Below are 107,769 nucleotides of genomic sequence, written 5' to 3'. Positions count from 1 at the left end.
TAACTCCCCCTCCTACTCGATTCCTAGTTCTTTCCGCCGGGAAGCCACTCGTCAATCCTTGCCTTCAGGTCCCGCAACTGGTCTTCCCCTGAATCCCGGATCTCCGAAATCTTCTTGCGTGCTTCTTCGACGTGTTCTTCCAGCGCCTGAATGCGCTCGGAGAAATCTTTCTGGATTTCAGCCTCTGCCTGGTCGTCCTGGGCTTTTGCCATCCGTTCTTCAGCATCGGCCTGCAGGCTCTGGATCTGTTTGCTCCAGTACTCGGTCTGGGTTTCCAATTTTTTCTGCAATGACTCCTTCAGTGACATGGAATGCTCCTTGGAGTGAATGTTGGATGCAATGTTAAAGCGTTCACTTCCATCATGGCTGCATCTGATGACATCTCAAGGTCAACTGGCCTAAAAGAGGATTAATAAGAGGTCATGTGCGGGAGTTGGCCTGTTTGGCCATAAAAAAACCGGGACCTGTTGGCCCCGGCTTCTTTGTGGTGCTGAAACACCGTCTGGATCAGAACAGCACGCGGCAGCGGATGGTGCCTTTGACTTTCAGCAGTTTCTCAAGTGCCAACTCGCCGTACTCCTTGTCGACATCGATCACCACGTAACCAATGTCTTCCTTGGTTTGCAGGTACTGGCCACAGATGTTGATGCCGTTTTCCGAGAACACCTGGTTGATTTCCGACATCACGCCCGGCACGTTTTCGTGGATGTGCAGCAGGCGGTGCTGGTTCGGATGTGAGGGCAGGGCCACTTCCGGGAAGTTCACGGAAGAGACAGACGTGCCGTTGTCGCTGTACATCGCCAGCTTTTCTGCCACTTCGCGACCAATGTTTTCCTGTGCCTCAATGGTGGAGCCACCGACGTGCGGAGTCAGGATCACGTTGTCGAACTCGCGCAGTGGAGAGATGAACTCTTCATTGTTGGACTTGGGTTCAACGGGGAAGACATCAATGGCGGCGCCCAGGAGCTTGCCACTGCCCAAGGCATCGGCCAGGGCGTCAATGTCGACCACCGTGCCCCGGGAGGCGTTCATCAGGATGCTGCCCGGCTTCATCTGGGCAAACTGCTCGGCCTTGAACATGTACTTGGTGGACGGCGTTTCGGGAACGTGCAGGCTGATCACATCGCAGGTGTTGAGCAGCTCCTGCAGGGTGCCTACCTGGGTGGCATTGCCGATGGACAGTTTGGACACCACGTCGTAGAAGTACACGTCCATGCCCAGGCCTTCGGCCAGCACGCTGAACTGGGTGCCGATGTTGCCATAACCGATGATGCCGAGCTTCTTGCCACGGATTTCGTAGCTGTCCTTGGCGGACTTCAGCCATTCACCACGGTGGGCCTTGGCGTTTTTCTCAGGTACGCCGCGCAGCAACAGAATCGCCTGGGCCAGAACCAGCTCCGCCACACTGCGGGTGTTGGAGAAAGGTGCGTTGAAAACAGCGATACCGCGACGGGTGGCCGCCTGAAGGTCAACCTGGTTGGTGCCAATGCAGAAACAGCCCACCGCTACCAGCTTCTGGGCAGCGTCGAATACCTTCTCGGTCAGCTGGGTGCGTGAGCGGATACCCACGAAATGAGCGTCGGCGATTTTCTCCACCAGCTCGTCTTCGGCCAGTGAATGAGTCAGGAATTCGATGTTGGTATAGCCTGCGGCGTTCAGGGTATCAATGGCGGACTGGTGCACGCCTTCCAGCAGCAGGATGCGGATTTTGCTCTTTTCAAGAGACGTATTTGACATGGGCTTGCTTCCGAACCTTTCGTCACATGAAATGACCCGTGAGGACCGCTGTTGGCGGGCGGGCTCACAGAACAGGGGCGGTATGATACCATAAACGCAGATTTTCACAGCGCGTCGGACCACCTGAATCAACTCTGCCTACCGGCGCCCTGATTAACCCTTTGCGAGACCGGACTATCCATGAATCCTGAACAGATCGTTGCCTCCCTCAAAGCCCTGATGGAAGCGGGCCAGACCCCCGGAAAAGTGCTGACTGACGCGGCCGACCTGGAAAATTACGGCAAGGACTGGACGAAGATCTATCCACCCAAGCCCGTGGCCATTGTTTTGCCCAAGACGACGGAACAGGTGCAGGCGCTGGTGAGGTTTGCCAACGAGAACCAGGTGGCTCTGGTGCCTTCTGGTGGGCGCACCGGCCTGAGTGCCGGAGCCGTGGCGGCCAATGGTGAGGTTGTGGTGGCGTTTGACAACATGAACCAGATTCTGGACTTCAGCGCCAGCGACCGCACCGTGAAGTGTCAGGCCGGGGTAGTGACGGAACAACTGCAGACCTACGCCGAAGACAACGGCTTGTATTATCCCGTGGATTTCGCCTCGGCCGGTTCCAGCCAGCTTGGCGGCAACCTCTCCACCAACGCCGGTGGTATCAAGGTAATCCGCTACGGCATGAGCCGGGACTGGGTGGCTGGTCTGAAAGTGGTCACCGGCAAGGGGGATATCCTCGATCTGAACAAAGATCTGGCGAAGAACAACACCGGGTACGACCTGCGCCATCTGTTTATCGGCGCGGAAGGCACTCTCGGATTTATTACCGAGGCCACCATGAAGCTCTCTCGCAAGCCGGATAATCTGACCGTGCTGGTGCTGGGCCTGAACGACCTGACCAACACCATGGACGTGCTGCAGGCGTTCCAGAAGCAGATCGATCTGACCGCCTACGAGTTCTTCTCCCATCAGGCCATGGGGCATGTACTGGCCCATGGCCAGGTGCAGGCGCCGTTCGAAACCGAGGCGCCGTACTACGCGCTGCTGGAGTTTGAGGCGGTGTCCGACCAGGTGATGGACGATGCCATGGCGCTGTTCGAGCAGTGCGTGGAAAACGGCTGGGTGCTGGATGGCGTTATCAGCCAGAGTGAAACCCAGGCCCTGAACCTTTGGCAACTGCGGGAGCGCATTTCAGAGTCCATTGCACCGCGTACGCCGTATAAGAACGATATCTCTGTGGTGGTTTCCAAGGTGCCAGGGTTCCTGCAGGAAATCGACGCGGTGGTCACCGAGCACTACCCGGATTTCGAGATTATCTGGTTCGGCCACATCGGCGACGGCAACCTGCACCTGAACATCCTCAAACCGGAAGACATGGCCAAAGAGGATTTCTTTGAGAAGTGCCAGCAGGTGAACAAATGGGTCTTCGAGATTGTCGAACGTTATCAGGGCAGTGTGTCTGCCGAGCATGGTGTCGGCATGACCAAGAAACCCTATCTGGAGTACACGCGCAGCGCCGCTGAAATTGCCTACCTGAGGGGCATCAAGCAGGTGTTCGACCCCAAGGGTGTGATGAACCCCGGCAAGATTTTTGACTGAAGGCGTTCAGGCGATGCGGGTGGTGGCTCCTGGGAGCGACCTGAATGGTAGAGCAGCTTTCCGAGTGTGAAGGCGACTGTTTTCTCCTGACCCCCAACCGGTCCATGAACTGGCGGGGCAATATCCGCATTTGGCTTGCGGCTGTGTTGCTTTCGCTGGTTATTTCCACTGGCATGCTACTGGCCGGAGCATGGCCGGTATTGCCGTTCGCGGGTCTTGAGTTGACCGCATTGGCGGCGGCGTTCTACTACACCTCCCGTCAGTGCCAGAGGCGCGAAGTGCTCACGTTCGCACCGGAGCTGATCCGCCTGGAAAAAGGCCTGACCCAGAAGGAGCGGGAATGGGAGCTGCCCCGGCGCTACACCCGCGTATGGCAGGACATGCCACGCCATCCCTGGACTCCCCCAAAGCTTCACCTGCAGTTCCGGGGCGAGGAAATTTCCCTCGCACCCTTCCTCAATATCGATGACACCGAGGAACTGGTTGCTATCCTGGAGAGGCATGGGCTGAGGGTGGAAAAACGGCGCAGGCCGGAGAAGCTCTGGTTCTGAATACACTCATCTGACAATCAAAGTGTTGCTGTATGAAAGATCACATCGTTGTGCTCAGCGGCGCCGGTATGAGCGCCGAAAGCGGACTCTCCACGTTTCGCGATAATGGCGGCCTGTGGGAACAACACAGTGTCTATGATGTGGCGACGCCAGAAGCCTTTGCCCGAAACCAGGAACTGGTGCTGCGCTTCTACAACGAACGCCGGCGGCAGTTGAAGTCGGCACAACCAAATGACGCCCACCGCTTGCTGGCGGAACTGGAGCAGCATTACCGGGTAACGATCATTACCCAGAACGTGGACAACCTGCATGAGCGGGGCGGCTCCAGCAATGTTATACACCTGCACGGCGAACTCACCAAAGCCCGCAGTTCGACGCATCCGGAACTGATTTACGACATCGGATTCAACGACATACAGCCCGGAGACACCTGTGATCGCGGCTCCCAGCTTCGGCCGCACATCGTATGGTTCGGCGAGGAAGTGCCGATGATCGAGGCCGCAGCGGAGATCGTGCCCACCGCAGATCATCTGCTGATTGTGGGCACGTCCCTGCAAGTCTACCCCGCAGCCGGGCTGGTGGATCTGGTGAATTTCGATGTGCCGGTAACGGTCATCGATCCTGGTGAACCGGCGAGCCTTTCGAGGGCGAAGGTTATTCGCAAGGGCGCCGGTGAGGGCGTTGCGGAGTGGATGAAGGGGCTGGGGTTATAACGCCAGATACTCCTCGAGTTCTTCCCGAAATGCTGCTTGCACCCCCAAACGCTTCATCATCCAGTAATGGCCGGCAATCATTCGGTCAATGAAGATGCTCTCTACCGGCGGCTTGAAGTAGTCCAGGTACTTGAACACGGTGGTGGTTTTTGCAGCGACGTCCTTGTGCAACTCAGACTCGGCAAAGTCGTAGGGGGTGTCACTGTCAAAGGGCTGAATTAGAATGTCCCGCCACATGGCATAGTAGGCTTCGTCCACCGCCGGCTGTGATTCCACGCGAGCACCAAGGGCGATCAGGTGGCGATCCAGGGCGGCGTAATCCTCTTCCAGGGCGGAGACCAGGGCGTTGCGATAGGCCTCGACGATTTCCGGCTTCAGCTTTTTCACGCAACCAAAGTCATAAAGGATGATGGTGCCATCGGGCCGGTAGGCGAAATTGCCGGCGTGGGGGTCGCCATGGATGCACTGGTAGCGGAAAAGCTGGTCCGCCATCATGGTGAAGATGCGGTGCCCGATCAGGTTGATGGTGTTCTGATCGTATCTTGCGGGGGTTACCTCGCTGATATGGTCGCCTTCCACCAGCTCCATGGTCAGTACCCGCCGGGACGAGTGGCTGGCAAAGACGGTCGGGATCTCGATCCAGTCGTCACTGGCATGGAATGCCTGGAATTCCTTCAGGTTGCGGGCCTCGTTCTCGTAATCCAGTTCCTCTTTGAGCCGCACCCGGATTTCGCCGAACAGCTGGTCGACGTGCTCTTTCGGCATTTTCAGCAGGCCGCCCAGTTTCAGGGCCATTCGTAGCTGTTTCAGGTCGCTGTCGCAGGATTCGTCCACGCCGGGGTACTGAACCTTGACGATGACATCGGTGCCGTCGTGCAGGCGGGCCCGGTGAACCTGGCCGATGGACGCCGCCGCGTAGGGTTTTTCCTGCAGGTACTCGAACAGTTCTGACACCGGTTTGCCCAGTTCGCTCTCCACCTGACCGACAATCACCTCGAACGGCATGGGCGGGGCCTCTTTCTGAAGCCGCTCAAGGGCATCCGAGAATTCCCGGGGCAGAAAGTCCTGGGTCTGGGAGGCAATCTGGCCGACTTTCATGACCGCGCCCTTGAGCTCACCCAGGGTATCGACAATCTGGTCCGCCATGCGGGTATAGCTCTCGGAGCGAGCGCCCTCGTTATCTTCCTCACTGCGGAAGATCCGGCGCGCGCGCTGGCCAGCGTACTGTCCGGCCACGGACGCCGTCATGCCTGCCAGTCTGAAGAATCGTCCGCTGCGTGTGGTAACCGGTTTCTTTGCCATGCCTGTTATACGTCCTGAAGAGCCGATGGACCTGAGGAGGATCGCAATGTCCCTTGCCCAGCCTAGAGCACGGTGGTCTCCACAAACAAGGCGTCTTCCAGTTCCAGAGACAATATCTGGCCGGGTTCCAGGGGGCCAACGCCTTTTGGTGTACCGGTAAGAACCACATCGCCGGGCATCAGGGTGAATTGGGTGCTCATGTGGGCGATCAATGGCACGATCGGGTTCAGCATATCCCGGGTATCACCGGTTTGCTGGCGTTCGCGGTTGATGTCGAGGGTAAAGGTGAGATGGTCTCGGCGGAGGCGGTCGATACACACGAAGGGCGACAGGGGGCAGGCACCATCAAAGGCCTTGGCGCGTTCCCAGGGCTGGCCTTTCTCCTTGAGCCGGGATTGCACGTCTCGCAGCGTCAGGTCCAGCGCCAGGCCGTAGCCAAGGATAGCGGCTTCGGCGTCGCTGGCCGACGCATTGGTCAGCGGGCGGCCGATCAGCACGGCCAGCTCGGTTTCAAAATGAACCGCGCCCTGGTTGCGTGGGAAGTCCAGGGGGCGGGTGATGTGCACCGCGGAGGTTGCCGGTTTGATAAACAGCAGGGGCTCATCCGGAACCGGGTTGTTCAGCTCCCGGGCATGTTCCGCATAGTTACGACCGATGCAGACGATTTTGCCCAAGGGCAGGTTAACCGGTGTTCCGTCTTTCCAGTGGTGCTGATAGTCAGGCATGGCGCTTGTCTCCTTAGTACATGGCACGAGTCTAAACCGGAAACACTTTTGCTTGCACTAGCGGTCAAAGTTCTTTACGTTTTTGTTGCGCGGGGAACCAACGGACAGGTCCCCGGTGATACCAAAGCAACAGGGACCGTAATGCAACTCAAATTCCACGGAGACCTTACGGCACAGGACTTGCCGCTGATCGAATCTCCCTTTTTCGCGGCCAATAAGGCCATGTCCATCCTCACCGCTTTCTATTCCCATGAACGGGAAAGGCTCCGGCTTCCTGATAGCCTTTCCTGCCAAAGCCGTTCGCTGGTCAATTGGGCCGATGAAATCTGCTCCCGGATTTCCGCAGGCGAAATTCTTCTGGTCTACAGCCGGATCGAGCGAAATGAACTCTTTTCACCCTTGGTCTCATGGAACCCGGATGAGAATGGTGCCGGGCAAGGGCGCTGGCGCTATCGCAATTGCGGGGCGCACTGCGCCGGGATTGGTAACGCTGTTGCAGCGTTCAACCGATATGAAATTACTCCAGCGGATCTTGATCCAGCCATGGGTGTTGGCTCGCTTCCGGCGACTGGGTTTGAGACGGAGCTTCGCATTCAGCAGGCACAAAATCGCCAGCGTAGTGAACCTGCCGCACAATCATTTTCCGGAACACTGGGGACACAAGCCAATGTTGCATCTTTGTCTCCGGCAGAAAACCCGGCGACGGGCCGTGACAACCACAACGTTGAAGAGCCTCCGCTGGAAATTGTGGCTGGTCTTTTTACCGACGGTACGTTGAATAATGTCGACAATATTCAGGCATTTGAGCGACGTGTGGAGAGCGAGTGCCTTGAGCCTATGCGAAATGACCCAAGTAAGCGGGCCGAGTGCGAGGAGCGGCTTCGGCTGACGATGGGTGAGAGCTATGCTGGGGCGCCTACGAATGTGGCAAAGCTCTGGCGGTTGTACAGAGATTCTAGTCAGGATCGAATAGATGGACGACCGCTCATTCTAAAGGTCTATTCGGCTGGTGCAGGCACGAGGACTGGCGGTGATGATTCGATTATAGGGATGGCTACCGGGTTAGGGGAGACTGGTGTTCTCGATCAGGTGAAACGGCTATTTTCAGATTTAGCAGATCAGATTGCAGTAGTCGCCGGAGGACAGCCTAGATATCGAATTATCTTCGATCTGTTTGGTTTTAGTCGAGGAGCGGCGGCAGCTCGTCACGCTGCAAATCAGATTCTCAAAGGCACAGATGGTGAGCTGTCAAAAGCACTTCAACGCAGTGGGATTGCTTGGCCGGAAAAGGTCACTATTCGATTCGTTGGTCTGTTTGATACGGTCGCCGGAATTGTTAATCTGGCAAGCTTGGATCCTTCTCCTGGAAATGATCGAAGCAACCCCGTAGAACTGTTTCTCGATTCGAAAAAAGTAAATCATGCTCTACATTTGACGGCGATGCATGAGAAGAGGGCCAACTTTTCCCTCAGCAGTCTCCGTAATCCTGATGGGAGTCTACCCCGGAACTTCCGTGAGGTATCTCTGCCCGGCGCACATTCTGATGTTGGGGGAGGTTATGCCGATCGAGAAATCGAAGAAGTCCTTTTGTACCCGACTGTCAGTATTCGTGGTTCGGATACCAAGTGGCCCAGGCAAACTATGGAGTGGGATACTCTGGGCGAAATGCTCGGCCATTATGAAAGCGAAGGATGGATTGGCGAGTTCAGTCTGCCCCTGCCAGATAGCGCTGATCCAGAGTTAGCGATTGAGAGTCAGCGCCTTGATCATCCCGTTCCAGATGGCCAGGTGTTGCTCAGCCTGAAAATGAGGCGTTACCTTCTGGCTGACTATTCCCGCGTTGCATTGAAGATCATGTACGAAGAAGCGATCAAAGCGGGAGTGATGATGTACGAGTTGGATGAAAGCGATGTTGCGCTCAACTTTCCAGATGAGCTCAGGCCGGTATTTGAAAGAGTTCGGGATGCCGTTGCCGCTGGTAACGACTCTGTTGGGTTGGACTCATCACTGAGCAATCTGTTGCTTCAAAAGTACACTCATCATTCTGACCACTATAACCTTATGAGCTCTCTTGTGAGTGGTGAGACGTTTCAGTTTGAGTTTCCAATATCTCGTCTCCATCCGTTTCGCCCAACCTTACATAGGGAGCGAACCATCCACCCCAACCGCGAGCCGGAGACAAAAAATGATTCATAGGCTAACGCTGGTATTGTTTTGTTGCCTGTGGGTGGCCGGTTGTGGCACTGCGGCTATTTCTGAAGAGGGTGTTGCCTCATACTTCTGGGTCGCTGCTCCGATGCACTACGATGTATGGGTTGAGCATCTTGAGCTTGGGCGCTCAGCTAACTATAAATGGAATCAACCTCCGGGAGGTATATCTTGCTGCTGGCGGGGTCCGCAGGGACCAAAGGGTGTTGGTGGAAGGCTCGAACCCTTCCCAGACTATATCCGTATCCGATGGTTCTCATTTGCGGAGCAGAAATTCTATCAGCACTTGATGCATGTACCCCCTGGGTGGGGGGAAAAAATGCAGGAAAGGGCGCCCCACCACACCCATTTAAACGGAGTGGTTGAGAAGCGCAGGAACCGGTTGGTATTAGGCTTGGCGCCGGGTGGTCAGATCGTTGTCTGGCTTATGAGCCAAATAGGAAACGAGATTGAGGTCGAGCGTTTTCAGGCGAATGAGGTTGATGGTGACATCTCTACTTACCAAAAAAGAACAGAAGAGTACCGCGAAAGCAGCGGCACTCACCTGGAAACGCATGGAATTCCACTGGAAGGTTGGTAGCGATGCCCATTGTGCCTGCGCGGTGAATTCCCCGGAAACACGAGCAGGCACTGAGATAGCTATTTGTGGGCCGCCATGGATTCAGTCGCCCTCGAACGAACACACCGTATAAACCTTCAGCCCCTCTTCCTGCAGCTTGCGTGAGCCCCCCAGGTCGGGGAGGTCAATCATGGCAGCCACTTCGACGATGTCGGCGCCAATTCTGCGAATGAGCCGTGAGGCGGCCAGCATGGTGCCGCCGGTGGCGATCAGGTCGTCCACCAGCACCACGTTGTCGCCGGGCTTGAAGGCGTCCTTGTGCAGTTCCACCGAGGCGGTGCCGTACTCCAGTTCGTAGTCTTCCACCAGGGTATCGAACGGCAGCTTGCCTTTCTTGCGGATCAGTACCAGCGAGGCGTTCAGCTCATAGGCCAGGGCGGAGCCGATGATAAAACCACGGGCATCTACGGCGGCAACGGCATCAATATCGTGGCCGTGGTAGCGGTGAACGAAGGCATCAATCAGCTTGCGGAACGCGGTGCGGTCCTGGAGCACGGTGGTGATGTCGCGGAAGGCGACGCCTGGCTTGGGCCAGTCTGGCACGGTGCGAATGGCTTTCTTGATGCTTTCTGAAAAATAGTCCATAGCGTGTCCAAGCGCTGAAAGCGCAGCTTAGGCTGCGTCCAGGAAGATGAATTTCAGGATAAAGACCACGGCGATGATGACCACGCTGGGGTTCAGGTCCGACCAGCGGCCGCTCAAGGCCTTGAGGATGGCATAGGTAACGAAGCCCAGGGCAATGCCGTTGGCGATCGAGAAGGTCAGCGGCATCATCAGGGCGGTTACCACTGCCGGTGCGGCTTCGGTGACGTCGTCCCATTCGATCAGCTTCAGGCCGCTGGCCATCAGCACCGCGACATAAAGAAGCGCCGGAGCGGTGGCGTAAGCCGGAATAATACTGGCAATGGGCGAGAGCAGCAGGCACGCCATGAACAGCGCCGCGACGACCACAGCGGTCAGGCCGGTGCGGCCACCGGCGGAGATACCGGCGGTGGATTCGATGTAGCTGGTGGTGGTGGAGGTGCCGAGGGCAGCGCCGGACATGGTGGCTACGGAATCGGACATCAGCGCACGGCCCAGCCGTGGCAGTTTGCCGTCCTTGTCCAGCAGGCCACCGCGCTGGGCGGCGCCGATGAGGGTGCCGGAGGTGTCAAACAGGTCTACAAACAGAAAGGCGAAAATCACGCTGATCATGCCAATGTTCAGCGCCCCTGCGAGGTCCAGCTGCATGAAGGTCGGCGCCAGACTTGGGGGCGCGGACGCAAAACCATCGTACTCCACCATGCCCAGCCCCATGGCTGCTGCTGTCACGGCAATGATCCCGATCATCACCGCACCGGTGATCTTGCGGAAGGACAAAGCACAGATCAGCACGAAACCGCCGAAGAACAACAGGCTCTCGGCCACTTTTACGTCACCCAGACCAACCAGGGTGGCGGGGTTATCAATCACGATGCCGGCATTTTTCAGCGCGATGAGCGCCAGAAAGAAGCCAATGCCGGCGGAGATGCCGAAACGCAGGGACATGGGAATGCTGTTGATGATCCATTCCCGGACTTTGAAGATACTCAGCAGGAAGAAGATAAAGCCGGAAATGAAGACAGCACCCAAGGCCACCTGCCAGCTATAGCCCATGCCGCCAACAACGGTGAACGAGAAGAACGCGTTCAGGCCCATGCCCGGCGCCAGCGCGATCGGGTAGTTGGCCCAGAGCCCCATGATCAGGGTGCCAATGGTGGCCGCCAGGCAGGTCGCCACGAATACCGCGCCGAAGTCCATGCCGGTAGCGGAGAGAATGCTGGGATTGACCACGATGATGTAAGCCATAGTCAGGAAGGTGGTAAAGCCCGCAAGTACCTCTTTGCGAACTGTGGTGCCATTAGCCTGGAGCTTGAATAGTCGTTCTAGCATGACGTATGCCTGCCTTACAGGGTGCTGAATGGGGGTTGAATGAACCGGTTTCAGGAATTGGGTGAAAAAACGGCAATGTTACCGGCTGGAGGCGAGAACGCCAAGGGACGATTGATCATCGGTAGCCTCATTGCACTGTTCGTCTGTCCCGCTGGAGGCGGATGTCGAAGCGCACAGCCAGCAGTCGGGTGATGAAAATAAACAAGAGGCCAATGGTCATGGCCAGGGATTCGCTCTCCAGCAGCCATTGGCAAACAAAGTATAGCCAACAGCCGGCGAAGGATATGGACGCGTAGATCTGGTCTTTGCGGAAAATCAACGGCACCTCATTGCAAAAGGTGTCGCGCAGGGCACCACCAAAAGTACCGGTCATCACGCCCAGTAGTGACGCCACAAACCAGGAGTGGCCCAGGTCCAGAGCCAACTGCGCGCCGAGGATTGTGAAAACACCCAGGCCGAGGGCATCAGGAAGCAGGATGCGCGATTCGCGGATACGCTCGACACGGTGCCAGTAGCTGAACACAACGGCCATGCAGAGGATCAGGATAGGTTGCTCCTGATGCTTGATCCAGTACAACGGGTGATTATCCATCATCAGGTCACGAAGGGTTCCTCCCCCCAGGGCGGTCACGAAGCCGATGGTGAAAACGCCCACCGGGTCCATGTTCTTGGATCGGGCGATCAACATGCCGGAGATCGCAAAGGCAATCACACCGGTCATTTCCAGCACGTAAATTATGTCAAACATCTCTGGCCCTAAGCCGCGTATTGCGAGCGCTGTGATCCGTTCCCGCTTTTTGAAGCGTGTTTGAGGCATATCTTGAAGCTGTTACGCGTATTGAGCAATGACTATGTCTCTGATTCGTCTGGCCTATGCCAGAGAGTCATTTTTCCGATCAGAATAAGTCCAGCTAATCCGGAGAGATTAGATTTCTTTATTTGCTTCATGATCCGACTCTGTTTAGGTTGATAACCATCCATTGATGTTGTCCTCTATCGACCGTCCAAATATCGACTGTCCTACAACGGAGTCACGAATATGAGAGCGATCCTCTGCAAGGAATACGGCCCGGCGGAGACGCTGGTGATTGAAGACGTCACCAGCCCCGTCGTGAAAGGTCACGGGGTCAAGGTGCGCGTTAAGGCTGCCGGCCTGAACTTCCCGGATACCCTGATCATTGAAGGCAAGTACCAGCTCAAGCCCACCATGCCGTTTTCTCCCGGTGGAGAGATGTCTGGCGAGGTAATTGAAATCGGCGAGAAAGTCACTCGCTTCAAGCCGGGTGACCGGGTTGCCGGCCTCACCGGCTACGGTGCCTTTGCCGAAGAGGTGGTCGTCCCGGAGCAGAACATCCTGCCCATTCCCGAGTCCATGTCCGACGAAAAAGCGGCTGCTTTTTCCATGGTCTATGGCACCTCGTATTACGCTCTCAAGCAACGCGCCAATATCCAGCCGGGGGAAACTCTGTTGGTGTTGGGTGCCAGCGGCGGTGTTGGCCTGGCAACGGTGGAACTGGGTAAAGCCATGGGCGCCCATGTGATTGCGGCAGCCAGTACGGCAGAGAAGCTGGCGGTGGCGAAAGAGGCCGGTGCCGACGAGCTGATCAACTACACCGAAGAGCCGTTGAAAGACGCGGTTAAACGCCTGACCAACAGTAAGGGCGTGGATGTGATCTACGATCCGGTCGGCGGTGATTTTACGGAGCAGGCGTTGCGCGCCATGGCCTGGAACGGCCGTCACCTGATCATCGGCTTCGCGGCTGGAGATATCCCCAAGATTCCGGCGAACCTGACGCTGCTGAAGGGTTGTTCGGTGGTCGGTGTGTTCTGGGGCAGCTTTACCCAGCGTGAGCCGCAGAACAGCGCCCAGAACATGATGGAGCTGCTGAAGCTGTTCTCCGAAGGCAAGATTAATCCGCGAATCAGTGAAGTCTATGACTTCGAGGATTACGAGAAGGCCCTTGGGGCGCTGACCGGTCGGGCTGCTACCGGGAAGGTTGTCCTTAAGGTCGGTTCTTAAGGCCTGGTTTGGTGCTGGCCTCTGAATCTAGCCTGATGGTTCAGGTGATTGGCCATGGCTGACAGGGACTCCCCAAAAACGCTAAGAGCACATCCATGTGCGCTTGACTCCGGCCGTCCCTGGCCGGAGACATTTTGGGGAGCCCCTGTCAGCCAAGGCCTGCGGACCTTGGGAATATATCGGTACATTGTGAAACCGTAGAGCGGTACCTTCCATGATTTGACAGCACCGGTGGGAGCCCCCTCCCAAAAATGTGCGGAGCCATGGATGGCGGAGCCCAAGCGCACATGGATGTGCTCGTAGCGTTTTTTGGGAGGGGGTTCCCACTGGTGCAGCCCCCAAAGCCAAACAGGCTAGGGCCAAGATACACAGGCACCACCATAGGCCCAGGAAAACTCAAAACCGGACAGCACCCGAATCAATCTGGGCAACCAGCTCAGGAGTCAACCGGGTATAACCATCTGTCCCGGGTAACCAGGCGTAAACCTCCTCCCCCGGTTTGTCGATGGAATAACCGGCTTTCTGGATGTCCACCTTGCGGTACTTGAAGGTCCCCGTTTTCTCGATGGCACCGGTTACCCGAACAAACACCGGAATCGCATAGGGCGGCAGGTTGTCGCTCAGGTACCGGAACAGTCGGTTCACATCAAATGCCTGGCCATTGGCGTGGGGAACCAGCGTTACCATGCCGGCCTTGCCGTTGGTGCCCGGAATCTCCACCCCATAGACAATGGCTTCCTCCACCATATTGGAACCGTCGATGATGTTCTCCACCTCAGTGGTGGATACGTTTTCCCCTTTCCAACGAAAAGTGTCGCCCATACGGTCCACGAACTGCAGGTGGCCGCAGCCGATTTCTTTTAGCACGTCACCGGTGTTGAACCACTGGTCGCCTTTCTTGAAGGCGTCCCGCAGGATCGATTTTTCCGTGGCGTCTTTCTGGGTATAGCCCTCGAAGGACCATTTCTTGGTGATCTCACCGATCAACAGCCCCGGTTCGCCCTTTTCGACTTCCTGCATGAATCCGCTGTCGTTCCGAACCGGGTCGCGGGTGCCGTCGTGGAATTTGACCAGTTTGTAGGGGGCGGTGGAAAAGCCAACGGTGTTGTCCAGGTTGAAGAAATTGCTGAAGCCGATGTTGCCCTCGCTGGAGGCATAGAGTTCCGCCACGGTTTCGATGCCAAAGCGTCCCTTGAACTCCTTCCAGATGGACGGGCGCAGGCCGTTGCCGATCATCTTGGTGAGGTTGTGATTGCGGTCCTGTTCGCTGGGGGGCTGATTCAGCAGGTAACGGCAGAGTTCGCCCACGTAGCCGAAGGTGGTTGCCTGGAAATACCGCACGTCGTCCCAGAACGCGCTGGCGGAGAATTTTCGACGCAGGGCAATGGCAGAGCCACCGGCCATCACGGATCCCCAGCACACCAGCAAGGCGGTGCCGTGGTACAGCGGAAGGGTGCAGTAAAGGACATCGTCCGGTTTCATGTCCAGGGACATCATGCCGAACCCGCCGTAGGCTTTCATGAACTTGCGGTGGCTGCCCGGCGCCGCCTTGGGTAAGCCAGTGGTGCCGGAGGTGAACAGGTAGATGGCGGTGTCACCCATAGTGGGCGGATCGGCCGGCTTGGGGGCCGTATTCCGATGGGCGCTGACCGTTGCCGCCATGTTCACATAGCCCTCCGGTGCATCGCCGAAGATGTTCATGGTGTTGGTATCGGCCAGGAACAGGAATGGGTTGGGGTGGCTGGTCCTGATATCGGCTTTCACGCCGTCAAAGGCTTCCACCAGTTCCTCGCCCACAACGACCATTTTAGGACTGACCAGATTGATGCTGTGTTCCAGTACGCGTCCCTTCTGGGAGGTGTTGAGCATGGCACAGGCCACGCCCACCTTGGCGGCACCGGCGACCACGGCGAGCAGCTCCGGGCGGTTTTCCAGGAATACGGCGATGGTATCGCCCCGGATAAGGCCCTCTGTCTTCAGGAAACCGGCAATGCGGTTGGCCCAACCGTTGAATTCCCGCCAGGTAATGCTGCGGTCTTCGAACAGGATGGCCGGGCGGTGTCCGTATTTTTCGGCGTTGCGGTCCACCAGGGTGCCAAGGGTCAGGTCCTTGTTCTCGTTTTTGACCGAGTAGTAGTAATAGCCCTTGGCAATGGCGGGAAATCGCCGGAGTATGCCCGGCAGGCTGCGAGCAATGTCACGTGGGGATACGTTGTCCTGGGTCATAGGGTCATCCGTCAGGGTCAGTGTGAAACGTTGTTGTTTGTTTTGCCCCCGGACAACGAATGGCTCCGGGGTTAATCCAGAAACAGGTCCGGCAGCAGGGGCTTGTCGCCTGGCTGGTACCGGTAGTGTTCGAAATCCGTTACGCCGTCGGCCCTGAGCACGTCCTCATCGATCAGGGACTGACCGGTCATTGCCCCGGCAGGACGGCTGAGGACGCTCAGTGCGGCGTCCGCCATGATGTCTGGCTTGCGGCCCTGGGCCATCATTTGCGGGCCGCCCACTTCAAACTCAATGGCGGCCGTGGCGATTAACGTTTTAGGCCACAGGGTGTTCACTGAAACCCCGTAACGCCGAAACTCCTCGGCCATACCCATGCTCAGCATGGTCATGGCGTACTTGGTGGTGGTGTAGGGCCCATACTGGGCGAACCACCGGGTATCCAAATTCAAAGGCGGCGACAGGCTCAGGATATGGGCCTGGTCGGACTCCTTCAGCCAGGGCAATGCCGCCTGACTGCAGAGGAATACGGCGCGAGCGTTGACCTGATGCATCAGGTCGTACCGGCTGACCTTCAGGTTCTCGACGCCGGTCAGTTTGATGGCGCCCGCGTTGTTTACCAGCGCATCAATGCCGCCAAAATGGTTCGCAGCTTCATCTATCCGCTGGCGCACCAGTTTTTCGTCTCGCACATCCAGCACCAGTGGCAGGGCCTGGCCACCTGCCTGTCGAATTTCCTCCGCCACGCTGTGTATCGTGCCCGGCAGCTTTGGATGCGGTTCGTCGGATTTTGCGCCGATCACCACATTGGCACCTTCTCGGGCACAGGCAAGGGCGATGGCTCGCCCGATGCCCCGGCTGCCTCCGGTTATAAAAACGGTTCTGTTCTTCATTGTGCTCATTGTCCGGCCTCCTCTGAGGTGGCGTCTGTGGCCGTGATCTCTACCAGTAACTGGCTGCGTTTTACCTGGTCGCCTTTGGTGGCCAGTATCTCGCCGACCGTGCCATCGCGGTCGGCTTTTACCGGATGCTCCATCTTCATGGCCTCCAGGATGACCAGGGTGTCGCCCTGTTTCACCGCCTGGCCGGCCTGAACCAGAACATCAATAATGGCGCCGTCCATGGTGGTCTTGATACGGCCACTGCCGCTGGCGGCGGCACCGCTGGCCGGCTGGTGGGTCACGTCACGCACTGCCAGTGCCTGCCCGAACGCCTGCAAATATAGGTGATCGCCCTGGCGGTGATATTGGCATCGCTGACGAACGCCGTTGTCGATAATGCATAACAGGCCATCGCCCATGCTTTCAAGGTCGAGCTCGTATTGCTCTTCGCCCAGGGTCACGGTGACATGATTGCCGGCGCGGCGGACCAGCAGTTCCAGGGTTTTATCGCCGGTATCCAGTTTCATCGGACTGACGGTCGAGGGTGCGTTGCTCCAGGCATTATTGAGGTCGGCCCGAACGTCAAGACGGCCTGAATTGCCATGGCTGAACACGCAGGCCGCCAACGCGAGCTCGCGGATGCTGATGTCTTTTGGTGCCAGGGATGGATCGTCTCTGAACGCCTGTTGCAGGAAGGCGGTGGTGGCCTCGCCTTCGCCGAAGGTGTCGTCCGCGATGATGCGGCTCAGGAAATAACGGTTGGTGGTCACACCGAATACAGTGGTGTCTTCCAGCGCCCTGAGCAGCCGACGACGGGCTTCGTTGCGATTGGCCCCCCAGGCGATCACCTTGGCCAGCATGGGATCATAGTGAGGCGTAATCGAGTCCCCGGAGCGCACGCCGGTATCAAACCGCAAACCTTCTCCTTCCGCAGGCTGGAACTGGTGCAGCGGCCCGGTTTGCGGGGTGAAGCCGTTGGCTGGGTCTTCTGCGTAAAGGCGCACTTCAATGGCATGGCCGTTCAGCTGGATCTGGTCCTGTGTTAGTGGCAGCGCCAGGCCCTCGGCCACGGAAAGCTGCCAGGCCACCAGATCCTGCCCGGTAATGAGTTCGGTCACCGGGTGCTCCACCTGCAGGCGGGTGTTCATTTCCAGGAAGTAGAAATTGCGGTCCTTGTCGACGAGGAACTCGACCGTGCCAGCACCTTCATAGCCACAGGCCAGCGCCGCCTTCACGGCAGCTTCGCCCATGGCCTGGCGCAGTTCGGGTGTTACAAACGGAGAGGGTGCCTCTTCGACGACTTTCTGATGGCGACGCTGAACTGAACAGTCCCGTTCACCGAGATACACCGCGTTACCGTGTTGGTCTGCAAATATCTGGATTTCGATATGGCGGGGTTCAATAACCGCCTTCTCCAGAATCAGCTCACCATCGCCAAAGGCCTGCTTGGCTTCGGAGCGAGCCCGCTGAATGTTATCGGCCAGTTCCGCTGCCTTTTCCACCAGACGCATACCACGGCCACCCCCGCCGGCAGAGGCCTTGATCATCAATGGGTAGCCGATATTTTCGGCGGCGTTGATGAGTTCTTCGTCGCTGGCATTGTCGCCCTCGAACCCCGGCACCACCGGCACACCGGCTTCCTGCATGGCAATCTTCGATCGCCGCTTACTGCCCATCAGCTCAATAGCCGCCTCCGGTGGCCCGACAAACACCAGGCCGGCGTCTTTGCAGGCCCTGGCAAACCCGGAATTCTCCGACAGGAACCCATACCCCGGATGCACACAATCCGCCCCGGTTTTCCGCGCCGCCTCAATAATCGCCTCTGCGTTCAAATACGACGCCGATACCTGAGCCGGTCCGATACACACCGCCTCGTCGGCCAATTCCACGTGCAGGGCCTTGGCGTCTGCCTCGGAATACACTGCCACCGTCCGGTATCCCAGCGACTTCGCGGTTTTGATCACCCGTACGGCGATTTCGCCTCGGTTCGCTATCAGGAGCTTTTTTAGCATTTTTGCTGGTCTCATGGTTGGGTGGTTATCCGCTTTGGTGGGAGGGAGGCCCTGGTTCAGGACACGCCGTGAATACGTCCATGTAGGCTCCTAAAAAACATCCATGTTTTTTAGGGTCCTGAACCAGGGCCTCCCTCCCACCAAAGCTCCTTCCAACTGTTGTAATTGCATGTCTTTTTTTATGAGCGTTTTGCACGGTGTCTGGGGTCGGGGTTGATCCGGCTTTCCGGGACCGTCAAAAACATGGATGTTTTTGTCGAGCGTACAGGGACGTATTCACCGCGTGTCCCGGAAAGCCGGATCAATCCCGACCCTCCACCATCAGTCTGACTTGGCCCAAGAAGCCGGCCGTTTCTGCATAAACGCAAGAGTCCCCTCGGAACCCTCGTCACTGCGAATCGCCTCGGCAAACTTCCCGGCAGCACTGTCCAGAAGCCCACTCATCGATTCGTGACCAACGCGGTGCAACAACGCCTTGGTCTGGGCCGTCGCATTCGGCGCGCACTGCTGTACCCGGTCAACCGCATGGCCGAGCAACTCATCAATCTCAACTTCAGACTCCGCCACCTGATGAACAATCCCCAGCCGGCACGCCTCATTCGCGTCCACTCGCAGCCCCAGCAACGCCAACCGACGCGCTTGCGTCAGCCCGATGCGCTCCACCACAAACGGCGCAATCTGCGCGGGAATCACCCCGAGGGTCGTCTCCGGCATACCAAACCTGGCTGTCGGCCCGGCAATCGCCACATCCGACACACAGGCCAATCCAAAACCGCCGCCCATCACCGCACCCTCGGTGACTGCAATCACCACCTTCGACGACTCGTTCACCTGTTGAATCATCTGACCGAACGCCCGGTTCAACCGGTAGAAAGGATCTTCCTCACCCTCGGCAGGCTTCTGCCCCCGGGCACCGGCCATGTCCTTGATGTCCCCGCCGGCACAAAAGTGGCCACCGGCTCCGCGAATCACCACGGCACGAATGCTGGCGTCGTTCTCAACCTGACTGAATACCGTCGACAGTTCCGCCACCATCTGCAGGCTCATGGCGTTCCGAACGTCTGGCCGGTTGATGGTGACGTGAAGGGCAGGCCCCTGTTTTTCCAAAACTAGCGTTTCGCAGTGAGGTAAATTTTCCATAGACATGACTCCAATACCGTTGTCTGGGGGCTGGTTGGCAGGAAGGTAGGGCCGTTTCGGGACCGTCAAAAACATGGATGTTTTTGTCGAGCGTACATGGACGTATTCACAGCGTGTCTCGAAACGGCCCTACCTTCCTGCCTGCCAGTCCTTCCCCCAATGCCAAAACCTAATAATCAGTCCCGTTGTTTACCAGGCAAAGTCCCCATCATCTTGCAGATAATCCCCAACATGATTTCGTCAGCACCGCCGCCAATCGACACCAGCCGCACATCCCGGAACGCACGGGACAGGGGGTTCTCCCACATGTAACCATTGCCCCCCCAGTACTGCAGGCAACTGTCCGTCACCTCACGCCCAAGCCGGCCAGCCTTCAGCTTGGCCATCGACGCCAGCTTGGTCACATCCTTGCCTTCCACATGCAGCTCACAGGCCTGATAGGTAAGGGCACGCAGGGCTTCCACTTCGGTTTGCAACTCTGCCAGGCGGAAGTGAATCACCTGGTTGTTGATCAACGGCTGCCCGAACGTTTTGCGCTCGCGGCAGTATTCAATGGTCTTGTTGATACAGAGCTCCAGCGCCTTGATCACGTTGGCCGCGCCCCACATCCGTTCCTCCTGGAACTGCAGCATCTGCATCATGAACCCGGTGCCTTCCGCACCGATCCGATAACGCTGCGGTACTCGCACATCGTCAAAGAAAATCTGCGCGGTCTCGGAAGAGCGCATGCCTAGCTTGTTCAGGTGTGGGCTGAAGGAAATGCCCGGCGTGTTCATGGGCACTACGATGAGCGACTTGTTCTTGTGGGGCTTGTCGTCGGAGGTGTTGGCCAGCAGGCATATGAAGTCGGCCTTGGGGCTGTTGGTGATCCACATTTTGGAGCCGTTGATGACGTAGTCATCGCCGTCCTGTTTTGCGGTGGTTTTCATCCCCGCCACATCAGAACCGGCGGCGACTTCGCTGACGCCGATACAGCCCACCATATCGCCGGCAATGGCCGGGGCAAGGAAGGTCCGTTTGAGTTCGTCAGAGCCAAAGCGTGAAATGGCAGGGGTGCACATATCAGTCTGCACACCTATTGCCAGCGGCACACCTCCGCAATGGGCAGTGCCGAGTTCTTCGGCGGCCACCAGGTTGTAGCTGTAATCCAGCCCCATGCCGCCATACTCTTCCGGCTTCTGAATGCCCAACACGCCCAGGTTGCCGAGCTTCTTGAAGATATCGTGAATCGGGAACTCGCCGGCTTCTTCCCATTCGTCGCAGTGGGGATTGATTTCCTTCTCCACGAAATCGCGGACGGTTTTTCTGAGGGCTTCGTGTTCGGCTGTGAATTTCACGTTTTTGTTCTCCTGATTGATTGTTAGCCCGTGCCTATTTGGTGATGGTGCACGTTCTCTAGCTTGGGTGGCGGCTGTGTGGGCGGGCCTTCAGAAACACGCTCCTTCGGCACATCCATGTGACGCTCGGGCTCCGCCATCCATGGCTCCGCACGGTTTCTGAAGGCCCGCCCACACAGCCGCTTTGTCTATAAATTCGTTGCTTCCTGCAGGGCGGTTTTTGGGAGGCCTGCCGCTCCGGGGTCAACCACCATCACTAAGCTCTCCTAGAGGCGGGCAACGCCAAAAGAATTAGGCCGCAACTGCCGAACCTCAGCCTCCCGACAAACCGAAAGCACCAATGCCAGAACCCGCCGGGTATCCCGCGGATCTATGAGCCCGTCGTCCCACAACCGAGCTGTACCGAACAGGGCCGTAGAGCCGTCTTCCAGTTTCTTGGCCGTAGCCTGCTCCAGGAAATCTAGCGTTTTCGGATCCGGCTCCAAACCGCCCCGGCGCTGCTTGTCTTCGGCCACAATGCGCATCACCTTACCCGCCTGCGCAGGGCCCATGACCGCTGTGCGGCTGTTGGGCCAGGCGAAGATGAAGCGTGGGTCCAGGCCGCGGCCACACATCGCGTAGTTACCTGCACCATAGGAACCGCCGATCACAATTGCGACCTTCGGCACCCGGCAATTCGCCACCGCCTGGATCATCTTTGATCCATGTTTGATGATGCCGTTCTGTTCCGAATGAGTGCCCACCATGAAACCCGTGGTGTTATGCAGGAACAGCAGCGGTGTGCCGGCCTGGTCGCAGAGCTGGATAAACTGCGCCGCCTTGGTAGCGCCGGCAGGCGTGATCGGGCCGTTGTTGCCGATAATGCCCACCGAGTGACCTTCAATGCGGATGGTGCCGCACACGGTCTGGTCGTCGTAGCCGTTCTTGAAATCCATGAACTTCGAGCCGTCGGCTATGCGGGCGAGGATTTCACGCACGTCATAGGGCTTCTTGGCGTCACTGGGAATAACGCCCAGCAACTCTTCGGCTGGATAAAGCGGCTCTTCCCATTCCGGCTCCCGTGATGGGGGTAACTGCTCGTTCCAGGGCAGGGCGTCGAGCACATTGCGGGCGTGGCGGATGCCGTCGGCGTCGTCCTCGGCCAGATATTCCGCCGTGCCGGCCACTTCTGCGTGCATCTGTGCGCCGCCGAGCTCTTCATCGGTAGCGACTTCGCCGGTGGCCGCTTTCAGTAGGGGAGGGCCGGCGAGGAACATCTTGGCCTGTTCCCGCACCACAATCACATAGTCCGACAGCCCCGGCTGATAGGCACCGCCGGCGGTCGCATTGCCATGAACCACCGTTACCTGCGGAATGCCAGCGGCGGACATGCGTGCCTGGTTGGCGAAGCCGCGCGCGCCCAGCACGAAGATATCCGTGGCGTAGTTCAGGTTGGCACCGCCGCTTTCAGACAGTGACACCACCGGCAGCTTGTTCTCCATGGCAATTTGTTGCAGCCGCAGGGTCTTGTCCAGCCCCGCCGGCGTGATGGTGCCGCCCTTGATGGCGCTGTTGCTGGCCACCACCAGGCAGCGAACACCGCTAACCGAGCCAATGCCAGCAATAATGCCGCCACCGGACAGGCTGCCGTCCTTGTCGTCATGCATCTTGTAGCCGGCCAGGGAGCACAGCTCCAGGAACGGCGTACCGCGATCCAGCAGGCGATTGATTCGGTCACGGGGTAACAGTTTCCCGCGCTTGGTGAACTTTTCACGCGCCGCTTCCGCCAGATCAAGAACCTTCTGCTCCACATCGCGGAAGGTGCCAATGTGCGCCTCCATCACCTCCGCGTTTGCTCGAAAGTCATCCGACTGGGGATTAACGGTGGACTCCAATACCTGCATCGAATTCTCCTCAGTCGTCACTCAACACTTTTGGCGTGACTGCCCGGTGGAACCCATTAAAGGGCTCATTGTTCTTCGCTTTCGGGAACGGCCAAACCCGGCCCCCCTGGGACGCGGCACCGTCAATTCGCAGGCAATCCCCACTGATAAACGCCGCCGCCGGGCTCAGCAGGAAACAAATCGCTGCACTGACCTCGGACTCCGTCCCCATTCGCTTAAGAGGCACGTTATCCCCGAGGCTACGAATCCACTGCTTCATATGTTCGGGATAGTTATCCATCCCACTGGAGGCAATCCAGCCCGGTGCCACAGCGTTCACCCGAACCCCGGAGCAACCCCACTCAACTGCAGCGGTCTGGGTAAAATTCACCATCCCTGCCCGGGCAGCGCCGGAATGCCCCATGCCAGGCATGCCGCCCCACATGTCCGCCACAATGTTCACGATGGCGCCGCCGGTTTTTGACAACAGCTGATTGTAGGCTTCACGGGCAATGAGAAAGCCCCCAGTAAGATTCGTGCGAACCACCGTCTCCCAACCTTTCTGGTTGATGTTTGCCAGCGGCGACGGAAACTGACCCCCGGCGTTATTCACGACGCCGTTCAGCCCGCCATGTTCCTCAATGATGGCCGTGACGGTCGCCTTTACAGACTCTTCCTCACGGATGTCGCACACGTGAGCGGAAGCAATACCACCGTCATCGGTAATCTCTGCTTTCACCGCCTCAACCTTCTCAGCCTTCCGCCCAACCAGAGCGACCCTCGCCCCAAGCGCAGCAAGTTCATGAGCGGTACAACGCCCAATTCCGGAACCACCCCCGGTAACGATAAAAACCTGATCCCGAAAGAGATTCGGGTGAAAAACAGACTGATAGCTCATAACAAGAGGACCTTTTCAAATGTTCGGGCGCTCTGGTGGGAGGATATGTCCGGGACCGTCAAAAACATGGATGTTTTTGTCGAGCGTACAGGGACGTATTTACCGCGTGTCCCGGACATATCCTTCCACCAGAGTGCATGCACCAATGTAAAATCAATCAAGCAGTTCAGCACGAACCGGAACAGGGAACTCAAGCAACTGCTGGGCAAACGCCTTCCCCTGCGGATCAATCCGCAAGCTGGCAACACCCCCGCCACCGAGACTGTGCTCCAACAGGAAATTAAAGGCCTGAAACCCCGGCAACGCCCAACGGGTCACCCGACCATGCGCAGGGTGTAGCGTATGGGCCATCCATTCCGCCACAGCCAACTCCGTCAACGCCGCCTCAATAAACGGCACAAACTCCGCCTTGCGGGCAATCACCCCGATATTGGTGTGATCCCCCTTGTCACCACTGCGCGCCCAGGCCAGTTGAATCAAAGGCACTGTGGTATCCGTGGCCGGAGCGGCCGCACTGGCAGACTGCTCAATCAGCTGGCTTGGCTCGAACCCGCCGTCAGTAGCCACGTCTACCGTCTGCTTGTCGCCACCAAGATCCACGGCAACGGACACCTCCGTTTTCGAAACCAGGCACGAATACAACCGAATCTTCGGCCACACCGTTGGCCGTCCACCCACAATACCGGTGATCCCCGGCGCCATCCCCGTGGCCGCTTGGGCGATTTCCCGGGAAAACAGCACCAGCGCTTCCTTCTTGAGGTGGGCCGTGCTGATCTTCACCACCACCTCCCGACACTCTCCCATACGTCCCTGAGCGCCGTAGGTGGCCTCGGTGCCTAATAGTTCGATGCTGGTTTCTGTGTAGTCCGGCAAGCCCCGCTCACTGAACATCCGCGAGGTTTTGGCCAGGATCGCCTCGGCGACTGTCCGGGCCTTGGCCTTCGCATCCATGCCTGCCAACAAGAAGGTTACCGTGCACTTGAAACCGTCCGGCCAGGTGCCGGATACCTTATAGCTGTCCGTGGGGGGAAGCCCCTTGGCGCCAGAAACCCGAACCTCGTCCGTTGCCACTTCCTCAAGGGAGACCCCGGTAAAATCACAGGTCACATCCGGTAGCAGGTAAGCTCTCGGGTCGCCGATTTCATAGACCAACTGTTCCGCCACCGTGCCCCGGGACACTTTGCCCCCGGTACCTTGCGGCTTGGTCATGATGAAATCCCCGGTGGCGGAGACTTCTGCAATCGGAAAGCCCATATCGGCATAACCCTCGGCTACATCTTCCCAGTCGGTAAAGTTACCGCCTGTGGATTGCGCGCCGCATTCCAGTAAGTGCCCGGCCAGGCTGCCCTGGGCAAGCTTGTCGTAATCGCTCCAACGCCAGCCAAATTCATGCACCAGAGGCGCCAGCACCAGGGCGCTGTCGGCAACCCGGCCGGTGATAACAATGTCCGCACCCTGTTCCAGTGCTGCGACCAATCCCGGAGCGCCAAGGTAGGCGTTCAGGCTGACCAGCATCGGCGGCATTGGCTGTGCGGTGGTCATCTCGGTGATGCCGGCATCGGCCAGTTGCTTCTTTTTCGGCAGAAGGTCATCACCCAGCACCAGGGCGATCTTCATATCCAACCCCGCTTTTTCGCACAAAGCCTGCAGAGCATCGCGGCAGGCGACGGGATTGACGCCACCGGCGTTCGCCAATACCCGGATGCCTTTCTGTTTGATCTCACCCAGCAAGGGGCCCATCACCGTTTGTACGAAGTCGCGGGCGTAACCCTGGCTTGGGTCCTTCATCTTCTGCCCCGCCATGATGGACATGGTGATTTCCGCCAGGTAGTCCGCCACCAGGTAATCAATATTGCCCTTGTGGACCAGTTGGGCGGCAGCCGTTTCGGTGTCGCCCCAGAAGGCGGCAGAGCAGCCAATACGGACGGTTTGTGGCCTGGGGATGTCGGAATCTGGCATGTCTTCACCTTGTTGACGGAAGCCGCAAAGTGCTTTCAGAGACCCTTACAAGGTCGCTTTTAGCGGAGATTATCTATCATGCGGTTGACGATACCAAGCAAGCGCTTGGTTTGTAAACAGGCAAATTCGGGATAGAATGGGCGTTCTTCTGTTCCCTGGCTGGAAAACACTGTGAATCAAGACTCTATCCTGCGCTCACTGGTTGCCGACAACCTGGTTTCCGATCCCGCCGGAGCCCGTGGCCGGCTTCTCCACGAGGCCGCAAAGCTGTTTCGTGACAAGGGTTATGAGCGGACCACCGTCAGGGATCTGGCCGCCGCCGTTGGCATTCAGTCCGGTAGCCTGTTCCACCACTTCCGCACCAAGGAAGAAATCCTCAAGGCCGTCATGGTGGAGACCATTCGTCTCAACACAGCCCTGATGCAGGCTGCGGTGGATGCGGCCAGTACCCATCGTGACAAGTTGCAGGCGCTGATTCGCGCTGAACTGGAGTCCATCAACGGGCAGACCGGGGAGGCCATGGCAGTGCTGGTGTTCGAGTGGCGTAGCCTGTCCGAGGAATCCCAGGCTTACGTCCTTGAGCTTCGGGATATCTACGAGCAGTTGTGGTTGGATGTGCTGGAGACCTTGCGTCAGGACGGCGTGCTGGCGGCAGATCCCTTTGTGGTGCGCCGTATGCTCACGGGCGCCCTGAGTTGGACAGTGACATGGTATCGGCCTGATGGTGGCCTGACCCTGGATGATTTGACGGCGCAGGTGGTTGCAATGATGGGTTTAACGACGCCCTGAATCGGATAACCCGGCGTTAAATGCCGATGGTGGTACAAATGTCTCAATTGTAATTTTTTACATAACTTATTGTTTTAAAGAGATTAAAAGATAATTTCCTCTCGTCTATGTGGGCCATTGGCCTGATCGGCATAACCAAATCGGCAATCCAGCCATTTTTGTCTGACAAGATTCAACGCATTCTTGCCCTCGTCAAAGATGAACGGGACAGTGATTGCGATCGCCCCCGACCTATAAAAACAATGCAAACAGGACGAACTATGAACTCCTCACTGGTGAATTCCTTTGGGCATGCCCTCAACGTTCGCAGCCGTCACCTGCTTCTTCTTGTGGTGACGTTTCTGGCCGGTTGCTCGGCCAACCCTATCTACACTACAACGGGTGTGGTGCTCTCCAATTACTCCGAGGGGGAAGCAACCCCTTACGTCATGCAGATGTCCGATCCGCAAATGGCCTGTGCGTTGGGTGAGGGCGTTGACCCGCTGTTGTACTCGTTTTCCCGCGTGACCGAGGCGCCTGAGAGCACCGGTTCCCTGTTGATGCTGCTGGCCGCGAACTGCTCTGAATACAAGGCATGGGAAGCGGAACTGGAATACCTGCGCGCTGACTTTGCCGGTGATGTACCTGCCGCAAAAGACGCGCGGGAGAAAGCAAAGCGGCTGAATGCCCGAACCGCCAAGCGTCGCTATGTCGCCTATCAGCGCGCCATGGCGGCCTATGACTTTGACCCGGCCGCAAAGGAATTCGAGTGTCCGTTCCTGTTCGATGACCAGGAGGAGCTGACTTTCCTGCTGGGCCTGCTGACCGGCATGCAGGCCATCGTGAACGACGCCAACTCCGGTGCCATGGCAGGGGTTCCCCGCAATATTGCGCCCCGGGCGGAGCGTGCCGCCGAATGCCTGGATAACGAAAAATGGGGCGGTTTACCGAATGCCATACGCGGCATGGTGTGGTTGCTGTTGCCGGACACCCGCCCCAGCCTGTCTCCGGATCCCTGGGAAGTGCTTGAGGATAGCTCCCGCCTGGGGGTTGAATCGGGTATACGGGCGTCCATGGCTCTTGAGGCCGTGGCTGCAGAGACGTTTGGTCGCCCGGAGGTGCTCAAGGATGTCATCGCGCGGTTCGCCGACGCGGATGGAGAGATCAAAGTATGGGCTGAGTATCGCCTGGTAGACGAGATCGCCCGAGACGTCATTCAGTTCTCGTCCGATAAGCATTGGACAGCGAACTACGGCTACCGCACGCCCCGTACCTATTTCGGAAGACTGAGCCCGGAACGGCTCGAAGAGCCTGAAACCATGGATCTGGACGGCCTGCTCTAAGCAGGCCCTCGACTCACTGTAATTACCTACAAACACAAGAAAGACCCGGAGGTCATTCATGATCCGTAAATCCCTTGCTGCCCTTTCTTTTGCTGCAGTTGCTCCGATGGCCGCCGCACAGTCTGTGACGATGTGCGTTTTCGATGTGATCGGCGCAAACGGTGATATGTACAACATGGTCAAAGACTATGCGCTGGAAATGAAAGCCCATGGGGTTGATTTTGAACTGCGCCCCTACACTGACGAAGGGGTTGCCGTGGGTGATTTCAATTCCGGACAATGCGACGCCGTCGCCGCTACGGATCTTCGGACCCGCCCGTTCAACCGATTTACCGGCAGCATCAGCGCCGTTGGCGCGATCCCGACCTATGACGATCTGAAAACAACCCTCGCCACGCTTGCGCAGGCCAAGGCAGCGCCCTTGATGAAACAAGGCGACTATGAGGTGCTGGGCATTGTTCCGGCGGGTGCAGGCTACCTGTTCGTCAATGACCGTAGCATTGATACCGCTGGTGAACTGGCCGGCAAGCGCATGGCCACACTGGATTACCAGAAGGACGCCATCCACATGGTCAACCATGTGAAAGCGACGGTTGTACCCTCCGACATCACCAACTTTGCCGGCAAGTTCAACAATGGCTCGGTGGATACGGCTTACGCACCGGCGTTTGCCTACGAAGCTCTGGAACTCTACAAGGGCATTGGTGAAGACGGTGGCATCGTTGATTATCCGCTGGCGCAACTGACCATCCAGGTCATTGCCCGAGACGATGTGCTCGACGACGACACGGCTCAGAAGTCCCGTGAAGTTGCCTGGGGGATGTACGGCCAGGCCATGGACCTGATTCAGCGGCAGGAGTCCGCCATTCCGGAGGAAAAGTGGATCCGTATTCCCGATGCTGACATCGAAGGCTATCAGGAGATGTTTCGGGAAAACCGCCTGCAGCTTCGGGATGGAACCGATGGTGCCAATAAGGTCTATCACCCGAAGATGATGAGCCTGCTCAGCAAAATCCGTTGCTCCAGCAATCCCGGTGCCTCCGAGTGCACAGCGCCTGACCGCGAATAATAAAGGCTGACCCTCCATGAACTGGCGAGCATTATCAGCGGCAGGCCCGAAAACGCTGTACCCCGTGCATCGATTGCACGGGGTTATCCTCCTGCTGCTCCTTATCTTTACGCTTCTTCTGGGTATGGGAAACTCACTCCACTCGCGCATGCTGTGGGTGGGGGAGCAGACCTGGCCGAACTACTACCTGCTGGACCCGGACGCCACGGAGCCGACCTGCACGTTGTCCATGGATGTGGATGCAGAGGTCAGGAAACGTGTCGAGGCCTACGAGCCAGATCCGGACGATCTTTTCAGCTCGCCGCCGGACCCGGATGCGATCCGCAAGTCCCTGGAAAAAAACCTGGCACTCTGCCAGCAGAAGCATCGCCTCTATGAAGAAAACCAGGAGCATGCCACCGAGGCGTTGGCAGTTTACAAGGCGGTTGAACAGGGCTTTGCGGATTTCCTGCTGGATAATATCGAGCTCACCAAGTTCCTGTTTATCGCCATGTTTGCCATGGCTGCGGCGATTTCGGCCTTCGATGCCGATCACATAGCCCTGCGATTGCCGCGCAACCGGTCAGAGTGGCGTCTGAGCCAGGGCATGCAGTTTGTGGTCAATGGCCTGATGGTGTACTCCCTGTTCTCTTACGTGGGCAAGTTATCCTCTTCGCCGGGCTCGGAAGGCACCGCTTTGCTGCAATACGCCTGGGCGGCAGTCTTCGGGCTGTTCATGGTGATCAACCTGATGCGGTTTGTGTCGGTGCCGTCTCGAATGAGGCCGGGATCACTGGCGGCGTCCTCCGGCCTGGTACTGCCGCTGTATTGCGCAATGGGCCTGATCGCGATGAGTTATTTCTTCTTCGTGGACGGCTACTCGTCCGGCCTGGCGATCTATTTCGGTATGATGACCAACCTGTCATCGATGTTTATCAACATCGGGCTCTATGTGCTTGTGGGCATGGCGCTGAAGCAGACTCGCATTCCGGACCTGCTGTTGAACGTCATCAAACCTTACCATCTGCCCGCGCCCATGCTGGCCTCGGTGATGATATTCGCGACCGCTTTTCCCACTGCGTTTACTGGCGCCTCGGGGATTTTCATCCTGGCCGTGGGTGGTGTCGTCTACGATGAAATGCGCAAGAGTGGAGCAGGGCGACAGCTATCGCTGGCTACCACGGCCATGTCCGGCAGCTTGGGGGTGGTTCTTAATCCCTGTTTGCTGATCGTGGTTGTGGCGGCGCTGAACAAGGAAGTGACCACCTCCGAAATGTACGGCTGGGGTTTCTGGGTGTTTATTATGTCGGCCACTCTGTTCTCTGTGGTTGTCTGTAAAACCCAGGGCAACTGGAAGCCTCGCCCGGCTCCGGGGGCATTCCGTAAATCGCTGGCGCAGCTTCGCCCCCTGGTGCCTTATGCCATCGTTACCGCGGTGGTTATCCTGGCCATCTGGGTCATTCTCGGTTTGGGATTCAATGAGTACAGCGCGCCGATGATCCTGCCGCTGGTGATGCTGGCGCTGGTCTATCTCGATTCGGGCAAGGATCCCAACGAACAGGGCCAATCCCGGGTGCGTGCTTTTTGTATGCGCACAACGGCGGCCGCCAGTGACTCTGCCGTACACATCGGCGCACTGCTGGCGCTGATTGGTTTCTCTATCTGTCTCGGGGGCATCCTGGAACGTTCCGATGTGGTGCACGCATTGTTCCCGGAAAACCTGACCAGCCCCTGGATCGCCATGTTGGTGATTGTGGTTATGCTCACCATTATCGGCATGGTGATGGACCCGTTCGGCGCGGTCATCCTGGTGTCGGCCACCATCGCGCAGCCCGCCATCCAGTTGGGTATCGACCCGCTGCACTTCTGGATCGTGTGCCTGGTGGCGTTTGAACTGGGCTACCTGAGCCCGCCGGTGGCACTGAACCATCTGCTGACACGGCAGGTGGTAGGTGAAACCGAGGTGTTGGCCGCTGAGCGCACGGGTTCGTTCTGGCATCGCTATGAGAGACTGTTGTTGCCACTGGTGGTGATGGGACCGACATTGCTGACGGCGGCGTTCGTGCCTCTGTTTTTCTACGCACTGTAGATATAGAGCCTCGGAGACACCGACGCGAAACCGCCTGTGGGGTAACCTGCAGGCGGTTTTTTGCATCTGATTATGGGTTTGGAACGTAATCGGTTTCATAGGCGTTTAATGAGTACCATACTGAAAGCATATGGTGTCGTTCTCGCACTTCTAAGTTGTCGTCCTTGTGAGCCCATTATGATTCGGACTGTTCCTGTTACTGCTGGTTTGATCTCGTTTACATTGCTGTTCGCAGGCTGCGGCGGTGGTGGATCCGGTGGTAGCAGTGAGGCGCAACCCGATCTGAGTGGGGTGATTGACATCGAGAGCGGTACACGGGTGGACTCCGATACCGCAGATGATCGTCGTGTTGACCTTGCCACCGCCAATAACACGGCCGTGTCTGCCCAGACTCTGCCGCCGGGCGCAACGGTGGGTGGCTATCTGAGTTCTGGCTCCGATACCTACGCAAATTTTTTCCAGTACTTTGAAGATGCCGTTGATGTCTACGCCGTAGACCTGTCACCCGGAGACCGCGTCTCTTTTCAGGTGTTCAGTTCTCCGGAGGATCTCCTGCCCGCTGGCGCAGCGGCGCCGGAGCGTTCTCTTCGGATACTGAAACAGCAGGCGGGAACCGTTGTGGAAGTGGCGTCTCAGTCTGCTTCGGGTGATCTGCGACCGCTGGTCGAGGTGCTCGACGACACTTTCGAGCCCGGCTCTTACCTGGTGGAAGTCAGTACCACCAGCGGTATTCCATTTCGGTACGTGCTGTCGCTGGCAGGTGAAGGAACAGCCAGCGTGATGAACACCAGCTACTCGACGCCGCCATTCATGATTGATGAAGCCGTAGTCACCCTCGCGCCAGCCTCGGGGAACCTGCCAGTGATCGCAGCGATGGCGACGTCACAGCGCAGGGAACTGGGTCGAGGTGCCTGGCTGGTGCGCCGTGACCGGCCACGAAACCTGGCAACCATGTCGTCCGGGCAGCGAGAAAGTGCGCGTCAGGAAACCCTGGAATGGGTCAGGGAGTTGCAGCAACAGCCCGGTGTGACATCGGCGGAGCCGAACTACCTCTATTCCTCCCAACAAGTGTCCCCGGACAATGATCCACTCTACAGTCGCCAATGGAGTCTGCCACTGATTCAAACGCCGTTGGCCTGGCAGGCCGCACCGAGTGCGGGTGCAGATATTGGTATCGCGGTCATGGATACCGGCGTATTCCGCTCGCCACCGACGGCGACGGGCGACTGGCATCCGGACTTGAGCGCCAATGTGCAACTGATCCCAGGGCAGATCATGGATTACGTATCGGGTGATCTGGATATTGATCGGGAGGACAGTGGCCAACGTGACACAAACCCCGCCGACCCGGGTGACGGCAAGGCCCGGAGCAGTAATTTCCACGGAACCCATGTGGCAGGTATTGCCGCTGCCGTTGATAACACCCAGGGTGTCGTCGGGGTTTCGCCGGGGGCCACTATCTATCCGGTACGGGTGCTCGGGCGTGACGGTGTAGGGTCGTCCGCTGACCTGATTGACGCCCTGAACTGGGCAGCCGGCCGGAATGAAATAGATGTGATTAATCTCAGTCTCGGTGGGCTTGGCCCAAGCAACGCGCTCAAGCAGGCGATCGACGCCGCCTGGAATGGTGGCAACGGCAAACTGATTGTTGCCGCTGCTGGCAACCAGGGCACGGACGAGCCTACCTACCCCGCTGCCTATCCCAACGTTGTCGGAGTGGGGGCTGTAGACGGCGGAAGTGTGCGTGCCTCGTATTCCAACGTTGGCCAGTCCGTCGACGTGGTTGCTCCGGGTGGTGATGCAAGCAGGGATGCCAATCAGGACGGTACGGCCGATGTCATTGTCAGCGCCTGGGGGCGCGACGATACGGGCTCATTCGAGCCGGGATACGCTGGCCTGCAGGGCACCTCATGTGGCGGGCGTTTACGCCCTGATGAAGGCGGAAGTGCCGACCATTACCCCTGCCGGATTTCAGAGTTTCCTGGTAAATGGTGACCTTACGGACGATGTGGGGCCCGCGTTTGAATACGGAGCGGGGCAGATCAACGCACTGGCAGCGATGGATGCGGCGCTGGACGGCAATTTCCCAATCACTCTTGGTTCCTCGCCCACCGCTATACAGTTCAATGCTGCGGTGCTTAGTGAACAGCTGGTATTTTCGACCTACCCCGAAGGGGAGAGCGTCACCATCACAGACGTGGACCCTGGTGCGCCATGGCTTGATGTGAGTGAACCCAGCGATGCGCGACCGTTGTCACTGACAGTGACCGCAGACCCTACGCAACTGGGGGGTGACGGGCGCTACATGGCAACGCTGGTGATTACTTATCAAGCAGACGGCGCACCTGCTGCAACGCTTATGATTCCGGTATCTCTCAGCCTGGGTAGTTCATCGGATGAACGGAACGCAGGCCGACACTATGTATTGCTGGTCAGTGCGGACGACGAGCGCGATACTCTTGAGCAGGCCGTTGTCTCCGCCTCCCGGGGGCGGTACGAATTTGCGTTTGACGAGGTTGAGGCCGGTGAGTATTTCCTGGTTGCCGGCAGCGACATGGACAACAACGGGCTGATTTGTGAAAACGGCGAGGCCTGTGCCGAATATCCGGTCAATGGGTTACCTGAAAAAATCGTTATTGGCGAAGAACCGGTAGGCGGGGTAAGGTTGAGTACCAGTTTTCGTCGGCCCACCATTACCTCCCTGGGTCTGCCCAGAGTGGGCTTTGAGGGGTATCGCCTGAGATCAGGCCCGAAGTCAAAAACTGGCGGTGAGCCGATCCGCAACGTGGAGAGTACCCGTTGACCTACCGTTTTACGCTGCTACCACTCTGTGTACTCGTGCTCAGTCTGATCACAGGCTGTGCGATCAATCGCTCGGCGACCGCTGATGGTGCGCCTCTGGCGAGACAGGTCACTGAGTCCGATCACTGTGGGCTCACGGCGCCGGGACTGGTCTATGTGTCCAGTGCCGGAGATCTGGACAAGCTTGCCCAACTGCCCTCCGGAAACCTGGCGCTGAGCATGCTTCGCGCCATTGATTTCAATGAGGAACATCTGGTGTTGGTGGGGCTGGGGCAGAAAACCACTGGCGGCTACGGCCTGACACTGACGTCGTCCGAGATCGTAGACGATGTTCTGGAGTTGGCGGTCAAGGTCAGGCGGCCGGCGGCAGACGCCATGGTAACCCAGGCGTTGACCACACCCTGTGCAGTGATCGCCATCAGCCCCGAAGAGTGGGAGCAGTTGCGGGTGTCCGGGGAAGGCCTCGGGCGTTTCTCGCGACAGCGTTAACGGCGCCGGGGCCGTGCTGGTCCACACCAGCACAAAACAACCGTTGATCTTTCCCTGCGAATCCCTAAGCTATGGGCCAGTTTTATAACAAACCCGTGGAGTCGCTTCCTTCCCATGAGCCAGAAACAGTACAACGCCGATGCCATTGAAGTTCTGAGTGGTCTGGACCCTGTCCGCAAACGCCCAGGCATGTACACCGATACCAGTCGGCCCAACCATCTGGCCCAGGAAGTCATTGATAACAGTGTCGACGAAGCGCTGGCGGGGCACGCCCGCAGGATCGATGTCGTCCTGCACAGCGATGGTTCCCTGAGCGTGGAAGACGACGGCCGCGGGATGCCGGTCGACATGCACAAGGAACATGGGGTTCCGGGTGTGGAGCTGATTCTGACTCGCCTCCACGCCGGCGGTAAATTCTCCCAGGGTAACTACAACTTTTCCGGTGGCCTGCATGGGGTAGGTGTCTCGGTGGTCAACGCCCTGTCGACGCTCCTTGAGGTTTCCATCAAGCGTGATGGGCAACTGCACCGGATGACCTTCGCCAACGGCCACAAGAAGACGGAACTAACAGTTGTCGACTCTGTGGGCAAGCGGAACACCGGTACCCGATTGAAGTTCACCCCGGACCCAAGCTACTTCGACAGCCCGAAATTTTCCGTCAGCCGTTTGCGCCACAACCTGCGCGCCAAGGCCGTTCTCTGTCCCGGCCTGAACGTCACTTTCCTGCAGGAACACACCGGTGATAAAGATGAATGGTGCTACGAGGGCGGTTTGCGGGACTACCTGCGCACCGAGCTTGCCGACATCGAAGCCGTACCGCTGGAGCCGTTCACGGGCAGCTTTTCCGGCAACAAGGAAGCGGTGGACTGGGCGTTCCAGTGGTTGCCGGAAGGTGGCGAAGCGGTTATGGAGAGTTACGTTAACCTGATTCCGACCGCCCAGGGCGGCACCCACGTGAACGGCCTGCGTACCGGCCTGCTGGAGGCCATGAGGGAGTTCTGTGAGTTCCGTAACCTGTTGCCCCGGGGCGTCAAGTTGTCTCCTGAAGACATCTGGGAACGCTGCGCCTATGTGTTGTCGTTCAAGATGCAGGAACCCCAGTTTTCCGGCCAGACAAAGGAACGGTTGTCCTCCCGGGAAGCTGCCGCGTTTATTTCCGGTGTGGTGAAGGACGCGTTCAGCTTGTGGCTGAATCAGCATACGGACATTGCCGAAGCGCTTGCTGAGTTGTTCATCAGCAATGCACAGCGCCGTTTGAGGGCCAGCAAGAAAGTGGCCCGCAAGAAGGTCACATCCGGTCCGGCGTTGCCCGGGAAACTGGCGGATTGTTCTGGCAGCGACACCAATCGCTCGGAACTTTTTCTGGTTGAGGGTGACTCCGCCGGCGGCTCCGCGAAACAGGCCCGTGACCGTGAATTTCAGGCGGTCATGCCCCTGCGAGGCAAGATTCTCAATACCTGGGAAGTGGACTCCAGCGAAATTCTTGCTTCCCAGGAAGTCCATGACATTGCCGTTGCCATTGGGGTAGATCCCGGCTCCGACAAACTGGAAGGCCTGCGTTACAACAAGATCTGCATCCTGGCGGACGCCGACTCCGATGGCCTACACATCGCCACCCTGTTGTGCGCGTTGTTCGTCAAGCATTTCCGACCGGTGGTTGCTGCCGGCCACGTATTTGTTGCCATGCCTCCGCTGTATCGTGTTGATTTGGGAAAGGAAACCTTTTACGCCCTTGATGAGCACGAAAAGCAGGGCATTATCGACCGGCTGGCGGCCGAAAACCGTCGCGGCAAGATTTCCGTTACCCGTTTCAAGGGCCTGGGCGAGATGAATCCGCTCCAGCTGCGCGAGACGACAATGGCGCCGGATACCCGCCGGCTGGTGATGCTGACCATTGAGGACGGCGACGATACCGACAGCCGCATGGACATGCTGCTGGGTAAAAAGCGGGCGTCTGACCGCCGCACTTGGCTGGAGACTTACGGAAATATGGCGGATATCGAGGTCTGAACAGCTCCATATTTCTTCTGGTGCTTTAAACAGCATCCTTTATTCTTTCTAAGTATTCGGCAAACTCGTTATCCTGCCCCTTTTATCCAAAGGACCACCAGATGGATTGGCAGGGCTGGTTTGCATTAAGCCTTACGGGTGTGGCGTTGTTATTGATGAGTGTCGGGCGGTTCGGCCCGCATCTCGTCATGCTGGGTGTACTCATCGTTCTCAGTGCCAGCGGCATTATCAGCGCCGATCAGGCTCTTGCCGGATTCAGTAACAGTGGATTGATCACGGTGGTTGCCATGTTCGTGGTGGCGGCGGGCATTCACCATTCCGGTGGAGTGGACCTGGTTGTCCATCACCTGCTCAGGTCGCCTCGTACGGTGCGCTCGGCCCAGGCCCGCATCGCATTCCCTGTCGCGTTGCTGAGCGGCTTCCTCAACAACACCCCGGTAGTGGCCACCATGATTCCCGCGGTCCATGCCTGGTCCCGCAAGATTGGCATATCACCCTCGAAACTGATGATCCCCCTGAGTTACTCCGCCATTCTGGGTGGTACCCTCACCCTGATTGGCACCAGCACCAACCTGGTGGTCAATGGCCAGTACCAGCAATTGACCGGGGAGGGCGGTTTCTCGATCTTTTCCATCACCGCCGTTGGGTTGCCGGTTGCTGTGATCGGCTTGGCTGTCATGCTTCTGGTGTTACCGAGGGCGCTTCCGGATCGTAAGGACCAGCAGAAGTTCGGTTCCATGCGGGAGTTCACCCTGGAGGTGGCAGTTGCCTTTGATGGGCCGTTGGTGGGCAAGAGTGTCGGAGAGGCCGGGCTGCGTGAGTTGGAGAGGCTGTATCTCGTCGAGATCGAGCGGGATGGCAGCGTTGTTACGGCGGTACCTTCGGAAGAACGCCTTCGAGGCGGTGACCGGTTGGTCTTTGCTGGCGATACCCAGGCTATTTCCGATCTGCTGCGAATCAACGGTATTGTCCCTTCGGTACACGATGATGAGCCAAGCCTGAGTAAAGACCGGGCAGAGCGCCGGCTGGTTGAAGCCGCGCTGTCCCCGCAGTCGGAAGTGCTGGGTCTGACCATCCGGGATGCCCGTTTTCGGGATCGCTATGGCGCGGTGGTATTGGCAGTCGCCCGGGGTGGTGAGCGGGTGTCGGGCAATCTCGGCAATATTCGTCTGAAAACCGGCGACGTTCTGTTGCTGGAGGCACGTCCCGCTTTTGTCAGTCGTCAGCGATACGCCAAGGACTTCCTGCTGATCAACGACCTGGAAACCGAAACACCCCGCCATGACCGTGCCTATCTGTCTTGGGGCATCCTGCTGGTGCTCGTGGGCGCTGCCGCTTTTGGGGCATTGAGCATGCTGAACGCCGCGCTGATGGGGGCGGCCCTGATGGTTCTTAGCGGTTGCTGTTCCGTCGGTCAGGCGCAGAAAGCGGTGGATGTACCAGTGATGCTTACAATTGCTGCGTCATTTGCCTTAGGGGCTGCGCTTCAGGAAACCGGGGCTGCAGGTTATGTTGCGACGGGCATTCTGGAGGTGAGCAGTGGTCACCCGCTGCTGACCATCCTGCTGGTGTACTTCGCGGTATCGGTGCTGACCGAGGTCATTACTAACAACGCAGCCGCAGTGTTGGTACTTCCCATTGTACTGTCAATGACAACGGCCCTGGGGATCGCGTCAGAGCCCTATGTTATCGCCGTGATGATGGCGGCATCCGCCAGTTTTGCCACACCACTGGGCTACCAGACCAATATGATGGTGTTTGGGCCAGGGGGATACCGGTTTATGGACTTCGTAAAGGTAGGCCTGCCGATGAACCTGTTTATCGGGCTGGTGACCGTCGGCGTGATCTCGGTGGTCTACGGGATCAGCCTTTCCTGAGGGCGGTTTCGGTAGGGTTGGCGAGAATGTCGCAGCAAAGAACCCTCAGCTCGCCCTTGTGGTAGTAACCGAGGGACAGGGTAACGCACATGTATGCGCCGGTAATACAGAGGTAGGGCGCGGTTATATGAACATGGCCTGGCTGGGCAATGGCCTGGCGTAGATACTGTTGGCGATACCAGTCGGCACTGGTGGTGCTTTCCAGCGGCCGGAATCGAGGGTCCAGGCCCCGGGCTGTGGCGTCCGATACCATGGTGTCATCAATTTGTACGCCGTTGGCATCGACCAGGTAACACCGCGACACCGCAGGATGATTCAGCAGGCTACTGCATGCCTCGTTCATCGGCATGCCCTGCGAGAGTGTGTCTACGGCACTACGAAAGAAATCCTCGAAGTAGGAAATCAGTTGCTGTGTTGGGTCTCTCGTTATCCGGTTTTTGCTCTTATAGTCTCTCAGTAACCCGTCCAGGTCCGTCACTTTGTGGGGAATGTCCGCCAGGGCAGTACTTGGCCTGCTGAAATAGAATCCCTGGACAAAATCAACGCCCGCGTCGATAGCAATCATTGCCTGGTCGTGAGTTTCCACGCCTTCAAGGAGTACTAGGCACCCAGACTGATGCAGCAAAGAGACGATGCCGTTGAGTATCTGTCTGGCCTTGTGGTCGTCTGTGGCCCGAGTCAGAAGCTTACGGTCCAGCTTCACGATATCCGGTGACAGGTTCCAGATGCGCTCAAAGTTGGAATGCCCAGCACCAAAGTCATCGATAGCGGTCAGGCAGCCCAGCTGTTGGTAGTAGGCAACGGTTTCTCGCAGTCGTTCTGCGTCGTCCGTTGGCTGCTCCACAATCTCCATCACGATGCGATGGGGGGGCAGGCCCGTTTTCTTCAACAGTTCGCCGAAAAAGCTGTCGGCACGGTTGCCAGCTGAAACCACACGGGGAGATACGTTAAGGAACAGCCAGTTCAGCTGGTCCTGGAATCCGGAATAGTTGCTGATGTGCAGGTATCGGCACAGGCGATCAAGCAGCAGGTTTTCGGCGTCAGAGCTCGGTAGCTCGAACAAATGAAGGGGTAATACCGCAGCATTATCGGTATCAAAGGCGCGAATCAGCGCTTCGTAGCCGACAACCCGTTTGTGGGAAATACTGAATATTGGCTGCAGCGCCGTTCGTAAAGTCAGGCCCTGGTAGTCGGCCGTCCATGATTCCCCCTCCCTGGTTAACATAGGCGACAGCACATCAACTTCCGGTGCGGTCATCTGCTCTGGGAGGGTTCGCGACATAGGCCTTTTCTGGTCCGGATAAACGAAAACATCGGGAAAGCCTGTGGCAGCCCGATCTGTTGATCCTGGTCGCATTTCGTTGACTTATAGGAAAGTAAATCAGTCAGCACGAACAGGATGGTCTAGATAGACAGAAGAGTGCCAAAAACAGCGGGTTATTACCACTATTTCATGTAAAAACAGGCAACGTCAGGCGGCAATGCGCAGGTGGGTGAGCAGGACCGGTGTCCGGCAGCTCCGGTGGGAGCTGCAGGGAATCAGTTGTTGCTGGGTACTGCGACGGATTCGTCGAATTCAAGTTCCATGTTTATTCCTCTCGTTCACTGAGTGACCCGAACCGGGTAAATAAAGTATGTAGAAAGTTTATCGTACCCATTGTTTTCCACAATCCGTAAAACCCGTATCAGACCAAAGGTATAAGGGATCGTACGTATGGGGTTGTTCATCAGAAAATCTGATCCTCGTCTCCAAAACATTTTGATTGGTTTTGTGCGGGGCTCTTCCTAAACTGTTGGGATCTTGTCTGGTATCAGGGAGTGGGACGTTAAGCGTCATGCAGGTACGCAATTCGAGCAGTAATTTTGGTGTGGTATCCGTAGCCATTCATTGGCTGGTGGCTGTAGCGGTGTTTGGCCTATTCGGGCTGGGTTACTGGATGGTGGATCTATCCTATTACGACGACTGGTATCGCACCGGCCCGAATATCCATAGAAGTATCGGTATATTGCTGCTGTTGGTCATGCTGTTTCGCCTGGTGTGGCGACTGTTCAATCCGCTGCCGCGTGCACTCCCGAGCCATAGCCGACTGGAAGTGTTGGCCGCTCATGGCGCACACTCTCTGCTCTATGTGCTGATTTTTGTTGCTATGGCCAGTGGGTATCTCATTTCGACGGCGGATGGGTCCTCAATAAGTGTGTTCAACTGGTTTGATGTGCCTTCGGTGACCGGCCAGATTAAGGGGATGGAGGACACCGCCGGGCTTGTCCATTACTGGTCTACCTGGGCACTTGTCGTGCTTGCCGGGGTACACGGTCTGGCTGCGGTTAAGCATCATCTGATTGACCGGGACGACACCCTTCGACGCATGTTGGGTTCAGGTCGCCGCCAATCGTAATTCAGACTATCGATTCAATCGTGCCTACGGGCTGTTTCAACAAGGAGATGAACATGAAAAAATTGCTGCTTGCATCTGCGGTTGCACTTGCGGTGTCTGGCGGAGCCCAGGCATCCGAGCACAGTGGAACCTATGCTTTTGATACCAAGGGTTCCCACCAGTTTATTACGTTCAAGATTTCCCATCTGGGCTATAGCTGGTTGTATGGCCGGTTCAACGATTTCGATGGTGAATTTGTCTACGATGCACAGAATCCGGCGAACAGTTCCGTTGAAGTTGCCGTGGACACATCCAGCGTTGATTCCAACCACGCCGAGCGTGACAAGCACCTGCGCTCGGAAGACTTCCTGTACGTTGACGAATTCCCAGAGGCCACGTTCAAGAGTAAAAGAGTGGTTGTGGACGATGAGGGCGAGGCCGATATCGTCGGTGACCTGACCCTGCGTGGTGTGACGAAAGAGGTCACCCTGGACGTGGAAATGCTCGGGCATGGCGACGATCCATGGGGTGGTTACCGCATGGGGTTTGAAGCTGAAACCGAATTCAAGTTGACGGACTTCGGTATCCCCATGGATCTGGGCAAGGCGTCTGAAACGGTTGAGATGATCATTTCTGTGGAAGGCATTCGCCAGTAAAGGTTATTTAGCGGCCTCACCTCTGGCGTTGATTGGGGGTGGGGATCGTTTCCCTATCTGAAGTTTCCGAAACTCTGGTGCCTCACAGGCTTCCAATCTCCGTACTCATCTCCCCAGAGCACCAACGGCGCTACCCTTGGGGTCTTCACAGGTCTCGGGATTCATTGTCAGGATTACTGTGGACAGTGATTGGCAGGAATGCCTGCTAAAGCGTATCCGGGGACTCCTGGGCCGATTGTCCGTTCCGGCAGAGATGGCGCTGGCGCCAGAACTGGGCGAAGAAAATAACCAGTCCGATGAGCAACCCCGCCCACAGGTAAGGGCCCGCCAGTTGGAAAGTGCCGGTTATGGCAAACTCCACCAAGAGCATCAGGGTAAGAGCAAGAACAGCGTTCACCATGGCCGTAATCAGCGCCTGCCCACAGGCTTTCAGGTTGGGTCTCATAGTTCTCCACTCGTGGATGTCGTGAAACGGATCATCGTTTACTGATGGCGAGCATACGGTGAGGGTTACACTCTCTCCATGCGGGAATTCCGCTATTGGAAAATCCACGGGGTGTTGGTGTATCCGTCCCCGCCTCCATATAATGTGCAGTCCCGGCTTAGGCCGGGATAACCAGCGGAATTCATATCAGGCAATAACAAAGGGGCATCCATGCCAGAGTTTCAGACCACGGATGAAGGCTTTGAGCGGGTTTCATTGCGGGACTACACCGAAAAGGCCTACCTCGACTACTCCATGTACGTCATTCTGGACAGGGCGTTGCCCAACGTCGGAGACGGACTGAAGCCGGTGCAGCGGCGTATTATCTACGCCATGTCCGAGCTTGGTTTGAAATCCACCTCAAAGTATAAGAAGTCTGCCCGTACGGTGGGCGATGTCCTGGGTAAATTTCACCCCCATGGCGACAGTGCCTGCTACGAAGCCATGGTGTTGATGGCTCAGCCGTTTTCCTATCGCTACCCACTGGTGGATGGCCAGGGCAACTGGGGCGCGCCTGACGACCCCAAATCTTTCGCGGCCATGCGTTATACAGAATCCCGTCTCGCGAAATTCGCGGATGTCCTTCTCAGCGAGCTGGGGCAGGGCACAGTGGACTGGGTGCCAAACTTTGATGGCACCATGGACGAGCCTTCAGTATTGCCCGCGAGGCTGCCTCACGTACTTTTGAACGGCACCACCGGTATTGCCGTGGGTATGGCAACGGACATCCCGCCGCACAATGTCCGGGAGGTGGCAGCGGCCTGTGTAAGGCTGCTTGACCAGCCGGAGGCCACCACCGATGACCTGTGTGAGCATGTCCAGGGGCCAGACTTTCCCACCTACGCGGAGATCATTACGCCTCGCAAGGATATCCGCCAGATGTACGAGACCGGCCGGGGCTCGCTAAGAATGCGGGCGCGCTGGATCAACGAGAGCGGGGAAATCGTGGTGACCGACCTGCCTCATCAGGTCTCCGGGAACCGGGTGCTGGAGCAGATCGCCCAGCAGATGCAGACCAAAAAGCTGCCCATGGTCGCGGACCTGCGCGACGAATCCGACCATGAGAACCCGACCCGGCTGGTGATCGTTCCACGCTCCAATCGTGTGGATCAGGAAGGGCTGATGGCCCACCTGTTTGCCAGCACGGATCTGGAGAAAACCTATCGGGTGAATATCAACGTCATCGGCAATGACGGCCGCCCGGGCGTGAAGGGCCTGCGCGAAATGCTGACGGAGTGGCTCAGCTTCCGTCGCACCACCGTCACCCGGCGCCTGCAGCACAGGCTGGATAAGGTCCTGGCGCGTCTGCATATTCTTGAAGGCCTGTTGGTGGCCTATCTGAACATCGATGAAGTTATCGCGATTATCCGCTACGAAGATAAACCCAAAGCAGAGTTGATGTCCCGCTTCGGGCTGTCCGGAGAGCAGGCTGAAGCCATTCTTGAGTTGAAGTTGCGTCACCTGGCCAAGCTTGAGGAAATGAAAATCCGTGGCGAGCAGGACGAGCTGTCGGCTGAGCGGGATGAGCTGCAGGCGATTCTTGGCTCCGAGGACCGCCTGCGGGAGCTGATCAAGGACGAATTGCTGGCGGATGCGGAAACCTATGGGGATGATCGTCGTTCACCCATTGTCGAGCGCCGGGAAGCCAGGGCCTTCAGCGAAACCGAATTGGTTTCCAACGATCCGGTCACGGTTGTGCTGTCGGAGAAGGGCTGGGTCAGGGCGGCCAAAGGGCATGATATTGAGCCTGAGGGGCTTAGCTATAAGGCGGGTGACAGTTTTGCCATGGCTGCCAAGGGGCGTAATAACCAGCAGGCGGTATTCCTGGACTCCACGGGGCGGGCTTACTCCCTGGTCGCCCATACGTTTCCATCTGCGCGGGGGCAGGGCGAGCCTCTGAGTGGCCGTATCAATCCGCCGTCGGGGGCAACGTTCTCTGGGTTGCTGATGGGCGATCCAGCGCGGAAGGTGTTGTTGGTCACCGATGGCGGCTACGGATTCGTGACCTCCCTCAATGACATGATCAGCAAAAACCGCAACGGCAAGGCCGTGGTGTCGGTACCGAAAGGGGCGAAGATCATGTCGCCGGTGGTGGTGCCCGGCTCGGACAAGCCGCTTTATCTGGGCGCCATTTCCAATGAAGGACGGATGCTGGTGTTCCCGCTGAGCGAGCTGCCGGAGCTGGCCAAAGGCAAGGGCAACAAGATCATCAGCATTCCCTCGGCGCGGGTTCAGAACCGGGAAGAATATGTGGTGGCTGTTGCCGTTTTCGCTGAGGACGACCAATTGGAGATTCGTGCCGGCAAGCGCAAGATGGGGCTTCAGTTCAGCGATCTGGAGCACTACCTGGGCGAGCGTGGCCGCCGTGGCCATAAACTGCCTCGCGGGCTTCAGAGAGTGGATGCGATAGATGTGATTCAGTCAGCCAGCAATGCGGCAGGCGTTTCCGATGCAGACAGCGTTGCCAATGCAGAGGAGCAGCCTGACAGTGAGTGAACTGGTTCTGATTAACGTTTCGGGGCGCGACAAGCCGGGCCTGACGTCGGAGATAACCGGCATCATGGGACAGTACGATGTGCGTATTCTGGATATCGGCCAGGCGGTGATCCATGACCACCTGACCTGGGGTATCCTGATCGAGATCCCCGATGAGTCCAAATCCTCACCGGTGATTCGCGACCTTCTGTTCCGACTGCATGCGCTGGATCTGCAGGTGCGTTTTGCGCCGATTACGATCGAGGAGTATCAGCAGTGGGCGGAGGGGCGTAACCGCGCCTGTTACATCGTCACGCTGCTGTCGCGGGATATCAAGGCCGAGCAAATTGCGCGGGTGTCTGCGATTACCGCTCGCCATGGCCTGAACATCGATAACATCAGCCGGCTTTCTGCCCGCCCGTCGCTGAATTCCTCCGAGAACCGCATTGCCTGCGTGGAATTTTCTGTCCGTGGCACACCATCTGATCTCGAACAGCTGCGCTCCGACTTCCTGCATATCGCCGGAGAGATGAACGTGGATATTGCCTTCCAGGAGGACTCCATCTTCCGCCGTAATCGACGGCTTGTCGTGTTCGATATGGATTCCACCCTGATCGACGCCGAAGTGATCGACGAACTGGCTTTGGAAGCCGGCGTTGGGGCGCAGGTGGCGGAGATCACCGAGCGAGCTATGCAGGGTGAGCTGGATTTCGGGCAGAGCTTTGCAGAGCGTCTGGCGCTTCTCCAGGGGTTGGATGAATCCGTGCTTGAGGGCATCGCCGCCCGCCTGAATCTAACCGAAGGTGCGGAACACCTGATACTGAGCCTGAAATCCCTGGGCTACCGAACGGCGATACTGTCTGGTGGCTTCACCTACTTTGCTCGCCATCTGCAGAAAAAACTCGGGATTGACTATGTGTACGCCAACGAGCTGGAAATTGAAAACGGCAAGGTGACGGGCAGGGTGTCGGGCCAGATTGTTGATGGCAAGCGCAAGGCGGAACTGCTTCAGGAAATTGCGGAACGCGAGCATATTTCACGGGAACAGGTCATTGCGGTGGGTGATGGTGCCAATGATCTGCCCATGCTAAGCCAGGCGGGGCTCGGGGTGGCTTTTCGGGCCAAACCCCTGGTCAAGGAATCCGCACGGCATTCGATTTCGACGCTGGGGCTGGATGCGATCCTCTACCTGATCGGGTTCAGGGAAAGCGACAGTCTGCAGGCCCGGGAAAGGTAGCAGAACGCGCGGCATGGGAGGGCTATGCCGCGCGATTCTTCAGTGGTCACCGAAGTCGTAGTTCATCTCCGGAACCGGGGCCTGCAGATAATAGCCCTGGATGTAGTTCACTCCAGCCTGCCACAGGGTTGCAAGCACGCTGGCGTTCTCGACCAGAGGCACGATGGTCAGCTTGCCTGCACTCTGCAGGCTCTTGACCATTTCCTTGACCTCTTCCTTGGCGTCGTCCTTCTTCTGAAGTTCTTCAGTAAAGGAACCGTCGATCTTCACGTAATCCACGTCGATATGCTTCAGGGTATTGAACGGATTCAGAGCGCACCCGAACTGGCAGATCGAGACCTTGCAGTGCAGCTCGTGAACCGCCTTGGCGAACTCTTTGGCCTGTTTCATGTAGTTGTTGGCATCACCTTCGCGTATCTGGAAGATCAGTGAGTCGCCCGGCAGGCGAGCTGCCTTCAGGGCCACGCTCAGCCAGGGGGTAAAGGTTTTGTCTTCCAGGGTCTCTGCCGTCACGTTCAGGAACAGGCGGGTATCGTGCCCGCGCGATCGATGGCTGGAAAGCTGCTTGATGGTCTGCAGAATCACCCAGCGGTCAATCTTGATAGCCATCTCCGAGGGGCCAACGGGCGGCAGGAAGTCGTACGGTGAGACTTCCTCGTTGTCCTTGTTCAACATCCTGACGAAGGCCTCGTAGTGTTCTTCACCCTCGCCGCGTAGATTGATAATGGGTTGGAAAAGCAGCTTGAAGCGATTGTCATCCAGGGCTTTCTGGATGGCATCGACCGAGTTGCTTTCATCCATGGCCTCGTAATCTGCCGGGTTGTACACCAGAACGCCGTTGCCCTGCTCATGGCCCGGCTTTTTCTTCAGCTCCGATGAGGCGGTGTGGGCCCGGCCCATCAGGTCCGGTGCCTTGGGTGCATTCTCGGTAATCGCGGCAACGCCGATGCTGAGAGTCAGTTGTACCGTGCGGCCGTTGATGTCGAACAGATGGTCTTCGACCTTCTTGCGAATGGCTTCACATTGCTCCGCCATGACTTTCTCTTCGCACGGCTGGCACAGCAGGCAGAAGGCGTCGTCGCTGAGGCGGGCGAGGACCATATTCTCCGGCGCCTGCTCCTTCAGCAGAGTAGCCAGGTCGCCAAGCATCAGGTCGGCGCCGGCAATGCCCACCTGACCTTTCAGGCTCATGAAGTTGTCCAGGGCGATATAGGCCAGTGCACCAGTCTTGTTGTCCTTGCCAGCCGTCGCAATCGTTTGGCCCAAGGCATCCATCAGGTATTGACGGTTGAACAGGCCGGTTAGCAGGTCCTGGCTGCTGATCTGACGAATCTTCTCTTCCAGCTCCGCGTCGCTGTGCTCTGGCTGGATCACGATCTGGGTGCAGGTCTCACCATCATACGTCGCTGCGGATACCGACATGGTGACGCTGAGTTCCTGGTCGTCACTGCGGCGGGCGACGCAGTTCATGGTCATGCCATCCTCACCACTATCGGCGAAGGATTTCATGAACTCCTTGTATTTTTCCTGGCTTTCCGGTGTCAGGGTGTCGAGCACAGGGATGCAGATCAGGTCGTCGATGTCGTCGTAGCCCAGGAACTCCATGTACGATTGGTTGGCGTAGATGTGCATGCCATCGTTAATGTAGGCGATGGCGTCCTTGGAACTTTCCAGCAGAAGCTGGCAGCGTTGTTCAGATTCCCGTAGGTGGGATTCGAGAGTCCTGCGACGCCGCCGATCCTCCAGGGCGCTCAGCTCCCGGTTAACCACCAGCACCAACTGATCCGTGTTCTCGAACGGAACCGTGTCCTGTCCACCGGCTTTCATAATGGAGACTGTGCGCTCGCGATTGAATTCGCCGGTCAGGAGAACGAACGGAATGTCCTTGTCCAAGCGCCGAATCATCGCCAGGGCGCCATCTGCGCCGAACTCCTGTTCAACATCGTCGCGCGCTAAAAGCAGGTCCCAGTTACCCGTTTTCAGGGTTTCTTCAAGGTCTTCCTCGGACGTGATGCGATGGGCTCGCGTGGCTTTGCCCGAGTTTCGGAGCAGGCTGACCAGGGTCTCGGCGTCGTTCTGGGACGGATCAAGGATGAGCAGGTGTACGGTTGCGTTCTTTTTCTGCATTTCGTCAGATGTCTCGTGATACACGTTGGCTGTGCCGACACCTGTCGTAGAACTCAGAGCACGGGGCCGGCTTTCACTAACGCTGAATGATGCAGGGGTTACCGGTTAATAACAACCCTTCGGGCGGGTTCATAAGCGCCCGTTCACAGTAACGGTGCGCTATAGCGAGGGCCATAGTGAGTCGAACTCGTCTTCACTGGTGCCTGCCTCCGGCGGATTGCCGCCGGCTGGCGTTACACTGGCGCTCTGAAGCTTGAGTTCAAACTGACTGACACTGCCGGTCGCTGAAATCTTGCGGGACAGTGTGCCCTGATCTTCCCGACCGTCATGAAGCAATGAAATCCGGCTGCCGGACTGGAACGGAAGTCGCGGTGTGATTAGGGTTGCTGCCTGGTTAACGACGCTGATTTCCGGTAGCAAGAGGCCGCGCAGGTACTCGCTGCTGTTGCCAACTTTCTGAATCAGTCTTACGCCGCATGGCGCCGCACTGGGGGCCAAAAGCTCAATGCCAACCTGTGTGCCCTGGTTGCGAACCTGTCTTATCCAGCGCACAACCGCTACGCTCCAAGGGTGGTTTGACTGCTCGCGGACGCCGAGAACCTCGCCCGCCTGAAGGGAGGAGGGGACGTTGGTCTCCCACGCGGCGCAGTATCCGCCGGGACTAGTATTCACCAGCAGTGCATGGTGGCGCTTGGGTTTTCTTCGATCACTTTCACTGTCTGGTGTGGCGCCAATACTGTTACGGAAGTTGATTGGCGTATCTGCCGATTGCAATGGCTCGTCGTTGGGCCCGGCGTCATGGGCGCCGGCCCAGGCATCCTGTTTCTGCCGGGACGAGCGCAGGAACATGTTGTCGTCGCCGTTCTGGTTGTCGTTGCCGCTGACAAACTCGTTGAACGTTTTTTCGCCGGCCACGTAATAATGGGTTGCGGTCAGGCCTACGCATATCTCGAGCGTGCCCTGACTGGCAATGCGATTGAAGTTGCGCTTGGCAAGGATGCCGAGCGCCTGGCTCAGGTGAGTCAGAAGTGTGTCGCCAATGCGGGAGGGCAGCTCAAGTTCGCTGGACCCACCATCCCGTTTGTTGCGGGCGTGCAAGGCGTCCGTGATCTGTTCTGATAATTCCCGAGTGTCGAAGTTGTAGCAGTCGTTACCCGGCTTTTGTTCCAGCAGGCTGCGGTAGACCGGCGAGGTGTCCCGCTCCATGTTTACCACGAACAGGCTGTCGTTATCGGTTTCGGGCCCGCAGGAAACCAGGTGGGTCCAGTTCTCGAACAGCTCGTAAACCTGCGCCAACTCGCCTTGCCGGAGTTGATTGGGGCGGGCGCAGCCTAGCAGCAGGATGCGCTTGTAGCAGTCTTCCACGGAGCTTCCACGGCGATGGGTCAGAGTATCGTCGTCGACGGACAGCCCCTGAATCTTGTTGCGATGGGCGAATCGGAAAAGTCGATGACATTCCAGCCAACTTTGCGCAGGGCTTGGGCAATACAGTTGATGGGCCCTTACGATCGTAGCCGCCAACTCTGAGATGGCGCGGTGAATCGCTGTCGAGACCGCCTTGCGATTTTTGTCCAGGCCGCCGTTGTCCATGAACTCAAGCACACACAGTTTGTAGCCGCTGGCGGCATGGAGCTGCAGGGCTTGGGACAGATTGGCAACCTTGCGCTGTTTTTCCGGTAGGGCAACGGCCAAGCCAAGGTAGTGGCGAGACAGTTCGGAGCAGACGAAGTGAATCTTCGGGCGAATCAGTTCCAGCAGTTGCAGCCGCTGCTGAGGCGCGATAAACAGATGATTGAGTTCAATGATGGCGTGATAGAGCTGCCGGGAAGCTTCCCCAATATTCGCCATTGGTAACTGGTTTACCCAGTCCCTGAAGGCTTTGGGGGAAGTCTGGCAAAAAGAGAGACTTGCCGTCTTCTGTTCAGGAACGCGGAGATCGGGCTTCAGAATCATGCCTTCCATGCTATCACGCCAATTGTCTGGACCACGGTAGGTACTCCGGGTTGCACCACGAACTACAGGCGTATCTTGGTAACGCCTGCGTGTTTTAATCGGAAAACGCCGCGAATATCGGTTTTTATTGTTATCGCTTTCTGCACTGTAAAATAGCAAACGCACAACAAAAAGCGAGAAAAGCACGAGTTGACAATGTTTAACAAGTAAAATTGGGCCAACATTGCCAAATGGGTCACGCAAACAGGTCCAATGGTGTTTTTCCAGGCTGGCCCGGAATCTCCCTGACAAGCCTGGGTACCAGGAAACCTGGCAGCACTGTGATCAGTTGCCGTACCAGGTCCCGAGCCTTGTCGTCACTAACTTCGAAGTGGTGGGCGCCGGCCACTGGGTCGAAGGCATGGAGGTAATAGGGCAGTACACCGCACTCGAACAATCGCTCGCTGAGTTCCGCCAGCACTCTGGCGTTGTCGTTCACGCCTTTCAATATCACGCTCTGGTTCAGCAATGTGACGCCCGCGGCTTTCAGTCGCCCGAGGGCCTGTTGCGTGTCGGCATCCAGTTCGGCGGGATGATTGACATGGATGACGACGACAGACTGCAGGCGTGAGCCCGAGAGCCACGCGATCAGCGAATCAGACACCCTCTGGGGGATGACGACGGGCAGTCGGGTATGGACTCTCAGCCTGCGGATGTGTGGGATGGCTGCCAGTGCCTCCGCCCAGGCCGACAGCAGCCGGTCATTCGCCACCAGCGGGTCGCCCCCGCTGAAAATCACTTCGTTTATGCGAGTATCGTCGGAGAGGGCCTTGAGGGCCTGCGACCGGTCCTCCGGCGACAGTCGGTGGTCCTCGTAGGGGAAGTGGCGGCGGAAGCAGTAGCGACAGTTGATGGCGCATTGCCCGGTCACCATTAACAGGGCGCGGCTATCGTACTTGCGAATCAGCCCGGTCGCTGGCATCGAGCCACTTTCCTGAAGTGGGTCGGAGACAAACCCGGGATAGGTGTCTGCTTCGGACGATAAAGGCAGCACCTGACGTAGCAGGGGGTCGTCGGGATCGCCCCTCGTGATTCGATTCAGATAGGGTTCGGGTACCCGTATGGGGAACAATCGGTGGCCTTCGTTCGCACCATGGAGCCAAGCTGCCGGGTCAAGGTCAAGCCGGCGCAGGAGGGCATCCGGCGTAGTGACGGACTCCGAGAGCAGTCGCTGCCAGCTGTGATCAGCGTGATCGACGGGGCGGGCTTCTATACGGGTGGCGGTTCGCTGTATCATAGCCAGCTTCGAATTTCCAAAAGCATCGTTTCAGGTGATAATTTCATGGCTTCATATTCTACCAACGAATTCCGTGGCGGTCTTAAGGTTTTGCTGGACGGCGACCCCTGCATTATTCTCGAGAACGAATTCGTAAAGCCCGGCAAAGGGCAGGCATTCAACCGGGTAAAACTGCGTAACCTGATGACCAACCGGCAGTGGGAACGCACTTTCAAATCCGGCGAGAGCCTGGAAGCTGCTGACGTGATCGATCTGGAAATGGAGTACCTGTATACCGATGGCGAATTCTGGCACTTCATGAAAACCGACGGGTCTTTCGAGCAGTTTCCGGCGGATGCCAAGGCGGTTGGTGACTCGCTTAAATGGCTGAAAGAGCAGGATGTTTATACCGTAACACTCTATAACGGCGCGCCTCTGACAGTCTCCCCGCCCAACTTTGTCGAGTTGGAAGTGGTGGACACGGATCCGGGTATGAAAGGCGATACCGCCCAGGGTGGCTCCAAGCCGGCGACGCTTTCCACGGGTGCCGTTGTCAACGTGCCACTATTTATCACCATTGGTGAAGTGCTCAAGGTGGACACTCGCTCCGGTGAATACGTCAACCGGGTCAAAAACAGCTGATTGGAGCCCTGGTGACTGACTCCCTTCAGTGGCGGCCCTCGGCTTCACAGGTGGCTCTTAAAAGCCGCGCACAACAGCTTGCCTGGGTGCGTGGCTTTTTTGCGCAACGTGATGTGATGGAAGTCGAGACGCCCGTACTTGGCCGGCACGGTGTTACTGATATCAATATTGACAGTATCTCCGCGAATCCCGCCTCGATCGGAGTTCGCCCAGCGGGCGGGTGGCTGCAGACATCCCCGGAATATCACATGAAACGGATGCTGGCGGCTGGATCCGGCCCTATTTATCAGATCGCCCGGGTGTTTCGCGACGGTGAGTTCGGGCGGCGACACAACCCTGAGTTTTCCCTGCTTGAATGGTACCGGCCCGGTTTTACGGATGTCGATCTGATGGAAGAGGTCTCCGAGTTGGTTTGTGGCTGGCTGGGTTGTGAGCCGCCACGCACCATGGATTATCGCGATGCGTTTGTCCGGTTCGCGGGTGTTGATCCGTTTTTGGCCGGTAATGACGAGTTGTCAGAGCGTTGCGAACAATGGATGGAGCCATCCCAGCTGGATGGCCTCTCTCGTGACGATTATCTGGATCTGCTGATGAGCTCTCAGGTGGAGCCGGCACTGGCGGGCGTTGGGCCGGTATTCGTGACCGGTTATCCGGAGTCCCAGGCTGCACTGGCCCGTGTGTCTGAACGGTCCGGGGTGCGGCAGGCTCATCGTTTCGAGCTCTACGTGGGCGGTGTGGAGCTGTGCAATGGCTACTGGGAACTGACCGATCCCGACGAGCAGAGGCGTCGGTTTGAGGCGGACAACCAGGCTCGCCGCAGAGTGGGAAAGCCCGAGATGCCCATCGACCAGTCGTTCATGGCGGCCCTGGAGTCGGGGGTGCCCGATTGTTCCGGAGTGGCCTTGGGCCTGGACCGCCTGTTGATGCTGAAGTTGGGGCTTGATGAGTTGCCCGGCGTTATTGCGTTCCCGGCTGACCGGTGTTGATGTCGCCGAAAGCTTCACCCATACGCACCGTACCGCCTGCTACCTGATTGGCGTTCCATTTCACAGCGCCCTTGGGCATAACCATGATCACCGTTGAGCCCAGGCGGAACCGTCCCATTTCCTCGCCTTTTTCAAACTGGATGGGTGTTTTGAGGCTGTCATAGCGACTCTCGGAAACCTCACCCCCGCCGGGTGCCACGACGTCAGCCCAGGTCGTCTCGACACTGCCCACGATCATTGCGCCGACCAGCACGAGGGCCATTGGGCCTGCCGGGGTGTCGAATAGACAGGCAACCCGCTCATTCCGGGCGAACAGGTTGGGCACGTTCTCCGCGGTGGTTGGGTTGACGGAAAACAGCTTGCCGGGAACGTACACCATTTCCCGGAGCGTGCCGGCCAGCGGCATATGAATGCGGTGATAGTCCTTAGGGGAGAGGTAGATGGTAGCGAATTCGCCATCGGTAAAGCTTGCCGCCCGATCCTCATCGCCACCGAGCAGTTCGTTGAGGCTGAAGGACTGGCCCTTGGCCTGGAATACCCGATCATTGCTGACTTGACCCAGTTGGCTGATGGCGCCGTCAACGGGACTGACCAGAGTGCTTTCTCGCTCGTCCACGGGCCTCAGGCCGGGTTTCAGGGCGCGGGTAAAAAAGGCGTTGAAGCTTGCATAGGCCGCCGGGTCCGGTTCCAGCGCTTCGCTCATATTGACGCCATAGCGGCCGATGAACCACTTCACCACACGATCCTTTAGCCCGGGCATGCTTTCATTGTCCGCAAGTCGGCCCGCAAGGCGTGAAACCGCGAGTTGCGGCGTTATGTACTGGCTCATTACAAACAGCTTGTCGAACATTGGAAAGTGATCCTTGGCGCTCAAAGGCGCGAAGTTTAACAAATCGCGGGGTGTGTATAGAAATTGTTTCATATCTTCGCGGTTCGGTCCGCTGCTTGCTATTATCTGTGCAGGCCGGCCAGGCGGCTCCGCTTCAGGCGCCTAGCCTGACAGAAATCATAGAAGGTGTGTTCTCAATCCATGCTACTCATAATCGGTGCAGTCATTGTCATTGCCAGCGTCCTCGGCGGCTATGTCCTCCATGGTGGTAATCTTCTGGTGTTGTGGCAGCCCACGGAAATACTCATTATCGGCGGCGCTGCAGTGGGGTCGTTCATCATTGCCAACCCCCTGCACACCATCAAGGAAGTGGCGAAAGGTGTCCTCAGCCAACTGACGGGTTCTCCCTACAACAAGTCCTTTTACATGGATTTGCTCAGCCTGATGTACGAGATTTTCGACAAATCCAGGAAACAGGGTGTGATGGCCATCGAGGAAGACATCGACAATCCGGAGTCAAGCCAGATCTTCAGCCGTTACCCCGCCATTATTAAGTCGAAGTACCTGCTGGCCTTTATCACCGACTACCTGAGAATTATCAGTTCCGGGAACATGGCAACCCATGAGCTCGAAGGCATGATGGAAAATGAGATCGAGAGTCGTCAGCACGAACTTGAAGAGCCAGCCCACGCTGTCAACAAGATAGCCGATGCTCTGCCAGGCCTCGGGATTGTCGCAGCCGTGCTCGGTATTGTTATCACCATGAACTTCCTGAGTGAGGGCCCTGAAAGAATTGGCCTCAGCGTGGCGGCGGCGCTGGTGGGAACGTTCCTCGGAATCTGGATGGGGTATGGCTTCGTTGGCCCCACCTCCATTGCCATGGAGCACACCGCCAAATACGAGATCAAGGCCTACGAATGCGCCAAATCCGCAATCGTTGCCACCGTGTCGGGCCAGGCGCCGCAGATGGCCATCGAGTTCGGCCGCAAGGCCCTGCCGTCGGATAAGCGGCCCGGGTTTCAGGAACTCAACGACCACGTGCGTTCAAAATAGTCTGAGCAAGAGCCGTCAGGAGCAGTTTCTTGGAAGAACAGCCAATCATCGTAAAGAGAAAAAAGAAAGTTGCGGCTGGGCACCACGGCGGGTCATGGAAAGTGGCTTTCGCCGATTTCGCTACCGCCATGATGGCGTTTTTTCTCGTGCTCTGGCTGACCGCAACGGCGTCTCCTGAACAGATTCGTGCTGTGGAAGGTTACTTCAAGGACCCGGTCGGGTTTACTGAGGGTGGGTCTCCCAATCCGGTGGATCTTGAGGGCAGTGCCTCGGTGATCAACGAAAGCAGCGAGGACATCGAGCGTAGCGATATCCAGATCGAAGACCAGGTTGTGGAGGAGCTGGCGCAGACTCTGGAGCAGCGGCAGATGGAGGAGCTCTTTCAGGACCTTCAGGACCGTATAGAGCAGAGCGAAACCCTTCAGGAGTTCAAAGATCAGTTGCTGATCGATATCACCAGCGAGGGTCTGCGTATTCAGATCGTCGACCGCTCACAGCGCCCCATGTTTGACAGTGGTCGGGCCGAGCTCAAGTATTATTCTCAAGATATCCTGTTTGAGCTTGCCAAGACACTCGGCACCGTCAACAACAAACTGAGCATTACCGGCCATACCGACTCCACGCCCTTCAGCGGTCGCCCGGGTTACACCAACTGGGAATTGTCGGCGGACCGGGCCAACACGGCTCGCAGAGCGCTCGTTGCAGGCGGTGTCAGGCAGGAGCAAATTGGCCGGGTTGTGGGGCTGAGCGATTCGGTGCTGTTTGATCAGGACGATCCTCAGGCGCCGGTTAATCGTCGTATTTCCATTATCGTGATGAACAAAAAGACAGCGGCTGGCATCCAGAGCAATGCCAGTCGATCGGGTGAGCCCTTGATTGACCTGACTGCCCCCTCTGAAGAGGAGCAGCAGGAGGCAATGAAACGGCTGGAAGAAGGCAGCTGGGCGGAAGAGAAGGAAGAACCCAAGCCCGGAGAGCTGAACTGGTAAGCCGGTTCAGTCGGCTTTCAGTCCCCGTGACTGCTGTTCCGCCATATCCTGAAGAATCCGGTTGAAGCTTTTCAGTCGCTCCGTGCTGATGCGACCATCCTCGGCAGCCTGCACAATGGCACAGCCGGGGTCACCCATATGGCTGCAATTGCGGAACTTGCAGTGACCGATCAGGTCACGTATCTCCCGGAAGCCGTACTCGATCTCTTGTGGTGTCATGTGCCACAGCCCGAACTCCCGGATACCCGGCGAATCGATGAGGTCGCCTCCGTAGTTGAGGTGAAAAAGTTTGGCGGTTGTGGTGGTGTGAACCCCTTTTCCGGTGCTCTCCGAGACCGCGCCTACCCGGATCGATGCTTCCGGCAATAACGTCTGGATAATGGACGATTTGCCAACTCCCGATTGACCCACGAATACGCTGGTCTGACCTTTTACCAGGTCTTCAACCCTAACCGCCTGCTCACCCTCCAGGGTTTTTGCGGAGGTGCGTTCTATTCGATATCCGAGCTTTTCGTAGCGAGCCAGAAGTTGGTCGATTGCTTCCCGATTCTGGTCAGTCACCAGGTCGGTCTTGTTGAGCAGGATGATGACCGGAATGTCTGTGCTCTCGGCCGCCACCAGATAACGATCAATCAGGTTGTCGTGGGGTTCCGGTTCGGGGGCGATCACAAGGATGATGTAGTCAATATTGGCAGCGACGGGCTTGAGTGCGCCGAAGTTGTCGGGCCGTTGCAGTAGGGTGTGACGGTCGCAACGCGCCACAATGACGCCGGTATTGTCGCTGCCTGGGCGCCAGATCACCTTGTCGCCAGTTACCAGGCTGTCGATGTTCGCTCTCACAAAGCAGCGCAGCACCGTGCCGGTGTCTTCCCCCTCCAGGGCTTCCACGTCGAGTTGCTGGCCGTAGTGAGCGATAACAAGGCCTTGTTGCTCCGGGCCGAGATCACCAGCGTCCAGCTTTTCGCTGATGGATTCTTCTTTCTTCGCCGCCCGTGCAGCCCGCTCCTGCTGAATTTTCTTGATGCGCCACTGCTGCTGCTTGTTGAGTCGACGTTTAGCCATATCGTGGGTCGGTTAATTCCTGCTGGGAAATGGTGATTGCTGTAACATCATACGTGAATGATTTCGTCAGAGCCTGTTTGTTCTGTCGGGATTGGCCGATATATTACCAATATTACGAGGGTGGCCGGTCACTGCTTCCCGGGAGCGTCTGAAACCAGGGATGGTTTCAGTCGAGCGCACATGGATGTGCTTGTAGCGTATCCCGGGAAGCAGTGACCGGCCACCCATGCACGCATTGGAAGGCTGGGAGTCACCGAATGCCAGAAGCCAACTACCTTGTCTGGATTGACCTGGAAATGACGGGGTTAGACCCGGAAAAAGAGCGCATCATCGAGATAGCAACCATCGTTACGGATTCTGAATTGAACACGATTGAAGAAGGGCCGGTGATTGCCGTTCACCAATCAGACAAACTGCTCAGTGAAATGGACGAGTGGTGCACGCGGACCCATGGCGAAAGCGGACTGACCCAGCGGGTAAAGGACAGTAAGTACGGCGAGATCGATGCCGAACAGAAAACCCTGGAATTCCTGCAGCGGTATCTCGAGCCGGGGCAGTCCCCATTATGTGGCAATAGCATCGGCCAGGATCGTCGCTTCCTGGTGAAGTACATGCCGGAACTGGAAGCCTTCTTTCACTACCGCAATCTGGATGTGAGTACCATCAAGGAGCTGGCGAGGCGCTGGCGCCCGGATGTGCTGGACGGGGTTAAGAAGAAAGGCAGTCACCTGGCGTTGGACGACATTCGCGACTCCATAGAGGAGCTGCGGCATTATCGGGAACACTTCTTCCAACTGTAGGCTGCGGCGCTTTCAAGCTATAAGCCGTGCCTGCGAAGGGCCCAGTGCACATGCTCCCGAACCATCTCTGACGGAAAGTCAGCCCGCTGTTTTAGGGCCTCGATCACTGGGATGGTTGAAGGCGCATTGCCAAGGCCCACCGCCAGGTTCCTCAGCCATCCCTCGTAACCGGTGCGGCGGATGGCGGAGCCTTCAGTGCGTTTGAGGAATTGTTCTTCCGTCCAGAGGAACAGCGTAGCCAATTCGCTGTTGTCCAGGCCATGGCGGGGCTGGAAGTCTTTTTCCGCCGTTGGCTTGCTGAACTTGTTCCAGGGGCAGACCAGTTGGCAGTCGTCACAACCGAACACGCGGTTACCCATTTTGGGGCGCAGTTCTTCCGGAATGCTGCCCTTGAGTTCAATGGTGAGGTAGCTGATGCATTTGCGGGCATCGAGTTTGTGGGGGCCTTCAAAGGCATCTGTGGGGCAGATGTCCAGGCACGCGGCGCAACTGCCGCAATGTTCCTTTTCAAACGGTTCGTCCAGCGGTAATGGCGCGCTGGTAAAGATTTCTCCGAGGAAGAAAAACGACCCCGCTTTTGGATGAATCAGCATGTTGTTCTTGCCAATCCAGCCCAGGCCCGCGCGCTGGGCAAGGGCCCTTTCGAGCACAGGAGCGCTGTCTACGAAAGCTCTGTAATCGTATCCCGATACTGCCTCGTCAATGCGTTTTGCCAGGGTCGCCAGTCGTTTGCGCATCAGCTTGTGATAGTCACGCCCAGTGGCATAGCGGGTAATGTAGGCCTTCTCGGGGTTAGTGAGTATTCGCCCCGGGTTATCGGGCGCAGGCAGGTAGTCCAGCCGCACGGAAATGACTCTTTGCGTTCCTTCCACCAGTGAGGTGGGGGTATAGCGTTTGTCGCCATGATCTTCCATATACGACATTTCGCCGTGAAAACCCTTGCGGAGCCAGTCCTTCAGGCGAGCTCCGTGAGCACCGGTGTCCGGGAGGGTAATGCCGACATCACTAAAGCCGAGTTCCCGGGCCCAGGATTGGATGTGTTCCGGCAGATGTTCGAGGTTTTGATCGATCGATTCGGTCATGGAGTGCCAGTCGAGTGGCAACCGGTTTTCCCGGCGGCCCGAAGGGTAATGAAGTTTAATTTGATTAAGTTATGACCTTTTCCGCTGTTTTGCTATTCTTTACAGGTATCTGGCCGATTTTCTTAATCCGAATTCTTTAGCGGGAGCCGATTTTCATGCCCCTGTCTGGTGGTCATAGTTTACCAGAAGACCTCTACTCCGCCGATGCGGTGAGGGAGATTGATCGCTATGTAATTGATCAACAAGGGGTTGACGGATTTGACCTGATGCAGGCCGCAGCCGCCGGTGCGTTTCGCAGGCTGGTACGCAACTGGCCTGAGCCGGGCCGGGTTCTGGTGCTGTGTGGCGCCGGCAACAATGGCGGTGACGGCTATTTGGTGGCGGCCAATGCCGTACGCCATGGTTTGGATGTGGACTGTATTGCCGTTGCGCCGACGGGAAAATTATCTGGTGATGCCCGCAAGGCCTGGCAAAAATCCGTGGCCGATGGGGTAAAAGTGCGGGAACTTGCGGATCTTGGTAGCGGCGATGCGCAGCGATCAATTGCCAGCGTCGGTTTAATCGTGGACGCCATGTTGGGAACCGGCGTAACAGGCGCTCCCAGGGAGCCCTTTGCGGCGATGATCGACGCGTGCAATGAGGCGCCTGCGCCCGTAATGGCGATTGATTTGCCGTCCGGCCTGAACGCAACCACTGGAGCGGTGGTCGGACAGGCGATACGGGCTAATGCAACAGTGACCTTTATTGGGCTCAAGGCCGGACTGTTTACGGGGCAGGGGGCTGAGTGTGGGGGTGACATCCTGTTCGAGTCCCTGGATACCGATGACTGGGCCTCCGAGAGCGGTCAGCAGCCTTTTGCTCGCCGGGTTGACTGGCGGTCGATTCGTTCGGTCATCCCCAGGCGATCAAGAACCGCGCATAAGGGTCGTTTCGGGCACGTGCTCGTGGTGGCCGGGGACCGGGGTTTTGGCGGTGCCGGCCTGTTGGCAGCCGAAGCAGCGGCAAGAGCCGGTGCCGGACTGGTTACGCTGGCCACGCGCCCGGAATACGTCTCACCGGCCCTCGCGCGCTGTCCATCGGTCATGGTGCAGGGGCTGATTCATGGTTCTGAACTGCCGCCGTTGATTGAAGCGGCGGATGTCATAGTCTGTGGTCCGGGCATCGGCCAGGGTGCCTGGGGGCAGCAGATGCTCCAGCAGGTGGTTGCGAGCGGTAAGCCGAGGGTGCTCGATGCAGATGCCCTCAACCTGATGGCCTCAAGGGTGGCGCAGCCGGCACACAATCATATCCTTACCCCGCATCCTGGAGAGGCGGCGCGGCTTCTGGCGTGTGATGTGGCGGAAATTGAAGAGGATCGTGTAGGCGCTGCCGGGCGAATCTCTCAGATGTTTGGCGGAGTTGTGCTACTTAAGGGGGCCGGAACGGTGGTGGCAGGCGGAGGTGCAGTGCCGGACGTTGTCAGCGGCAGTAACCCTGGCATGGCGACTGGTGGCATGGGGGATGTTCTTTCGGGCGTGCTGGGTAGTTTGTACGCTCAACTGAAGGATGCCCGTGTTGCAACCTCGGCAGGCGCTGCATTGCATCTGGCGGCTGCGGACCTGGCGTCGGAAACCCGCGGTTATATGGGGCTGTTGCCGATGGACGTTATTGAGGCCCTGTCACAGGTATTGGTGGATTCTGAGCGCTGGCCGGATCGTCGTTCGGTTGGCGGTGGTGGAGACGAATGATGGACGTTGCAGCGCAGGAGCTCTCGCTGTTCCTGAAGGATGAGGTGGCAACAGAAAACCTTGGAAGGGGGCTCGCTACCGTTGTGGTTCAGGTCGGACAGGGAGCCACTGTATTTCTCGAGGGCAACCTGGGTACGGGAAAGACGACCCTGAGCCGTGGAGTCATGCGTGGCCTTGGTCATGACGGGGCTGTTAAAAGTCCGACCTACACCATTGTGGAGCCGTATGAGCACCTGAGCCCTCCCGCTTACCACTTCGACCTATACAGATTGGGTGATCCGGAGGAGCTGGAGTACATGGGTATACGTGATTACTTTCAGGGCCAGAGCCTTTGTTTGATTGAGTGGCCCGAGCGGGGTCAGGGAATCCTTCCGGATCCCGACCTTTGGATACGCTTGAGTGTCAGTGGAGATGGGCGTAAAGCGCTTGTCTCGGCGGCAACGGCTGTGGGTGTGGGGCTGCAGGCCAGGCTTGCGGCAATACCGTTGTCGAGTGTTCGAGGTTAATTATGTGTGATCAGTGCAGGTGGGCAGGAAAATGATGGCAAGAATGTTCTCCAGATGGTGCCTGGCCGGTAGTGTAATGCTGACTCTGTTGTTTCCTATGGCAGCAATGGCGGGCGTTAACGTGGAAGGCGTGAGGATCTGGCCCGCGCCGGACCATACCCGGCTGGTGCTGGATGTTGCCGACAAGATTGATCACAAGGTGTTTGCCCTTTCCGGGCCTTCGCGCCTGGTGATTGACCTTGAGAACACGACGCTCAAGGCCGATTTTGACAAGCTCGATCTCTCGGGCAGTCCCGTAAAGCGTATCCGCAGCGCCCCGCGCAACGGTAATGATCTTCGGGTAGTGCTCGATCTGAAGAGTGACATCAAGCCGCGCAGCTTTCAGCTCGAACCCAATCAGCAGTACGGTCACCGGTTGGTCGTTGACCTGATCGACGAAGGTGGTCTGAAGGCTCGAAAGCCTTCGGAGCCAACCGTCACCGAAAACGCCAACGGCAAGCGGGATATTATCGTGGTGGTTGATGCCGGCCACGGCGGCGAAGACCCGGGAGCAATCGGCCCCCGGGGCACCCGAGAAAAGGACGTGGTGTTGAGAATGTCGAAAACCCTGGCGGAACTGATCGACGCCAAGCCGGGTTATACCGCCAAGCTAACCCGTACCGGCGACTACTACATCGATTTGCGTAGCCGCACACTGCTGGCCCGGAAGCACAACGCCGACCTGTTTGTGTCGGTCCACGCCGATGCCTTTCGCACGCCTCAGCCCCGTGGTGCTTCGGTGTTTGCGTTGTCACAGCGGGGTGCCACCAGTGAAACCGCCCGCTGGCTGGCCAAGACCGAGAACCGCTCTGACCTGATCGGGGGTGCCGGTGGGGTGTCCCTTGATGGTCGAGATGACATGCTGGCGGGTGTGCTGCTGGACCTCTCCATGACCGCCAGCATCAATTCCAGCCTCGGTGTCGGGGACTCTATCCTCGGCAGGCTTGGCAGTGTCGCCAAGCTTCACAAGAAAGGCGTTGAGCAGGCTGCGTTTGCGGTGCTGAAATCACCGGATATTCCATCGGTTCTCGTTGAGGCGGGATTCATCTCGAACCCGAAGGAAGAGCAGAACCTTTCCAGTGCCTGGTATCGTGAAAAACTGTCCCAGGCGGTGTTTCGGGGTATCGATGACTACTTCCAGAAAACGCCCCCGCCAGGCACGTTGCTGGCGTGGCAGAAGCAGAACGGCCGTGGCGATGGCAGTGTCAGTCAGTACCGGATTCGCCGGGGGGATACGCTCTCAGGTGTCGCTCGGGAGAACCAGACAACCGTCAGCGAACTGATGCAGTATAACGGCCTCAATGATGACCGTGTTATGGTAGGGCAAACCATTCGTATTCCTGCATCCTGACACGAGGTCCCCTGGTAACATGCCCTCCATTCGATTACTGACGCCCCGCCTGGCCAACCAGATTGCTGCCGGTGAGGTGGTTGAGCGCCCGGCTTCGGTCGTGAAAGAACTGGTAGAAAATGCGCTCGATGCCGGTGCCCGCCGGGTCGATATCGAGGTGGAGCAGGGGGGTGTCAAGCTGATCCGGGTACGTGACGACGGCATGGGCATAGACGAGACGGACCTTCCCCTTGCGCTCAGCCGTCATGCCACCAGCAAGATTGAAAATCTCGAAGACCTCGAAGCAGTGGCGTCCCTTGGTTTCCGGGGGGAGGCCCTGGCCAGTATCAGTTCCGTTTCCAGGCTGGCACTGACATCACGCACAGAGCGCCAGGAGGCGGCCTCAAAGGTAGAAGTGGAAGGGCGCGACATGGACGCCAGTATTTCCCCGGCGGCCCATCCGGTGGGCACGACGGTGGAAGTCCGGGACCTGTTCTTTAACACGCCCGCCCGACGCAAGTTTCTCCGTACGGAGAAGACCGAGTTCAACCATGTTGAAGAATGCATTCGCCGCCAGGCCCTGAGCCGTTTCGACACCGGTTTTACGCTTCGACATAACCAGCGTGTGGTCCAGAGCCTCAGGCCGGCTGAGAATCCGCTGGACCGGGAGCGGCGGATTGGCTCTCTATGCGGTCAGCAGTTTATCGACAACGCCGTGGTGATTGATGCTGAGGCTACGGGATTGAAACTTTGGGGTTGGGTTGCCCTGCCGACCTTTTCCCGCAGTCAGGCGGATTTGCAGTACTTTTTTGTCAACGGGCGGGTGATACGGGACCGGCTGGTAGCGCATGCCGTGCGCCAGGCTTATCGGGATGTGCTTTACAACAACCGTCACCCGGCGTTCGTGTTGTATCTGGAGGTTGATCCCGCGAACGTGGACGTGAATGTTCACCCCACCAAGCACGAAGTGCGTTTCCGCGATGGGCGCCTGGTTCACGATTTTATTTTCCGGACGCTTCACAAGGCGCTGGCAGATGTGCGCCCGGATGATCATCTCAAGGGAGCGGTAGCCCAGTCCCACGGTCGGGAGGCCGGTACGGCAACCGGTGGTTTTGGCGTTCAGGCTGCCATGCCGGGTGTCAATCACCAGCCCGCCTCCGATCCGTTTGCAGGTTCCGGCGGCAGCCCGCAGCATGCCGGGTTCTCAGGGAGCCCGAGGCCCCCGCAGCCTGAATGGCAGGCCCGCGATCAAATGGCGTTCTACCAGTCCCTGAACGAGGGCGGTGGAACCGGGGCGCAGCCCGCGATGGCCGACTCCGGTGATCTGGCCGTTGCGGCGCCTACGCCACCGCAGGACAGCGGTGATGAGCCGCCGCTTGGCTACGCCATTGCCCAACTGCACGGAATTTATATCCTGGCCCAGAGCCGTCAGGGCATGATCGTGGTGGATATGCACGCGGCCCATGAACGTATTACCTATGAGCGTATGAAGCGTGCGCTGGAGGCGCAGGACCTCAAGAGTCAGCCGCTGCTGGTGCCGGTTTCCCTGGCTGTCAGCCAGAAAGAGGCGGCATTGGCGGAGACTCATGGTGAAGAGCTTTTGCAGTTGGGATTGAGGGTGGAGCGCATTGGCCCCGAAACTCTCGCTGTGCGGCAGGTGCCTGCGCTGTTGCGGGGGGCGGATACCGAGCAATTGGTTCGGGATGTGCTGTCTGACCTGATTGAGAACGGCGAAAGCGACCGTGTGGAGGCGGTGATACATGAGTTGCTTGGTACCATGGCATGCCATGGTTCCGTGCGTGCCAATCGGCAACTGACCATTCCGGAAATGAATACCCTGTTGCGGGACATGGAGGCCACCGAGCGCAGTGGTCAGTGCAACCATGGTCGGCCCACCTGGACTGTGGTCACCCTCTCGGAGCTGGACAAATTATTCCTGCGCGGGCGTTAACACCGGTATGACGGCATCAACCGCTAAAGGCACCAAGCCCCTGGCCATATGCCTGATGGGCCCGACTGCCTCGGGCAAGACCGACCTGGCCATCGAGCTCTGTCGCCACCTGCCCTGCGATATCATCAGTGTTGATTCGGCGATGATCTACCGGGGTATGGATATTGGAACCGCCAAGCCCTCGCCCGAGGAGCTCTCCCAGGCGCCACACCGGTTAATTGATATCTGCGATCCGGCGGAAACATACTCGGCAGCGGACTTCCGTCGCGATGCCCTGCGTGAAATGAACGACATTGTGTCAGCGGGGCGGATTCCGTTGTTGGTGGGTGGCACCATGATGTACTTCAAGGCATTGCTGCATGGCATGTCCAACCTGCCGTCTGCTAATCCAGTCGTCCGGGAGGCCCTTGAGCAGGAGGCGAAGGAGCGAGGCTGGGGTGCCCTTCACCAGGAGCTGGAGCGACAGGACCCTGTGGCGGCGGGTCTCATTCATCAGAATAACCGGCAGCGACTTATTCGGGCACTTGAGGTGATTCGTCTGACGGGACGGCCGATTTCCTCAATATGGCAGGACAAGGCGAGCAGAGGCCAGGCAGAGAACCGTCAGAACAGCGATGGCATTGAGGATTACACCTATTTCACCCAATGGCAGGCAGACGAATCGCCGTCTCTTCCGTATACTGTAGTGCAGCTTGCGATGGCTCCCGCCGAGAGGCGGGTGCTCCATGAAAGAATAGCCCTGCGTTTCAACGCCATGCTGAATGCGGGTTTTCTTGATGAGGTCAGGGTGCTGAAGGCCAGGGGTGATCTGAATGCTGGCCTGCCCTCCATGCGTTGTGTCGGATATCGTCAGGGCTGGGCACATCTGGCCGGTGATTATGATTACGACACCATGGTGGACAAGGGCGTTGCTGCTACCCGGCAGCTTGCCAAGCGACAGCTGACCTGGTTGCGAAAGTGGTCCGATGTGGACTGGTTGGATAGTGGCGACAAACTTATGTCCGACACTGCCTTGAAAATTATTGAGTTTCGCACCACATTTAACAATTGAAGTTGACGATCTGCCTTTACTTATAAACAGGAGAAAACACATGTCAAAAGGGCACTCTCTACAAGACCCTTACCTTAATGCATTACGCAAGGAACGCATTCCGGTTTCTATCTTTCTGGTCAATGGTATCAAGCTTCAGGGCCAGATCGAGTCTTTTGACCAGTTCGTGATTTTGCTGAAAAACACTGTCAGCCAGATGGTCTATAAGCATGCCATTTCCACTGTGGTGCCCGCGCGGAACGTTCGTATTCCGCCACAGGCTCCGGGCGGAGAAGAATCTGAAGACTGATTTATCCGGGCACACCGGTGTTGTCACCCGCGCTCCCGAAGGGCCCGAAAAGGCTCCCAGGGCCGCGGGTGTTTGTTTTGGTGACAGGTGCAGCCTGACTGATTTGGAGTTGTTACTACTTGTTTGAGCGTCCCGACGTTGGTGAACGGGCGATTCTCGTTCATATCGAGTTTTCCTCACACGAAGAAGCTGAGGATCTGGGCGAGTTCCGTGAACTGGTCTGGTCTGCCGGTGTCGAACCCGTAGGTGTTGTCACCGGCTCGCGCAAGCAGCCCAGCCCGAGACTGTTTGTCGGCGAGGGGAAGCTGGAAGAGATTCGTGATGCCGTGACCGCCAACGAAGCGGATGTGGTGCTTTTCAATCACGCACTCAGCCCCAGCCAGGAACGAAACATTGAGCGTGAGCTGAGCTGTCGTGTGCTCGATCGCACGGGCGTCATCCTGGATATTTTCGCTCAGCGTGCTCGCACCCATGAAGGTAAGCTTCAGGTGGAACTGGCTCAACTTGAGCATATGTCGACCCGCCTTATTCGGGGTTGGACGCACCTTGAGCGCCAGAAGGGTGGTATCGGGTTGCGTGGCCCGGGTGAAACCCAGTTGGAGACGGACCGGCGGTTGCTGCGGGAGCGTATCAAGTCCATTCATCGCCGCCTTGAAAAGGTCCGTAAACAGCGTAACCAGGGTCGCCGGGCCCGGATGCGTGCGGATATTCCAACCGTCTCACTGGTGGGCTACACCAACGCGGGCAAGTCCACGCTGTTTAACCGCATAACAACGTCAACCGTTTACGCGGCGGATCAGCTGTTTGCGACCCTGGACCCGACGCTGAGGCGCCTGGAACTTCCTGACATTGGCCCGGTCGTAATGGCCGACACTGTCGGCTTTATCCGTCATCTTCCCCACAAGCTGGTTGAAGCCTTCCGTGCCACCCTGGAAGAAACCACCGAAGCCTCAATTCTGCTCCACATAATCGACTGCCACGATCACCGGCGTGACGAGAACATGGAGCAGGTGGAAGAAGTGCTGGCAGAAATAGGTGCTGACGAGATTCCGGTGCTGCAGGTTTTCAACAAGATTGACCTGCTGGACAACTTCCAGCCGCGGGTTGAGCGCAACGAAGATGGCGTTCCCGTGCGTGTCTGGGTTTCTGCGGTCACCGGGGAAGGTCTTGAAGGCCTGTTTGATACCATCGTCGAACGATTGGCGGAGGACGTGATCCATCAATTCGTACTGCTGGGCCCGACGGACGGCAAGTTGCGGGCGCTTTTGCATGAAGCGGGCTCTGTCGTGACGGAAAGTCACCGCGATAGCGGGGATTCGGTACTGGAAGTACGCCTTCAGCATCGTGACTGGTTACAGCTTTTGAGCCGCGCTGGCGTGCGCGAAAATGATGTAAGGCTTGAAGAACAACGTACATAGGCCGGCTGTGCTATTGCCGGGGCGCTTATAAATCCCTAGTATTTGCAGCCATTCGATTAGTTTGGAACGGAGAACACTATGGCCTGGAATGAACCGGGTGGAAACCGCAACGACAATGACCCCTGGGGTACTGGTGGTGGTCGTGGCGGAAATGACCAGGGCCCACCGGACCTGGACGAGGCGCTGAAAAAGGGTCTCGACAAGCTCAATCGCTTGCTGGGTGGCAAGGGCAACAAGTCCGGAGGCAGTGGCGGCAGTTCGTCCTCGGGTGGCGCCGGCGGTTTTGGTGCCATCCTGGCGTTGGCGGCCATCATTTTTGCCGGATACGTGGTCTTTCAATCGTTCTACACCGTGAACGAGCAGGAGCGTGCGGTTGTGCTTCGCTTTGGCGAGTTCAGTCGTACTGAAACGCCGGGTCTGCGCTTCAAGGTTCCGTTGATCGATAGCGTTTATCTGGTCCGGGTGACGAACGTCCGGAATGCGGAATCTACAGGCCAGATGCTGACACAGGACGAGAACCTCGTCTCTGTCGACCTTCAGGTCCAGTATCGTGTTGGTGATGCTCAGGCTTATGTGCTGAACGTCCGTGATTCCAACCAGGCATTGGCGTTTGCTACTGACAGCGCCTTGCGCCATGAAGTTGGTAGCTCAACACTTGATGACGTGTTGACGGAAGGTCGTGCCGAGTTGGCCGTTCGCGTGGAGCAGCGCCTGCAGAGCTTCCTGGAAGAATACGGCACTGGCTTGACCATTGTCCGTGTAAACGTCGAGAGCACTCAGCCACCCGATGCGGTGCAGGATGCCTTCCGTGAAGTGCAGCGCGCCCGTGAGGACGAGCAGCAGGTCAAGGAAGAAGCTGAAACCTACCGCAATAAAGTGGTCCCCGAGGCTCGTGGCCGGGCACAGCGCTTGACCGAGGAAGCGGCGGCCTACAAGGAAGAAGTGATTGAGCGTGCCCGTGGTGAAACCTCACGTTTCCTGGCGGTTCTTGGTGTGTATCAGACTGCGCCGGAAGTCACTCGCGAGCGTATGTACATCCAGGCGCTTGAAGGGGTTCTGTCGAATACCAGCAAAGTGCTGGTGGACACCCAGAGCAGCGACAATATGATGTACCTGCCTCTGGATAGGCTGACTAACCGTTCCGGTGCCAGCACCGGCAGCCAGAGCGGTTCCGGAAGCTCCGGCAGTGACATCGACATCAAGACCCTGTCAGATCAGGTGATTCAGGAGCTGCGTGGCAGGCAGGATAGTGGCGTTCGGAGGAGCAGATAATGATGGGACCCAAAAGTATTGTGGGCCTTGCAGGCGCCCTGATTGTCGTACTGGTTACGCTCTCCAGTGTTTACATTATCCCGGAAACCCATCGTGGCGTGCTGCTGCGGTTCGGTGAGTTGATCGAAACGGATATTTCAGCCGGGCTTCACTTCAAGGTGCCGGTCATTGATCAGGTCCGGGAATTCGACATCCGATTGCTGACAACGGATCTTCCATCGCGTCAGTATTTGACCATCGAGAAGAAGCCGCTGGACGTCGATTCCTACATCGCCTGGAAAATCCGCAACGTGGATCAGTTCTACCGGGCCACTGGTGGTGACGAATACCGCGCCTCCGAGCTGCTGTTGTCTCGCGTGGATAACGGCCTTCGGGATGAGTTCGGTGTTCGGACCATGGTCGAGGTCGTTTCCGGCCAGCGTGACGAGCTGATGCACACCCTGCGTGACCGGGTGAACGAAACGTCGCTCAAGGAATTTGGCATTGAAGTGGTGGATATCCGCGTCAAAGCCATTGAATTCCCGGGGCAGGTGAGCCAGAACGTCTATCGTCGAATGGCGACCGAGCGCGAGAAACTGGCGCAGGAATTCCGCTCCCGCGGTCGCGAGTTGGCGGAGGGTATTCGCGCGGATGCTGATCGCCAGCGCACCGTTATCCTGGCGGAAGCCTTTGCCAAGGCTGAGGAAATGCGTGGTGAAGGTGATGCTCAGGCCGCCCAGATCTATGCCGATGCCTATGGGTCTAACAGCGAGTTCTATAGCTTCTACCGCAGTCTGGAAGCCTATCAGAACACCTTTGCCAATGAAGACGACATCATGGTCATCGACACTGATAGCGACTTCCTGAAGTTCCTGAAGGACCCTCAGGGAAACCGCTAACCACGACGATGGTAGTGACAAAACCGGAATACCTCGGTATTCCGGTTTTTTTGTGTCTGCCAACAGTGTAAAATTCTGCCGGTTTTGGTTCGGGTTTTTATCTTTCCCCGAGCATCGCCCTAAATCCTGTGCACTCTCGCGGCAAGAAGCTTCCGCCCCGGGACAGAACGGACAACCGAATCTCATGACAGTATCTGATCGCTGGCTACTGCCTGATGGCGTGGAAGACATCCTTCCGCCATTGGCTGGACAGATTGAATCCCTGCGCCGGGATGTAATGGATACCTGCCAGCGTTGGGGTTACCAGCTGGTTATCCCGCCGTTGATCGAATACCTCGAATCACTTTTTACGGGCACCGGGCACGACCTGGAGCTTCAGACCTTCAAGCTGACTGATCAGCTGACCGGCCGGATGATGGGGCTGCGTGCGGACATGACGCCGCAGGCAGCACGCATTGATGCCCATACCCTCGGCCAGGAAGGTATTACGCGGCTGTGTTATGCCGGCCATGTGCTCCAAACCCGACCGCGCCATATGCTGACAGGGCGCACGCCCATCCAGGCGGGTTGCGAGCTGTTTGGTAGCGCCTCCGAATCGGCGGATCTGGAAGTGATCAGCCTGATGCTTGAAACCCTGCGTGTATCGGGTTTGCCCAGAATCCATCTGGATCTTGCCCATGTCGCGATCTACGAGACATTGGTTGGAGAGGCCGGGTTTGATCGCGATACCGGCGCGGCCATCTTTGATGCCATGGCCCGTAAGTCTGTGCCGGAACTGGATGAATTGCTGGGCGGGTGCCCACCGGGTTCTGCTGGCGGCATGCTCAGAGAGCTGGCCAGAGTCAGCGGTGGGAAGGATGCCCTGCGTGAGGCAAAGCGCATTCTTCTTGAAGGGGCGCCGGAACCGCTTCGTCAGGCGCTGGATCAACTGGATCGAGTGGCGGATATGCTGTCCGCGAGCTATCCAGAGGTAAGCTTCGGGTTCGATTTTTGTGAGCTTCGAGGATACAACTACCATACCGGGCTGGTGTTTGCGGCCTATGTGCCGGGGCATGGTGACGCGGTTGCCAAGGGCGGTCGCTACGATGCCATTGGCAGTGATTTCGGCCGTGCACGTCCGGCGACGGGCTTTAGTCTTGATATCCGTGCGCTGGTCTCACTTGGTCAGCGAACCGGCCGCGCTGGCAAGGCCATATGGGCGCCAGCCACCGAAGATCCTGCGCTGGATGGCGTGATTTCCGGCCTGCGGATGACGGAGACGGTTATCCGCGCCCTGCCGGAAGACGAGGGCGTTGATCCTGGCACGCGCAATTGCGATCGTGCCCTGGTGAAGCGAGACGGCCAGTGGGTCGTGGAGCAGTTGGACTGATGACCTTCGGGGTCGGGCCACTCATTTACAGGTAAACCTGCGGGCACCCCATCAATTGGCGGGGCCGCACTGAGAGAGAGTCATGGGTAAAAACGTTGTAGTGCTGGGCACCCAGTGGGGTGATGAAGGAAAAGGCAAGATTGTTGACCTGCTGACCGATAAGGTTGCGGCGGTGGTGCGCTTTCAGGGCGGCCACAATGCCGGCCATACCCTGGTTATTGAAGGTAAGAAAACCGCCCTTCATCTGATTCCGTCTGGCATTCTTCGCCAGAATGTCCAGTGCCTGATTGGCAACGGCGTCGTGCTCTCTCCGGAAGCGTTGCTGAAGGAAGTCCGCGAACTCGAAGGCAATGGGGTTGCTGTGCGGGAGCGTTTGAAGATCAGTCTGGCGTGCCCGGTCATCCTCAAGACCCACGTTCGTATCGATCAGGCGCGCGAGCGAGCGCGAGGTGTCGACAAGATTGGCACCACCGGTCGCGGTATCGGGCCGGCCTACGAAGACAAGGTTTCCCGCCGTGGGATTCGCGTTGGAGATCTGTGTGACCCGAAGAGCTTTGAAGAGAAGCTCCGGGAAATCATGTCGTACCATAACTTCGTGTTGACCGAGTACTTCAAGGAAGAGCCCGAAGACATTGATCAGGCGTTTTCCGAACTGATGACCATGGGCGAGGAAATTCTACCCATGTCTGCCGACGTCACGGATATCCTCCATGACCTTCGCAAGCGCGGCGAACACATCCTCTTTGAAGGTGCGCAGGGCTCGCTGCTGGACATTGATCTGGGTACCTACCCGTACGTCACCTCCTCAAATACCACGGCTGGCGGCACGGCTACCGGGTCTGGTTTTGGGCCGTTGTTCCTGGATTACGTGCTGGGGATCACCAAGGCCTACACCACTCGTGTCGGTTCCGGTCCGTTCCCGACCGAGCTGTTTGACGATATGGGCCATCACCTGGCGGTCAAGGGCAACGAGATTGGCACCACCACCGGGCGTTCACGCCGTTGTGGCTGGTTTGATGCGGTTGCACTGCGCCACGCCATCCAGATCAACAGCGTATCGGGCATCTGCCTGACCAAGCTGGACGTGCTCGATGGCATGGATACGGTGAAGGTGTGCATTGGCTACAAAACGCCTAACGGGGAGATTACCCGCCCGCCGATCGGTTGCGATACCTACAAGGACATTGAGCCGGTGTATGCGGATCTTCCGGGTTGGCAGGAGAGCACGGTCGGGCTGACAGGCCTGGACCAGTTACCGGAGAACGCCAGGGCCTATATCCGTTTCCTGGAAGAGCAGATCGAAGCACCGATCGATATCATTTCCACCGGTCCTGACCGGGTAGAGACGGTCATTCTGCGCCACCCCTTCGGCGAGTAACCTTCCTGGGTTGTCGCGGACACCTTCAGGGCTTGTCCGCGATAACCGTCGCCCTTTTCGGACCCGGATAACCTTCCACGGTCTTCGTTGGGTCGTCCGGGTCGAGAAAGTCCTGCAGCGACTGGAACTGCATCCAGTCAGTGCTGCGTTGCTCCTCGATCGTGGTTTCTGTCACATCCACCACGCGGGCGTTGCGAAAACCGGTTCGGTCCAGCCAGCGCAACAGAGTGTCGCAGCTGGGCAGGAACCAGACGTTGCGCATCCGGCCGTAGCGGTCCTCCGGCATCAGGCTGTAACCTTCCGGCCCATCCGCTATCAGCGTTTCCAGCACCAGTTCGCCACCCGGGCGGAGTGTGTCTTTCAGTTCCAGCAAGTGATCAAGTGGTGAGCGACGGTGGTAGAGCACACCCATTGAGAAAGTGGTGTCGAATGCTTCCAGCTTTGGCGGCAGATCCTCTACGCGCACTGGGAGCAGATCAATGCGCTGCTCCTGGCCTGCATACTGTTTGACGCTGAGAAACTGGAACAGGAATAACAGTCCCGGGTCGATGCCAATCACCCGGCCGGCTCCTTCGCCCAGCATGCGCCAACAGTGATAGCCAGAGCCGCAACCGACATCCAGTATCTGCCGACCACTCAGGTCTGACAGGTAGGGAGCGACGCGGTCCCATTTCCAGTCAGAACGCCACTCGGTATCGATATAGGTGCCAAAGAATTCGAACGGGCCCTTACGCCAGGGCATCAGTCCTCTCAGCCCTTCTTCGAGCTTTGCACGTTCTTCTGTGCTGAGGGGCTGGTCGGAGTTCAGGGTAATGGCCGACTGGTTCAGGTTCGCCGTGGCATCACCAATGTGGGGCAGGGTGTCCAGAGCCCGGTTCCATCGGGCAATATCCCCATGAGGGTTGTCGTCAAAGCGCTTTTGTAGCTGTTGCTGCAGTTGCTTTCGCCAGCGCTCAAGGCCACGGCTATCAAGATCGTCAAGCAGCGGGGCAAAGCACCCCTGCCAGTTGAAGGTCGTCATGGCGGCTCCGTTCAGTGCGATTTAATGGCGAGCATGGAGACAAAGTTGAAACACTGGTACCACACCATAACCTGACTAAATCCTGCGTTTATCAGTCTCTCACGGTGTTCGGCCAGGGTTTCCGGTATCAGTACCTGTTCCAGGGCGGAACGCTTCTGACTGATCTCCAGGTCGGAATAGCCGTTGGCCCGTTTGAACTCGTGATGGAGTTGGGTCTGTGTCGATTGCTCGTAATCGGATTCAAAGCGAATTTTCTCGGAGAGGATCAGTACTCCGCCGGGCAGTGTGGCGTCGGCGATGCGAGCCATCAGTTCTGCGCGTCTGTCTGGCGCCACGAACTGCAGTGTGAAGTTCAGGGTGGTCACCGACGCGTTCTCAATCGGGGTGTCGAGGATGTCCTCGCACCGCAGTGAAACCGGCAATGGGTGGTCGTCCAGAGCAATATAATGCTCGCAACGCTCAATCATGGCAGCCGAGTTGTCCACGCCTGTAAGGGTGCAGTCGCGGTCCCCAATGCCATGGCGCATGGCCAGAGTGGAGGCGCCGAGAGAGCAGCCGAGATCGTAGCAGTGACTGCCCGGGCGGGCATACTGTTCGGTGATCACTTCAATCATCGGAATAATCGTGGTGTAACCCGGTACTGAGCGCCGGATCATGTCCGGAAATACCCGAGCCACCGATGTGTCAAACCGGAATTCTCCGGTTTCCCGTTCAGTGGCGAACAGACGGTCCAGCGCCTGGCCCGGTTTTTTGTTCCTGTCAGCCATTGTCTGCTGGCTCCTGGCCCTCATGGACAGGCCTGTCGTGTGCGGGTGTCGGGCCTCGGCTGCAGCGTACGCCCCGGTTCTTGTAATCAACGAGGATGCCCCGGAACTCCGGGTCCACATCGGCGGCGATGGCCAGATACCCCTGTTCGCAGGCAGCGTGGAGTTCCGATGACTTGGGCGACATGCGGAACTCTTCGCCAGGTTTGATGTGAACGGCCTCAAATTCCCCCACCGGCACATGATCCTTATTCTCGGCGTGATCAATCCGCCCGCTGGCCTCCAAAACCACGATGGTAACGATGATGGTGGCAATGGCAGTGACAATCAGGCTGCGGACGGTAAATCGGGCCTCACTTTGGCTCATCGGTTGGTCTCCGGTCTGTCGGTAATAGTGGCCTCAATATTGGCCGGGTACATGAATGGAAGGGGCCTGTAGCGCCGCCAGTTGTTCCCGAAGTGACAGGATCTGGTCGGACCAGAAACGCGGCTGGGCAAACCAGGGGAAGAAACGCGGGAAGGCCGGGTCGTCCCAGCGCTTGGCCAGCCAGGTGCAGTGGGAAATCTGCCGGAAGCAGCGCATGGGTTCAATCAGATGACGCTCACGACGATTGAAATCGCGGAACATCTCGTAGCCTTCCAGTAGTTCACCAAATTGCTGGCCACGTTCAACGTCATCACCGTTCAGTAACAGCCACAAATCCTGAATCGCAGGCCCGGTACGGCAATCGTCCAGGTCGACAAACAGCATCTGTTCCTCGCGGCAGAGGATGTTGCCGGCGTGGCAGTCACCATGAATTCTCAGGGAGTGCACCTCGCCAGCGTCATCGATCCGACGGGCGCAGTGGTCGACAAGATCGGGAATCAGCGAGTCCCACGCTGGCCGAAGGTCATCTGGAATCCAGCGGTTTTCCGTAAGGAACCGATTGTTATCCTCAATGCCCGAAAGAATCGACATAACCGGGCGATGGTTGAAGGGCTCAGTGTCACCGATATTGTGGAGCTGGCCCAGCCACTGGCCGAGGCGGTACAGGGTATCTGTCACGCTGGTGTCGGGCGCCTGCCCGCCCCGCTGCTGAAATACGGCAAACAGAAAGTCCCCGCAACGGCCCAGTGTATCGCCGGAGGGCATAGCCATGGGCGCCACGACCGGAATATCGGCGTTGAGCAACTGGACGGTAAACTGATGTTCTTCCCGGATCTGGGCTTCGCTCCAGCGCCCCGGACGGTAAAACTTGGCGATTACCGGTGGCTGGTCTTCAATACCAATCTGGTAAACACGGTTCTCGTAGCTGTTGAGGGCAAACAGGCGTCCACTGACCACAAATCCGGCGTCTTCCAGGGCATCAAGAATGGTATCGGGGGTAAGGGCGTCGTAAGGATGGCTGGAGGTTTCGGTCATAAATAAGGTTTAGTATCTCGAATTCTGTTGGGACTTCATGCTGGCGAGGTGATACCAGTTTTCGTCCAGTTCCCATCGCACCCGATCAATGCCAGACGCGCTGAGGACGATGTTGCCTGCCTGGGCCTGGACCTGGGCCAGTTCACGCTCGGCCCGTTGCCAGTCACGATCATTGTCTCCCAGGTTACGCATGCTCGGAAAAATGGTGGTGAGTGCTTCGTGCGTCGAGGTTTCATGGGAGCGCAGTGAGCTCATGATGGCGGTCCCTCCTTCAACCCGGAGAACGCGATGCTGATAAGGATAGTTGGCCACCATTTCATCGGCCTTCAGTGCCTGGTTCAGGCTGATGACTTCAAAGCCTCGCCAGCCAAGCCAGCCAACAAATATGGCCGCCACCAGCATTACAATAATAAACTGCTTCCTGTCAGACATCGGTTCCCTGCTCCGTGCACTCAATTCACGGCCAAGTATAACGTTTCGGGGGCGACACCGTAATGCGATTCGGGCTTTTTAGCCAACGAGCGTGTTGGTGATGCTGACAAACGATCGAAACACAACGCGGGTGACGTTAAAGCAGATGACAGGGCGAGACATAGTACAGGCAGATACCGTGGTCGTCGGTGCCGGCATTGTCGGCCTCGCAGTGGCCAGGACGCTGGCCAAGCAGGGCAGGGAGGTGCTGGTGCTGGAATCCGGCGCTCACTTTGGCGAAGGGGTGTCGTCCCGCAATAGTGAGGTTATCCATGCTGGGATCTACTATCCCGAGGACTCCCTCAAGGCCCGGTTGTGTGTTCGTGGTCGTCGGATGTTGTATGAGTACTGTCAGACCCGTGGCATCGACCACCGCAAAACCGGCAAGTGGATTGTGGCCAATGGCGCGTCGCAGGTGGAGAGGCTCGACACTATCGCCAGTCAGGCCCTTCGCAACGGTGTTCCGCTCCAGCGGGTAACCCGCAGGGCCCTGCGGGTGTCTCTGCCGGACGTGACCGCCCAGGAGGCGTTGTACTCACCGGAAACGGGCATTGTAGACAGTCATGGTGTGATGCTGTCGTTGCTGGGAGAGCTGGAGGACTACGGTGGCCATTTGGTCCGCCAGGCGCCTGTAGAACATGCGGCGACCTGTGACGGAGAGCATCGGTTGCAGGTTGGAGGGCCGGCGCCCTGTGAGCTCAGGGCGCAACGGGTGGTGAACGCAGCCGGCCTCGGAGCAGTACCATTGGCCACGAGCTGGCAGGGAGTGCCAGCGGATATCGCGCCCCGCCAGTGGCTGGCCCGAGGTGTCTACTTCAGCTATTCCGGTCGCCACCCCTTCCGTTCATTGGTATACCCGATCCCTGAACCAGGCGGCCTCGGCGTTCACCTGACGCTTGATCTAGCGGGCCAGGCTCGATTCGGGCCCGATGTTGAATGGATAGAGCGAGTGGACCTCTCGGTTGACCCCGGTCGGGCAAGGTCGTTTGCTGAAAGTATTCGCCGTTGGTGGCCAGCATTGGACGAGTCCCGCCTGCAGCCCGCCTATGCCGGCATTCGTCCCAAGCTTGCTGGCCCGGATGGTGGGTTTGCGGATTTCCGGATCGCCGGAGAACGTCGGCACGGTGTTGCCGGACTGGTGCACCTGTTCGGCATTGAGTCGCCGGGATTAACGGCTGCTTTGGCCATTGCGGATGAAGTGGCAGGGCAGCTTGCCGACTAATGCGTTTGCATACCTTTATCCGGGGGTTCTTGCCAGCGCCCAGATCTGAACCTCCCTGGCGCCGGCCTCAAGCAGCACTTCAGTCAGGCTTCGTGCAGTGGCGCCGGTGGTGACCACGTCATCAACGATGGCAATACTGGCCGGTGGTATACGGGTAACCTGGTAGATTCCCCGCAGGTTGGCCAGGCGCTCTTCGCGGTTCAGTCCTCGTTGTGGCCGGGTGCGCCGGTTCCTGACGACAAGGTCAGCGCTCCAGGGAATGCCCGATTGACGGCTGATGTGCTCTGCAATATCCGCCGCTTGATTGAATCCTCGTTTTCGTCGACGGGCCGGATGCATCGGGCTGGCCAGAAGCAGGTCCGGCGTGCGTTCAGGATGGGTCTCCAGCATCAATGTCAGATGAGTGCTCAGATCCTGGATCAGGGGGCGGGCATAGGCGCGTTGGCCATTGTATTTGTAGCGCTGGACCATACCGTCAACCGGGAATCGATAGCGCCAGGGCGCGACGATTCGGCTGAAGGGCGGTGGGTCTTTCAGGCACTGACCGCAGATGAGTTCATCGCCAGCGTAGGCGATAGGCAGTGCGCAGCAGCGGCAGTGCGAGTGGTTGGCGGGCAAGTCCTGCCGGCAGGGAGTGCAGAGCCCGAAATGGGCATGCGGTTCCAGGCAGGCCACGCATTGCCCGCCGCGCAGCTGAAATAAGCCCTTGATGCTGATTTGAGCGCGCGGAATCCGTTTCGCGCTGTTAACCTTTGGTGTGATCAAGGTTGACAGCGATTTCAGTCCCTTTATCATCTGTTCAATCCGTAAACCAGAATCCCGGTAAAGTTAACAGGACTGAATCATGACTGCCACCGCACACGCCGATGCACCCTCTATAGCGCCTTCTACCGCGCCTTCTACCTCACCGCGCCACGATTGGACCATGCAGGAAGCCCGTGCGTTGTTCGAACTGCCATTCAATGACCTGGTGTTCCGGGCTCAGAGCGTCCATCGTGAGCATTTCGACCCGAATGAAGTGCAGATCAGCACGCTCCTGTCCATCAAGACCGGTGCCTGCCCGGAGGACTGTAAATACTGTCCCCAGAGCGGTCATTACAACACCGGCCTGGAAAAGGAAAAACTGCTGGAAATTGAAAAAGTGGTTGCTGAGGCCAAGGCCGCCAAGGCAAAGGGCGCGTCCCGTTTCTGTATGGGGGCGGCCTGGCGTAGCCCGTCGAAGAAAAACATGGAATATGTCGTGGATATGGTGCGCCAGGTGAAATCCCTGGGCCTGGAAACCTGCATGACTCTCGGCATGCTGAAGCAGGAACAGGCCGACGAGCTGGCCGAAGCCGGGCTGGATTACTACAACCACAATCTGGATACGTCCGAAAAGTACTACAGCCATATCATTACCACCCGCACCTATCAGGACCGGCTGGACACCCTCGAGAATGTCCGTAATGCAGGCATGAAAGTATGCTGCGGCGGCATCGTGGGCATGGGAGAAGACCCTGACGATCGTGCTGGCCTTCTGGTTCAGTTGGCGAATCTGCCCCACCATCCGGAGAGCGTGCCGGTGAACATGCTGGTGAAGGTGGCAGGAACGCCGATGGAAAATGTGGAAGATCTGGACCCGTTCGACTTTATCCGCACCATCGCTGTTGCTCGGATCATGATGCCTGCCTCGCACGTGCGATTGTCTGCGGGCCGTGAAAATATGAATGAGCAGATGCAGTCCCTGTGCTTCCTGGCTGGTGCGAACTCGATTTTCTATGGCGAGAAGCTGCTGACGACCGCCAACCCCGAGGCGGATGCGGACCGCGAGTTGTTCAAGCGTCTGGGCATTCGGCCTGAAGAGCGCGAGCAGTCCTGCACCGAACAGGAAGCGGAAGAAGCTATCGTTGAAGCGGTCGAATACGAACAGACCCGTCACATGTTCTACGATGCCACCCGTGAGTCTGCATAGGCAGGCAGCATGTCTGTGAGGGCTGGCCATGCGTGACTTTGCAGCAGAGCTGGAAGAGCGAAAACAGGCGGGGCTTTACCGCACCCGCCGCCAGATCAGCGGCCCCCAGCAGCCCGCGTTGGTTTCCGATGGCGTGCCGCTACTGTCGTTCTGCAGCAACGATTACCTGGGGCTGGCGAATCACCCCGGGATTATCAAGGCTGCCACTGAGGCCATGCCAAACACCGGTTTTGGCGGCGCCGCTTCGCATCTGATTTGCGGTCACCACGATGCCCACCACCAACTGGAACTGCGGCTAGCGGAATTTACCCGCCGCAGTGCTGCGCTGTTTTTTTCGACCGGCTACATGGCCAATATGGGCGTTATCTCTGCGCTGGCTGGCCGTGGCGATACCATCTTCTCTGATCGCCTGAACCATGCCTCCATCATCGATGGTTGTGTTCTCAGCCGCGCCAGGGTGCGTCGTTATCGCCACGGTGATATGAGTGCCCTTGCTGACATGCTTGCCGCTACCGGTGGCCACAAGTTGGTGGTGACAGACGGCGTATTCAGCATGGATGGGGATATCGCGCCATTGAGGGAGTTGGCGGCACTGTGCCGGGCGCACGAGGCCCTTCTGGTGGTGGATGACGCCCATGGTTTGGGCGTCCTGGGGCCTCAGGGGCGGGGCAGCCTGATGGAGCAGGGATTGTCCGAGGAGGACGTGCCCATATTGATCGGCACCCTGGGCAAGGCTGTGGGCACCAGTGGCGCCTTTGTGGCTGGCCCCCAGCTGCTGATGGATTATCTGGTACAGAAGGCCCGCACCTACATCTACACCACCGCCATGCCTCCGGTCATCGCTCTGGCCACCTGTGCCAGCCTTGACCTGATCGAACGGGAAGATGGCCGTCGCAGTCACCTGCAGATGCTGATATCAGAGTTTCGCCAGGAGGCATCGGCACTGGGTTATGAGTTGATGCCATCGCGCACACCAATTCAGCCAATCATGGTGGGCGACAACTGGGCAGCCCTGGCATTGAGTCAGGCCCTGGAGGAGAGGGGGCTAATGGTTACGGCGATCAGGCCGCCGACTGTGCCGGAAGGTCAGGCTCGTTTGCGGGTCACCTTCAGCGCTGCGCACTCTTCGGAAGACCTGGCAACGTTGCTGTCCGCATTGGCGGACTGCCGTTCACTACTGAACAGGCCCTCTGCAGAGGTGGTATGAACGCTGTGGAATCACGAATCCCGCTGGTGGTTGTGGGTGGTTGGGGTGTCGATGCCGCCATGTTGCTTCCGTTGTTTGATCGTTGGCCAGGGGAGATTCATCTGATATCGCTGAACGACGCCTTGATGTCCCGATGCGACTCGATCACGGGGGTGGCGGATTATCTGCTGGAGCGTTATCCGTGCCCGTCAGTTTGGGCGGGTTGGTCCCAGGGGGCGCAGGTGGTAATGGCGGCTGCCTCACGCAGTTGTCCCCAGGTCCGCAAGGCAATCACTCTGGCGGGGTTTCCCCGCTTTGTGGCTGGGGAGCAGTGGTCCACAGGGATGGAAGTGGATACTTTTGAGACATTCCGGGAACAGGTGTCGCAAAACGCCGGCCTTGCCTGGCGGCGCTTTCAGCGACTTTTGATTCACGGCAGCCATGATGAGTCGCAAGCCCGGCAGGAACTGCGCCCCTGGCTTGCGCGAGGGCCTTCTGTCAGCGACGTGAACCTGGTTCGGGGCCTGGACTGGTTGGGCAGCGAAGATCAGCGGTCTCTGTGGGGTGCTTTACCAGTGCCGACGCTGCATCTTCAGGCGAGCAACGATGTGGTCGTTGAATGTTGGGAGCACTCGTTTCATCCGTCTCCAGCCGCCAAGGTCGTTAGGGTAACCGGTATGACCCATTGGCCTCGAGGGCAGGCGCTTTCGCGTTGCCATGACGAAATCCTTCAGTTTGTTTTCGGCAAGGAGGTTGAATGGACCCTGTAACAACCAATATCCACGACTGGGTGCCTCCGAAATCCACAATTGCCCGCGATTTCGGCTCAGCTTCCCATACCTACAATCCCGCTGCCCGGCTGCAGCGCTATATGGGCCAGGTCTTGCTGGACCAGTTGAAGGAAGGGCTGCATCAGGCCCAAAGCGCAGATGGACTCCAGATACTCGATCTGGGTAGCGGCACTGGGTGGTTTACAGGGCAGTTGGCGTCGATTCCGGGGAGCCAGGTGACCGGCGTTGATATTGCTGCGGGAATGCTTCGTTACGCCCGATCTGCCAACCCGAGCGGCATTCGGTGGATCGAGGCGGATGCCGAGGCGTTGCCGTTGCCGGATAACAGTGTGGACGTGGTCTTCAGCAATTTGATGATTCAGTGGTGCCGTGACCCGGCCGGTGTGCTTGCTGAATGCCGCCGGGTTCTGCGCCCAGGCGGTCGGCTACTGGTGTCGACATTGCTGGAGGGTACCCTCGACGAACTTCGGGAAGCATGGCACCGGGCAGACCCCGGGCACCAGCATGTGAATGGTTTTGAATCGGAAGCGCGTTTTCGGGAGCAGGCATTTGAAACGCTCCCGGATCCGCAACTTGCGATCGAGACCATTTCACTGGATTATCCCTCGCCGCTGGCTCTGCTGGCGGAGCTCAAGGCTATCGGCGCCGGGTACAAAGGCGCCTCGCGGCGGCAAAGCGCGACCGCGCCTGGCCGTTTGCGGGCCATGTGCCGTTATTATCCGCGAGACGGGGAAGGCCGGATACAGGCCACTTACACATCGGCATGGCTGGGTTGCCGTCTGCCGGACTGACATGGGGATTCATTGATCTATGGCCAGAAAGAGTTACTTTGTGACGGGTACCGACACCGGCGTGGGGAAAACGCTGGTGTCTGCTGCGATTCTTGAGGCGGCCGCTACCCTGGGGAAGAACACGCTTGCGATGAAACCGGTGGCGTCTGGTTGCGACGAAACACCGGAGGGGCTGCGCAATGAAGATGCGCTGATACTGATGGAGTCCATGTCGGAACCGTTGCCTTACGATCAGGTGAACCCGGTAGCCTTACAGCCCGCCATCGCGCCCCATGTGGCAGCTGCCCAGGCGGGTCGGCACCTCACGGCGGAACGGCTGGTCGGATTTTGCCGCGGGTTGCAGATGCGTCCCGCGGATTTACTGTTGGTGGAGGGTGCCGGCGGCTGGCGGGTACCACTCAATGATCGTGAAACATACGCCGCCATGCCTGTCGCTCTGGGTATGCCTGTCATTATGGTGGTACCCCTGAAACTGGGCTGTATCAACCATGCACTGTTAACCGCTGAAGCTATCCGCCGTGATGGCTTGCCTGTCGCAGGTTGGGTGGCCAATCGGCCGGACCCCGCGGCCATGAACTGTGAGCAGGAAACCCTCGATTATCTGATTCAGAACCTGCCCGCGCCATGCCTGGGGGTGTTGCCATGGCAGAAGCGTGCCGACCCGAAGGAGCTGGCCGAAGCCCTGGATGTTGCCGTTTTGTTTGAAAATTGACCAAATTTGTGGCTTACTGGTGTCAATATATGGTCATTGGGCTGCGCGGTTATGATCAGCAATACATTAGGCATTGGTATTCAGGGTATCCAGGACGGCATGCAAGGCATGGAAAATGCCGCCCGCAGGATTGCCCGTGGCGGTGTTGATGGCCCCCAGGGCACGGCAGAAGGTGTCGGTGGCCTCGTGGAACCGATCATTGATCTGAAACTGTACGAGCGCAGCGTTGAAGCCTCGGCCCAGGTAGTGAAAACCGCCGACGAAACCCTGGGAACGCTTCTGGATATTACTGCCTGAACCCTCTCAGGGCGTCCGAGCCCTGTTCAGGTCCTTTGGATTCGACGGCCAGTCTGCTGACATGATGATTTCGGGCTCCCTTCCGTCAATGGCTCCTGCCTTTCCTGCGCCTTCCGTTGGCTCGGGAGACGCAGCTGCGGGTGCCCCTCTCCGGCCATCTTCGGATGAATCACCTTCATCTCGAACATCTCCTGAAACCTCCGGGTCCGGCCGCGTAGCTGACGATAATGCTGCGGAGGATCGTACCCGCTCGCAGGGTTCCAGCGTAGAGGATGCTCAGGGCCTGGATGAGGCAGAGCTGAAACAGCTTACGGAACTGAAAGCCAGGGACCGTGAGGTTCGTGCCCATGAGGCAGCCCATCAGGCGGTTGGCGGCCAGTACGCCGGTTCCATTTCCTACGTCTATGAACGGGGCCCCGACGGTGCCCAGTACGCTGTTGGTGGCGAGGTCTCGATTAGCACCTCGCCCGTGCGGGGAGATCCCCAGGCGACAATCGATAAAATGCGTGTGGTCAGGGCCGCAGCGTTGGCGCCGGCAGAGCCTTCCCCACAAGACCGGGCGGTGGCGGCAGAGGCCATGCAGTTGATGCTGCAGGCACAAGCTGAACTCTCCTCAGAGTTGGGTCGCACTGACGAGTCCGGGCAATCTGAAGTGTCCGAGGACCAGGCGGGTGACGAAAGCAGTGCAAAGCAGTCGCAGGAAGCGACGAATGCCTATCAGGTCATCTCCGGCGTCGGGAGCAATGATGTAAGCGCCAATCCCCCTTCATCCTTCCGGGCAACAGCCTGAAAACAAGCTGCTTTTTAGTCTAAAACCTCCCCGTGTGCTTAAGCCATCGGTACACATTCGCGACAAAACACAACACAAATTTTGATTGCGCCTATTGACAATTCTGTGCCTCTAAACGTATGTTTCAAACAAGTGTTTTATTGGCGTTCAGATTCTCTTGCTGAGCGTATGAGTAAATCCCGAGGCTGAGTGTTGTGACCGTGTCGCAGCTGAGACCGAAAACCTGAGGTGGATTCCATGCCTGACTACAAAGCGCCCCTGCGTGACATTAAATTCGTAATGAACGAGCTGCTGGACAGCGAGCAGCACTACGCCAATCTGGAAGGCGCCGAAGATGCAACTCCGGATATGGTTGATGCCATCATCGGGGAAGGTGCCAAGTTCTGTGAGCAGGTTCTGTCTCCGCTGAACCAGGTGGGCGATAAAGAAGGCTGCACCTGGAGCGAAGACGGCGTGAAAACGCCAACCGGCTTCAAAGAGGCCTATCAGCAGTACGTGGAAGGCGGCTGGCCGTCCATGACCGCTGATCCCAACTATGGTGGCCAGGGCCTGCCACACTCTCTTGGCCTGGTAATGAGCGAGATGGTGGGTACCGCCAACTGGTCCTGGGGCATGTATCCCGGCCTCAGCCACGGTGCGACCAACACCATTGAAGCCCACGGCACTGAAGAGCAGAAGCAGACTTACCTCACCAAGCTGATCAGCGGCGAGTGGACCGGCACCATGTGTCTGACCGAGCCTCATTGCGGTTCCGACCTGGGCACGCTGCGTTCTAAGGCTGAGCCCAATGCAGACGGCACCTACAGCATCACCGGCACCAAGATTTTCATTTCCGCTGGTGAGCATGACATGGCCGAAAACATCGTCCACATTGTGCTGGCCCGGCTGCCAGGCGCTCCTGAAGGTACCAAGGGCATTTCCCTGTTTATCGTGCCCAAGCTTCTGCCGAATGACGACGGCTCTTCCGGTGAGCGCAATGCCGTTTCCTGTGGTTCCATCGAGCACAAGATGGGTATTCACGGCAACGCCACTTGTGTGATGAATTTCGACGGTGCCAAAGGCTGGCTGATCGGGCCTGAGAACAGGGGCCTGAACTGCATGTTCACCTTTATGAACACGGCGCGTATTGGTACCGCGATCCAGGGTCTGGGTGCTGCTGAGCTTGGCTTCCAGGGCTCCCTGGCCTACGCCAAAGACCGTCTGGCCATGCGCTCGCTGAGTGGTCCGAAGAACCCCGAGGGTATCGCTGACCCGATTATCGTTCACCCGGATGTTCGTCGCATGCTGCTGAGCCAGAAAGCGGTTGCAGAAGGCGCCCGTGCTCTGATTTACCTGACCGCACAGCAGGCTGATATCGTTCACAGCGGTAAGACCGAGGAAGATCGCAAAGCGGCTGATGAAGCCCTGGGCTTCCTCACCCCGATCGCCAAGGCGTTCCTGACCGAGATCGGTTACGAAGCAGCCAACCTGGGTATGCAGGTATTCGGTGGTCACGGGTTTATCTCCGAGTGGGGTATGGAGCAGAACGTTCGTGATTCCCGTATCGGCATGATCTATGAAGGCACCACCGGTATTCAGGCGCTGGATCTTCTCGGTCGCAAAGTACTGATGACCCAAGGTGAATCCCTGAAAGGTTTCACCAAGCAGGTTCACGTGTTCTGCAAGGAAAACGCCGACAACGAGCAGTTGAAAGAATTCGTTGAGCCGTTGGCCGCCATGAACAAGGAGTGGGGCGAACTGACCACCAAGGTTGGCATGTCCGCCATGAAGAACCGCGAAGAAGTTGGCGCGGCCTCCGTGGACTACCTGATGTACTCCGGTTACGCTGTTTTCGCCTATCTTTGGGCCCGTATGGCCAAGGTGGCGCTGGACAAGATGGTGGAAGGTACCACCGAGGAAATGTTCTATAACGCCAAGGTCCAGACAGCGCGCTTCTACTTCAAGCGCATGCTGCCGCGGGCCAAAGGGCATGCGGAAAGCATGCTGGCGGGCTCAGACAGCCTGATGGACATGCCGGAAGAAGCCTTCGCCCTCTAAGGCGGGTTTCACGGAACTCTAAAAGCCCGCTCTCCCAGGAGGCGGGCTTTTTTGATGACATGGCCGCCGGTGCTCCATGAGTTGGGGGCTCCGATAGGGTAGAATAGGCCACCATAAATATAACCTGTGCGGACACATAGCCGAGGAAGTGATCAGGGCCGAAGGTCCATCGTTGTTCACTTCGCAGACTGACTGAATTGTGGAGAGTTTTGAAATGGCTGATTATCAGGCACCTTTACGTGACATGCGCTTTGTCCTGAATGAAGTATTTGATGCGCCGGCTCTTTGGGCGTCTCTGCCCAAAGTGGCAGAGAACGTTGACCCGGACACTGCCGATGCCATTCTGGAAGAAGCCGGTAAGATTACCAGTGGTGTGCTGGCTCCTCTGAACCGCGAGGGCGATGAGCAAGGCTGTAAGTGGAATGACGGCGACGTGTCCACACCCGAGGGGTTTCGCGAGGCCTACCAGACCATCGTTGAGGGTGGCTGGAACGGCCTGGGCGGCAACCCGGAGTTTGGCGGTATGGGCATGCCAAAAACTCTGGTTGCCCAGTTTGAGGAGATGATGCAGGCGGCCAACATGGCCTTTGGCCTAGCCCCGATGCTGACGGCGGGCGCCTGCCTGGCCCTGGACGCCCATGGCAGTCAGGAGCTCAAGGAAAAATACCTGCCTAATATGTACGCGGGTACCTGGTCAGGCGCTATGGACCTGACGGAACCTCATGCGGGCACGGATCTGGGGATTATCCGCACCAAGGCCGAGCCTAATGGCGATGGATCCTTCAGTGTAACGGGCACCAAGATTTTCATTACCTGGGGCGAGCACGACATGGCGGAGAACATCATCCACCTGGTGTTGGCGAAGCTGCCGGATGCGCCCAAGGGCCCCAAGGGGATTTCCCTGTTTTTGGTGCCCAAGTTTGCAGTCAACGAAGACGGCTCCCTTGGCGAGCGCAATAGCCTGAGCTGCGGTTCCCTCGAGAAAAAAATGGGCATCAAGGGGTCCGCTACTTGCGTGATGAACTTCGACGGCGCCAGGGGCTGGCTGGTTGGCGAGGAGAACAAGGGACTGGCCGCCATGTTCACCATGATGAACTATGAGCGTCTGGGCGTGGGCATCCAGGGTGTTGGTGCTGCTGAAGCATCGCTGCAGAGTGCTCGTGAATACGCTCTGGAGCGTATCCAGAGCCGAGCTCCCACGGGTGCCCAGCAGCCGGAAAAAGCTGCGGACCCGATCCTGGTCCACCCTGATGTGCGCCGCATGCTGCTAACCATGAAAGGGTATGTGGAAGGAGGGCGCGCGTTCTCTACCTATGTTGCTCAGTGGCTGGATATCGCCAAGTATTCCGACGATGACGAGCGCCGCAAGCATGCCGAGGGCATGGTGGCGCTGTTGACACCGGTAGCGAAGGCTTTCCTGACCGATCGTGGCCTGGACGCCTGTATCATGGGCCAGCAGGTTTTCGGCGGTCACGGCTTTATCCGGGAGTGGGGCCAGGAACAACTGGTTCGCGACTGCCGCATAACGCAGATCTACGAAGGCACGAACGGCATCCAGGCGCTGGACCTGATGGGTCGGAAAGTGGTCGGCAGCCAGGGCAAGCTTTATGAGCTATTTGCTGAGGACGTGGCCACCTTCATCGAGGAAAACAGCAGCGACGAAAACCTGCGCCCCTACCTGGAGCCACTGGCAGCAGCATTTGAGCGCCTGTCGGATGTGACTGAGCATGTGATCAAGCAGGCTGGGGATAACCCGGACGCTGTGGGCGCGGCCTCCGTGGACTACCTCGACCTGTTTGGCCTGACGGCTCTCGGCTATATGTGGGCCAAAATGGTTAAAGTGGCGGCACCGAAGGCCGATGGCGACACCTCTGGCTTCTACACCGGCAAGGTGAAGAGCGCACGCTTCTACTTCGACCGATTGCTGCCGAAGACCGTCGCACTGGCTGAGGGCATTCGCAGTGGTAGCGACTCAATGATGGCTCTGACGGCTGAGGAGTTCTGAGTAGTCAGCGGTGAACAAAAAGGCAGGCCCGCGGGCCTGCCTTTTTGTGCTGCTCTATATACTCGCTTACAGGTTTTCTATCCGGCCTGGATCAAGAACAAACGGGTTTTCGTTACCTTGAATGTCGGCCACCTGGCGATGGCGGACAAGCTCTCGATCATCCGGTGGATCGATCTGATTCCAGCTCTTGAACACCCGGGAAGCGCCTGCCCAGGGCAGGTCATAGGTGTCCACCATATAGGCAACCGTGCGGGCGATATCGCCTTTTACCTTTTGCGGGGGTTCAAAAAACTGCGCACTCTCGCGAATTCCGCACTCGTCCGGGCTGCTTGCATTGCCCAATTCTTCGTAAATCGCGTTTCTCCGGGACATTTCAATGCGACTGCGCACGGGGACCATGTTATGAAGGTCCGATGCAATCTGCCGGTATCTGTCGTCATCGTCGCATTGGCTGCTGGTGCCGCACCCAAGTGCATTGCGAACTTCTGCCAGAGGGTAGACATAGCCTTCCGTAAGGACAAAGCCTTTATTTTTGAAGGGTGTGTCACAGAAGAAGGAGTTGCCGCCCTGGGCATAAAGGTTGCCCCAGAACTCGTTTTTTACAACGGTGTCCGGGTCACTGAAGCGGGTGTTCTGGCTGATGACGAGAGACGGGATAAGCAAGGCCGCCAGTGCGACCAAAACAACGTTTTTAGTTTTCATAGGCCATTTATACCTCTCAGCGCGTGACAGCGCCTTTGCTGATCGGGCCAGGAAAGGAAGTGGTTAGATCTGGCCGGTCAGAAAAATGACGGTTTATTCATTTATAATTGAGAAGTATGACACAGAGGCTCCAAAGGGAGAGAGCCTCTGTGTGGCTATTTGTTGCATTATGTTAACTGGTTAACACTTCACTTCTTTCGGTTGCGCAGATTCTGGTAACCCGTTCTCAAATCTTCGCCCAGCTTATGAGCGGTCTCGCGAGCCTCTTTTGATGCATCTTCGGCGTCGTGAAGGATGTGATCGAGTTTGCTCCGAAACCGTTCCCAGTCCTTCTCCAGATCGTCCCACTCGTCTTTCACGTCCTCATGGGCCAGATGCATCTGAACCCGTGCTTCGTCACGGTACTGTTTAATCTTTTCGGACAGTTTTTTCAGTTCGTCCTGGAAGCTCATATCACGCACCTCCTTTAACAGTTAACAACTATACGATGCTACTGAATATCGAAAACTGTCAAGCCGGATGACGGCCATTTCGCGGAGTCAGGCGGGTCTTGCAAGCAAGGTGATCAGGTCTTGCAGGTAATGCCAGGGGGAGAGCGTATCAAAGCCTTTGGCGGCCCTGTCGGTGGTGCTGCATAGTTCCAGTGCGGTATTGAGCTGGTGGCGGTTCAGGCGTCTCGCCGCTTGTTCAACGGCCTTTGCGCGCTGGGGCTGGAACACGCCGCGCTTCTTGAGGAAGCCGGCAGTATTCTCCCGTTTGGCCGCGGCGATATTCAGCTCCATGGTGAGGTTCAGGTCCCGTGTCAGCACCGCCAGCAATCCCAGCGGGTTCTCGCCTTCCTGCTGCAGTACCCCGACGATTTTGCGAGCGTGGGCGGCCCGGCCCGCGAGGAGTTCTGTCACCAGCTCAAAACCGTTGAAGCGGGAGCTGTCCTGAACAGCCTGTTCGACGGTGTCTTCGTCGATGGTGGCGCCGGTGCCCAATAACGCCAGGCGATCCAGTTCCTGACTTGCCGCCAGGAGGTTGCCCTCGAGGCGTTCCGCCAGGATGTCCAGTGCGCCGCGGGTAAGGCTGAGGCCATGGTTGCGAGCCCGCTGTTGCAGCCAACCCGGGAATTTATCAGTATCAATGGGCCATACCGGCACGTGTACGCCTTTGTCCTGCAATTCCTTGTACCACTTCCGGCGGGTTTCGGCGGCATCCAGCCGTGCGCTGATCAGTAGCAGCACAATGTCGTCAGGAGGATTCTGCAGTACGCTTTCAAGAACGGCGCGGCCATCACCCAATTTGCCGGTAGGCAGGTGTATTTCGATACGGCGTTTTTCGGCAAACAGCGATAGCGCACCAAACTCCTCGCCCACGCGGTTCCAGTCCAGCTGCTGGTCGGCGTGGAAGGTTACCCGGTCCTGATAGCCCGCTTCCCGCGCAGTCTTCCGGATCTGGTCGCAGCATTCCTGAACCAGTAGGGGCTCATCGCCTGACACCAGGTAGACAGGTGACAAGCCTTTCTGGAGAAGCTGGGGTAGCTGGTGGGCCTGGGTCTTCATGGTTGGCCACTGTCTTGATCGCGGGTCTGTTCCGCTTCCTGTTTCAGCCGGTCTATGCGATCCCGGTCAAGGGGCGCCAGGCGAAAGATAATTTGCTGGGCCAGTCGGTCATAGAGTTGCTCCTGGAGGGCTTCCTCTTCCCGTTGCTTGGCCAGCACATTGGATTCGTCGTAGCGATAGGTTTCACTGCTATTCAAGTCGGTTGGGGCGATCAGAGGAACCTTGTCGGCGGTCAAAACCTCAATATCGACCGTTTGCCGCAACGTATACTCGGCAGCCGCGGCGCGCACGGTGATGGCGCTGGCACGACGTTCCCGGCGGAAATTGCTGATGCTGAGCACATAATCGGCTTTTTCGGAGGGCTGAAGGTCGATGTTGCCCAGAGACAGCTGTTCCTTCACCGAGCCACACAGCTTTTCTGGCACATCGCCGGAGCAATCAACAGCCAGCGGCTGCAATGCGGACGACACCGGCGGGGCGCCCCGTAGCTGAAACCCGCATCCTGACACCAGAAGTGACAGGGCGAGGCCAGCCGGAAGTATCTTGGGTAGGCTCGCCGGGAGGTTCATATCAGTTCGCCACCACGTTCACCAGTTTACCGGGCACAACGATGACCTTTCGCACGGTTTTGCCCTCGGTGAAACGGACAACGTTCTCATTCTCGAGTGCCAGAGCTTCCAGTGCGCTCTTCTCGATGTTCGCTGGGACGTCGGCTTTTGCCCTGACTTTGCCATTCACTTGCAGGACAACCTGAATCTCGCTGCGAACCATGGCGTCCTTGTCCGCCTCCGGCCAGGGCGCGTCAACCACAGGCTCATCGTGACCCAGTGCGTGCCACAACTGGTGACAGATATGGGGAACGATTGGAGACAGGACGAGTACCGCGGTATCCAGTGCTTCCTGGCGAACCGCCAGGCTCTGGGGCTCATTGTCAGTCAGTTTGCTGACATCATTGAGCAGTTCCATCACCGCTGCGATGGAGGTGTTGAACGTCAACCGTCGGCTGACATCGTCGCTCACCTTGGCAATAGTCTCATGGGTCTTGCGACGAAGATTGCGCTGACCTTCGCTGAGGCCGGTGGTATCCAGGGCAGGAACTATTCCGCTTTCAGTGTGCTCGCTGACCATACGCCACAGGCGCTTGAGGAAACGGTGGGCGCCCTCAACACCGCTGTCGGACCATTCCAGTGACTGCTCTGGAGGCGCCGCAAACATCATGAACAGACGCACGGTATCGGCACCGTGCTCATCGATAATAGCCTGGGGGTCAATGCCGTTGTTCTTGGACTTGGACATCTTGGTGACACCACCGGCCACCACCGGTTGTCCGTCGTCCTTGTGAACGGCGCGCACGACCTGACCCTTGTCGTCTTTCTCAGTAACGACATCCGCTGGCGAGATCCAGATTTTTGCACCGTTATCGTCTTCACGATAATAGGTTTCGGCCAGCACCATGCCCTGGCACAGAAGGCGGTTAAAGGGCTCGGAACTGTTGACCAGCCCCACATCCCGCAGCAGCTTATGGAAGAAGCGCGCATAAAGCAGGTGCAGAATGGCGTGCTCGATGCCGCCGATATATTGATCCACCGGCAGCCAGTAGTTGGCGGCAGCCGGGTCCAGCATGCCCTTGTCGTAGTTGGGGCTGCAGAAGCGGGCGTAGTACCAGGACGACTCCATAAAGGTGTCAAAGGTGTCTGTTTCCAGCGTGGCCGGTTGGCCTTCAAAGCTGGTCTTTGCCCATTCCGGATCTGCCTTGATGGGAGATTGGACGCCGTCCATCTCCACGTCTTCGGGCAGTGTGATCGGCAACTGATCGTCCGGTACCGGGCGTTCGGTGCCATCGTCCAGGGTCATCATCGGGATTGGAGCGCCCCAGTAGCGTTGGCGCGACACGCCCCAGTCCCGCAGGCGATAGTTGACCGTGCGCTTGCCAATACTGCTTTCTTCCAGATGATCGGCGATTGCGTCAAACGCCTCGGCACTGGTCAGGCCGTTGTACTTTCCAGAGGATACCAGAACACCTTTTTCGGTGAAGGCGCGCTCCTGAACATCGATTTCGCGGCTGTCTGTGGCGGCGATAACCTGCTTTATGGGCAGGCGATACTTGAGCGCGAACTCGTGGTCCCGGTCATCATGGCCGGGCACCGCCATCAATGCGCCAGTGCCATACTCCATGAGCACGAAGTTGGCGACGTAAACGGGAATCTCTTCCTGCGTCAGCGGATGAATGGCCTTGTAACCGGTATCGATGCCTTTCTTTTCCATGGTTGCCATATCGGCTTCGGCAACCTTGCTGTTACGGCATTGCTCGACAAATTCAGCAACCTCGCGATAGCGCTCGGAAGCGGCCTTGGCAATGGGGTGCTCGGCGGCCACGGCCATGTAAGTCACGCCCATGAGCGTGTCCGGGCGGGTGGTGTAGACGTCCAGCGCGTCCTCGCGGCCTTTGAGGGGGAAGGTCAGCTCGGTACCCACGGATTTGCCAATCCAGTTACGCTGCATGGTCTTGACCTGCTCAGGCCAGTCCTCCAGCTCGTCCAGATCATTCAGCAATTCTTCGGCGTAGTCGGTAATGCGGATAAACCACTGGGGAATCTTTTTCTGCTCGACCAACGCGCCGGAGCGCCAGCCGCGACCATCAACCACCTGTTCATTGGCCAGCACCGTCTGGTCGATTGGGTCCCAGTTGACGGTGGACATCTTCTTGTACACCAGGCCTTTTTCGTAAAGACGGGCGAAGAACCATTGCTCCCAGCGGTAATAATCCGGCTTGCACGTCGCCAGCTCGCGGTTCCAGTCGTAACCGAAGCCCAATTGCTTGAGCTGGTTTTTCATGTAGGCAATATTGGCGTGGGTCCACTTCGCCGGCGCAGTCTTATTGGCAATGGCGGCGTTCTCAGCGGGCAGACCGAACGCGTCCCAGCCCATGGGCTGCATGACGTTCTTGCCCTGCATGCGCTGGTAACGGGAAATGACGTCGCCGATGGTGTAGTTGCGCACGTGCCCCATGTGCAGTTTGCCGCTGGGGTAGGGGAACATGGACAGGCAGTAGTATTTGGGTTTGCCCGGTTCTTCCTTCACCGTAAACGTGTTGTTTTCTTCCCAATAGGTACGGGCTTGTTGTTCAACATCGCGCGGATTGTATTGCTGGTCCATTCCTGCCATTACCAAAGTTACCCTTTATCAGACCGTATCAAAAAGATGTGCGAAGAGGCCGGACATTCTAACGCACACAAGGCTTAACAGGTAGTCTGCCAATTTGCCGATACTGTGCCATGCTTGGGGTGAAGGCGGGCAGGTGCGGCTGACTGGGACACGCCGTGAATACTTCCCTGTAGGCTCGTAAAAAACATCCCTGTTTTTTACGGTCCCAGTCAGCCGCACCTGCCCGCCCAGGCGCTTGGCGTAAGTTTGCAACTTGTTTTGGTATAGGGCGGAGTGGCTATGGCTGATCAGGGATGTCAAAAACAGGGATGTTTTTGTCAAGCGTACAGGGATGTATTCACAGCGTGCCCTGATCAGCCATAGCCACTCCGACCGTACACCATGAGGGAGCAGTCATGACCGAACCAGAACGCAATCATCTCTCAGGCAGGGCTCTCGAGGCCTACGACCGCATGCTGGAGCGGGTCCAGGCCCGGCTCAGTGATATGGAGAATACCACTCGCGATACCTTGAAAGACGAAATCGAGCGGGCGGTGGAGTTTGAGTATGAACTGGCAGAGATGACCCGCGAAGAAGCGGACCTGCTTGGCGCGTATCTGCAGCGGGACCTCGAACACCTGCTGCATTTTGTGGAAGAAACCGGCGAAGGTCTGAAGGAATGGTTGCAACTGGATATCTCACTGCTGGAGCACCAGTTGGCGGATATGCTGTTCTCGGTAGCGGATAAAACCCGACTGGATACGCTGGAGCTGAACCAGAAATTGGAAAACCACGAGCCCAGCCAGTATATCAGCGGCGAAGTGGCCACGGCCGGCATGTTCAAATGCCTGAACTGCAGCCACATGCGCTGCCTGACCGCAACCAGCCATCTGGAACCCTGTGACGCCTGCGGCTCCCACTACTACGAACGCGTCACCAGCCGCTGGCCAAGGAAGTCAGAATAAATACAGGCCGAGCAAAAGGCGTTAAGCACAAAACCGGAGCGGCCATGGGGTGGGGGCCCTTTTCTGCCAGAAAAAGGTGTCCGAGCAAAGCGAGTTCTTTTTCCAAAGAAAAGGGCCTCCACCCCGTGGCCAGGCACCAAAGTCCAGGCTACTCAGTTCCGGGGAATCACCCGCTCCCGAACAAACACAATAAGAATCGCCGCCAGCGTCAACACCGGCCAGGACCCGGATTGCATGTAGGGCGTATTGCCCTTCGCCGCATAGACCTCACCTGTCATCACCGCACGCTCAAACTGCGGGATGGTTTCGGTGATCTGGCCCTTCTCGTCAATAATGGCCGTTACACCATTATTCGTGCCCCTCAGCATATAACGACCGGTTTCCAGTGCCCGCATGCGGGCGATTTGTAGGTGTTGCAGCGGGCCAATGGAATCGCCAAACCAGCCATCGTTGCTGATGGTCAGCAGCATGCCACTGTTGCGGGCATTGGTGGCGACGAAGTCCGGGTAGGCCACTTCGTAGCAGATAAACGGCATGATCCTGATGCCATTGGCCTCAAGCGGCGACTGATTGGCAGGGCCGCGACTGAAACTGGACATGGGCAGGTCAAAAAAGCCGATCAGACCGCGAAGCCACTGCTGCAGCGGCACATACTCACCAAAAGGCACCAGCTTCTGCTTATGGTAGATGCCGCCGCCGCTACCGATGGCCATGATGCTGTTGTGGTACGTAAAGTCTTCAATGCGGTCACTGAAGCCGTACCAGGGGATGCCGGTAATCAGTGTGCTGCTCTCTCCCAGTTCCTCACCGATGTGGTCGATGATTTTGCCAGCCTGGTCCTGGGGAATCGGAATAGCGGTTTCCGGCCACAGAATCAGGTCGGTATCCCAGTGGTCTTCAGTCAGCTCCAGGTAAGCGACGATCTGGTCCCGGAGGAAGTCCGGGTCCCACTTGATTTGCTGGGGAATGTTGCCCTGCATCGCGACAAACGTGGTTGGTTCTGTCTGCAGGGTCGTCCATTGTGCTTGAGAAAAAGCCGGGCCGGTTACCCAGGGCAGCAGCGCCACGCCGGCGACGAGCGCCGTGCTGGCATGGCGGGCTTTCCGGACCAGCCACCAACAGCCTGGAATTGCGCAGCCGGTCACGGCCACCCAGAACGTAAGCCCGTGGACGCCCGTTAAGGGGGCGAAGCCGCCCAGAGGCCCATCAACGTGGGCGGTGCCCAGATACAGCCAGGGAAACCCTGTCAGTAGCCAGCCCCGGACCCAGTCACAGAGTATCCACACCGCCGGAAACAGGATCAGCCGCCTGACCGCGTTGTTTTTGGCAAGTTTTCCCCAGGCCCAGAACGCCAGACCATGGAAAAGAGCGAGTCCCGACACAAAAATGACGGTGAGTATGATCGCGAGTGGAACGGACGTGTTGCCGTGTTCACTGATGCTGATGTAGACCCAGCTTGCGCCCGTACCGAACAGCCCCAATCCGACCAGCCAGCCAGCCCGAAACAGCTTTTGCGGGGCGAGCGGCAGGCAGCAAAACAGTATCAGCGCGACCGACAACGGCCCCAGCCACCACCAGTTAAAGGGTGAAAAGGTGAGTGTTTGCAAGGCCCCGGCAACGAGCAGAGTGGCCGCTCGCAGCCAGGCGTGCTCGGACAGGGCGGATGTCAGTTCGGAGGTTCGGGCCGTTGTATTACTGGTCATCACCACGCGTTACCTGCAGCAGACGGATAACACGGTTATCGGCGTTGGCAATGGTGAACTGCAATCCGCCAAACTCAACCGACTCGCCCCGTCTGGGCAGATGGCCGAATTCCTTGAGTACAACGCCGCCAATGGTGTCGAACTCCTCTTCGTCCAGCTCGGTCTCGAAGAATTCGTTAAAGTCGTCGACGGGGGTGACTGCCTTCACGGCGTAAGTGCCATCGCCGCGGGCCTTGATGTGGGTTTCCTCGTCGAAGTCATGTTCGTCTTCGATTTCGCCCACGATCTGTTCCAGCACATCCTCAATGGTGATCAGGCCGGCAGTACCACCGTATTCGTCAACTACAATGGCCATGTGGTTGCGGGTTTCCTTGAACTCTTTTAATAGCTGGTTCAGGCGCTTGCTCTCCGGTACGAACGTGGGAGGGCGAAGAATCTCGCGGATGCGGGTCCAGTTGAGGTCGTTGTTCAGGGCCAGAGGGAGCAGGTCCTTGGCGAGCAGTACGCCAATGACATCGTCCTGGCTGTCGCCAATGACCGGGAAGCGGCTGTGGGCAGATGAAATGATTTCGCCCAGGAACTCTTTCGGGTCCTGGGATGCCTTGACGGTGACCATCTGGGAGCGGGGAATCATGATTTCATCCACCCGCATGTCGATCACCTGCATGGCACCTTCGATGATGCTCATGGCATCGGTATCGATGATTTCCTGGGACTCGGCGTCCCGCAGGATTTCCAGCACGTCCTCGACGGACTCAGGCCCGCTGGAGAAGGCCTGTGATATACGCTCCAGCCAGGACTTGTTGCTGCCCTGACTGCGACTCGACTGATCGTCGTTCATGAGTCTTTTTCCGTTTCCTCTGTCTCGTAAGGATTGCTGAACCCGAGCTGCGCAAGCAGCCGGATCTCGAGGGCTTCCATGACCTCGGCATCATTGTCTTCAATGTGGTCGTAGCCCTGAAGGTGCAGCATACCGTGCACCACCATATGGGCCCAGTGTTCCGTCAGTGTTTTATGCTGCTCGGCTGCTTCTTTTTCAACAACCGGGGCACAAATGATCAGATCACCGGCCAACGGAACCGTTATACCGGCTGGCGCCTCAAATGGGAAGGACAGTACATTGGTTGGCCCTGATTTCCCGCGATACTGGCTGTTCAGCTCGGCGCTCTCATCACTGGCAACGATACGGATCGTCACCTCGGATGGATTCTCACCCAACCATGCGGCCCGGGCCCAGCGCTCAAACTCGATGTCATCTGGCGCCTCGGGTACCTCGATGGCCCGCTGCAAGTCCACTGTCAGTTCACTCACTGGCCTGTGGCGCTCCCGTCGTCAAAGGAATCGTAAGCCTCGACAATCCGCTGCACCAATGGGTGACGCACCACATCGCGGGCCTCGAACCGTGTGAAGCCAATACCGGACACCTTGCTCAGCACACCGGCCGCATGGATCAGGCCGGAATTCTGCCCGCGGGGAAGATCCACCTGGGTGGTGTCACCGGTGATCACGGCAGTGGAACCAAACCCGATCCGTGTCAGGAACATCTTCATCTGTTCGCGGGTGGTATTCTGGCTCTCATCCAGAATGATGAACGAATTATTGAGCGTGCGGCCGCGCATGAAGGCTAGCGGCGCGATCTCAATCACGCTTTTTTCGATCAGCCGCGTCACATGATCAAAGCCCAGCATTTCGTAGAGGGCGTCGTAGAGGGGGCGCAGGTAAGGGTCCACCTTCTGGGCCAGGTCACCCGGCAGAAAGCCGAGCTTTTCGCCGGCTTCCACGGCCGGCCGGACCAGCAGTATGCGCTTCACCTGTTCGTCTTTCAGTGCCTCAACTGCGCACGCCACCGCCAGCCATGTCTTGCCGGTACCGGCGGGGCCAATGCCAAAATTCACATCGTGGGTACGGATGTTGTGCACGTATTTCTGCTGGTTCTCGCCTCTGGGCTTGGCCTGCAGTTTCGGGGTTTTGATGACGGTGACGGCGCCCTTGTATGGGACGTCATCTGGCAGCCGTTCGAATCCGGTCTCGCGGATAAACAAATGAACCATGTCCGGCGAGATATCATCGTTGGCTTCGGTTTCCCGATACAGGTGCCGGACAACTTCCGTAGCGGCTGCCACGTGTTCAGTTTCACCTTCCACCCGGAAATGATGGCCTCGGCGGCCAATCTTGACGTTCATGCGCCGCTCAATGTGCTTCAGGTGCTCATCAAACTGGCCGCAGAGGGTGGTCAGCCGGCGCTGGTCTACCGGGTGTAGGTCGAATTGTCGGTGATCGTTGGCGTTCAAAAGTGCTCCGTTTGTTTACTCCCGTGGATTCAGGGAGCGGGTATGTCATGAATTGTGCAATCGGGCGCTGGCCGGAGGACTATTCCAAAAAACGCCCGTGAATACGTCCATGTAGGGCTCGGTCGCGCCATCCCTGGCGCTCCACGTTTTTGGAATAGTCCTCCGGCCAGCGCCCTTATCCAACTATGTGCAGGCTCACTTGTTTAAATACAAGACCATTTGCACGCTGAAGACACGAGAAGAAGTTGCGGAGAGTGGTGGGGATCTCCTCCCAAAAATGTGCGGAGCCATGGATGGCGGAGCCCAAGCGCACATGGATGTGCTTGTAGCGTTTTTTGGGAGGAGGTCCCCACCACTCGCCATTCACCAAACCCGAGACGCGTGGGGCCCAGGTTTAATACATCCCGGAACCCACAGGAACCCCGCGAAGAGAATTAGGCAGAGCCTCCCGAATCTCCACATCAATAAAGTGCCCAACCACCTCCGGATTCTCATGCCGGAAGTTCACAATACGGTTGTTCTCGGTACGGCCCGCGTATTCACCGGGGTCCTTCTTGGACAAGCCTGTCACCAGAATACTCTGTGTCGTGCCCACCATCTTGCGACTGATGTCCATCACATTCTGGTTCAGCCGGTCCTGGAGAATGCTCAGGCGCTGTTTCTTCACCTCCAGTGACGTGTCATCCGGCAGGTCCGCCGCCGGAGTGCCGGGCCGGGCGCTGTAGATGAAGCTGAACGACATATCGAAGCCAATATCGTTGATCAGCTTCATAGTGTCCTCGAAATCCTTCTCGGTTTCCCCCGGGAAACCAATGATGAAATCCGAGGAGAAGCTGATGTCCGGGCGAATCTTGCGCAGGCGGCGAAGTTTGGACTTGTACTCCAGAGCTGTATGGCCGCGCTTCATGGCTGCCAGTATCCGATCTGAGCCACTTTGCACTGGCAAGTGCAGGTGGCTGACCAGCTCTGGTACCTGCTCATAGGCCTCGATCAGTGAGTCCGAAAACTCCACCGGGTGTGAGGTGGTATACCGGATACGGTCAATGCCGTCGATGGTGGCGATCAGGGTCACCAACTCCGCCATATCCATCACGTCACCATCGTGGGTCTCGCCACGGTAGGCGTTCACGTTCTGGCCCAGCAGGTTCACCTCACGTACGCCCTGGCTGGCCAGGTGGGCGACTTCCGCGATCACGTCGTCCACCGGACGACTGACTTCCTCGCCACGGGTGTAGGGCACCACGCAGAAGGTGCAGTATTTGCTGCAGCCTTCCATGATGGAAACAAACGCGGACGGGCCGTCTGCGCCGGGATCAGGCAGGTTGTCGAACTTCTCGATTTCCGGAAAGCTGACATCTACCACGCCAACACCATTACCCTTGGCGCGAACTTCGGTGATCATATCCGGCAGGCGATGCAGGGTTTGCGGCCCGAAGACCATGTCCACGTAGGGTGCCCGGTCGATGATAGCCTGGCCTTCCTGGCTGGCCACGCAACCGCCTACACCGATGATCAGGTCCGGTTTGCTGTTTTTCAGTTTCTTCCAGCGACCCAGCTGGTGGAACACTTTTTCCTGCGCTTTTTCGCGGATTGAGCAGGTGTTCAGCAACAGGATGTCGGCGTCGTCCGGCGAGTCGGTCATTTCGACGGTTTCGCCGGTGCGAAGCAGGTCTGCCATACGTGATGAGTCGTACTCGTTCATCTGGCAGCCATGGGTCTTGATGTACAGCTTCTTGGCCATGATTCTCAACGTGCTTGGTGTGTGATTTGCGCCGGGAGGTTGGGAGTGGCGCTTAAAAAAGTTAGCTGCACATTATAACGGGGTGATCAATCGGCAACCACCTTTGTCTCGGCAATCCTCTAAATCGCTTGTGGTAGTATTGGTTTTTCCAATTTTTTAGAACGCTCAAACAATCATGACTCCCGAACGCCTGGCCCGAATCAAACAAACCCTGGATACTCGCCAGCCCGATCTCAGCGTCCTAACCGACCAGGTCCACAAACCCCGCAATCTGTCGGCCATCATCCGCTCCTGCGATGCGTTTGGTCTTGCCAGCATGCACGTGGTCTGGCCGCGGGAAGGTTTCCGTGCCTTCCGAAAAACCGCCGGCGGCAGCTACAACTGGGTCACCACCCACACGCACCCGACAATGGATGAGGCGGTTTCGGAGCTGAAAGGGCAGGGGCACAAACTCTACGCCGCCCAGCTGTCGGACAGAGCGATTGATTACCGGGAAGCGGATTTCACCGTGCCCTGCACGGTGATCATGGGTAATGAAGTAGATGGTGTCAGCGACAGCGCTGCCGAACAGGCTGACGAGCACATTGTGATCCCCATGATGGGCATGGTGGAGTCCCTGAACGTGTCGTCCGCCTGTGCGATTATTCTGTCCGAAGCACAACGGCAGAGGAAACAGGCAGGCCTGTATGCCCACCAGAGGCTACCAGACGATGAATACAACCGTCTGCTGTTCTGCTGGTGCCAGCCGGTCGTAAAACGCTACTGCGACGACCGCAACCTGCCATACCCGCCTATAGACCCGGAAACCGGTGAATTAGTCGACGGCGTAGGCTGGATGCAGGAAGTCCGAAAGCTGCGAGCCAACCGTCCGAGGTGGACTGATAAAACAGAATCAGCCACCAACGAACCTCAATAAAAGGATTAACCACAGTCGATTGATCGGTCACGGTGTGGGGTAGCATTTTCCGCCGGAAAAAGGTGTCCGAGCGCAGCGAGTTCTTTTTCCAGAAGAAAATGCTACCCCATGGCGGGACCAGCCCCAAGAGTTCTAAGTCTAGAAGGTCAGCCCCCAAAGTCATCAGGTCAGTGAGCTGCTATTCCTCCCGGCCTTCAAGATAACGTTGCAGCTGCTCCCGCAACGCCTTAGGCAACCGCGTAATCGTCAATGCGTCGTTGTCACGGTCATAGTAAACCGCCTGATTCACCAGATCCGAAGAGAACGACACGCTCATACCACCACCTGAGCCCGCAATCCGAACCAGCTTCTTCACCTTACGGTGATCCGGATGCAACACCCCGCTTTCCGGCAGCTCGGCAGTCTCACTGGCAAACTCCTTGAAACGCTGAGGCTCGTTCTCATCCAGGTAGCCCGACAATGCCTCGATGGCCACCGGCTCGCCCAACGCATGCTGCTCCTTCGAGAACTCATAGGCTCGCGCCCGAATCTTGCCTGCCTCTTCCGGTTCGGATGATTTGGCAAAGGCTTCCACGGCATCCATGAACGTCAGCGTCTCTTTCTCCACATCCACCTGATTGGTGAAACCGCATAGCTTGATGAACAGGTCACCGCCTTCCCCGGAACCACGAGCGTGGACCAGCGTAAGATAGTTCTCGCCGGCGTTGTCACCCAGCCAGTCGTCCAATTCCACGCGCACCGCCAGATTCAGCCGCGACAGGCTCAGGATGTCCGTCGCGTCCAACGTTTGCTGGGCATCAAAACGCATGGCGCTGTCGTTTTCCAGGATAAACAGATAAACCACCTCCGCATCCGCGAGGGCTTCGTGGACAATCATCAGGTGCCCCTCAAATTCCTCCTGGGCGCTGTTCAGCAGTTCTTGCCATTGCCCAAAAAGACGGTCAGTCATCGACGCAAAGCTTTGCTTGTCCTCCCGGTAGTCCTTCAGCCAGCTGCTGAACGGACTTTCACCGATGTCCTCGGAAAAACGACCGTATTTCTTGCCGGGTTTGCTGTTGAACAGGCGCTTCATCTGCTTGTGAAGCGCCTCATAGTCGCCACCCGGCTCGGCCAACGCCTCGCCGGGACGAACCCGCGCCGGCTGTCCGGGCTGATACTGGCTGGCGAAGAGAGTGCGGAGCTGTTTGATGGCCATGGAGTCAAGAGTCCCTTGGTTAATAGAACGTGTAGGAGGCTGAGGGTAAACCTTCAGGGGTTGGGATTGTAATGGTTTTTATAGGGCTGTGGGATCAGCCCCAAAACGAAGAAGCCCCCAAGGCCTAAGACCATGGGGGCTATCCTCAAAGTCCCAAAAGCGAGGTTAAACCCGCTTATGCCGCATCAGGTCCTGAATCAGTGAAGTCACCGCTTCAGTGATCTCCTTGTCATCGTCTGCAGAAACAGACGCCGATGCCACATCCGCACCCAGGTTCACCGCAATGGCAATCAGGCCATGGGCACTGACCACCTGCGCTGCGCGCCGACGGTCTTCGGCATTGCCGGCATTGTCCTCGCTGAGGACAACGGAGGTCTTGCCCTGATCGAACAGCGCCCGTTCAACTGCCAGGGCCAGCGCCGTGGCCTGCTTGCCGTTACAGGCAATAATGGCAGGCTTCTGCGCCAGACGGCGCTCGCGCTCTTCGCTGGTCACCGGGTCCAGCGACTCAACCGTGCCTGCAGTGCCGGCAATCATACCCGCACCGATCGTCACGTTGGTCAGCCGATCAATCACAATGAAGCTGCCCGTGGCGTGGTTGCGCTGATAGGCATCAAACGCAATGGGCTGGCTCAGGGTCAGCTCACACAGTCCGATTTCGTTCAGCTGAAGCGCAGACGGGTTGTCGTTCTTCTCCAGCGTGTTGACGTCGGTCTGGTGATGAATCTTTTTGACGGTAGCCGAGGTAAACGTCGGGCCGAGCTTGATGTCGTAAAGGCGACCGGTTTCCAGCGGGCCGTCCGTCATCCAGACAATGTTGGCGGTGAAGCGGTTGCCCACTTCTGGCTCATCCTCAGCCTTGACCAGCATATCGCCTCGGCTGACATCGATTTCATCGGTGAGCGTCAGTGTGACCGCCTGGTCGATATAGGCTTCTTCCAGGTTGCCATCAAACGTCACAATGTCTTTGATTGCGCTGGTGCGTCGTGAAGGCAAGGCCATCACTTTGTCGCCGGGGCGCACAACACCAGAGGCTATGGTGCCGCAGAAACCGCGGAAGTTCAGGTTCGGGCGCGTCACGTACTGGACGGGGAAGCGGAAGTGCTCCAGATTTTTGTCGTGGGATACTTCCACCGTCTCCAGAATGTCCATCAGGGGCTGGCCGTCGAACCAGGGTGTGTTCTCACTCCTGTTAACGACGTTGTCGCCTTCGAGGGCAGACAATGGCACGAAGCGAATATCCTTCAGGCCAAGCTGATTGGCAAACGCCAGGTAGTCGTCCTTTATTTCATTGAAGCGTTCTTCGCTGAAATCAACCAGATCCATTTTGTTCACTGCGACCACGATGTGGCGAATGCCAAGCAGAGAGGCAATGTAAGAGTGGCGGCGGGTCTGGGTCAGAACGCCGTGGCGCGCATCGATCATCAGGATCGCAACTTGAGCCGTCGATGCCCCTGTCGCCATGTTGCGAGTGTACTGCTCGTGGCCGGGAGTGTCTGCGATGATGAACTTGCGCTTATCAGTTGAGAAAAAACGATAGGCAACATCAATAGTGATGCCTTGTTCCCGCTCGGCCTGCAGGCCATCGACCAGAAGGGCAAGGTCCAGCTTTTCGCCCGTTGTGCCCATCTTGGCGCTGTCACTTTTCAGGCTCGCCATATGATCTTCATAGATCATCTTGGTGTCGTGCAGCAGGCGACCAATAAGGGTGCTCTTTCCGTCGTCCACACTGCCGCAGGTGAGTAGGCGCAGCAGTTCCTTGTTTTCGTGTTGCTTCAGGTAGGCCTGAATATCTTCCGCAATCAGATCAGACTGGTGTGCCATCTTAGAAATACCCTTCCCGCTTTTTCTGTTCCATGGAGCCGGCCGAATCGTGGTCGATCACGCGGCCCTGACGTTCGGAGCTGGTTGCCAGCAACATCTCCTGGATGATCTCCGGCAGCGTGTCTGCCTCGGATTCGATGGCGCCGGTCAGTGGGTAACAGCCCAGGGTGCGGAAACGGATGGATTTCATCATCGGCTTTTCGCCTTCTTTCAAAGGCATGCGGTCGTCGTCCACCATGATCAGCGTGCCATCGCGTTCCACGACGGGCCGCTTGGCGGAGTAGTAAAGTGGCACGATTTCAATGTTTTCGAGGTAGATGTACTGCCAGATATCCAGCTCGGTCCAGTTGGACAGCGGGAATACCCGGATGCTCTCGCCTTTGTTGATCTTGCCGTTGTAGATGTTCCAGAGCTCAGGACGTTGGTTCTTTGGGTCCCAGCGGTGGTACTCGTCACGGAAGGAATAGACGCGCTCCTTGGCACGGGATTTTTCCTCGTCCCGGCGAGCGCCGCCGAAAGCAGCATCAAACTTGTACTTGTCCAGGGCCTGTTTGAGGGCCTGGGTTTTCATCACGTCGGTATGCTTGGCGCTGCCGTGAGTAAAGGGGCCGATGCCCTGTTTGATCCCGTCCTCGTTCTTGTGGACGATCAGGTCCAGGCCATACTCTTTTGCTTTGCGGTCCCGGAATTCAATCATCTGCTTGAACTTCCAGGTGGTGTCCACGTGTAAGAGCGGGAAGGGCAGCTTGCCGGGATGAAAGGCTTTGCGGGCCAGGTGCAGCATTACTGCGGAGTCTTTCCCGATGGAATAGAGCATGACCGGGTTGTCGAACTCGGCTGCAACTTCCCGGATGATGTGGATGCTTTCAGCTTCCAGCTGTTTGAGATGCGTCAGGTTGTAAGTGGTCATCGTGTCCTGTTACCGCTTTGCGTGCCTCCGGATTCGATAGAGGCTGGGCGTGTGAATGCCGCAATGATACCAGATCAGGCCATGGCATAAGAAGTCGGGTAACTAGAGTTTACTGCTATAACAATATAGCGGCAGGAAAGGCTGGAGGGTAAAACTTCCGAGTTAGTGCGACGAGGTGGAAAGCAGTTTGCTGACGTAGTTGTTCACGTAGTCGAAACCATTGCCTTCGAACTCCGAGAACTGGATACCGAGCTGGAACTGGTCGCGGGCAATTCGTCGCATGTGGACAATGTTGCCTCCGGCGATCACAGAAACGGGTTGGTTGGCAACAACCGGCACAGAGAATGTCGTTGTTACGGATATCCAGTTTCCGGGTGCCGGTGTTTTCTGGCCGGGAACCAGTTTTCTCACGGAGTCCTGATCACAGAGGACCATCAGGCCGGTTCGGGAAATGTTGGAGACTTTACAGGTAAGGCAGCTGCCGTCGGTTTTTTCAATCCGGGCTTCGGTAGCGACATCGACGCGTTGTTGGTTGCGTAGGTTTGGCTTGGCGGCAACTGGTTTCATAGTCACTCTTCTTGCATCTCTGGTTTCAAAGCAGGCAGCCTTACCCATCGTTCAATCCTTTATTATTTTTACTCGCTGCCTTCTTTCCAGGCACGCTTTCTATACACACGAGAAAGCCAGCCAATTGTCATAAATCTGCAATATGGCGAGTGCGAAAAACAGCAAGCGCTTGTTGTTTCGATCTTAACTTCCTGAAAGTCTAGTTGTTTGTTTGGTGATCAGCAAGTTGCCTGTCGCCAAAACTGTCAGATTTGTGAACTGAATGTGAGCGTGGTGTCACCAAAATCGATTCGGAGCGCTCGCGATCAGGCGGATACGACGGGCAGCTGTTACTTACGGTGTCGGATTGGCTGCGGTAAACTACGCACCAACATCCACCGGGGCCGCTAACGGCTCCACGATTTCGTGCAGGTTATGACAAACAAGATTTCATCCGTTCCCGCAGGCAGCGGAAAAGTGGGTTTTATCAGTCTTGGCTGCCCCAAGGCCCTGGTTGATTCCGAGCGCATCCTGACCCAGCTTCGGCTGGACGGCTACGATGTGGTACCGACCTATAACGACGCTGATATCGTCGTGGTGAACACCTGTGGCTTTATAGATGCCGCCAAGCAGGAGTCCCTAGATGCCATTGGTGAAGCAATCAATGAAAATGGCAAGGTCATCGTAACCGGTTGCATGGGTGTTGAAGCGGATAAGATACGTGACACTCACCCGGGTGTTCTCGCCGTGTCCGGCCCACACGCCTACGAAGAAGTTGTGGGAGCGGTGCACCAGTTCGTGCCGCCGAACAAGCAACACGATCCGTTTACGGACCTGGTGCCTCCTCAGGGCATCAAACTGACCCCCCGGCATTATGCATACCTGAAAATTTCCGAAGGCTGTAACCACCGATGCACCTTCTGCATCATCCCGTCCATGCGCGGCGACCTGGTCAGTCGCCCGATTGGTGACGTGATGGACGAGGCCAAGCGCCTGGTGGACGCTGGCGTAAAAGAGCTTCTGGTGATCTCCCAGGACACCTCTGCATACGGTGTCGACACCAAGTACCGTACCGGATTCTGGCAGGGCCGCCCGCTAAAGACCAAGATGCAGTCCCTGTGTGAGGCGTTGGGTGAAATGAGCGTTTGGGTGCGCCTGCATTACGTTTATCCCTATCCGCACGTGGACGATGTGATCCCGCTGATGGCGGAGGGCAAAATCCTGCCGTACCTGGATATCCCGTTCCAGCACGCCAGCCCGAAAGTGCTCAAGGCCATGAAACGCCCGGCCCACGACAGCAAGACGCTGGAACGCATTCGCAAGTGGCGTGACATCTGCCCGGAGCTCACCATCCGTTCCACCTTTATTGTCGGTTTCCCCGGCGAAACAGAGGAAGATTTCCAGTACCTGCTGGATTGGCTGGATGAGGCTCAGCTTGATCGTGTCGGAGCCTTCAAATACAGCCCGGTGGAAGGTGCGAGGGCGAACGAGATCGAAGGTGCCGTTCCGGAAGAGGTGAAGGAGGAGCGCTTGGCCCGGTTCATGGAAAAACAGGCTGAAATATCAGCGGCCCGATTGCAGGCCAAAATCGGCCAGACTATTGACGTTCTCATCGACGAAGTCGACGAAGAAGGCGCGATCGGCCGCTCCAAGGCGGATGCGCCGGAGATTGACGGCATGGTTTACCTCAACGACGAAACCGATCTTGTTCCGGGGCAGATTGTTCAGGCTGCGGTCGAGCATGCGGATGAGCATGATCTATGGGGTCGGCTTGTTCGGTAGCCTCCCACCGAGGCCTCCCCCATATCAAGCAGGCTAGGGCTGCAGCAAAAAGCAACACCCGTAGCCTGCAAAAACGCTGAGAAATCAGCCCCCAAGTTTCTTAACAAGAATCTCATTAAACAGCTTCGGATTACCCTGGCCCTTGGAGGCCTTCATCAGCGGCCCCATGAACCCGCCGAGCATCTTCTTCTGCTTCTTGGGGTCGGATTCCTGCTGATACTGGGCCACCTGATCCGGCATGGAGGCCAGAACCTCGTCCACCATCTTCTCAAGCTCGCCAGTGTCTGACACCTGCTTCAGGCCTTTGGCATCGATAATCGCATCCACGCTGTCATTTTCGCCGGCCCAGAGCGCCTCGAACACTTTCTTGGCACCCGCCGATGAAATCGTGTTGTCCGCGATGCGCACCACCAGATCCCCTAGCTGCTTGCCGGAAATCGGTGAGTCGGCCACAGATTTTTCCTCCGCATTCAGACGTGCGGAGAATTCGCCCTGAACCCAGTTGGAAGCCAACTTGGCGTCCTTCCCGCGATCAGCGGCGGCTTCGAAGAATGCGGCCAGTTTCGAGTCGCCAGCCAGTAGTCCAGCATCGTAGTCGTTCAGGCCGTACTGTTCCTTGAAGCGGGCCTTGCGGGCATCCGGCAGTTCCGGGAGGCTGTTGCGGGCTTCGTCGATAAAGGCATCGTCGATTTCCACCGGCAGCAGGTCCGGGCAGGGGAAGTAGCGGTAATCGTTGGCTTCTTCCTTGGTGCGCATAGAGCGGGACTCGTCCCGGTCGCCATTGTACAGGCGGGTTTCCTGAACAATGGTGCCACCGTCCTCGAGAATGTCCATCTGCCGCTCGACTTCGTGGGCAATGGCCTGCTCCATGAAGCGGAAGGAGTTCAGGTTCTTGGTTTCGGTACGGGTGCCCAGGGTATCGGAACCCTTGGGCTTGAGTGAGATGTTCACGTCAAAGCGCATGGAGCCCTGTGACATGTCACCGTCACAGATGCCCAGGGACGTGACAATGCCGTGGAGTTTCTTGGCAAAGGCGACAGCCTCATCGGCATTGGTCATGTCGGGTTCAGTGACCACCTCAATCAGAGGCGTGCCTGCACGGTTCAGGTCGATGCCCGTCATGCCGTGGAAATCCTCATGGAGAGATTTTCCGGCATCCTCTTCCAGGTGGGCATGGTGAATACGCACCCGCTTGGATTCGCCGCTGGCCAGATCGATATCCACATAGCCGGGGCCGACAATCGGGCGCTCCAGTTGTGTTGTTTGATAGCCCTTGGGAAGGTCCGGGTAGAAATAGTTCTTCCGTTCGAACACTGAGCGGCGTTCAATCTCGGCGTTGACCGCCAGGCCAAACATCACCGCGTAGCGGAATGCCTGCTCGTTCGGCACTGGCAGCGTGCCCGGCATGGCCAGGTCAACGGCATTGGCCTGGGTGTTGGGTTCGGCACCATAGGCGGTGCTGGAGCCGGAAAAAATCTTGGTTTTGGTGGCGAGCTGAACGTGAATCTCCAGCCCGATCACAATGTCCCATTGCATAGTCGTTCTCCTGTATCGGGCTTATTGCGGTTCGCGCTGGTGCCAGTCGGTCACCTGCTGAAATTGATGGGCGGCGTTCAGCAGGCGAGCTTCGGAGAAATAATCCCCAATAATCTGCAGGCCCACTGGAAGCCCGTCCACAAACCCGGCTGGAACGGACATGGCGGGGATGCCCGCCAGGTTGATGGCAATGGTAAACACGTCCT

Annotated in this window: 93 protein-coding genes (1 of these 93 cut by a window edge); 48 read left to right on the top strand and 45 right to left on the bottom strand. The window is 57.7% G+C overall.

All coding sequences use genetic code 11. The features are described from left to right. Nucleotides 1-23: 23 nt before the first annotated feature. Nucleotides 24-308 carry a hypothetical protein gene (locus B2590_RS04830; protein WP_007154450.1) on the bottom strand — a complete coding sequence of 95 codons (285 nt, stop codon included), beginning with the start codon at nucleotides 306-308 and terminating at the stop codon, nucleotides 24-26. 199 nt (nucleotides 309-507) lie between these two features. Then, nucleotides 508-1,737: a phosphoglycerate dehydrogenase gene (serA, locus tag B2590_RS04825; protein WP_036209606.1), complete on the bottom strand. Its 1,230-nt coding sequence runs from the start codon at nucleotides 1,735-1,737 to the stop codon at nucleotides 508-510. Nucleotides 1,738-1,917: 180 nt separating this feature from the next. Here serA and B2590_RS04820 point away from each other — a divergent pair, with 180 nt between their 5' ends. The 3 genes from B2590_RS04820 to B2590_RS04810 are packed head-to-tail and all read left to right on the top strand — an operon-like array spanning nucleotide 1,918 to nucleotide 4,585. Further along, on the top strand, nucleotides 1,918-3,321 hold the full coding sequence (locus B2590_RS04820) for an FAD-binding oxidoreductase (RefSeq protein ID WP_286847870.1): 1,404 nt from the start codon (nucleotides 1,918-1,920) through the stop codon (nucleotides 3,319-3,321). 44 nt (nucleotides 3,322-3,365) lie between these two features. Further along, nucleotides 3,366-3,872 carry a DUF2244 domain-containing protein gene (locus B2590_RS04815; RefSeq protein ID WP_286847869.1) on the top strand — a complete coding sequence of 169 codons (507 nt, stop codon included), beginning with the start codon at nucleotides 3,366-3,368 and terminating at the stop codon, nucleotides 3,870-3,872. A 32-nt stretch (nucleotides 3,873-3,904) separates the two neighbouring features. Next, on the top strand, nucleotides 3,905-4,585 hold the full coding sequence (locus B2590_RS04810; protein WP_041332385.1) for an SIR2 family NAD-dependent protein deacylase: 681 nt from the start codon (nucleotides 3,905-3,907) through the stop codon (nucleotides 4,583-4,585). Here B2590_RS04810 and B2590_RS04805 read toward each other — a convergent pair. Next, nucleotides 4,580-5,887 (bottom strand): ABC1 kinase family protein, encoded by a 1,308-nt coding sequence (locus tag B2590_RS04805; protein WP_041332386.1) that lies wholly within the window; start codon nucleotides 5,885-5,887, stop codon nucleotides 4,580-4,582. The genes B2590_RS04810 and B2590_RS04805 overlap by 6 nt on opposite strands. 62 nt (nucleotides 5,888-5,949) lie before the next feature. Further along, nucleotides 5,950-6,612: a fumarylacetoacetate hydrolase family protein gene (locus tag B2590_RS04800; RefSeq protein ID WP_036209621.1), complete on the bottom strand. Its 663-nt coding sequence runs from the start codon at nucleotides 6,610-6,612 to the stop codon at nucleotides 5,950-5,952. A 48-nt stretch (nucleotides 6,613-6,660) separates the two neighbouring features. Here B2590_RS04800 and B2590_RS04795 point away from each other — a divergent pair, with 48 nt between their 5' ends. Continuing rightward, nucleotides 6,661-8,808: a T6SS phospholipase effector Tle1-like catalytic domain-containing protein gene (locus B2590_RS04795; RefSeq protein WP_286810902.1), complete on the top strand. Its 2,148-nt coding sequence runs from the start codon at nucleotides 6,661-6,663 to the stop codon at nucleotides 8,806-8,808. Continuing rightward, a complete protein-coding gene (locus B2590_RS04790) occupies nucleotides 8,798-9,400 on the top strand; it encodes a DUF2931 family protein (RefSeq protein ID WP_286810901.1) in 603 nt (200 codons plus the stop codon). The genes B2590_RS04795 and B2590_RS04790 overlap by 11 nt, the downstream gene beginning before the upstream one ends. Nucleotides 9,401-9,481: 81 nt before the next feature. Here the strand turns inward: B2590_RS04790 and B2590_RS04785 are convergent, their stop codons facing one another. The 3 genes from B2590_RS04785 to B2590_RS04775 all read right to left on the bottom strand — a co-directional run bounded on the left by B2590_RS04785 (nucleotide 9,482) and on the right by B2590_RS04775 (nucleotide 12,098). After that, the gene (locus B2590_RS04785; RefSeq protein ID WP_007154443.1) at nucleotides 9,482-10,024 is read right to left on the bottom strand and encodes an adenine phosphoribosyltransferase; all 543 of its coding nucleotides are present in this window, start codon (nucleotides 10,022-10,024) and stop codon (nucleotides 9,482-9,484) included. A 27-nt stretch (nucleotides 10,025-10,051) separates the two neighbouring features. Beyond that, on the bottom strand, nucleotides 10,052-11,350 hold the full coding sequence (locus B2590_RS04780; RefSeq protein WP_036209628.1) for an NCS2 family permease: 1,299 nt from the start codon (nucleotides 11,348-11,350) through the stop codon (nucleotides 10,052-10,054). 127 nt (nucleotides 11,351-11,477) lie between these two features. Continuing rightward, nucleotides 11,478-12,098 carry a trimeric intracellular cation channel family protein gene (locus B2590_RS04775; RefSeq protein WP_041332388.1) on the bottom strand — a complete coding sequence of 207 codons (621 nt, stop codon included), beginning with the start codon at nucleotides 12,096-12,098 and terminating at the stop codon, nucleotides 11,478-11,480. Between the two features lie 291 nt (nucleotides 12,099-12,389). Between B2590_RS04775 and B2590_RS04770 the strand changes: the two genes are divergently transcribed. Continuing rightward, complete coding sequence (locus tag B2590_RS04770; RefSeq protein WP_286810900.1) at nucleotides 12,390-13,370, top strand: NADPH:quinone oxidoreductase family protein; 981 nt, start codon at nucleotides 12,390-12,392, stop codon at nucleotides 13,368-13,370. Nucleotides 13,371-13,766: 396 nt separating this feature from the next. On the opposite strand, the gene B2590_RS04765 is transcribed toward B2590_RS04770, so the two are convergent. From B2590_RS04765 to B2590_RS04730, 8 genes are all read right to left on the bottom strand, one after another. Next, nucleotides 13,767-15,596, bottom strand: a complete 1,830-nt coding sequence (locus tag B2590_RS04765) for a long-chain-acyl-CoA synthetase (protein ID WP_286847867.1) — start codon at nucleotides 15,594-15,596, stop codon at nucleotides 13,767-13,769. 71 nt (nucleotides 15,597-15,667) lie between these two features. Next, nucleotides 15,668-16,495 carry an SDR family oxidoreductase gene (locus B2590_RS04760; protein ID WP_075196556.1) on the bottom strand — a complete coding sequence of 276 codons (828 nt, stop codon included), beginning with the start codon at nucleotides 16,493-16,495 and terminating at the stop codon, nucleotides 15,668-15,670. Continuing rightward, nucleotides 16,492-18,486, bottom strand: coding sequence for an acetyl/propionyl/methylcrotonyl-CoA carboxylase subunit alpha (locus B2590_RS04755; RefSeq protein ID WP_286810897.1), 1,995 nt, complete (start codon nucleotides 18,484-18,486; stop codon nucleotides 16,492-16,494). The genes B2590_RS04760 and B2590_RS04755 overlap by 4 nt, the downstream gene beginning before the upstream one ends. A 321-nt stretch (nucleotides 18,487-18,807) precedes the next feature. Next, nucleotides 18,808-19,626 (bottom strand): enoyl-CoA hydratase/isomerase family protein, encoded by an 819-nt coding sequence (locus B2590_RS04750; RefSeq protein WP_286810896.1) that lies wholly within the window; start codon nucleotides 19,624-19,626, stop codon nucleotides 18,808-18,810. 176 nt (nucleotides 19,627-19,802) lie between these two features. Continuing rightward, the gene (locus B2590_RS04745; RefSeq protein ID WP_151982692.1) at nucleotides 19,803-20,963 is read right to left on the bottom strand and encodes an acyl-CoA dehydrogenase family protein; all 1,161 of its coding nucleotides are present in this window, start codon (nucleotides 20,961-20,963) and stop codon (nucleotides 19,803-19,805) included. Between the two features lie 266 nt (nucleotides 20,964-21,229). After that, on the bottom strand, nucleotides 21,230-22,846 hold the full coding sequence (locus B2590_RS04740) for an acyl-CoA carboxylase subunit beta (protein WP_286810895.1): 1,617 nt from the start codon (nucleotides 22,844-22,846) through the stop codon (nucleotides 21,230-21,232). Nucleotides 22,847-22,856: 10 nt separating this feature from the next. Next, nucleotides 22,857-23,723 carry an SDR family oxidoreductase gene (locus tag B2590_RS04735; RefSeq protein ID WP_151982688.1) on the bottom strand — a complete coding sequence of 289 codons (867 nt, stop codon included), beginning with the start codon at nucleotides 23,721-23,723 and terminating at the stop codon, nucleotides 22,857-22,859. A gap of 153 nt (nucleotides 23,724-23,876) precedes the next feature. Continuing rightward, the gene (locus B2590_RS04730) at nucleotides 23,877-25,682 is read right to left on the bottom strand and encodes an acyclic terpene utilization AtuA family protein (RefSeq protein WP_286810894.1); all 1,806 of its coding nucleotides are present in this window, start codon (nucleotides 25,680-25,682) and stop codon (nucleotides 23,877-23,879) included. 171 nt (nucleotides 25,683-25,853) lie between these two features. On the opposite strand from B2590_RS04730, the gene B2590_RS04725 reads away from it, so the two are divergent. The 9 genes from B2590_RS04725 to B2590_RS04685 all read left to right on the top strand — a co-directional run bounded on the left by B2590_RS04725 (nucleotide 25,854) and on the right by B2590_RS04685 (nucleotide 38,108). Beyond that, nucleotides 25,854-26,471, top strand: coding sequence for a TetR/AcrR family transcriptional regulator (locus B2590_RS04725; RefSeq protein ID WP_036209652.1), 618 nt, complete (start codon nucleotides 25,854-25,856; stop codon nucleotides 26,469-26,471). A gap of 260 nt (nucleotides 26,472-26,731) precedes the next feature. Beyond that, nucleotides 26,732-27,793 (top strand): hypothetical protein, encoded by a 1,062-nt coding sequence (locus B2590_RS04720; RefSeq protein ID WP_036210312.1) that lies wholly within the window; start codon nucleotides 26,732-26,734, stop codon nucleotides 27,791-27,793. A gap of 58 nt (nucleotides 27,794-27,851) precedes the next feature. Then, nucleotides 27,852-28,862: a putative solute-binding protein gene (locus B2590_RS04715; RefSeq protein ID WP_036209655.1), complete on the top strand. Its 1,011-nt coding sequence runs from the start codon at nucleotides 27,852-27,854 to the stop codon at nucleotides 28,860-28,862. A 16-nt stretch (nucleotides 28,863-28,878) separates the two neighbouring features. Next, a complete protein-coding gene (locus B2590_RS04710; protein WP_085679765.1) occupies nucleotides 28,879-30,930 on the top strand; it encodes a TRAP transporter large permease subunit in 2,052 nt (683 codons plus the stop codon). Nucleotides 30,931-31,107: 177 nt separating this feature from the next. After that, nucleotides 31,108-32,925: a S8 family serine peptidase gene (locus B2590_RS04705; RefSeq protein ID WP_286810892.1), complete on the top strand. Its 1,818-nt coding sequence runs from the start codon at nucleotides 31,108-31,110 to the stop codon at nucleotides 32,923-32,925. Continuing rightward, the gene (locus B2590_RS04700; RefSeq protein ID WP_286810891.1) at nucleotides 32,843-33,733 is read left to right on the top strand and encodes a hypothetical protein; all 891 of its coding nucleotides are present in this window, start codon (nucleotides 32,843-32,845) and stop codon (nucleotides 33,731-33,733) included. The genes B2590_RS04705 and B2590_RS04700 overlap by 83 nt, the downstream gene beginning before the upstream one ends. Continuing rightward, entirely contained in the window at nucleotides 33,730-34,221 is a 492-nt protein-coding gene (locus tag B2590_RS04695) for a protease complex subunit PrcB family protein (RefSeq protein ID WP_075196546.1), read from the top strand. Before B2590_RS04700 ends, B2590_RS04695 begins: the two co-directional genes overlap by 4 nt. A gap of 114 nt (nucleotides 34,222-34,335) precedes the next feature. Next, nucleotides 34,336-36,231, top strand: a complete 1,896-nt coding sequence (gene parE, locus B2590_RS04690) for a DNA topoisomerase IV subunit B (RefSeq protein WP_091640957.1) — start codon at nucleotides 34,336-34,338, stop codon at nucleotides 36,229-36,231. Between the two features lie 101 nt (nucleotides 36,232-36,332). Next, nucleotides 36,333-38,108, top strand: coding sequence for an SLC13 family permease (locus B2590_RS04685; protein ID WP_075196544.1), 1,776 nt, complete (start codon nucleotides 36,333-36,335; stop codon nucleotides 38,106-38,108). Here the strand turns inward: B2590_RS04685 and B2590_RS04680 are convergent. Then, a complete protein-coding gene (locus B2590_RS04680) occupies nucleotides 38,095-39,390 on the bottom strand; it encodes an EAL domain-containing protein (RefSeq protein ID WP_036209674.1) in 1,296 nt (431 codons plus the stop codon). The two genes, B2590_RS04685 and B2590_RS04680, sit on opposite strands and share 14 nt — an antisense overlap. 553 nt (nucleotides 39,391-39,943) lie before the next feature. Here B2590_RS04680 and B2590_RS04675 point away from each other — a divergent pair. Together B2590_RS04675 and B2590_RS04670 are read left to right on the top strand one after the other, a co-directional pair. Further along, nucleotides 39,944-40,504: a cytochrome b gene (locus B2590_RS04675; RefSeq protein ID WP_286810889.1), complete on the top strand. Its 561-nt coding sequence runs from the start codon at nucleotides 39,944-39,946 to the stop codon at nucleotides 40,502-40,504. Between the two features lie 53 nt (nucleotides 40,505-40,557). Further along, complete coding sequence (locus B2590_RS04670) at nucleotides 40,558-41,139, top strand: YceI family protein (protein ID WP_036209679.1); 582 nt, start codon at nucleotides 40,558-40,560, stop codon at nucleotides 41,137-41,139. A 205-nt stretch (nucleotides 41,140-41,344) separates the two neighbouring features. On the opposite strand, the gene B2590_RS04665 is transcribed toward B2590_RS04670, so the two are convergent. After that, nucleotides 41,345-41,584: a hypothetical protein gene (locus tag B2590_RS04665; protein ID WP_036209682.1), complete on the bottom strand. Its 240-nt coding sequence runs from the start codon at nucleotides 41,582-41,584 to the stop codon at nucleotides 41,345-41,347. Between the two features lie 210 nt (nucleotides 41,585-41,794). Between B2590_RS04665 and parC the strand changes: the two genes are divergently transcribed. Beyond that, nucleotides 41,795-44,119, top strand: a complete 2,325-nt coding sequence (gene parC / locus B2590_RS04660; protein ID WP_036209686.1) for a DNA topoisomerase IV subunit A — start codon at nucleotides 41,795-41,797, stop codon at nucleotides 44,117-44,119. Continuing rightward, the gene (gene serB / locus B2590_RS04655; RefSeq protein ID WP_136633265.1) at nucleotides 44,112-45,335 is read left to right on the top strand and encodes a phosphoserine phosphatase SerB; all 1,224 of its coding nucleotides are present in this window, start codon (nucleotides 44,112-44,114) and stop codon (nucleotides 45,333-45,335) included. Before parC ends, serB begins: the two co-directional genes overlap by 8 nt. A 39-nt stretch (nucleotides 45,336-45,374) precedes the next feature. Here serB and B2590_RS04650 read toward each other — a convergent pair whose 3' ends face one another. From B2590_RS04650 to epmB, 3 genes are all read right to left on the bottom strand, one after another. Continuing rightward, nucleotides 45,375-47,462 (bottom strand): EAL domain-containing response regulator, encoded by a 2,088-nt coding sequence (locus B2590_RS04650; protein ID WP_036209690.1) that lies wholly within the window; start codon nucleotides 47,460-47,462, stop codon nucleotides 45,375-45,377. A gap of 159 nt (nucleotides 47,463-47,621) precedes the next feature. Beyond that, nucleotides 47,622-49,424, bottom strand: a complete 1,803-nt coding sequence (locus tag B2590_RS04645) for a GTPase (RefSeq protein WP_273066141.1) — start codon at nucleotides 49,422-49,424, stop codon at nucleotides 47,622-47,624. Nucleotides 49,425-49,650: 226 nt separating this feature from the next. Then, nucleotides 49,651-50,691: an EF-P beta-lysylation protein EpmB gene (gene epmB, locus B2590_RS04640; RefSeq protein WP_075196540.1), complete on the bottom strand. Its 1,041-nt coding sequence runs from the start codon at nucleotides 50,689-50,691 to the stop codon at nucleotides 49,651-49,653. Between the two features lie 45 nt (nucleotides 50,692-50,736). On the opposite strand from epmB, the gene efp reads away from it, so the two are divergent. Together efp and epmA are read left to right on the top strand one after the other, a co-directional pair. Further along, on the top strand, nucleotides 50,737-51,312 hold the full coding sequence (efp, locus tag B2590_RS04635; protein WP_036209698.1) for an elongation factor P: 576 nt from the start codon (nucleotides 50,737-50,739) through the stop codon (nucleotides 51,310-51,312). Between the two features lie 11 nt (nucleotides 51,313-51,323). Continuing rightward, nucleotides 51,324-52,298, top strand: coding sequence for an EF-P lysine aminoacylase EpmA (gene epmA / locus B2590_RS04630; protein ID WP_269400107.1), 975 nt, complete (start codon nucleotides 51,324-51,326; stop codon nucleotides 52,296-52,298). Here the strand turns inward: epmA and asd are convergent. Further along, nucleotides 52,270-53,148, bottom strand: coding sequence for an archaetidylserine decarboxylase (gene asd, locus B2590_RS04625; protein ID WP_269400106.1), 879 nt, complete (start codon nucleotides 53,146-53,148; stop codon nucleotides 52,270-52,272). The genes epmA and asd overlap by 29 nt on opposite strands. Nucleotides 53,149-53,328: 180 nt before the next feature. Between asd and motA the strand changes: the two genes are divergently transcribed. Together motA and motB are read left to right on the top strand one after the other, a co-directional pair. Further along, entirely contained in the window at nucleotides 53,329-54,180 is an 852-nt protein-coding gene (gene motA, locus B2590_RS04620) for a flagellar motor stator protein MotA (protein ID WP_075196537.1), read from the top strand. Between the two features lie 29 nt (nucleotides 54,181-54,209). Then, nucleotides 54,210-55,169, top strand: a complete 960-nt coding sequence (motB, locus tag B2590_RS04615) for a flagellar motor protein MotB (RefSeq protein WP_036209707.1) — start codon at nucleotides 54,210-54,212, stop codon at nucleotides 55,167-55,169. Between the two features lie 6 nt (nucleotides 55,170-55,175). Here the strand turns inward: motB and rsgA are convergent, their stop codons facing one another. Then, on the bottom strand, nucleotides 55,176-56,231 hold the full coding sequence (gene rsgA, locus B2590_RS04610; protein ID WP_269400104.1) for a small ribosomal subunit biogenesis GTPase RsgA: 1,056 nt from the start codon (nucleotides 56,229-56,231) through the stop codon (nucleotides 55,176-55,178). 257 nt (nucleotides 56,232-56,488) lie between these two features. On the opposite strand from rsgA, the gene orn reads away from it, so the two are divergent. Further along, nucleotides 56,489-57,031: an oligoribonuclease gene (gene orn, locus B2590_RS04605; protein WP_036209714.1), complete on the top strand. Its 543-nt coding sequence runs from the start codon at nucleotides 56,489-56,491 to the stop codon at nucleotides 57,029-57,031. A 17-nt stretch (nucleotides 57,032-57,048) separates the two neighbouring features. On the opposite strand, the gene queG is transcribed toward orn, so the two are convergent. Beyond that, on the bottom strand, nucleotides 57,049-58,113 hold the full coding sequence (gene queG / locus B2590_RS04600; protein ID WP_036209717.1) for a tRNA epoxyqueuosine(34) reductase QueG: 1,065 nt from the start codon (nucleotides 58,111-58,113) through the stop codon (nucleotides 57,049-57,051). A 155-nt stretch (nucleotides 58,114-58,268) separates the two neighbouring features. On the opposite strand from queG, the gene B2590_RS04595 reads away from it, so the two are divergent. The 11 genes from B2590_RS04595 to B2590_RS04545 all read left to right on the top strand — a co-directional run bounded on the left by B2590_RS04595 (nucleotide 58,269) and on the right by B2590_RS04545 (nucleotide 71,321). Then, on the top strand, nucleotides 58,269-59,840 hold the full coding sequence (locus B2590_RS04595; RefSeq protein ID WP_269400103.1) for an NAD(P)H-hydrate dehydratase: 1,572 nt from the start codon (nucleotides 58,269-58,271) through the stop codon (nucleotides 59,838-59,840). Continuing rightward, nucleotides 59,840-60,346 (top strand): tRNA (adenosine(37)-N6)-threonylcarbamoyltransferase complex ATPase subunit type 1 TsaE, encoded by a 507-nt coding sequence (gene tsaE / locus B2590_RS04590; protein WP_269400112.1) that lies wholly within the window; start codon nucleotides 59,840-59,842, stop codon nucleotides 60,344-60,346. The genes B2590_RS04595 and tsaE overlap by 1 nt, the downstream gene beginning before the upstream one ends. A 34-nt stretch (nucleotides 60,347-60,380) precedes the next feature. Then, nucleotides 60,381-61,736: an N-acetylmuramoyl-L-alanine amidase gene (locus B2590_RS04585; protein WP_041332406.1), complete on the top strand. Its 1,356-nt coding sequence runs from the start codon at nucleotides 60,381-60,383 to the stop codon at nucleotides 61,734-61,736. A gap of 19 nt (nucleotides 61,737-61,755) precedes the next feature. After that, on the top strand, nucleotides 61,756-63,666 hold the full coding sequence (gene mutL, locus B2590_RS04580; RefSeq protein WP_228209863.1) for a DNA mismatch repair endonuclease MutL: 1,911 nt from the start codon (nucleotides 61,756-61,758) through the stop codon (nucleotides 63,664-63,666). Nucleotides 63,667-63,673: 7 nt separating this feature from the next. Then, complete coding sequence (gene miaA / locus B2590_RS04575; protein ID WP_269400102.1) at nucleotides 63,674-64,717, top strand: tRNA (adenosine(37)-N6)-dimethylallyltransferase MiaA; 1,044 nt, start codon at nucleotides 63,674-63,676, stop codon at nucleotides 64,715-64,717. Between the two features lie 40 nt (nucleotides 64,718-64,757). Then, a complete protein-coding gene (gene hfq, locus B2590_RS04570; RefSeq protein WP_007154829.1) occupies nucleotides 64,758-65,006 on the top strand; it encodes an RNA chaperone Hfq in 249 nt (82 codons plus the stop codon). A gap of 119 nt (nucleotides 65,007-65,125) precedes the next feature. Further along, nucleotides 65,126-66,424 carry a ribosome rescue GTPase HflX gene (gene hflX / locus B2590_RS04565; RefSeq protein WP_036209734.1) on the top strand — a complete coding sequence of 433 codons (1,299 nt, stop codon included), beginning with the start codon at nucleotides 65,126-65,128 and terminating at the stop codon, nucleotides 66,422-66,424. Between the two features lie 78 nt (nucleotides 66,425-66,502). After that, a complete protein-coding gene (hflK, locus tag B2590_RS04560) occupies nucleotides 66,503-67,696 on the top strand; it encodes an FtsH protease activity modulator HflK (protein WP_041332407.1) in 1,194 nt (397 codons plus the stop codon). A gap of 2 nt (nucleotides 67,697-67,698) precedes the next feature. Next, nucleotides 67,699-68,574 (top strand): protease modulator HflC, encoded by an 876-nt coding sequence (gene hflC, locus B2590_RS04555; protein ID WP_041336347.1) that lies wholly within the window; start codon nucleotides 67,699-67,701, stop codon nucleotides 68,572-68,574. Between the two features lie 184 nt (nucleotides 68,575-68,758). Next, nucleotides 68,759-69,943 carry an ATP phosphoribosyltransferase regulatory subunit gene (locus tag B2590_RS04550; RefSeq protein ID WP_286810888.1) on the top strand — a complete coding sequence of 395 codons (1,185 nt, stop codon included), beginning with the start codon at nucleotides 68,759-68,761 and terminating at the stop codon, nucleotides 69,941-69,943. 82 nt (nucleotides 69,944-70,025) lie between these two features. Continuing rightward, nucleotides 70,026-71,321: an adenylosuccinate synthase gene (locus B2590_RS04545; RefSeq protein WP_036209743.1), complete on the top strand. Its 1,296-nt coding sequence runs from the start codon at nucleotides 70,026-70,028 to the stop codon at nucleotides 71,319-71,321. 25 nt (nucleotides 71,322-71,346) lie between these two features. Here the strand turns inward: B2590_RS04545 and cmoB are convergent, their stop codons facing one another. The 5 genes from cmoB to B2590_RS04520 are packed head-to-tail and all read right to left on the bottom strand — an operon-like array spanning nucleotide 71,347 to nucleotide 74,940. Then, nucleotides 71,347-72,342, bottom strand: coding sequence for a tRNA 5-methoxyuridine(34)/uridine 5-oxyacetic acid(34) synthase CmoB (cmoB, locus tag B2590_RS04540; RefSeq protein ID WP_041332408.1), 996 nt, complete (start codon nucleotides 72,340-72,342; stop codon nucleotides 71,347-71,349). 11 nt (nucleotides 72,343-72,353) lie between these two features. After that, a complete protein-coding gene (cmoA, locus tag B2590_RS04535) occupies nucleotides 72,354-73,109 on the bottom strand; it encodes a carboxy-S-adenosyl-L-methionine synthase CmoA (protein ID WP_041332409.1) in 756 nt (251 codons plus the stop codon). After that, nucleotides 73,102-73,473, bottom strand: coding sequence for a hypothetical protein (locus B2590_RS04530; protein ID WP_041332410.1), 372 nt, complete (start codon nucleotides 73,471-73,473; stop codon nucleotides 73,102-73,104). Before B2590_RS04530 ends, cmoA begins: the two co-directional genes overlap by 8 nt. A 33-nt stretch (nucleotides 73,474-73,506) precedes the next feature. Then, the gene (locus B2590_RS04525; RefSeq protein ID WP_075196528.1) at nucleotides 73,507-74,508 is read right to left on the bottom strand and encodes a serine/threonine protein kinase; all 1,002 of its coding nucleotides are present in this window, start codon (nucleotides 74,506-74,508) and stop codon (nucleotides 73,507-73,509) included. 9 nt (nucleotides 74,509-74,517) lie between these two features. After that, nucleotides 74,518-74,940, bottom strand: coding sequence for a hypothetical protein (locus B2590_RS04520; protein ID WP_007154819.1), 423 nt, complete (start codon nucleotides 74,938-74,940; stop codon nucleotides 74,518-74,520). A 145-nt stretch (nucleotides 74,941-75,085) separates the two neighbouring features. On the opposite strand from B2590_RS04520, the gene B2590_RS04515 reads away from it, so the two are divergent. Continuing rightward, nucleotides 75,086-76,201, top strand: a complete 1,116-nt coding sequence (locus B2590_RS04515; protein ID WP_085681973.1) for an NAD(P)/FAD-dependent oxidoreductase — start codon at nucleotides 75,086-75,088, stop codon at nucleotides 76,199-76,201. 15 nt (nucleotides 76,202-76,216) lie between these two features. Here B2590_RS04515 and B2590_RS04510 read toward each other — a convergent pair whose 3' ends face one another. Beyond that, a complete protein-coding gene (locus tag B2590_RS04510) occupies nucleotides 76,217-76,996 on the bottom strand; it encodes a ComF family protein (RefSeq protein ID WP_085679802.1) in 780 nt (259 codons plus the stop codon). A gap of 49 nt (nucleotides 76,997-77,045) precedes the next feature. Here B2590_RS04510 and bioB point away from each other — a divergent pair, with 49 nt between their 5' ends. The 9 genes from bioB to B2590_RS04465 all read left to right on the top strand — a co-directional run bounded on the left by bioB (nucleotide 77,046) and on the right by B2590_RS04465 (nucleotide 86,761). Beyond that, nucleotides 77,046-78,152, top strand: a complete 1,107-nt coding sequence (gene bioB / locus B2590_RS04505) for a biotin synthase BioB (protein ID WP_144402140.1) — start codon at nucleotides 77,046-77,048, stop codon at nucleotides 78,150-78,152. Nucleotides 78,153-78,180: 28 nt separating this feature from the next. Beyond that, entirely contained in the window at nucleotides 78,181-79,359 is a 1,179-nt protein-coding gene (gene bioF / locus B2590_RS04500; protein ID WP_269400099.1) for an 8-amino-7-oxononanoate synthase, read from the top strand. Further along, nucleotides 79,356-80,108, top strand: a complete 753-nt coding sequence (locus tag B2590_RS04495; protein WP_051947032.1) for an alpha/beta fold hydrolase — start codon at nucleotides 79,356-79,358, stop codon at nucleotides 80,106-80,108. Before bioF ends, B2590_RS04495 begins: the two co-directional genes overlap by 4 nt. After that, complete coding sequence (gene bioC / locus B2590_RS04490; RefSeq protein WP_075196525.1) at nucleotides 80,096-80,920, top strand: malonyl-ACP O-methyltransferase BioC; 825 nt, start codon at nucleotides 80,096-80,098, stop codon at nucleotides 80,918-80,920. The genes B2590_RS04495 and bioC overlap by 13 nt, the downstream gene beginning before the upstream one ends. Nucleotides 80,921-80,939: 19 nt before the next feature. Beyond that, complete coding sequence (gene bioD / locus B2590_RS04485; protein ID WP_041332412.1) at nucleotides 80,940-81,632, top strand: dethiobiotin synthase; 693 nt, start codon at nucleotides 80,940-80,942, stop codon at nucleotides 81,630-81,632. 51 nt (nucleotides 81,633-81,683) lie between these two features. Continuing rightward, nucleotides 81,684-81,929 (top strand): hypothetical protein, encoded by a 246-nt coding sequence (locus tag B2590_RS04480; protein WP_007154811.1) that lies wholly within the window; start codon nucleotides 81,684-81,686, stop codon nucleotides 81,927-81,929. 88 nt (nucleotides 81,930-82,017) lie between these two features. Then, entirely contained in the window at nucleotides 82,018-82,719 is a 702-nt protein-coding gene (locus B2590_RS04475) for a putative metalloprotease CJM1_0395 family protein (RefSeq protein ID WP_269400097.1), read from the top strand. Between the two features lie 237 nt (nucleotides 82,720-82,956). After that, nucleotides 82,957-84,756: an acyl-CoA dehydrogenase C-terminal domain-containing protein gene (locus B2590_RS04470; RefSeq protein ID WP_036209767.1), complete on the top strand. Its 1,800-nt coding sequence runs from the start codon at nucleotides 82,957-82,959 to the stop codon at nucleotides 84,754-84,756. 214 nt (nucleotides 84,757-84,970) lie between these two features. Beyond that, nucleotides 84,971-86,761 carry an acyl-CoA dehydrogenase C-terminal domain-containing protein gene (locus B2590_RS04465; RefSeq protein WP_075196522.1) on the top strand — a complete coding sequence of 597 codons (1,791 nt, stop codon included), beginning with the start codon at nucleotides 84,971-84,973 and terminating at the stop codon, nucleotides 86,759-86,761. A 66-nt stretch (nucleotides 86,762-86,827) separates the two neighbouring features. Here B2590_RS04465 and B2590_RS04460 read toward each other — a convergent pair whose 3' ends face one another. From B2590_RS04460 to leuS, 5 genes are all read right to left on the bottom strand, one after another. Then, the gene (locus B2590_RS04460; RefSeq protein ID WP_041332413.1) at nucleotides 86,828-87,463 is read right to left on the bottom strand and encodes an endonuclease; all 636 of its coding nucleotides are present in this window, start codon (nucleotides 87,461-87,463) and stop codon (nucleotides 86,828-86,830) included. Between the two features lie 188 nt (nucleotides 87,464-87,651). Continuing rightward, complete coding sequence (locus tag B2590_RS04455; protein WP_041332414.1) at nucleotides 87,652-87,915, bottom strand: hypothetical protein; 264 nt, start codon at nucleotides 87,913-87,915, stop codon at nucleotides 87,652-87,654. An 87-nt stretch (nucleotides 87,916-88,002) separates the two neighbouring features. Beyond that, nucleotides 88,003-89,010: a DNA polymerase III subunit delta gene (holA, locus tag B2590_RS04450; protein WP_041332415.1), complete on the bottom strand. Its 1,008-nt coding sequence runs from the start codon at nucleotides 89,008-89,010 to the stop codon at nucleotides 88,003-88,005. After that, nucleotides 89,007-89,579 carry an LPS assembly lipoprotein LptE gene (gene lptE / locus B2590_RS04445; RefSeq protein ID WP_041332416.1) on the bottom strand — a complete coding sequence of 191 codons (573 nt, stop codon included), beginning with the start codon at nucleotides 89,577-89,579 and terminating at the stop codon, nucleotides 89,007-89,009. Before lptE ends, holA begins: the two co-directional genes overlap by 4 nt. A 1-nt stretch (nucleotide 89,580) precedes the next feature. Continuing rightward, a complete protein-coding gene (leuS, locus tag B2590_RS04440) occupies nucleotides 89,581-92,166 on the bottom strand; it encodes a leucine--tRNA ligase (protein ID WP_041336351.1) in 2,586 nt (861 codons plus the stop codon). A gap of 404 nt (nucleotides 92,167-92,570) precedes the next feature. Here leuS and B2590_RS04435 point away from each other — a divergent pair, with 404 nt between their 5' ends. After that, on the top strand, nucleotides 92,571-93,119 hold the full coding sequence (locus B2590_RS04435) for a zinc ribbon-containing protein (protein WP_269400096.1): 549 nt from the start codon (nucleotides 92,571-92,573) through the stop codon (nucleotides 93,117-93,119). Between the two features lie 152 nt (nucleotides 93,120-93,271). On the opposite strand, the gene lnt is transcribed toward B2590_RS04435, so the two are convergent. From lnt to miaB, 5 genes are all read right to left on the bottom strand, one after another. Continuing rightward, nucleotides 93,272-94,822, bottom strand: coding sequence for an apolipoprotein N-acyltransferase (lnt, locus tag B2590_RS04430; protein WP_278366735.1), 1,551 nt, complete (start codon nucleotides 94,820-94,822; stop codon nucleotides 93,272-93,274). Continuing rightward, nucleotides 94,812-95,663 carry an HlyC/CorC family transporter gene (locus B2590_RS04425; protein ID WP_036209781.1) on the bottom strand — a complete coding sequence of 284 codons (852 nt, stop codon included), beginning with the start codon at nucleotides 95,661-95,663 and terminating at the stop codon, nucleotides 94,812-94,814. The genes lnt and B2590_RS04425 overlap by 11 nt, the downstream gene beginning before the upstream one ends. Further along, the gene (ybeY, locus tag B2590_RS04420; RefSeq protein ID WP_036209787.1) at nucleotides 95,660-96,133 is read right to left on the bottom strand and encodes an rRNA maturation RNase YbeY; all 474 of its coding nucleotides are present in this window, start codon (nucleotides 96,131-96,133) and stop codon (nucleotides 95,660-95,662) included. The genes B2590_RS04425 and ybeY overlap by 4 nt, the downstream gene beginning before the upstream one ends. After that, nucleotides 96,130-97,113, bottom strand: a complete 984-nt coding sequence (locus tag B2590_RS04415; RefSeq protein WP_007154798.1) for a PhoH family protein — start codon at nucleotides 97,111-97,113, stop codon at nucleotides 96,130-96,132. The genes ybeY and B2590_RS04415 overlap by 4 nt, the downstream gene beginning before the upstream one ends. A 394-nt stretch (nucleotides 97,114-97,507) precedes the next feature. Continuing rightward, the gene (miaB, locus tag B2590_RS04410; RefSeq protein ID WP_269400094.1) at nucleotides 97,508-98,854 is read right to left on the bottom strand and encodes a tRNA (N6-isopentenyl adenosine(37)-C2)-methylthiotransferase MiaB; all 1,347 of its coding nucleotides are present in this window, start codon (nucleotides 98,852-98,854) and stop codon (nucleotides 97,508-97,510) included. A gap of 175 nt (nucleotides 98,855-99,029) precedes the next feature. Between miaB and trmH the strand changes: the two genes are divergently transcribed. Further along, complete coding sequence (gene trmH / locus B2590_RS04405; RefSeq protein WP_286810882.1) at nucleotides 99,030-99,770, top strand: tRNA (guanosine(18)-2'-O)-methyltransferase TrmH; 741 nt, start codon at nucleotides 99,030-99,032, stop codon at nucleotides 99,768-99,770. Nucleotides 99,771-99,948: 178 nt separating this feature from the next. Here the strand turns inward: trmH and B2590_RS04400 are convergent, their stop codons facing one another. From B2590_RS04400 to B2590_RS04385, 4 genes are all read right to left on the bottom strand, one after another. Beyond that, entirely contained in the window at nucleotides 99,949-100,965 is a 1,017-nt protein-coding gene (locus B2590_RS04400; protein ID WP_075196518.1) for a nucleoid-associated protein, read from the bottom strand. 165 nt (nucleotides 100,966-101,130) lie between these two features. After that, nucleotides 101,131-102,789, bottom strand: coding sequence for a sulfate adenylyltransferase subunit CysN (cysN, locus tag B2590_RS04395; protein WP_036209812.1), 1,659 nt, complete (start codon nucleotides 102,787-102,789; stop codon nucleotides 101,131-101,133). A gap of 1 nt (nucleotide 102,790) precedes the next feature. After that, nucleotides 102,791-103,699 carry a sulfate adenylyltransferase subunit CysD gene (cysD, locus tag B2590_RS04390; protein ID WP_036209815.1) on the bottom strand — a complete coding sequence of 303 codons (909 nt, stop codon included), beginning with the start codon at nucleotides 103,697-103,699 and terminating at the stop codon, nucleotides 102,791-102,793. Nucleotides 103,700-103,861: 162 nt separating this feature from the next. Next, on the bottom strand, nucleotides 103,862-104,266 hold the full coding sequence (locus B2590_RS04385) for a PilZ domain-containing protein (protein ID WP_036209818.1): 405 nt from the start codon (nucleotides 104,264-104,266) through the stop codon (nucleotides 103,862-103,864). Between the two features lie 414 nt (nucleotides 104,267-104,680). On the opposite strand from B2590_RS04385, the gene rimO reads away from it, so the two are divergent. Beyond that, on the top strand, nucleotides 104,681-106,027 hold the full coding sequence (gene rimO / locus B2590_RS04380; RefSeq protein ID WP_286810879.1) for a 30S ribosomal protein S12 methylthiotransferase RimO: 1,347 nt from the start codon (nucleotides 104,681-104,683) through the stop codon (nucleotides 106,025-106,027). Between the two features lie 84 nt (nucleotides 106,028-106,111). Here rimO and gatB read toward each other — a convergent pair whose 3' ends face one another. After that, entirely contained in the window at nucleotides 106,112-107,563 is a 1,452-nt protein-coding gene (gatB, locus tag B2590_RS04375) for an Asp-tRNA(Asn)/Glu-tRNA(Gln) amidotransferase subunit GatB (RefSeq protein ID WP_036209830.1), read from the bottom strand. 21 nt (nucleotides 107,564-107,584) lie between these two features. After that, nucleotides 107,585-107,769: the 3' portion of an Asp-tRNA(Asn)/Glu-tRNA(Gln) amidotransferase subunit GatA gene (gatA, locus tag B2590_RS04370; protein WP_286810878.1), read on the bottom strand. Its footprint extends 1,273 nt past the window's final position; the window shows 185 of its 1,458 coding nt (coding positions 1,274-1,458); its start codon lies beyond the right edge, outside the window — the gene reads right to left on this strand; it ends in the stop codon at nucleotides 107,585-107,587.

It is taken from the genome of Marinobacter sp. UBA3604, assembly GCF_002375325.1.
GTDB lineage: Bacteria > Pseudomonadota > Gammaproteobacteria > Pseudomonadales > Oleiphilaceae > Marinobacter > Marinobacter salarius.
Note: the sequence above shows the minus strand (reverse complement) of the source record. Positions and strands in the feature narration are given on the sequence as shown.

Bases quoted from the DNA above. Each gene is read 5' to 3' on its own strand.
- B2590_RS04805 (WP_041332386.1), bottom strand. From the start codon at position 5,887: ATGGCAAAGAAACCGGTTACCACACGCAGCGGACGATTCTTCAGACTG.
- B2590_RS04645 (WP_273066141.1), bottom strand. From the start codon at position 49,424: ATGGAAGGCATGATTCTGAAGCCCGATCTCCGCGTTCCTGAACAGAAG.
- B2590_RS04740 (WP_286810895.1), bottom strand. From the start codon at position 22,846: ATGCAGGTATTGGAGTCCACCGTTAATCCCCAGTCGGATGACTTTCGA.
- B2590_RS04495 (WP_051947032.1), top strand. From the start codon at position 79,356: ATGAACGCTGTGGAATCACGAATCCCGCTGGTGGTTGTGGGTGGTTGG.
- B2590_RS04730 (WP_286810894.1), bottom strand. From the start codon at position 25,682: ATGCCAGATTCCGACATCCCCAGGCCACAAACCGTCCGTATTGGCTGC.
- B2590_RS04775 (WP_041332388.1), bottom strand. From the start codon at position 12,098: ATGTTTGACATAATTTACGTGCTGGAAATGACCGGTGTGATTGCCTTT.
- B2590_RS04790 (WP_286810901.1), top strand. From the start codon at position 8,798: ATGATTCATAGGCTAACGCTGGTATTGTTTTGTTGCCTGTGGGTGGCC.
- B2590_RS04675 (WP_286810889.1), top strand. From the start codon at position 39,944: ATGCAGGTACGCAATTCGAGCAGTAATTTTGGTGTGGTATCCGTAGCC.
- mutL (WP_228209863.1), top strand. From the start codon at position 61,756: ATGCCCTCCATTCGATTACTGACGCCCCGCCTGGCCAACCAGATTGCT.
- rimO (WP_286810879.1), top strand. From the start codon at position 104,681: ATGACAAACAAGATTTCATCCGTTCCCGCAGGCAGCGGAAAAGTGGGT.
- B2590_RS04665 (WP_036209682.1), bottom strand. From the start codon at position 41,584: ATGAGACCCAACCTGAAAGCCTGTGGGCAGGCGCTGATTACGGCCATG.
- efp (WP_036209698.1), top strand. From the start codon at position 50,737: ATGGCTTCATATTCTACCAACGAATTCCGTGGCGGTCTTAAGGTTTTG.
- B2590_RS04425 (WP_036209781.1), bottom strand. From the start codon at position 95,663: ATGAACGACGATCAGTCGAGTCGCAGTCAGGGCAGCAACAAGTCCTGG.
- bioC (WP_075196525.1), top strand. From the start codon at position 80,096: ATGGACCCTGTAACAACCAATATCCACGACTGGGTGCCTCCGAAATCC.
- parE (WP_091640957.1), top strand. From the start codon at position 34,336: ATGAGCCAGAAACAGTACAACGCCGATGCCATTGAAGTTCTGAGTGGT.
- B2590_RS04510 (WP_085679802.1), bottom strand. From the start codon at position 76,996: ATGATAAAGGGACTGAAATCGCTGTCAACCTTGATCACACCAAAGGTT.
- B2590_RS04455 (WP_041332414.1), bottom strand. From the start codon at position 87,915: ATGAGCTTCCAGGACGAACTGAAAAAACTGTCCGAAAAGATTAAACAG.
- B2590_RS04705 (WP_286810892.1), top strand. From the start codon at position 31,108: ATGATTCGGACTGTTCCTGTTACTGCTGGTTTGATCTCGTTTACATTG.
- B2590_RS04385 (WP_036209818.1), bottom strand. From the start codon at position 104,266: ATGAAACCAGTTGCCGCCAAGCCAAACCTACGCAACCAACAACGCGTC.
- B2590_RS04470 (WP_036209767.1), top strand. From the start codon at position 82,957: ATGCCTGACTACAAAGCGCCCCTGCGTGACATTAAATTCGTAATGAAC.
- B2590_RS04550 (WP_286810888.1), top strand. From the start codon at position 68,759: ATGACAGTATCTGATCGCTGGCTACTGCCTGATGGCGTGGAAGACATC.
- B2590_RS04735 (WP_151982688.1), bottom strand. From the start codon at position 23,723: ATGAGCTATCAGTCTGTTTTTCACCCGAATCTCTTTCGGGATCAGGTT.
- B2590_RS04710 (WP_085679765.1), top strand. From the start codon at position 28,879: ATGAACTGGCGAGCATTATCAGCGGCAGGCCCGAAAACGCTGTACCCC.
- serA (WP_036209606.1), bottom strand. From the start codon at position 1,737: ATGTCAAATACGTCTCTTGAAAAGAGCAAAATCCGCATCCTGCTGCTG.
- B2590_RS04545 (WP_036209743.1), top strand. From the start codon at position 70,026: ATGGGTAAAAACGTTGTAGTGCTGGGCACCCAGTGGGGTGATGAAGGA.
- bioD (WP_041332412.1), top strand. From the start codon at position 80,940: ATGGCCAGAAAGAGTTACTTTGTGACGGGTACCGACACCGGCGTGGGG.
- B2590_RS04515 (WP_085681973.1), top strand. From the start codon at position 75,086: ATGACAGGGCGAGACATAGTACAGGCAGATACCGTGGTCGTCGGTGCC.
- leuS (WP_041336351.1), bottom strand. From the start codon at position 92,166: ATGGACCAGCAATACAATCCGCGCGATGTTGAACAACAAGCCCGTACC.
- B2590_RS04530 (WP_041332410.1), bottom strand. From the start codon at position 73,473: ATGAGCCAAAGTGAGGCCCGATTTACCGTCCGCAGCCTGATTGTCACT.
- bioB (WP_144402140.1), top strand. From the start codon at position 77,046: ATGACTGCCACCGCACACGCCGATGCACCCTCTATAGCGCCTTCTACC.
- B2590_RS04720 (WP_036210312.1), top strand. From the start codon at position 26,732: ATGAACTCCTCACTGGTGAATTCCTTTGGGCATGCCCTCAACGTTCGC.
- B2590_RS04460 (WP_041332413.1), bottom strand. From the start codon at position 87,463: ATGAAAACTAAAAACGTTGTTTTGGTCGCACTGGCGGCCTTGCTTATC.
- motA (WP_075196537.1), top strand. From the start codon at position 53,329: ATGCTACTCATAATCGGTGCAGTCATTGTCATTGCCAGCGTCCTCGGC.
- gatB (WP_036209830.1), bottom strand. From the start codon at position 107,563: ATGCAATGGGACATTGTGATCGGGCTGGAGATTCACGTTCAGCTCGCC.
- B2590_RS04670 (WP_036209679.1), top strand. From the start codon at position 40,558: ATGAAAAAATTGCTGCTTGCATCTGCGGTTGCACTTGCGGTGTCTGGC.
- B2590_RS04525 (WP_075196528.1), bottom strand. From the start codon at position 74,508: ATGACCGAAACCTCCAGCCATCCTTACGACGCCCTTACCCCCGATACC.
- B2590_RS04585 (WP_041332406.1), top strand. From the start codon at position 60,381: ATGGCAAGAATGTTCTCCAGATGGTGCCTGGCCGGTAGTGTAATGCTG.
- B2590_RS04760 (WP_075196556.1), bottom strand. From the start codon at position 16,495: ATGAGCACAATGAAGAACAGAACCGTTTTTATAACCGGAGGCAGCCGG.
- B2590_RS04820 (WP_286847870.1), top strand. From the start codon at position 1,918: ATGAATCCTGAACAGATCGTTGCCTCCCTCAAAGCCCTGATGGAAGCG.
- B2590_RS04680 (WP_036209674.1), bottom strand. From the start codon at position 39,390: ATGTCGCGAACCCTCCCAGAGCAGATGACCGCACCGGAAGTTGATGTG.
- B2590_RS04520 (WP_007154819.1), bottom strand. From the start codon at position 74,940: ATGTCTGACAGGAAGCAGTTTATTATTGTAATGCTGGTGGCGGCCATA.
- B2590_RS04800 (WP_036209621.1), bottom strand. From the start codon at position 6,612: ATGCCTGACTATCAGCACCACTGGAAAGACGGAACACCGGTTAACCTG.
- orn (WP_036209714.1), top strand. From the start codon at position 56,489: ATGCCAGAAGCCAACTACCTTGTCTGGATTGACCTGGAAATGACGGGG.
- hfq (WP_007154829.1), top strand. From the start codon at position 64,758: ATGTCAAAAGGGCACTCTCTACAAGACCCTTACCTTAATGCATTACGC.
- B2590_RS04780 (WP_036209628.1), bottom strand. From the start codon at position 11,350: ATGCTAGAACGACTATTCAAGCTCCAGGCTAATGGCACCACAGTTCGC.
- B2590_RS04400 (WP_075196518.1), bottom strand. From the start codon at position 100,965: ATGGCCATCAAACAGCTCCGCACTCTCTTCGCCAGCCAGTATCAGCCC.
- hflC (WP_041336347.1), top strand. From the start codon at position 67,699: ATGGGACCCAAAAGTATTGTGGGCCTTGCAGGCGCCCTGATTGTCGTA.
- epmB (WP_075196540.1), bottom strand. From the start codon at position 50,691: ATGATACAGCGAACCGCCACCCGTATAGAAGCCCGCCCCGTCGATCAC.
- cysN (WP_036209812.1), bottom strand. From the start codon at position 102,789: ATGGCACACCAGTCTGATCTGATTGCGGAAGATATTCAGGCCTACCTG.
- B2590_RS04750 (WP_286810896.1), bottom strand. From the start codon at position 19,626: ATGGAAAATTTACCTCACTGCGAAACGCTAGTTTTGGAAAAACAGGGG.
- asd (WP_269400106.1), bottom strand. From the start codon at position 53,148: ATGTTCGACAAGCTGTTTGTAATGAGCCAGTACATAACGCCGCAACTC.
- hflK (WP_041332407.1), top strand. From the start codon at position 66,503: ATGGCCTGGAATGAACCGGGTGGAAACCGCAACGACAATGACCCCTGG.
- lptE (WP_041332416.1), bottom strand. From the start codon at position 89,579: ATGAACCTCCCGGCGAGCCTACCCAAGATACTTCCGGCTGGCCTCGCC.
- parC (WP_036209686.1), top strand. From the start codon at position 41,795: ATGCCAGAGTTTCAGACCACGGATGAAGGCTTTGAGCGGGTTTCATTG.
- B2590_RS04650 (WP_036209690.1), bottom strand. From the start codon at position 47,462: ATGCAGAAAAAGAACGCAACCGTACACCTGCTCATCCTTGATCCGTCC.
- B2590_RS04810 (WP_041332385.1), top strand. From the start codon at position 3,905: ATGAAAGATCACATCGTTGTGCTCAGCGGCGCCGGTATGAGCGCCGAA.
- B2590_RS04755 (WP_286810897.1), bottom strand. From the start codon at position 18,486: ATGCTAAAAAAGCTCCTGATAGCGAACCGAGGCGAAATCGCCGTACGG.
- trmH (WP_286810882.1), top strand. From the start codon at position 99,030: ATGACTCCCGAACGCCTGGCCCGAATCAAACAAACCCTGGATACTCGC.
- lnt (WP_278366735.1), bottom strand. From the start codon at position 94,822: ATGACCAGTAATACAACGGCCCGAACCTCCGAACTGACATCCGCCCTG.
- B2590_RS04815 (WP_286847869.1), top strand. From the start codon at position 3,366: ATGGTAGAGCAGCTTTCCGAGTGTGAAGGCGACTGTTTTCTCCTGACC.
- holA (WP_041332415.1), bottom strand. From the start codon at position 89,010: ATGAAGACCCAGGCCCACCAGCTACCCCAGCTTCTCCAGAAAGGCTTG.
- B2590_RS04770 (WP_286810900.1), top strand. From the start codon at position 12,390: ATGAGAGCGATCCTCTGCAAGGAATACGGCCCGGCGGAGACGCTGGTG.
- B2590_RS04475 (WP_269400097.1), top strand. From the start codon at position 82,018: ATGGCTCCTGCCTTTCCTGCGCCTTCCGTTGGCTCGGGAGACGCAGCT.
- B2590_RS04715 (WP_036209655.1), top strand. From the start codon at position 27,852: ATGATCCGTAAATCCCTTGCTGCCCTTTCTTTTGCTGCAGTTGCTCCG.
- cmoA (WP_041332409.1), bottom strand. From the start codon at position 73,109: ATGGCTGACAGGAACAAAAAACCGGGCCAGGCGCTGGACCGTCTGTTC.
- queG (WP_036209717.1), bottom strand. From the start codon at position 58,113: ATGACCGAATCGATCGATCAAAACCTCGAACATCTGCCGGAACACATC.
- miaB (WP_269400094.1), bottom strand. From the start codon at position 98,854: ATGGCCAAGAAGCTGTACATCAAGACCCATGGCTGCCAGATGAACGAG.
- B2590_RS04830 (WP_007154450.1), bottom strand. From the start codon at position 308: ATGTCACTGAAGGAGTCATTGCAGAAAAAATTGGAAACCCAGACCGAG.
- bioF (WP_269400099.1), top strand. From the start codon at position 78,181: ATGCGTGACTTTGCAGCAGAGCTGGAAGAGCGAAAACAGGCGGGGCTT.
- tsaE (WP_269400112.1), top strand. From the start codon at position 59,840: ATGGACGTTGCAGCGCAGGAGCTCTCGCTGTTCCTGAAGGATGAGGTG.
- B2590_RS04785 (WP_007154443.1), bottom strand. From the start codon at position 10,024: ATGGACTATTTTTCAGAAAGCATCAAGAAAGCCATTCGCACCGTGCCA.
- B2590_RS04685 (WP_075196544.1), top strand. From the start codon at position 36,333: ATGGATTGGCAGGGCTGGTTTGCATTAAGCCTTACGGGTGTGGCGTTG.
- B2590_RS04595 (WP_269400103.1), top strand. From the start codon at position 58,269: ATGCCCCTGTCTGGTGGTCATAGTTTACCAGAAGACCTCTACTCCGCC.
- miaA (WP_269400102.1), top strand. From the start codon at position 63,674: ATGACGGCATCAACCGCTAAAGGCACCAAGCCCCTGGCCATATGCCTG.
- B2590_RS04465 (WP_075196522.1), top strand. From the start codon at position 84,971: ATGGCTGATTATCAGGCACCTTTACGTGACATGCGCTTTGTCCTGAAT.
- cmoB (WP_041332408.1), bottom strand. From the start codon at position 72,342: ATGACGACCTTCAACTGGCAGGGGTGCTTTGCCCCGCTGCTTGACGAT.
- B2590_RS04435 (WP_269400096.1), top strand. From the start codon at position 92,571: ATGACCGAACCAGAACGCAATCATCTCTCAGGCAGGGCTCTCGAGGCC.
- rsgA (WP_269400104.1), bottom strand. From the start codon at position 56,231: ATGGCTAAACGTCGACTCAACAAGCAGCAGCAGTGGCGCATCAAGAAA.
- B2590_RS04480 (WP_007154811.1), top strand. From the start codon at position 81,684: ATGATCAGCAATACATTAGGCATTGGTATTCAGGGTATCCAGGACGGC.
- cysD (WP_036209815.1), bottom strand. From the start codon at position 103,699: ATGACCACTTACAACCTGACGCATCTCAAACAGCTGGAAGCTGAAAGC.
- B2590_RS04765 (WP_286847867.1), bottom strand. From the start codon at position 15,596: ATGACCCAGGACAACGTATCCCCACGTGACATTGCTCGCAGCCTGCCG.